Source organism: Krasilnikovia cinnamomea (assembly GCF_004217545.1).
Lineage (GTDB): Bacteria > Actinomycetota > Actinomycetes > Mycobacteriales > Micromonosporaceae > Actinoplanes > Actinoplanes cinnamomeus.
This window is the reverse complement of record NZ_SHKY01000001.1, coordinates 461,374-576,716: the sequence shown is the minus strand read 5'-3', so window position 1 is coordinate 576,716 and position 115,343 is coordinate 461,374. Positions and strand designations below refer to the sequence as shown.

General features: G+C 67.7%; 94 protein-coding genes, 6 pseudogenes and 1 riboswitch (1 of these 101 running past the window's edge). Of the genes and pseudogenes, 63 read left to right on the top strand and 37 right to left on the bottom strand.

All coding sequences use genetic code 11. The annotated features are described in order from the left end of the window. Positions 1-15 precede the first annotated feature (15 nt). Both EV385_RS02430 and EV385_RS02425 read left to right on the top strand, forming a co-directional pair. Entirely contained in the window at positions 16-342 is a 327-nt protein-coding gene (locus EV385_RS02430; RefSeq protein ID WP_341273987.1) for a winged helix-turn-helix transcriptional regulator, read from the top strand. A 3-nt stretch (positions 343-345) separates the two neighbouring features. Then, complete coding sequence (locus tag EV385_RS02425; protein ID WP_130507961.1) at positions 346-1,005, top strand: A24 family peptidase; 660 nt, start codon at positions 346-348, stop codon at positions 1,003-1,005. Between the two features lie 343 nt (positions 1,006-1,348). Here the strand turns inward: EV385_RS02425 and EV385_RS02420 are convergent, their stop codons facing one another. Both EV385_RS02420 and EV385_RS02415 read right to left on the bottom strand, forming a co-directional pair. Continuing rightward, complete coding sequence (locus EV385_RS02420) at positions 1,349-1,831, bottom strand: GNAT family N-acetyltransferase (RefSeq protein WP_130507960.1); 483 nt, start codon at positions 1,829-1,831, stop codon at positions 1,349-1,351. Continuing rightward, positions 1,828-4,950, bottom strand: a complete 3,123-nt coding sequence (locus EV385_RS02415; RefSeq protein ID WP_242624659.1) for an orotidine 5'-phosphate decarboxylase / HUMPS family protein — start codon at positions 4,948-4,950, stop codon at positions 1,828-1,830. The genes EV385_RS02420 and EV385_RS02415 overlap by 4 nt, the downstream gene beginning before the upstream one ends. Before the next feature lie 559 nt (positions 4,951-5,509). On the opposite strand from EV385_RS02415, the gene EV385_RS35905 reads away from it, so the two are divergent. From EV385_RS35905 to EV385_RS02365, 10 genes are all read left to right on the top strand, one after another. Continuing rightward, positions 5,510-5,836 (top strand): GNAT family N-acetyltransferase, encoded by a 327-nt coding sequence (locus tag EV385_RS35905; RefSeq protein ID WP_341273986.1) that lies wholly within the window; start codon positions 5,510-5,512, stop codon positions 5,834-5,836. Positions 5,837-6,216: 380 nt separating this feature from the next. Next, positions 6,217-6,459 (top strand): hypothetical protein, encoded by a 243-nt coding sequence (locus EV385_RS02405; protein ID WP_130507958.1) that lies wholly within the window; start codon positions 6,217-6,219, stop codon positions 6,457-6,459. 97 nt (positions 6,460-6,556) lie between these two features. Then, the gene (locus tag EV385_RS02400; protein WP_130507957.1) at positions 6,557-7,552 is read left to right on the top strand and encodes a radical SAM protein; all 996 of its coding nucleotides are present in this window, start codon (positions 6,557-6,559) and stop codon (positions 7,550-7,552) included. Beyond that, a complete protein-coding gene (locus tag EV385_RS02395; protein WP_130507956.1) occupies positions 7,545-8,264 on the top strand; it encodes a hypothetical protein in 720 nt (239 codons plus the stop codon). The genes EV385_RS02400 and EV385_RS02395 overlap by 8 nt, the downstream gene beginning before the upstream one ends. A gap of 76 nt (positions 8,265-8,340) precedes the next feature. After that, positions 8,341-9,123, top strand: coding sequence for a hypothetical protein (locus tag EV385_RS02390; protein ID WP_165449368.1), 783 nt, complete (start codon positions 8,341-8,343; stop codon positions 9,121-9,123). Further along, positions 9,120-9,743 carry an AAA family ATPase gene (locus EV385_RS02385; RefSeq protein WP_130507954.1) on the top strand — a complete coding sequence of 208 codons (624 nt, stop codon included), beginning with the start codon at positions 9,120-9,122 and terminating at the stop codon, positions 9,741-9,743. Before EV385_RS02390 ends, EV385_RS02385 begins: the two co-directional genes overlap by 4 nt. Continuing rightward, the gene (locus EV385_RS02380) at positions 9,740-10,198 is read left to right on the top strand and encodes an NUDIX domain-containing protein (RefSeq protein WP_130507953.1); all 459 of its coding nucleotides are present in this window, start codon (positions 9,740-9,742) and stop codon (positions 10,196-10,198) included. Before EV385_RS02385 ends, EV385_RS02380 begins: the two co-directional genes overlap by 4 nt. A gap of 250 nt (positions 10,199-10,448) precedes the next feature. Next, positions 10,449-10,658, top strand: a complete 210-nt coding sequence (locus EV385_RS02375; protein WP_130507952.1) for a DNA-binding protein — start codon at positions 10,449-10,451, stop codon at positions 10,656-10,658. A gap of 401 nt (positions 10,659-11,059) precedes the next feature. Then, positions 11,060-11,479, top strand: a complete 420-nt coding sequence (locus EV385_RS02370) for a hypothetical protein (protein ID WP_242624658.1) — start codon at positions 11,060-11,062, stop codon at positions 11,477-11,479. An 84-nt stretch (positions 11,480-11,563) separates the two neighbouring features. After that, entirely contained in the window at positions 11,564-11,950 is a 387-nt protein-coding gene (locus tag EV385_RS02365; protein ID WP_130507951.1) for a TIGR03618 family F420-dependent PPOX class oxidoreductase, read from the top strand. On the opposite strand, the gene EV385_RS02360 is transcribed toward EV385_RS02365, so the two are convergent. The 3 genes from EV385_RS02360 to EV385_RS02350 all read right to left on the bottom strand — a co-directional run bounded on the left by EV385_RS02360 (position 11,922) and on the right by EV385_RS02350 (position 13,913). Then, positions 11,922-12,569, bottom strand: a complete 648-nt coding sequence (locus EV385_RS02360) for a DUF2625 family protein (protein ID WP_242624657.1) — start codon at positions 12,567-12,569, stop codon at positions 11,922-11,924. The two genes, EV385_RS02365 and EV385_RS02360, sit on opposite strands and share 29 nt — an antisense overlap. Before the next feature lie 216 nt (positions 12,570-12,785). Then, positions 12,786-13,004, bottom strand: coding sequence for a hypothetical protein (locus tag EV385_RS02355; protein ID WP_130507950.1), 219 nt, complete (start codon positions 13,002-13,004; stop codon positions 12,786-12,788). A gap of 185 nt (positions 13,005-13,189) precedes the next feature. Then, a protein-coding gene (locus EV385_RS02350; RefSeq protein WP_423203093.1) for an IS5 family transposase occupies positions 13,190-13,913 on the bottom strand; the annotation gives its coding sequence in 2 pieces (ribosomal slippage) (positions 13,190-13,691 and positions 13,690-13,913; 726 coding nt in all). Between the two features lie 249 nt (positions 13,914-14,162). Between EV385_RS02350 and EV385_RS02345 the strand changes: the two genes are divergently transcribed. From EV385_RS02345 to EV385_RS02335, 3 genes and pseudogenes are all read left to right on the top strand, one after another. Continuing rightward, positions 14,163-14,456, top strand: coding sequence for a hypothetical protein (locus tag EV385_RS02345; RefSeq protein WP_130507948.1), 294 nt, complete (start codon positions 14,163-14,165; stop codon positions 14,454-14,456). An 8-nt stretch (positions 14,457-14,464) separates the two neighbouring features. Then, positions 14,465-15,898, top strand: a pseudogene (locus tag EV385_RS02340) (alpha/beta hydrolase); the annotation flags it as partial. A gap of 335 nt (positions 15,899-16,233) precedes the next feature. Continuing rightward, positions 16,234-16,635, top strand: a complete 402-nt coding sequence (locus tag EV385_RS02335; RefSeq protein WP_130507947.1) for a hypothetical protein — start codon at positions 16,234-16,236, stop codon at positions 16,633-16,635. A 216-nt stretch (positions 16,636-16,851) separates the two neighbouring features. Here the strand turns inward: EV385_RS02335 and EV385_RS02330 are convergent, their stop codons facing one another. Then, positions 16,852-18,087 carry a hypothetical protein gene (locus EV385_RS02330; RefSeq protein ID WP_130507946.1) on the bottom strand — a complete coding sequence of 412 codons (1,236 nt, stop codon included), beginning with the start codon at positions 18,085-18,087 and terminating at the stop codon, positions 16,852-16,854. Positions 18,088-18,653: 566 nt separating this feature from the next. Here EV385_RS02330 and EV385_RS02325 point away from each other — a divergent pair. The 4 genes and pseudogenes from EV385_RS02325 to EV385_RS02310 form a co-directional block, all read left to right on the top strand. Further along, entirely contained in the window at positions 18,654-22,694 is a 4,041-nt protein-coding gene (locus tag EV385_RS02325) for a LamG domain-containing protein (RefSeq protein ID WP_165449367.1), read from the top strand. A gap of 14 nt (positions 22,695-22,708) precedes the next feature. After that, a complete protein-coding gene (locus tag EV385_RS02320) occupies positions 22,709-29,443 on the top strand; it encodes an RHS repeat-associated core domain-containing protein (RefSeq protein ID WP_130507944.1) in 6,735 nt (2,244 codons plus the stop codon). A gap of 75 nt (positions 29,444-29,518) precedes the next feature. Next, the gene (locus EV385_RS02315; RefSeq protein ID WP_130507943.1) at positions 29,519-30,673 is read left to right on the top strand and encodes a hypothetical protein; all 1,155 of its coding nucleotides are present in this window, start codon (positions 29,519-29,521) and stop codon (positions 30,671-30,673) included. Positions 30,674-30,883: 210 nt separating this feature from the next. Beyond that, positions 30,884-31,153 (top strand): annotated as a pseudogene (locus EV385_RS02310) (phosphorothioated DNA-binding restriction endonuclease family protein); the annotation flags it as partial. A 328-nt stretch (positions 31,154-31,481) separates the two neighbouring features. Here the strand turns inward: EV385_RS02310 and EV385_RS02300 are convergent. After that, positions 31,482-32,894 carry a hypothetical protein gene (locus tag EV385_RS02300; RefSeq protein WP_130507942.1) on the bottom strand — a complete coding sequence of 471 codons (1,413 nt, stop codon included), beginning with the start codon at positions 32,892-32,894 and terminating at the stop codon, positions 31,482-31,484. 187 nt (positions 32,895-33,081) lie between these two features. Then, the gene (locus tag EV385_RS02295) at positions 33,082-35,139 is read right to left on the bottom strand and encodes an N-6 DNA methylase (protein ID WP_165449366.1); all 2,058 of its coding nucleotides are present in this window, start codon (positions 35,137-35,139) and stop codon (positions 33,082-33,084) included. 391 nt (positions 35,140-35,530) lie between these two features. Here EV385_RS02295 and EV385_RS02290 point away from each other — a divergent pair. Next, positions 35,531-36,696, top strand: a protein-coding gene (locus EV385_RS02290; RefSeq protein ID WP_130507940.1) for an IS3 family transposase whose coding sequence is annotated in 2 segments (ribosomal slippage) — positions 35,531-35,815 and positions 35,818-36,696 — 1,164 coding nt in all. Because the reading frame shifts where the segments join, the coding sequence is not laid out codon by codon here. Positions 36,697-36,709: 13 nt separating this feature from the next. On the opposite strand, the pseudogene EV385_RS02285 reads toward EV385_RS02290, so the two are convergent. Continuing rightward, positions 36,710-37,427, bottom strand: a pseudogene (locus EV385_RS02285) (transposase family protein). Between the two features lie 1,017 nt (positions 37,428-38,444). On the opposite strand from EV385_RS02285, the gene EV385_RS02275 reads away from it, so the two are divergent. The 4 genes from EV385_RS02275 to EV385_RS02260 are packed head-to-tail and all read left to right on the top strand — an operon-like array spanning position 38,445 to position 47,162. After that, positions 38,445-40,994, top strand: coding sequence for a hypothetical protein (locus EV385_RS02275; protein WP_130507939.1), 2,550 nt, complete (start codon positions 38,445-38,447; stop codon positions 40,992-40,994). Between the two features lie 3 nt (positions 40,995-40,997). Continuing rightward, positions 40,998-42,488 carry a hypothetical protein gene (locus EV385_RS02270; protein ID WP_130507938.1) on the top strand — a complete coding sequence of 497 codons (1,491 nt, stop codon included), beginning with the start codon at positions 40,998-41,000 and terminating at the stop codon, positions 42,486-42,488. 25 nt (positions 42,489-42,513) lie between these two features. Next, positions 42,514-44,568, top strand: a complete 2,055-nt coding sequence (locus EV385_RS02265; protein WP_130507937.1) for a site-specific DNA-methyltransferase — start codon at positions 42,514-42,516, stop codon at positions 44,566-44,568. After that, positions 44,565-47,162, top strand: coding sequence for a DEAD/DEAH box helicase (locus tag EV385_RS02260; protein WP_130507936.1), 2,598 nt, complete (start codon positions 44,565-44,567; stop codon positions 47,160-47,162). The genes EV385_RS02265 and EV385_RS02260 overlap by 4 nt, the downstream gene beginning before the upstream one ends. Before the next feature lie 441 nt (positions 47,163-47,603). On the opposite strand, the gene EV385_RS02255 is transcribed toward EV385_RS02260, so the two are convergent. Both EV385_RS02255 and EV385_RS02250 read right to left on the bottom strand, forming a co-directional pair. Then, positions 47,604-48,611, bottom strand: a complete 1,008-nt coding sequence (locus tag EV385_RS02255) for an IS3 family transposase (RefSeq protein ID WP_242625219.1) — start codon at positions 48,609-48,611, stop codon at positions 47,604-47,606. 14 nt (positions 48,612-48,625) lie between these two features. Continuing rightward, positions 48,626-49,057 (bottom strand): transposase, encoded by a 432-nt coding sequence (locus EV385_RS02250; protein ID WP_130507934.1) that lies wholly within the window; start codon positions 49,055-49,057, stop codon positions 48,626-48,628. A 127-nt stretch (positions 49,058-49,184) separates the two neighbouring features. On the opposite strand from EV385_RS02250, the gene EV385_RS02245 reads away from it, so the two are divergent. The 6 genes from EV385_RS02245 to EV385_RS02220 all read left to right on the top strand — a co-directional run bounded on the left by EV385_RS02245 (position 49,185) and on the right by EV385_RS02220 (position 58,209). Further along, complete coding sequence (locus tag EV385_RS02245; RefSeq protein WP_130507933.1) at positions 49,185-50,126, top strand: type II toxin-antitoxin system Phd/YefM family antitoxin; 942 nt, start codon at positions 49,185-49,187, stop codon at positions 50,124-50,126. A 61-nt stretch (positions 50,127-50,187) separates the two neighbouring features. Continuing rightward, entirely contained in the window at positions 50,188-50,445 is a 258-nt protein-coding gene (locus tag EV385_RS02240) for a hypothetical protein (RefSeq protein ID WP_130507932.1), read from the top strand. 1,015 nt (positions 50,446-51,460) lie between these two features. Continuing rightward, the gene (locus EV385_RS02235; protein ID WP_278044962.1) at positions 51,461-52,972 is read left to right on the top strand and encodes a DUF3375 domain-containing protein; all 1,512 of its coding nucleotides are present in this window, start codon (positions 51,461-51,463) and stop codon (positions 52,970-52,972) included. Continuing rightward, positions 52,965-53,636, top strand: a complete 672-nt coding sequence (locus tag EV385_RS02230; protein WP_130507930.1) for a DUF4194 domain-containing protein — start codon at positions 52,965-52,967, stop codon at positions 53,634-53,636. Before EV385_RS02235 ends, EV385_RS02230 begins: the two co-directional genes overlap by 8 nt. Positions 53,637-53,638: 2 nt before the next feature. Continuing rightward, entirely contained in the window at positions 53,639-56,977 is a 3,339-nt protein-coding gene (locus EV385_RS02225) for an ATP-binding protein (protein WP_242625218.1), read from the top strand. Beyond that, positions 56,974-58,209 carry a Wadjet anti-phage system protein JetD domain-containing protein gene (locus EV385_RS02220; RefSeq protein ID WP_130507928.1) on the top strand — a complete coding sequence of 412 codons (1,236 nt, stop codon included), beginning with the start codon at positions 56,974-56,976 and terminating at the stop codon, positions 58,207-58,209. Before EV385_RS02225 ends, EV385_RS02220 begins: the two co-directional genes overlap by 4 nt. Positions 58,210-58,253: 44 nt before the next feature. On the opposite strand, the pseudogene EV385_RS02215 reads toward EV385_RS02220, so the two are convergent. The 4 genes and pseudogenes from EV385_RS02215 to EV385_RS02200 all read right to left on the bottom strand — a co-directional run. Next, a pseudogene (locus EV385_RS02215) lies at positions 58,254-59,736 on the bottom strand (ISL3 family transposase). A 275-nt stretch (positions 59,737-60,011) separates the two neighbouring features. Continuing rightward, positions 60,012-60,449: a pantetheine-phosphate adenylyltransferase gene (gene coaD / locus EV385_RS02210; RefSeq protein ID WP_130507927.1), complete on the bottom strand. Its 438-nt coding sequence runs from the start codon at positions 60,447-60,449 to the stop codon at positions 60,012-60,014. A 624-nt stretch (positions 60,450-61,073) separates the two neighbouring features. Beyond that, positions 61,074-61,897 (bottom strand): IS5 family transposase gene (locus EV385_RS02205; RefSeq protein ID WP_165449686.1). Its coding sequence is split into 2 segments (ribosomal slippage): positions 61,074-61,570 and positions 61,570-61,897, totalling 825 coding nucleotides; the frame shifts between segments, so codons are not numbered across the junction. 92 nt (positions 61,898-61,989) lie between these two features. Continuing rightward, positions 61,990-62,445, bottom strand: a pseudogene (locus EV385_RS02200) (tyrosine-type recombinase/integrase); the annotation flags it as partial. A 288-nt stretch (positions 62,446-62,733) separates the two neighbouring features. Here EV385_RS02200 and EV385_RS02195 point away from each other — a divergent pair. From EV385_RS02195 to EV385_RS34770, 3 genes and pseudogenes are all read left to right on the top strand, one after another. Next, entirely contained in the window at positions 62,734-63,261 is a 528-nt protein-coding gene (locus tag EV385_RS02195) for an O-acetyl-ADP-ribose deacetylase (protein WP_130507925.1), read from the top strand. A gap of 38 nt (positions 63,262-63,299) precedes the next feature. Next, positions 63,300-63,551 (top strand): annotated as a pseudogene (locus EV385_RS02190) (DDE-type integrase/transposase/recombinase); the annotation flags it as partial. 22 nt (positions 63,552-63,573) lie between these two features. Then, positions 63,574-63,801, top strand: coding sequence for a helix-turn-helix transcriptional regulator (locus tag EV385_RS34770; RefSeq protein ID WP_130507924.1), 228 nt, complete (start codon positions 63,574-63,576; stop codon positions 63,799-63,801). Between the two features lie 64 nt (positions 63,802-63,865). Here the strand turns inward: EV385_RS34770 and EV385_RS02180 are convergent, their stop codons facing one another. Next, positions 63,866-64,336 carry a hypothetical protein gene (locus EV385_RS02180; protein WP_130507923.1) on the bottom strand — a complete coding sequence of 157 codons (471 nt, stop codon included), beginning with the start codon at positions 64,334-64,336 and terminating at the stop codon, positions 63,866-63,868. Positions 64,337-65,299: 963 nt separating this feature from the next. Between EV385_RS02180 and EV385_RS02175 the strand changes: the two genes are divergently transcribed. After that, a complete protein-coding gene (locus EV385_RS02175) occupies positions 65,300-66,946 on the top strand; it encodes a hypothetical protein (protein WP_130507922.1) in 1,647 nt (548 codons plus the stop codon). 6 nt (positions 66,947-66,952) lie between these two features. After that, positions 66,953-67,159 (top strand): TrmH family RNA methyltransferase, encoded by a 207-nt coding sequence (locus EV385_RS36005; protein WP_423203006.1) that lies wholly within the window; start codon positions 66,953-66,955, stop codon positions 67,157-67,159. Between the two features lie 110 nt (positions 67,160-67,269). Here the strand turns inward: EV385_RS36005 and EV385_RS02165 are convergent, their stop codons facing one another. Beyond that, on the bottom strand, positions 67,270-67,542 hold the full coding sequence (locus tag EV385_RS02165) for a hypothetical protein (RefSeq protein ID WP_130507921.1): 273 nt from the start codon (positions 67,540-67,542) through the stop codon (positions 67,270-67,272). Positions 67,543-68,364: 822 nt separating this feature from the next. On the opposite strand from EV385_RS02165, the gene EV385_RS02160 reads away from it, so the two are divergent. Both EV385_RS02160 and EV385_RS02155 read left to right on the top strand, forming a co-directional pair. Next, on the top strand, positions 68,365-68,649 hold the full coding sequence (locus EV385_RS02160; RefSeq protein WP_130507920.1) for a hypothetical protein: 285 nt from the start codon (positions 68,365-68,367) through the stop codon (positions 68,647-68,649). A gap of 299 nt (positions 68,650-68,948) precedes the next feature. Then, positions 68,949-69,093, top strand: a riboswitch (cyclic di-AMP (ydaO/yuaA leader). 5 nt (positions 69,094-69,098) lie between these two features. Then, complete coding sequence (locus tag EV385_RS02155; RefSeq protein WP_130507919.1) at positions 69,099-69,674, top strand: LysM peptidoglycan-binding domain-containing protein; 576 nt, start codon at positions 69,099-69,101, stop codon at positions 69,672-69,674. A 223-nt stretch (positions 69,675-69,897) separates the two neighbouring features. On the opposite strand, the gene EV385_RS33710 is transcribed toward EV385_RS02155, so the two are convergent. The 3 genes from EV385_RS33710 to EV385_RS02140 all read right to left on the bottom strand — a co-directional run bounded on the left by EV385_RS33710 (position 69,898) and on the right by EV385_RS02140 (position 71,726). Continuing rightward, positions 69,898-70,293 (bottom strand): hypothetical protein, encoded by a 396-nt coding sequence (locus EV385_RS33710; RefSeq protein ID WP_165449327.1) that lies wholly within the window; start codon positions 70,291-70,293, stop codon positions 69,898-69,900. 311 nt (positions 70,294-70,604) lie between these two features. Next, positions 70,605-71,024 carry a PLD nuclease N-terminal domain-containing protein gene (locus EV385_RS02145; protein ID WP_130507918.1) on the bottom strand — a complete coding sequence of 140 codons (420 nt, stop codon included), beginning with the start codon at positions 71,022-71,024 and terminating at the stop codon, positions 70,605-70,607. A gap of 237 nt (positions 71,025-71,261) precedes the next feature. Continuing rightward, a complete protein-coding gene (locus EV385_RS02140) occupies positions 71,262-71,726 on the bottom strand; it encodes an Lrp/AsnC family transcriptional regulator (RefSeq protein ID WP_130507917.1) in 465 nt (154 codons plus the stop codon). A 131-nt stretch (positions 71,727-71,857) separates the two neighbouring features. Here EV385_RS02140 and pdhA point away from each other — a divergent pair, with 131 nt between their 5' ends. From pdhA to EV385_RS02115, 5 genes are all read left to right on the top strand, one after another. Continuing rightward, positions 71,858-72,946: a pyruvate dehydrogenase (acetyl-transferring) E1 component subunit alpha gene (gene pdhA / locus EV385_RS02135; RefSeq protein ID WP_130507916.1), complete on the top strand. Its 1,089-nt coding sequence runs from the start codon at positions 71,858-71,860 to the stop codon at positions 72,944-72,946. Next, positions 72,946-73,962, top strand: a complete 1,017-nt coding sequence (locus EV385_RS02130; RefSeq protein ID WP_130507915.1) for an alpha-ketoacid dehydrogenase subunit beta — start codon at positions 72,946-72,948, stop codon at positions 73,960-73,962. The genes pdhA and EV385_RS02130 overlap by 1 nt, the downstream gene beginning before the upstream one ends. After that, on the top strand, positions 73,962-75,257 hold the full coding sequence (locus EV385_RS02125) for a dihydrolipoamide acetyltransferase family protein (RefSeq protein ID WP_130507914.1): 1,296 nt from the start codon (positions 73,962-73,964) through the stop codon (positions 75,255-75,257). Before EV385_RS02130 ends, EV385_RS02125 begins: the two co-directional genes overlap by 1 nt. Further along, complete coding sequence (locus tag EV385_RS02120) at positions 75,254-75,961, top strand: lipoyl protein ligase domain-containing protein (protein ID WP_130507913.1); 708 nt, start codon at positions 75,254-75,256, stop codon at positions 75,959-75,961. The genes EV385_RS02125 and EV385_RS02120 overlap by 4 nt, the downstream gene beginning before the upstream one ends. 259 nt (positions 75,962-76,220) lie before the next feature. Further along, entirely contained in the window at positions 76,221-78,167 is a 1,947-nt protein-coding gene (locus EV385_RS02115) for an elongation factor G (protein WP_242625217.1), read from the top strand. A gap of 172 nt (positions 78,168-78,339) precedes the next feature. On the opposite strand, the gene EV385_RS33705 is transcribed toward EV385_RS02115, so the two are convergent. Next, on the bottom strand, positions 78,340-78,495 hold the full coding sequence (locus EV385_RS33705) for a DUF6131 family protein (protein ID WP_165449365.1): 156 nt from the start codon (positions 78,493-78,495) through the stop codon (positions 78,340-78,342). A gap of 313 nt (positions 78,496-78,808) precedes the next feature. Between EV385_RS33705 and EV385_RS02110 the strand changes: the two genes are divergently transcribed. Together EV385_RS02110 and EV385_RS02105 are read left to right on the top strand one after the other, a co-directional pair. Further along, positions 78,809-79,138 (top strand): STAS domain-containing protein, encoded by a 330-nt coding sequence (locus EV385_RS02110; protein ID WP_130507911.1) that lies wholly within the window; start codon positions 78,809-78,811, stop codon positions 79,136-79,138. Then, positions 79,131-79,517, top strand: coding sequence for an ATP-binding protein (locus EV385_RS02105; RefSeq protein ID WP_130507910.1), 387 nt, complete (start codon positions 79,131-79,133; stop codon positions 79,515-79,517). Before EV385_RS02110 ends, EV385_RS02105 begins: the two co-directional genes overlap by 8 nt. Before the next feature lie 6 nt (positions 79,518-79,523). Here EV385_RS02105 and EV385_RS02100 read toward each other — a convergent pair whose 3' ends face one another. Continuing rightward, positions 79,524-81,023 carry a PP2C family protein-serine/threonine phosphatase gene (locus tag EV385_RS02100; protein WP_130507909.1) on the bottom strand — a complete coding sequence of 500 codons (1,500 nt, stop codon included), beginning with the start codon at positions 81,021-81,023 and terminating at the stop codon, positions 79,524-79,526. A 59-nt stretch (positions 81,024-81,082) separates the two neighbouring features. Then, positions 81,083-81,430, bottom strand: coding sequence for an STAS domain-containing protein (locus EV385_RS02095; protein ID WP_130507908.1), 348 nt, complete (start codon positions 81,428-81,430; stop codon positions 81,083-81,085). Positions 81,431-81,674: 244 nt separating this feature from the next. Between EV385_RS02095 and EV385_RS02090 the strand changes: the two genes are divergently transcribed. The 3 genes from EV385_RS02090 to EV385_RS02080 all read left to right on the top strand — a co-directional run bounded on the left by EV385_RS02090 (position 81,675) and on the right by EV385_RS02080 (position 82,928). After that, entirely contained in the window at positions 81,675-82,115 is a 441-nt protein-coding gene (locus EV385_RS02090; RefSeq protein WP_130507907.1) for a hypothetical protein, read from the top strand. Beyond that, the gene (locus EV385_RS02085; RefSeq protein ID WP_242624654.1) at positions 82,112-82,420 is read left to right on the top strand and encodes a winged helix-turn-helix domain-containing protein; all 309 of its coding nucleotides are present in this window, start codon (positions 82,112-82,114) and stop codon (positions 82,418-82,420) included. The genes EV385_RS02090 and EV385_RS02085 overlap by 4 nt, the downstream gene beginning before the upstream one ends. A gap of 91 nt (positions 82,421-82,511) precedes the next feature. Then, positions 82,512-82,928 carry a helix-turn-helix domain-containing protein gene (locus EV385_RS02080; protein WP_130507906.1) on the top strand — a complete coding sequence of 139 codons (417 nt, stop codon included), beginning with the start codon at positions 82,512-82,514 and terminating at the stop codon, positions 82,926-82,928. A 95-nt stretch (positions 82,929-83,023) separates the two neighbouring features. Here the strand turns inward: EV385_RS02080 and EV385_RS02075 are convergent, their stop codons facing one another. After that, positions 83,024-83,386 (bottom strand): hypothetical protein, encoded by a 363-nt coding sequence (locus tag EV385_RS02075; protein ID WP_130507905.1) that lies wholly within the window; start codon positions 83,384-83,386, stop codon positions 83,024-83,026. Positions 83,387-83,683: 297 nt separating this feature from the next. Continuing rightward, a complete protein-coding gene (locus EV385_RS02070; protein WP_130507904.1) occupies positions 83,684-84,406 on the bottom strand; it encodes a Clp protease N-terminal domain-containing protein in 723 nt (240 codons plus the stop codon). 323 nt (positions 84,407-84,729) lie between these two features. Here EV385_RS02070 and EV385_RS02065 point away from each other — a divergent pair, with 323 nt between their 5' ends. Then, complete coding sequence (locus tag EV385_RS02065) at positions 84,730-86,211, top strand: Ig-like domain-containing protein (RefSeq protein ID WP_130507903.1); 1,482 nt, start codon at positions 84,730-84,732, stop codon at positions 86,209-86,211. 87 nt (positions 86,212-86,298) lie between these two features. On the opposite strand, the gene EV385_RS02060 is transcribed toward EV385_RS02065, so the two are convergent. Then, a complete protein-coding gene (locus EV385_RS02060) occupies positions 86,299-87,984 on the bottom strand; it encodes a phytoene desaturase family protein (RefSeq protein WP_130507902.1) in 1,686 nt (561 codons plus the stop codon). Between the two features lie 64 nt (positions 87,985-88,048). On the opposite strand from EV385_RS02060, the gene EV385_RS02055 reads away from it, so the two are divergent. Further along, positions 88,049-88,696, top strand: coding sequence for a TetR/AcrR family transcriptional regulator (locus EV385_RS02055; protein ID WP_130507901.1), 648 nt, complete (start codon positions 88,049-88,051; stop codon positions 88,694-88,696). 85 nt (positions 88,697-88,781) lie between these two features. Here EV385_RS02055 and EV385_RS02050 read toward each other — a convergent pair whose 3' ends face one another. The 4 genes from EV385_RS02050 to EV385_RS02035 all read right to left on the bottom strand — a co-directional run bounded on the left by EV385_RS02050 (position 88,782) and on the right by EV385_RS02035 (position 94,047). Continuing rightward, positions 88,782-89,462, bottom strand: a complete 681-nt coding sequence (locus EV385_RS02050; RefSeq protein ID WP_130507900.1) for a hypothetical protein — start codon at positions 89,460-89,462, stop codon at positions 88,782-88,784. A gap of 41 nt (positions 89,463-89,503) precedes the next feature. Continuing rightward, complete coding sequence (locus EV385_RS02045) at positions 89,504-91,846, bottom strand: glycoside hydrolase domain-containing protein (RefSeq protein ID WP_242624653.1); 2,343 nt, start codon at positions 91,844-91,846, stop codon at positions 89,504-89,506. Positions 91,847-92,041: 195 nt separating this feature from the next. Then, positions 92,042-92,641 (bottom strand): VanZ family protein, encoded by a 600-nt coding sequence (locus tag EV385_RS02040; RefSeq protein WP_130507898.1) that lies wholly within the window; start codon positions 92,639-92,641, stop codon positions 92,042-92,044. Positions 92,642-92,664: 23 nt separating this feature from the next. Beyond that, positions 92,665-94,047, bottom strand: a complete 1,383-nt coding sequence (locus EV385_RS02035; protein ID WP_242624652.1) for a L,D-transpeptidase — start codon at positions 94,045-94,047, stop codon at positions 92,665-92,667. Positions 94,048-94,274: 227 nt separating this feature from the next. On the opposite strand from EV385_RS02035, the gene EV385_RS02030 reads away from it, so the two are divergent. Next, positions 94,275-97,301 (top strand): hybrid sensor histidine kinase/response regulator, encoded by a 3,027-nt coding sequence (locus EV385_RS02030; RefSeq protein WP_242624651.1) that lies wholly within the window; start codon positions 94,275-94,277, stop codon positions 97,299-97,301. Between the two features lie 89 nt (positions 97,302-97,390). On the opposite strand, the gene EV385_RS02025 is transcribed toward EV385_RS02030, so the two are convergent. After that, positions 97,391-97,807 carry a hypothetical protein gene (locus EV385_RS02025; protein ID WP_242624650.1) on the bottom strand — a complete coding sequence of 139 codons (417 nt, stop codon included), beginning with the start codon at positions 97,805-97,807 and terminating at the stop codon, positions 97,391-97,393. Beyond that, positions 97,804-98,220 carry a MarR family winged helix-turn-helix transcriptional regulator gene (locus EV385_RS02020; RefSeq protein WP_130507897.1) on the bottom strand — a complete coding sequence of 139 codons (417 nt, stop codon included), beginning with the start codon at positions 98,218-98,220 and terminating at the stop codon, positions 97,804-97,806. Before EV385_RS02020 ends, EV385_RS02025 begins: the two co-directional genes overlap by 4 nt. Before the next feature lie 156 nt (positions 98,221-98,376). Here EV385_RS02020 and EV385_RS02015 point away from each other — a divergent pair, with 156 nt between their 5' ends. From EV385_RS02015 to EV385_RS01995, 5 genes are all read left to right on the top strand, one after another. Next, a complete protein-coding gene (locus tag EV385_RS02015; RefSeq protein WP_130507896.1) occupies positions 98,377-99,288 on the top strand; it encodes a diiron oxygenase in 912 nt (303 codons plus the stop codon). Next, on the top strand, positions 99,281-100,078 hold the full coding sequence (locus EV385_RS02010; RefSeq protein ID WP_130507895.1) for a tryptophan 2,3-dioxygenase family protein: 798 nt from the start codon (positions 99,281-99,283) through the stop codon (positions 100,076-100,078). The genes EV385_RS02015 and EV385_RS02010 overlap by 8 nt, the downstream gene beginning before the upstream one ends. Further along, the gene (locus EV385_RS02005) at positions 100,075-100,869 is read left to right on the top strand and encodes an SDR family NAD(P)-dependent oxidoreductase (protein ID WP_130507894.1); all 795 of its coding nucleotides are present in this window, start codon (positions 100,075-100,077) and stop codon (positions 100,867-100,869) included. Before EV385_RS02010 ends, EV385_RS02005 begins: the two co-directional genes overlap by 4 nt. Further along, entirely contained in the window at positions 100,869-102,092 is a 1,224-nt protein-coding gene (locus EV385_RS02000; protein WP_130507893.1) for an aminotransferase class I/II-fold pyridoxal phosphate-dependent enzyme, read from the top strand. The genes EV385_RS02005 and EV385_RS02000 overlap by 1 nt, the downstream gene beginning before the upstream one ends. Positions 102,093-102,335: 243 nt before the next feature. Continuing rightward, positions 102,336-102,518 (top strand): hypothetical protein, encoded by a 183-nt coding sequence (locus EV385_RS01995; protein WP_130507892.1) that lies wholly within the window; start codon positions 102,336-102,338, stop codon positions 102,516-102,518. A gap of 51 nt (positions 102,519-102,569) precedes the next feature. On the opposite strand, the gene EV385_RS01990 is transcribed toward EV385_RS01995, so the two are convergent. Continuing rightward, positions 102,570-102,845, bottom strand: coding sequence for a hypothetical protein (locus EV385_RS01990; RefSeq protein ID WP_130507891.1), 276 nt, complete (start codon positions 102,843-102,845; stop codon positions 102,570-102,572). A gap of 233 nt (positions 102,846-103,078) precedes the next feature. On the opposite strand from EV385_RS01990, the gene EV385_RS01985 reads away from it, so the two are divergent. The 4 genes from EV385_RS01985 to EV385_RS01970 all read left to right on the top strand — a co-directional run bounded on the left by EV385_RS01985 (position 103,079) and on the right by EV385_RS01970 (position 108,633). Beyond that, positions 103,079-103,594, top strand: coding sequence for a DUF1697 domain-containing protein (locus EV385_RS01985; RefSeq protein ID WP_165449364.1), 516 nt, complete (start codon positions 103,079-103,081; stop codon positions 103,592-103,594). Between the two features lie 56 nt (positions 103,595-103,650). Further along, complete coding sequence (locus EV385_RS01980; protein WP_130507889.1) at positions 103,651-104,472, top strand: DUF1206 domain-containing protein; 822 nt, start codon at positions 103,651-103,653, stop codon at positions 104,470-104,472. Between the two features lie 147 nt (positions 104,473-104,619). After that, entirely contained in the window at positions 104,620-106,047 is a 1,428-nt protein-coding gene (locus EV385_RS01975) for an amidase (protein WP_130507888.1), read from the top strand. Between the two features lie 162 nt (positions 106,048-106,209). Then, positions 106,210-108,633 carry a right-handed parallel beta-helix repeat-containing protein gene (locus EV385_RS01970; RefSeq protein WP_130507887.1) on the top strand — a complete coding sequence of 808 codons (2,424 nt, stop codon included), beginning with the start codon at positions 106,210-106,212 and terminating at the stop codon, positions 108,631-108,633. Between the two features lie 130 nt (positions 108,634-108,763). Here EV385_RS01970 and EV385_RS01965 read toward each other — a convergent pair whose 3' ends face one another. The 3 genes from EV385_RS01965 to EV385_RS01955 all read right to left on the bottom strand — a co-directional run bounded on the left by EV385_RS01965 (position 108,764) and on the right by EV385_RS01955 (position 111,482). Beyond that, positions 108,764-110,365: a GGDEF domain-containing protein gene (locus tag EV385_RS01965; RefSeq protein WP_242624649.1), complete on the bottom strand. Its 1,602-nt coding sequence runs from the start codon at positions 110,363-110,365 to the stop codon at positions 108,764-108,766. Positions 110,366-110,448: 83 nt separating this feature from the next. Further along, the gene (locus tag EV385_RS01960) at positions 110,449-110,757 is read right to left on the bottom strand and encodes an AzlD domain-containing protein (RefSeq protein ID WP_130507886.1); all 309 of its coding nucleotides are present in this window, start codon (positions 110,755-110,757) and stop codon (positions 110,449-110,451) included. Next, on the bottom strand, positions 110,751-111,482 hold the full coding sequence (locus EV385_RS01955; RefSeq protein ID WP_130507885.1) for an AzlC family ABC transporter permease: 732 nt from the start codon (positions 111,480-111,482) through the stop codon (positions 110,751-110,753). The genes EV385_RS01960 and EV385_RS01955 overlap by 7 nt, the downstream gene beginning before the upstream one ends. A 66-nt stretch (positions 111,483-111,548) precedes the next feature. On the opposite strand from EV385_RS01955, the gene EV385_RS01950 reads away from it, so the two are divergent. Then, positions 111,549-112,106, top strand: coding sequence for a helix-turn-helix domain-containing protein (locus EV385_RS01950; protein ID WP_130507884.1), 558 nt, complete (start codon positions 111,549-111,551; stop codon positions 112,104-112,106). 11 nt (positions 112,107-112,117) lie between these two features. Here the strand turns inward: EV385_RS01950 and EV385_RS01945 are convergent, their stop codons facing one another. After that, a complete protein-coding gene (locus EV385_RS01945; protein WP_130507883.1) occupies positions 112,118-112,711 on the bottom strand; it encodes a hypothetical protein in 594 nt (197 codons plus the stop codon). Positions 112,712-112,747: 36 nt separating this feature from the next. Here EV385_RS01945 and EV385_RS01940 point away from each other — a divergent pair, with 36 nt between their 5' ends. The 3 genes from EV385_RS01940 to EV385_RS01930 all read left to right on the top strand — a co-directional run. Next, the gene (locus tag EV385_RS01940; RefSeq protein WP_130507882.1) at positions 112,748-113,434 is read left to right on the top strand and encodes a response regulator transcription factor; all 687 of its coding nucleotides are present in this window, start codon (positions 112,748-112,750) and stop codon (positions 113,432-113,434) included. A gap of 13 nt (positions 113,435-113,447) precedes the next feature. Continuing rightward, positions 113,448-114,806, top strand: coding sequence for a sensor histidine kinase (locus EV385_RS01935; RefSeq protein WP_130507881.1), 1,359 nt, complete (start codon positions 113,448-113,450; stop codon positions 114,804-114,806). Positions 114,807-114,954: 148 nt separating this feature from the next. Beyond that, positions 114,955-115,343, top strand: the 5' end (the start) of a protein-coding gene (locus EV385_RS01930) for a lytic polysaccharide monooxygenase (RefSeq protein WP_130507880.1). Its footprint extends 418 nt past the window's final position; the window shows 389 of its 807 coding nt (coding positions 1-389); its start codon is at positions 114,955-114,957; its stop codon lies off the right edge, out of view.

The following is a 115,343-nucleotide window of genomic DNA, read 5'->3' as shown; positions in this document are numbered from 1 at the left end:
GGGAGGTGAGTCGCGCTGACGAACGATCTCGAACCCGTCTTCAACATCGCTCGGAGAAAGCTGAACCGTGCCATCCTGACCGCTCTTCGAGACGGTCCCCTCCGGTACTCCAAACTCCACCACACCGTATCGCGGGCCAGCCCAGACGCCGTCCACGCTCGCACCCTGACCCGCACGCTTACCTACCTGCAGTCAGAGGGCCTAGTGGAGCATCGCCAGGACAGCCACACCGCCGATTACCGCCTCACCGCCGCGGGCACCGAGTTGGTCGATCTGTTGGCCGAACTCGAACGCTGGGCACGAGAGCACTGGCCCGACGACGACAACCATAATGGTCAGTAGGCCGTGAACGTCCTCCCCGCGAGCGGATTCGCCGTTGCGGGCGCGATCGGCGGCATCCCGATCGCGGCCATCGCGTACTCGGCGCCAGCGCACGGCAGCCTCCGCCTACCAGGTGGGTGGTGGCGCGGTGCGCCCGCACGCCCGACGGCCGTCGTACTCGTCTCGCTCTTGGCCGGGGTAGCGGCCGGGCTCGTCGCCCGTCGGCTTCCATGGTCCCCAGCGCTGCCCGCGTTCTGGGCCCTTGCCGTTATCGGCGTCGGCCTAGCCATCATCGACGTGCGCCGTCGTCGCCTCCCGTACGCCCTGACGGGGACCGCCGGGGCCGTAAGCCTAATCTGCTTCGCCGTGGATGCCGCAGCGCTTGGAACCGCCGGCGCCCTTCTCCGAGCGCTCGTGGCCGGCACCCTCACAGCGCTTGCCATGCTAACGATGGCCCTGGCCTTCTCCGGCCAGCTCGGGCTCGGGGACGTAGCCCTGCTCGGGGTGGTCAACCTGAACCTTGCATGGCTGAGCTGGCAAGCCGCCCTCGCCGGCGTGCTCATCGCCTTCATGCTGCAGGGGATCCTCGTCCTGACTTGCAAGGGCCGAACAGAGACGCGAGCGACATCGCCTATGGGGCCGGCGATCTGGGCTGGATGGCTACTCGCGGTCTTCGTGAGCTAGAGGGGCATCGATGAGCGCGATGACGTCCGCTATGCCTTAAGACCCCCGCGCCCGGGGCCACACCCGGTGCCGATGGCCTGGGTAGTGGGCAGCCAGCCAGGCATAATGCTCATCCGGCTCCTGGGTGCGGATCGCGGTGACGTGCCCCGGTAGCCTCCCCGCGCCTGCCCCGGTTCACCGAACTGTGAAACGCCCGGCCAACGCTGAGCGGACCGCACGTGAGCTGCTCGGAAGGTGTTGTGCGCCTTGCCACCGCAGCGCGAACCACCAATGAGCGATGCCGATGGACCTGCACTCCTGGCTGGCTCCTCGGCACTGTTCCCAAGCCGGATGAGATCCGTAGCTATCGGGAGCCGACTAGTAGCTCGTAGACTGCCCGATCTTTGCCGGGCCCCTTATAGTTCGAAATTACCGAGACATCGCCCTCCTTGTGATCGCCTGGGACGTTCACGAACCCGAGCGACAGCCATGCGTTGTGAGCCGCAGCGTTGTCCGGCTCGGAGGTCAGATACAGCCGTCTGCATCCCCAGTGGATGGCTTGGTCGCGAACCGCACTGACCAGGCTGCGTGCGATTCCCCGCTGCCGATGACCAGGATGGGTCATGACGTCCTGGACGTACAGCTCGGAGGGATCATCTTGGCTGCGGAAGGCTACGACGACGCCGACCACCGTGTCATCCACCAGGGCGACACGGCACGTGGTGGAGAACAGCGTCGCGTAGAGCCAGTAGTCGGAGTTGGTGCGGAGACGCACGTACGGCAATCCGAGTTCGATAAGGCGCTCGACGGCTGGAATGAGCTGCTGGCTGAGGGGAACGATGTTCATGAAACCGACCTTTGCGGTGTCGTCGTGACGAGTGATGCAAGTTGGCGGGCTGCCGCGGCGGGGTTCGTGGCATCTGTGACGGCGCGGCCGACAACGAGGATGTCCCAGCACCTGCTTTGGCGTACTGCGTCGTCTGTGCTGCCGAAACCACCAGAGACCGCGACGGGGAGTCTCGTCCAGGTTCTGAGCGTTCGGGCCTGGTCGAGGGGATGCAGGTTGGCGATGCCCAAGTCGATGTTTGTGGTTATGGCAAAGCCGTCGATGCCTACGCCCTCCATCGTTTGCACCCACTGCAGATCGAGCCGCCCCTGAGGGACATCAAGGACGAGCGGGACGGCCAGGCGCCTGCTGGCTTCCACGGCTGCAGAAACGCTAGCAATGCTGGCCGGGCCGATGAGAAGTACGACATCGGCGCCTGCCTCCGCAGCGATCTCGACTTGGTCGCGTCCCCAGTCTGCGGACATCAACTCGGCCACGACATTGACCTGGGGAGCTTCATGTTTGATTTGCTTGATGGCACCCGTGCCGACGCTCTTGATGAGGGGGTCACCGACTTCGATAAAATGGACTCCGGCGGACGCAGCAGCCTCGGCGATCATGAGCGCGTGTGCCATGTCGGGTACGTCAAGTGCGATCTGCAGGGATCGGTGATCGCGGAGCCGCCGGAACCGTTCCTTGCTCGCACGCAGATCGGTGGATGGTTCGCCAGTGTCGCGGAGTGCGGATGCCTCGCGACTCACAAGCCAGTCGGAGGATCGGAGCGCCTCGCCGACAAGACGGTCTTGGACGCCCTCCGTCAAGGTCCGGTGACCGGTTCGTGTCTCGCGCAGCAGGCCGAAGAGGGCTCGGCGGCGGGCATCTGTGTCCGCGAGATTCGTCTCGCTGTAGAGAAGCAGGAGACGCTGCGCTGCCACGCAGACGTTCGCCGGTGCGTGTTGCCACGCCTCGCCCCCGAGAATGGCCCGTACTGCGTCATCGATAGGCGTGCCGTTGCTGGCGATGCCGCGCAGGAAGCGCTCACGTACGTGCCAGTTCTCATCAAGTAGGAGCCGTGACATGCGGTGGTGCGGTATTCCTAGTGGCCTGCGGCCGACAGCTTCGGCGGCGGCGGCACGCACCTTGTAGTCCGGATCGGTGACCAACGTGTCGATCACCACGTCGGTGATGTGGTGGCCGGTGGATTGCTCGGCGATCCCGGCGGCGAGGGCAGCCCGAACCCGCCAGTCAGTATGACCAAGGAGGGCCTGCAAGGAGCCGGTGGGATCGCAATCTTCGCCGAAGGAGGCGAAGAAGTATCTTGCGAAGAAGACCGCCTCGTCGGCGTCGTCGAGCTGGGCCGAGCGGAGTAGGTTCTGAACTTCCCTAGCGTTGAGGTGTTCTTGGACGTGGGAAACTATATTGGGCCAAGCCGGTGAGCCGAAGCGACTTAGCACCTGCAGTATCCAGTTGGGATGATCCTCACCGAGAATCGATGCCAGGGCGGGAATACGCAGCAGCGCTTGGGCAAGTGGAAGGCCGCTATCGCTCATGGAACGTGAGGCGCAGGCGCGCAGAACGTCCTCGGTGGCGAAGCCCGCGCCGTCGCCCGTAAGATCAAGCATAAGCGGCAAAGCGCCAGTCAGGCTTATAGTCGGCGCCTGGGAAACCGCTGCGAGCAGGTCGGGTGCCTTCGCGTCGAGATACTGGAGAATGAACTCGAAGATCCCGTGAACGTCCGCTGACGTCATGGTTCGTGCAGCAAGATCGTTAATGATTTCCACCGTCGCAGATGATCGACCCCGTCCCTCGATCATCTGCGCGACAGAGGTGGCAAGAAAGTACTCACGAATGACATCGTGGTCGAACGTCGGCCGACGACCCGTTGCGACGCGCAGCAGAGGCAAGGCTGCTGCATCCAAAGGAGCGTCCACGAGAGCCGTCCGGTCCGCCGGCCGCTGCAATGCGGTCAGTGGACCGACGACAGTCTCAGATATCTCTTGTTGGGCGAGTTGGCCGAGCTGCTCCATTGTGGCTGGGGCATCTCGTCCCGAAGCCATCACGATAGACCGGACGCAAAAATCAACCAAGCGGTAGGCGTTTGTGTGGGCCGGTGATTCGCTCAGTCCAGCCGCCTTGATGAGATGCATATACAACGGCATTCGCGCGAGGTGTCGAACTCGAGTAGGAAGTTCATCGAACGAAGGCTCGTCGGAGGCGCGGCTGCTCTCCCATGCTACGCGCGCGCTGGCAAGATCCCATCGGTCAAGACGAAGTGATGACCCGCGATCGGTCTTGTCTGGCTCCATGATCGATGCCGCAAGTACAGGGTGTCGCGCCAGCTCGAGATCCGGAGGCGTACGCATGACCAAAAGGAACCGTAGGTGAGCAATGAGCACTTGGCGCAAGATCACATCAAGCTGGCGGCACACCTCCTGTAGCGATTTTCCTACTGCAGGTCCGTCGATCACGACGACCAAAGGCCTACTCAACGCCGCGCTTTCATGCTCGAGGGTGAGAAGCGGATCCGCACCACCAGGTATCGAAGCGTACCGCAGGATCTCAGCGGCAAGGTCCATGGAGCCCTCACTCCAGTCCACTGCGGAGATTAGTTGAAAGTCCGCCAGGTCGATCTGCTCTGCCAAGTGATACATCAGGCGGCTCTTGCCGCTTCCCGGAGGCCCCTTGACAACGAACACACGTGATGGCGAGCCCAGAAAGTCGACGGCGGAACTGACTGCTCCATTGGGCGGTACGTAGCGCAGTCTCGAGTCGTGTCCCGGCTTGATCGTCTCAAGGAGGGAGAGCGTGCGACGGCCCGATCCCTCACCCAGCCGGGAGACTGACCGCGACAGTGAGGGTGCGACCGGAATTCCCGCAGGGAATGATCCACCGGTTCCACGTTCGCCCTGCAGGTCGTCAGCGAGGGCCTGCTCAAACCGTTGCCGGATCTCGTTCGATGCGTGCGCCAAGTCCGTATCCAGGATTTCCTGCGTCTCGTAACGCAACCGGGTCTCGGTCCCGCGCCGTTCCCAATTGGACACTGCCGCGGGATTGACCCCGAGGTGCGCGGCGAACCGCCGCACACTCATCCGCCTTGCTTGGCGCAGCACCTTGGCTTCGTGGCCGGTCCATTGTCGCACGGTTCTCACCAGGGAACCCCCAAACCACGTGACACAGCGATGGGTTGCAGCCTACGGCAGGCTAGTGGGTTCACGTCGTCACGGACGCGTCGATACTAGGACAACACTAGGACGTCGCGGCGTTCCCGAACGACCGCCACCGCCGCATTCTGATCAGGGGAAACGGCTCGAAGGTTCGGCCCGCGAGCCGCGTCGCGCTCAGGACTTCTGGCCCCACGGCCGGGTTGGCTGCAACGGAAGGTGGCCTGTGATCACAACGCTGAAACTGGCTCCCGGAATAAGACGAGCTACCCCAGAGGACGTCGGGTCGATTGTTGGTCTGCTCACCGAGGCGTTCCTGTACAGCGGCATCGGCTCATGGCTCGTGCCACGCCTAGAAACCCGACGTCGGGCTTGCGGTCTGTACTCGCACATTCGTACGGAGCACGCTTTGACCGTCGGGTGGGTAGACGTCACCGACGACCTCAACTCGGCTGCATTCTGGTACCCGCTCGCTGAGGTTTCTGAACTCTGGGTTCCCAGCTCCGACACACGGTTGGGGCTCGTTTGTGGGCAATTCATGCATCGGTTCGTCGCCTTGGACGAAGCTATGCGCAGACATCATCCGGCCGGCAATCCACATCATTACCTGGCGTTTTTGGCCGTGCGACCCGGACTCCAGCGTTGCGGGCTGGGTACGAGCCTACTCAGGCACCACCACGCCTATCTCGATGCTGAGAACATTTCCGCATATGTTGAGGCCATTGACCCCGCCGGTCGAGCGCTATTCCATCGCCACGACTACCAGGACCGACACGGCTTTCAGGTGCCCGATGGCCCGCAGCTCTGTCCGATGTGGCGGGCGCCGCAGCCCGATGGCGGGGCAGCGGACTCGGCAAAGAACTAGTCATGACCGTTCCGCCAGTTGGCTTCCATCACTTCCCCCGCCTTGTGGGGCGGGACTATCACACGACAGGAGGCATCGTATGCCCGCCTTGCATCCATGGCCGCGGTCCACGTCGGCCGTCTTGGTGCCGAAGGGTGCCCGGATCTGGTTTCACACCGCGCAAGGTCAGCGGCCAGGCGTTGTGTTGTTGACATCAGCCGCCGCGGTGACGGTGCGGTTCCGTCCAGGAGCAGGGATTGGTACGGCGGTCGACACCACTACGCCGGATCGGGTCAGTCTGCGTGAAGGGTCCGATCGGCTCGATGGCCTGCGGCGGGGTGCGGCGGGGTGGCCGGTTGCCCGGCACGCGTTCTGACCCGGATCGGCCTGGAGCCGCTGCCGTGCTGCTCGGCAGCGTCGTGCTGCGGTCGGGCCTGCGCCTGCATCTGCCGGAGGCGCATTACAAATTCGGGCTTGGCGACATCGACGTCGTGGTCTGCGCGGTCGGGACGGTCACGTTGCTCGACGGCGAACCGTGGGTCTTGCTCACTGTCGACGAGTCGCTGAGCGACCACAGTATCCGCACTCGGGGGCTGCAGGTTCGCGTGGCCGCTTTGGCTGCCGCGCTGCGGCCGTCTCGCTGATCGTGTCGAGCGCTGCTGACCGGCGGCGCCGACCCCCTGCACCCCTCTTCGTTGGTTGCGCCGGGAGTTGCCCGGTGCCTGTCTTCCGGGAGTACGCATGACCCTGCTCGGCATGCCCACCGTCGCCACCCCGGGACCGCGTTCCGGCCCGATTGGGTTCACGATGGGGCACCATTTCACCCTCGCCGAGGGCGCCTCGGTCGACGAGCTGGCCGAAGCCGCGACGGCCCCCTTGTCGGTGATATTGCAGGTGACCAAGCGGTGCAACTTCGACTGCTCGTTCTGTTCGGAGACGCTGCAGTTGCCCGACCCCACCTTGACCGAGCTGGACACCATCCGCGGCCACCTGGCCGGGGTGCAGCGGGTGTTCCTGTCCGGTGGTGAGCCGCTGATGCGCCGGGATTTCGGCGACATCGTCGACATGTACTCCGACGGCTTCATCCTGGGCATTCCCACCAACGCCACCCGGGGCCTGCAGCACGCGGCGGCCATGGTGGGCAAGGTCGCGTTCGTCAACGTCGGCCTGGAAGGGCCCCGGGCCACGACGGACCGGGTTCGCGGCGACTACGACCAGGTCATGGCCGGCATCCGGGCGTTGCAGGCCGTCGGTCTGCCGCTGTCGCTGTCCGCGGTGGTGTACCGGTCGACGCTGGCCGCGCTGCCGTTCACCTACCAGATCGCCGACACCCTCGGGGCAGGCAAGCTCAAGCTGATCTTGCCGCTGCGCAAGGGTAACGCCCTGGATTTGGCCGAACACGAGTTCATCAGCCTGGACGAGGCCGCGCACACCTTCGACCGGCTGATCGAGGCCCGCGCGGTCCACGACTGGCGCCCTGCGCTTCGCATGACGACGTGGACCCCGCAGACCGAGGGTCACATGATCCTGGTCGAGGTCACGGGCAAGGCGTCGGCGTGGCCCGTCTACGACGCCCCCGATCTGCTCGAACCCCTCGGCGATCTGCTGACCGAGCCGGTCACCGAGATCTGGAGGCGGTATCGGTTCAAGCGCAACCACTTCGCCAAGTACCTGGGCACCTCGATCCGGACGGTCGCCCACGCGGACACCCCCGCCGGAGGGTATGGCCGTGCGTGACATCAGCAATCTGCTATGGCCGGAGGCGCCCTTCGGTGCCGAGCAACGCCCCTTCGGCCGGGCTCGGGACATGCTCACCGCGGTTGCCATCGACTGGGCGGTTCAGCGCGGCGGCGAGCCGCTACCGGTCGGGGCGGCTGCCGTCTACCTCGGCGTCCGCCGCCACGGCAACGCGTACGAAGTCAACAGTGACACCTTGTCGATCGGCTTCCGGACCACGGTGATCGACACCCCGGACGAGCTGCCGGAGCTTCTGGCCATCCTGGACCGCACGCTGACCCGGGCTCGCCGCCAGGCGGCGATCCTGGCTGGGCACCGGCTCGGCGGCGACCTGGCTCGCATCCTGGACCGCTCGAGGGTCCCGCTACGCGGCGCCGCCGGCGTGATCGACGTGTGGGCCCACCGCATGACCAAGACCCGAGGACTGGCCCGGATGGTCGACACCGCCGTCGAGGCCGCCACGACCGGCGCGGACCTCGACATGCCCCTGCCCGCGACCCCGGTGGCCCTGCCGACCAGCCCCGATGAGTCGGCGCAAGGGTGCCGCAGGGTGCTGGCCCGCGCGTTGGCGATCGGCCTGACCGCAGCTGTCCACACCGGCCGCTACCACTGGGAGGGCCAGTTTCGCGTCAGAGAGGTGACCGACCGGGAAACCTGGGACCTGCTGCCCGCCGACACCGCCACCCAGCCGGTACCGCCGCTGTGCCGGTAGACGCCGCTAACCTCGGGGCCACCGCCGCGCCTGCGGCGGTGGCCCGGACCCGCCTGCGAGAGGGGAACACCGCACCGTGCACACGATCAGCGACGTGGGCGGTCCGTCCGGCATTCCGGCCCGGCATGACGGTGCCCGGCTGGTGGCCGCGGTCGACGTCGAATGGAGCAAGAACTACCGCATCAAGAACGGCAACCGGCCCTTCTGCTACTCCATCGTCTGGATCACCCTGCCCGCGCCGGGCACCCCGCCGCCACCCGCAGCAGAGTTACCGCTGGCCTGCACCAGCCTCTACCTCGATCACGAACACGAACGCGGCAACCTCATCAGCGCCGCCGCAGCCGACCTCACCGCAGCACTACACACCGCCGACCTCCTGATCGGCCACCAACTCGGCAGCGACCTCGCCGTGCTGCACGCCCACGCCGACACCACCACATCCACCCCGCTGGCAGCGGCCCGGCAGGCATGGCACACCCGGCGCACGCCCGCCGGCCGAGTCCTGGACACCCGGTTCGACGCCGGTCATCTCCTGACCGGACGATCGCGGCGCCTGGTCGACGTCTGCGGCGAACTCGCCCTCGACGTCACCCAGCCCGAACTGGCCCGCCACTCCATGACCGCCCTGCACCGACGATGGATGATCAGCTGTGACACCGAAGCCCGCGAACGGATCACCGCGCTGAACCTGCGGCACAGCCTGTCCACCGCCCTGGTCGGCCTCCACGCCGCCGGGCTCGCGAACTGCCACCACGTCAACGTCAACGCGCTGCTGGCCCGGCACCTGTCCGGCCGCCTCGGGTGGCTCGACCACCCCACCTTCCGTGCCCTCCTTCCCGCCACCACGGCAACGGCGTGAGCGTTGGTGGCTGCGTCGTGGTCGCCGTCGAGGGCACCCACGCCAGCGGCAAAACCACCCTCGTGCACGCGCTCACCGCCCACTACCGCGCCCGCGGCGTCCTCGTTGAGGCACTGCCCGAACCGGCCCGCAGCAGCCCCTTCATCGAGCAGATCGTGATCCACAGCCGCGGCGACTTTGACCTGGACACCGAAGTCGACCTGTTCGGCGCCCACCTCTCGAGCACGCGCGCCACCCGCCACCAGCAACTGCTCATCTGCGACAAGACCCCCGTCAACGTCCTCGCGTACGCGCGGCTCCTGCTAAGCGCACCGGCGGGAAGTCGTACCGGGGCGGTCCTCGACGCCATGGCCAGCTTCTGCCGGGCCTGGGCACCCGGCATCTACGACGCGACCTTCTGGCTCCCCGACACCTACCCCGCACACCGCGACCCGCTGCGGGCCCGCGTCACCCACCTCCAAGACCAGACCGGCCAGGCCGTGCGGGCTGCCTGCGCAGATGCCGGGCTCACCCTGCACGACGTCCCACCCGGGCTGGACCTCGCCAGCCGCGTCACCCACCTGACCCGGCGGGTCGAACCGCTGCTCACCACAGCCGCCGGGTACCGTCCCCAGCCGTGACACCCACCCACCCCGTCGACGTACTACTCCTTCTCCACCACGACGACCGCGTCCTGCTCGCCCAGCGCAGCGGCACCGGCTACGCCGACGGACAGTGGAACCTCCCCAGCGGCAAACTCGAACACGGCGAGGACGCCATCACCGCCGTCCTGCGCGAAACCCACGAAGAAGTCGGCCTCCACCTGGACCCCGCAGAAGTGCAGATGGTCGCCACCGTGCACCACCGCAACACCACCGGCCACGCCCGGATCGGGCTGGTCTTCACCGCCCACCACGATCCCGACCGCCACGGCGAACCCGTCAACGCCGAACCCCACAAATGCGCCCGCATCGAATGGTTCCCAGCCGACTCCCTGCCGACCGCCACCTACCCGTACACCAGTGCCTGCGTCACCGCCTGGCGCACCGACACACCCCTCCAACTCAGCGGCTGGACACACCCGCACCCTGCGTAAATCGGCAGCCGCGAGAGGTGGCGGAGACCCCTGAGCGGGCCACGAGTGGATTCATGCGGTGTGGAATGTCCCTTGACCGCCACTTCCGAACGTCTTCGGCGGTCGGCTCACCCCAGCCGAACCTACCGAATCCCTTCGACAGCCACGCTCAGCCGCCAACCTGGCCCGTCCGGCAGGCCTGCCGCTGTGACGGCGTGAGTTGTCGCCGACTCCTTGCGCATGAAGTAGACCTATGACTATAGTCTTGTGCATGACGGATGTGAGACTGCACTTGATGGGCGCTCATGAGATTCGGATCCGGCTCGGCGGCATCAGCCGGCAGCGGACCTACCAGATCACCAGCCGGGTCGACTTCCCGAAGGCCGTCGCCGACCTGGGCCAGGGCAAGGTCTGGCTTGCCCAGGACGTCGAAGGATGGATCGCCGCGAACCGCGCGCCCCTTCCCGCGAACGACGGGTAACAAGGTCGGCTCGCTCGAGCGGGCCGGATGTCGGCTCGCCAGGTCTCCGGCACGCGCACCCTTCAGAACTACGTCAGCCGATCGGGCGCGCCGTGTCGCTCAGGTGACAACGTGTGTCGCCGAGCGCCGGGACGATGCTGGAGATTGCAGCCGCCGGGGCGGCGTGACCTGCCCATGCAGCCGAGGTTCTGGGCAGCTCCGGGGGTGCTCATGTTCACGGTGAAGCCATTGAATGTGGAGAACCAGTTCCGGTCCGGCCAACCGGGCGGGCCGAACACCGCGGCGGCGTACGACGCGAAGCTCCGAGGACTGGCGGGATTGATCAACGATCACGCACCCGACGTGGTAGCGGTGCAAGACCTCCGATCTCCGTAGAGGTCAAGCTCGGGCATGATCTCCTTGTGGATGTGGAACGGTTGCTGTCGCTGGCCCGGTCCGGTTTGTGGTCGGATCGGGCGTTCGCTGGCCGCGAGTTGAGTGGCTTCGTCGGAGATGAACAGGTGGACGTGGTAGTGCACTCGCTGCTGCTCGATCCCCGCGACACCGCTGTCACCGATGCGACGGCGGAGGGACTGTTGCTGCGGGCTGACGGGCCGGCGTTGCGGCTGTTCACCTCTGCCTGGACGACGGGGGACGATGAGCACTCCCAACATCTCTACGACGCTTTGAGTGGCAGGTTGTTCACGTTGTCTTGTGGCTCGCAGGCGGATCGCTCGCGGTTCCGGCGGGCTCTGCGGGAGCTGCTTGTCGACGCGGACGTGGCCGTCCGCGACGGCGCCCAAGAGATTCTGGCGTATCTCGTTCGGGCCCTGCCGGATTGATCATTTTGTGGCTTCCTGGGCTTACCGGCGGTCCAACACCACGCCTTGGACATGGCACGGCGCTGGGCGATCCACGCTCGGCCCATGTCAACTCACCAGCCTCTGCCGCAGCCCGTGGTTGATCTTCTCCGGCAGCCGAATCCCGCGGTGATGGCCACGGTCGCCGCTGACGGCCGTCCGGTCACCGTGGCCACCTGGCATCTGCTCGAAGACGACGGCCGTGTGCTGCTGGGCCTCGACGCGAAGCGGCCGCGGCTCGAGCACCTGCGCGCGGACCCGCGGGTCTCGCTGACCGTGCTGGCGCAGGACAACTGGGGTACCCACGTCAGCATGCATGGCCGGGTCGTCTCCATCGCTGATGACGTGGGCTTGCGGGATATTGACCGGTTGTCGCGGCGTTACGACGGTGAGCCGTATGTCAATCGTGAACGTCCTCGGGGACTCAGGCGGGGCTTCGACCATTTCGGGTGACGCCGATCAAGGACATCGCTTCGGACATCGGTACCGGGCGGCGGGAGGCTGCGCTGAGATCCTTGCCTTCTCTCGTCCACGGCGGAGGCCACAGACTGATGGCGTGGTCGAGGCGGCACGCCTGCACGTCGTCAACCCATCCTGGCCACCGCAGATCCTTGTAGAAGGCGGTCGTCGCGCCACCGAGCATGGCAGCGAGCCAGTCGCCATAGCCGCGCTCGCAGTCCTCCCAGTCCATGGTGTCCGGGGCGAGGTAGCAGATCGTGGGCTTGCCGGTGGTGTTTGGTCTCCAGGCGAACTGACCGCCCAAGACGTCTTGGGCCACGATGACGCCGCTGGTGACGCTGTCGTTGATCTCGCTGAGGCTGGCCAGGTGGCGCTCGTTGTTGCCCGATCCCAAGACACGCAGCCACCCGTGATCGATCACGAGACCGCCGCTGCGGTGCACCACCGCACCCAACCAGGACCGCGTCGTCACCTGCGCCCACAGCAACTCCTCGTCGGCGCGTTGCGGGTCAGCGGCAAGCGTGACAACTGGGTATGGCGATGCGGCGACTGCGGCCTCGATCTCGGGCCAGGCTGGATCATTCGATTCGACCAGGTCGGTCAGCAGGCGCACGGTGGCACCCTACCTGCGTAGGCCCAGCACCCCCGGACGCTTTCTCCCCGTGTGCCAGCGGCGCGGCCGAAGGCCCAGCGTGAAATCCCGTACCCCCCGTGACGGTGCGCACCCAGTCAACGCCCGTCGCGTCACCGAAATGCTGATCCGATCAAGCGCTGGCGGACGTCGGCGGGGCGAGCTTTCCCGGCGGTGGACCGCCGGATGAGAAGCCGTTCATCCGGCCTGGTCCTGGACGCTGACGCCCGACAGCTCCTGAGCGATGGCCTCGGCCCGTTCGACATTGAGATCCGCTGGCTGGCGCACCTCGACGCCGCTGACGTGCAGCGGCTGTGGCGATCCTGGATCGGCCACCAGATCTACCAAGCCGTCCTCGAGAGCCAGGCGGACAACCATTGGCTGATCCGCGGGCTCGAAGTCGAACACGAACCACATCGATATCGAGGATCCTTTCGGCCGAGCCTGAGCAGTTCGAGAACGTTGCGGTCTCCGTCGTCAACACCCTCCGTCGCTTTCGAGCCGGCCATACCCCTACGGCCCGACCCCGACGCGGAACCTCTGCCGTTGCCCTGGCCGTAAGGAGCCCCCCGACGCCGCTTCCCACCGTCTTAGACCGCATCTCATTTGGGGTTGTTGCTGGTCAGCAGGTTGAGGCGTACGGCGCGGCGGTAGCAGATGACAGCGCAGGCCAGGCGCAGGAATCCGAGGAAGTGGAAAGCCTTGCGTTCGTAACGGCGGACCAGGCGCCGGAACCGGCTAACCCACTCCAGGCAGCGTTCGATGACGTAGCGGTACCGGCCGAGCCGGGACGATGATTCGATGCCTCGGCGGGCGATCCGGGCGATGATGTTGCGCTCATGCAGCACCTCGCGGCAGGCCGGGTAGTCGTAGCCCTTGTCGCCGTGCATCTTGACCGGCCGGTGACGGGGCCGACCGACCGGCTGGCGAACGGGGCTGACGCCATCGACCACGTCCGCGAGCAGCAGATGATCGTTGACGTTGGCGGCAGAGACATCCGCATACAGGGCAAGCCCGTTCCGGTCCGCGACCGCGTGGACCTTGGAGCCGGGCTTACCGCGATCGACCGGGCTGGGCCCGGTCAGGTCCCCCTTTGACCGCGCGCACGTGCATGGCGTCCACGCTGGCCCGCGACCAGTCGATCTGTCCGGCTGCGCCGAGCACGTCGAGCATGGCCCGATGCAAGGCGTTCATGACCCCGTGAGCGGTCCACTCGGTGAACCGGTCATCGATACGGCGTCGTCCACCGCCCTGGTGACGTTTCGGGTGCGCGGGCAGCAGCGGCTGCGCGAGCACCCACAACGACTCCGGACAGTACTTCTCCACGTCGTCCATGCCCGATCAACGAATGACCTTGCCCGACAACAACCCCAAACGAGATGCGGTCTTAGTTCCATGGGCGCGCCCTTCGACGCAGCGATCCGTACGGAAAGCCCGTTTGGTGGTGAATGCGGGGCCACATGGATGTAGGTGTTGTAGTACCGTCCCGCGTGCGCCGTCGAGGCGGGCGGCGCATGACGGGGGAGGCGCACGGCTATGGGGTATCCAACGGGGCAGGTCGATACGGTGGCGTTGGTGAAGGTCGGCACAGCGGTCGATCAGTCGTCGGACAAGTTCCAGCAGGCGTACCGGGCCCATGCAGGGCAGTTGGGTTCCGCTGGCGCGTGGCGTGGCTGGGGGACTGGCGAGGTGCTGGCAAGCGCTGAGAAGGCATGGTCGGCCTTCGTCCGCAATCTCGTCGCCCAGGTCGACGCCCACGGCATGTCACTGAGCAATGCCGCGAAGGACTACGCGACTACTGACCGCGGTGCCGCGGCCCGGCTCGCCGGGAGTCCCAATGGGCATCCCACGCCCGGCGCGGCGCGGTAGGCGTCGGGATGGCATTCACACTGCAGACACTGCTCGACGCCGACCCGGAGCGTGTCCACGCCGCGGCCGAGGCGTGGCTGGCGGTGGCGGGCGACCTCGACGACGCCTGTGAAGACCTGATCCGGGGCAGCCGCGATCTGCCCTATGCGTGGCCGCTCGGCCCCGCGGCGCAGGCCGCGCAGCAGGCGAACCGTGACCTGCGAGCCGAGGCGAGCAACACGGAGCCGCCGTGCCGCCGGATCGGTCAGGCGCTGCGAACCCATGCCGACACGATACGTAGCCTGCAGGAGATGGCTCGGCAGATCGCCGCCGAGGCGACCAGCAAGGGTTTCGTGGTCGACCTCGCCGCCGGTACGGTGGCCGCGGGCACTGCGCTGGCGTCGGATTCCAGCGCCGGGCAGCAGCTCGCGCAGGCGATCTCGTCGTACGTGCAGCAGCTGCAGGGGATCATCGAGCGGGCCGTGGACCTGGACTCCTCGACCATGAACGCGATCCAGGTGAACCTGCCCGACCCGCGGACCGGGTTCGGCACCGGCAGCATCGCGCCGGTGACCGCCGCGGCGTTGCAGGGTCAGAAGGGCCGGCCACCCGCGGACGTGAAGGCGTGGTGGGACAGCCTCACCCCGCAGCAGCAGGAAGACGCCATCACCACCTTCCCGGACCTGGTGGGCTGGCTGGACGGGGTACCGGCGTCGGACCGCGACATCGCGAACCGGTTGTTCCTGCACAACCGGCAGGATCAGCTGCAGAGCCTGGAGGACGGCTACCGGCGGCGGATCGCCGAACTGCAGTCCCAGGGCGTGGGTGATGACTGGGCGAAGCAGAACGAGCTGGGCATCCTGCTGCAGGAAGTGGGTGCGATCGACGCCATGCAGGCGAAACTGGCGCCGGTCGACGCAGCCCTGACGAAACTCGGGGGCAATGGATTGCTGCTGGGTATCGACCCGCAACCCGGCGGTGACGGCAAGGTCATCATCGCGGTGGGCAACCCCGACACGGCGCAGCACACGGCGGTGTGGGCGCCCGGCCTGGGCACTACCCTTGAGGGCAACACCAAGGACAACGTCGACCGGATGATCGCCCTCAACGAAGCCGCCAACGCACACGCCGACCCCGGCGAAACCGTGTCCACTGTCTACTGGCTCGGCTACGATGCCCCCGAATTGGACTCCGTCGGGTTCGAGGACCGTTCCAAGGCCGGCGGACCGCCGTATCTGAACTTCATGGAGAGCATGCGCGCCACCCACGAGGGCCCCGCGAACCATCTCACCGCGATGGGCCACTCGTACGGGTCGACCGTCGTCGGCGAAGCCGCCAAGACCGGCAACCTGCGCGTCGACGACATCCTCGTGCAAGGATCACCCGGCATGCACGTCGACCACGCCCGGGACCTGCACGTCGACCCCCGCCACGTCTGGGCCGGTGCCTCCAGCACCGACCCGGTCTCCGGCACCACAGGCGTACAGGACATCCTCACCGTCCTTGGTGGGGGTGTCGGCCAGATGCTCGGCGAGTTGTACGCCGACGGGCACGATGGCAGCCCTCACTACCAGGAGTTCGGGGCGAACAAGTACCACGTGGACACGCCGCTGCACACCAGCTACTGGGACCGTGGCAGCGACAGCCTCAACAACCAGGGCGCCATCATCGCCGGGAACTACGAAGCTGTCACACTCGACCACGGGACGAAGCCGGAGAACAGGTAATGCGAATCTCAACCAGGCTTGCCGTCGTCGCCGTACTCACCGCCTTGGCGGGCTGCACCAATGGAGGGGCCGTGGACACCAAGACCGAAGCCGACGTGAACGCCATCGTCCGCCAGTACGCCGAGGACATCCGCAGCACGATCGGTGGCCAGTTCACCAAACAGGGCGAGTCCTCGATGGCGTGCACCGGGAAACTGGGTGAGACCAGCGACGACGTCTACAGCGTGCAGGGCGCTTACCAGATCACGCTCGCTCCGGAGAAGCAACTGCCGACCCTTGCGCAGTTCCGCGAGCAGTGGAAGGCGAAGGGCTGGAAGATCACCGAAGACGAGACCTTCGGCGAGAACCGGGGAAAGCTGTCGGCCAGCACCGGTGACGACGGCTACGAATTGAACCTGACGACCGCTAAGACCCCAGAATGGCTGGCCGTCCTCATCTACTCCCCGTGCTACAAGTCGCCAACGCCGCGCTAGTCGAAAGTGGCTGACAGGCAGGATCGCTGGGCCCGGCGCTTCCTCGGCATGGGCGTGGCGGCGGTCCTCACGGTCACGGCCAAGTTGGCCACTAATACCAGCAGGGTGCTCACCAGCAACTGGTAGAAGGTCCGGCGGTCGCCCTGGATGACACTCATGTGCCGACGGTATGGCCTGCTGCCGTGGATGTCCGGTGACGCTCCCGGACGAAGCGCTTCAGAAGGAGTGGTCCCAGGTGAGGTTGAGGTGGACGCTCCAGAAGGCGCAGAACACGGCCATCCCGCCGATCACCGCGTAGGGCACGGTGCGGTTGCGGCTGCGGACCATCGCGTACGCGACGGGCAGCAGGAGCGGGAACGCCGGCATCAGGTGGCGGGCCTTCGCCCAGTAGAAGCCGTCACCGGTCAGGACGATGGCCAGGCAGGCGCCGGCGTACACCAGCAGTGGCCAGGGGAGCCGTTCGCCGAGGGCCACGACGAACAGCAGCACCGCGATCAGCAGGACCAGGGTGACCTCGGCGAACTCCAGCGGTTGCTTGCCGAGTAGGGCCGCGTTGGCGCTCTGGCGGGTGTAGCCGCCACCGTCGAAGCTCATGTTCCAGACGACGCTCTGCACGTAGAAGTAGCCGTCGGCGCGGCCCAGGCGCACACCGACCCAGGCGAGGTAGCCGAGCAGGCCGACCGGGGCGAGCAGCATCGCGCACCACGCGCGCCACCGGGCCGGTTCCCGGCACACCTGCACCAGCGCGGCGAGTCCGACGGCGAGTACCAGCGCCGCCGCGGTGGGCCGGGTCAACCCGGCCAGTAGGCACAGCGCCCCCGCGGTCAGCCAGTTGCGGCGCAGTACGGCCAGCAGCGCGCCGGCCGCGAGCGTGGTGAACAGCGGTTCGCTGTAGCCCATGGACTCGATCACGCCGTGCGGCAGGACGGCCCACAGCGCGGCGAGCAGGACCCCGGTGCGGGGGTCGCGCAGGTGCGCACCGACGGCGTACAGGGCGGCGGCCGCGGTGAGCCCGCACGCCCAGGCCACCAGCAGCAGGGCGGTGGTGAGGTGGATCGGCAGCAGGAACTTCGCGGCGGCCACCAGCGCGGGGTACAGCGGGAAGAACGCGAGGTTGGTGAGCTCGGGCTCGCCGTCCTTGCCGAGGGGGATCGCCTCGTCGTAGCCGTGCTCGGCGATCCCGCCGTACCAGACGGCGTCCCAGCCGGTGAGCAGGCTGCGCAGCGTGGGATGGTCCGGGTCGGCCTCCGCGTACGTGTCGAGCACCAGCAGCGTGCCGACGCGCAGTGCCAGGTACAGCGCCACCGCCACCAGCAGGCCGCGCAACCACGGCCGCTGCCAGCTCATGCCGCGCCGGCGGAGAGCCGCCAGCCACGAGCTGCCGGACTGCTCGAGCGTGCGTGGCAACGGAATCGTGGCCGTCGCGGCTGACTTCGCCTGATCTGTGGTCACCCGGGCCACTCCTCGCCACGCACGTCAGAGACATCGATCAACGGTGCACCGTACCCGCTGGCAACCTTGTGAGGGAACGGGGGAGGAATGCACCGGTGCTCAGAGGAGGGCGAGCCTCTGAGTACCGGACCGCTCAGCGTGCGGCGGGCGTCTTCCAGTCCTGGTGACCCGGCATGGCCCAGGATCTTCTTGTTGTACAGCCAGCTGTTCAGGAACGGCTTGAGGTTGCGGCGCGAGGTGTCCGACATGAGCGACAAGGCCGAGCAACCTACATCTGCGGGAGGGTCGCGAGGTCGGGTCACGGGGAGCCGCAACGCTTAGGTGATCATCACTATTGACGGGCCTCGACTGAGCCCTCTACGGTCGGTCTGCACGCTTGCTGTGCGGGGATCTCCGCGGCGGGGACGGACCTGCCCCCGGCAAGCTTTCGATGGCTTTGCGGGGGAGATTTCCTGATGTCGATGGCGCGTGGCCGCATTGTGCTCGGTTCAGCCTTGGCGGTCTTCGCGACGTCGCTCTGTGTGGTAGCGCATCCGGCGGCTGCGCGGGCGGCCTGTCCTGCGGGAGTGGCCGCTGACCAGGAGCCCACCGCGCAGACGGAGGCCTCCGCGCAACGGCTCGCCGTTGCTTGCGCGAAGCCGGTCGAGGTGCTTGCCGGGGCGGACGAGACCACCAGGGTGATGGCGCTGCCGTCGGGAGACTTCTCGTTGGACAGCTACCTGGAACCGCAGCGGGTGAAGCGCGGAGATCGTTGGCTGGACCTGGACACGCGTCTGGAGAAGACGGCCGACGGCCGGTTCCGGCCCCGGGTTGCGGCAGACGTGTCCTTCTCCGCTGGTGGTACCGCTCCGTTCGCGACCTTCCGGGAGGGTGGTGCGGACTTCACCCTCAGTTGGCCTTCCGCGCTGCCGTCCGGTGTGGTGTCGGGTGACTCGGTCACCTATCCGAATGTCTATCCGGATGTCGATTTGGTGGTCCGGGCCGTCGCGGGGGGTTTCTCGCACGTGCTCGTGGTCAAGACGCCCCAAGCTGCGGCGAACCCTGCGGTGCGTGAGTCGTCGTACGTGATCGGGGGCTCCGCCACCGTGTCCGAGACGAACGACGAGATTGTCATCAAGGGTCCGAAGGGTGTGGTGGCCGGGGCGCCGCGCCCGGTGGCATGGGACTCCACCCGAGCCGCTCCGGCGTCGATGAAGGCGCTGCGCAGTTCACCGGCCGGCGCGGCAGCGCCCGCGGCGAGCCCCTCGACCGTGCGTGCGCCCGGGGATCTGGCCCGGCGGTCGGACCTCGACGTCCAGATCTCCAACCGGACGCTGAAGGTGCGCGTCGACGAGGGTCTGCTGGCAGGTCAGTCGGCGTTCCCGATCTTCATCGACCCGGTGTACTCAAAGTATTACCAGAAATGGATCCCCGTCTCGAAGCTCCATCCGGACTCGCGGTGGACATCCGGTGACAGTTACCCCCGGGACGTCATGAGGGTCGGCTCGAACTGGGACAACCACTCGGACGTGTGGCGTGCCCATACGCAGTTCGACATCAGCATCCTGAAGGGCAAACGTCTAATCAAGGCGCCGAGCGTCGAAGCCTATGTGGTGCACACGGGCGCGTGTGCCGGGGAAGCGTTGGAGATCTGGCAGACGAACGGGATCGACGGCGACAACCTCACCTGGAACGGCATGCGGGACAAGTGGCTGCACGGTGATCCGCTGCAGACCAGGACCGCCAAAGCGAACTCCGGCTGCAGCGGTCAGAAGCCGAACTACGTCAAGTTCGATGCCTCCGGGATCAAGTCCCACGTGCAGCGGCACGCCGACGCCGGCTTCACGACGATCACCTTCGGACTACGGGTGCCGACCGAGAACGGCGGCCACTGGGTCAAGGTCGACCGTGACAAGGTCAAGCTGACCGCTGAATACCAGTCGAAGCCCACCTCGCCGGTGGCGGCCCGCTCGGCGCCCGGCGGTTCCTGCAACCGCACCTCGCCCGGCCCGTGGATCAACGACAGCACGCCGACGCTGTACGGCACGGCGACCGACACGGACAATTCCGTGAAGGTCGTGTTCGATCTGACCGGGCCGACCAGCCCCGCCGACTACACGTCACGTGCAGTTGCCTCCAAAGCAGAGGCAGACTGGACGACACCGACCCTGGCCGATGGCAACTACAAGTGGCGGGTCTACGGTACGGACGGCACCGACTCGACCGGCTGGACGGACTACTACTGCTACTTCCGGCAGGACCACACCCCGCCGACCATGCCGGAGATCACCCGCACGTCGGGGCAGCCGGTCCTCGGCCAGCCCGTGACGCTGAGCTTCTCGTCGACGGATGCCCTCTCCGGTGTGCAGCGCTTCGAGTACGGCGTGGGCGTGGACAGTGGGGACACCACGGTCAACGCCTCGTCCGGAAAGGCGAGCGTGACGTTCACCCCGGATTCCGGACGCACGCAGATCTATGTCTGGGCCAAGGACAACGCCGGCAACCGCTCCGCCCGTGCCATCTACAACGTGTTCACCGGCCGGATCACGCCGATCGTGCCGATGGGCGTCTGGCGGTTCACGTACGACCTGCGCGATGACTCGGGCACCACGGATGATTCCGGCAACAAGGACGTGCACGCCGACGAGAAGGATCTGCGCTGGAATGGATCGGCTGGCCCGTCGTACACGGCCGACCATCTGGGTAAAGGTGGGGCGGCGCTCGAATTCACCGGCGGAACCTGCGCGTCCACGATGCCGGTACTGCGCAGTGACGTGGAGTTCACCGCGGCGGCCTGGGTGAAGCTCGGCGACAAGTCCACCAACCGTACGGTGCTGGCCATCAGCGGTGCCGACGCGCCCGCCTGGATGCTCGGCTACCACGCGGGTACGGACCGGTGGGAGACGGTGCTCACCGACCGCGACAGCTCGTCGGTCAGCTGGACGGTCGCCCGCAGCACCACGGCGCCACCGCTCAACACCTGGCAGTACGTGGCGGCCAGCGTGGACCCGGTGGGCAAGGTGCTCCGCTTGTACCTGGACGGCAAACTCGTCGCCGAGACGGCGATCTCCTCAGTCCCGTGGCGTGGTGAGGCGCGCACGCTGATCGGTTGCGGCGGGTACGGGAGTACCACCTACCAGGAGATGGTCGGCGCCATCGACCAGGTCGGTATGTGGAGCGGTCTGCTCACCGAGGCGCAGCTCTCGGCGGCCGCCAACGAACTGCCGGCCGGTGTGTCCGGTGCATGGATGTTGCGCAAGACCGGCGCCGATGACTCCGGCCACGGATACGATCTGAGCATCCCGGAACCCGTTGTGCCTGAGCCGACCAACCCCGAGGTTCCCGACGAGTCCACCGACCCTGAGACGCCGCCCGCGCCGGCGGCCCCCACGGCGTGGACCGGTGACCAGTATGCCCGGCCCGAGTCCGCCTGGTACGTGACCGGTGACCGATGCGCGACCAGCCCGCGCTCCGTAGTCCGCAGCGACGAGTCGTTCTCCCTCGCGGTCTGGGCCCGGCTCGACGACACCAGCAGGATGAACCAGACGATCATCGGCGCGGACGGCAACCGGGTCAGCGGCTGGTTCCTCGGAGCCCGGACGAACGGGCAGGGCGTGCCGTTCTGGTCGCTGATGATGAAAGCCTCCGACGACGAGAAATCCTCCTCGGAATGGGCCTACTCCACGACCAACGCCTTCGCGGCCACCGTCGGCAAGTGGACCCACCTGGTCGGCACCTACAACGCCACCACCAAGACCATCACCCTCTACGTCAACGGCGAGAAGGTCTCGTCCGTGGGCCGCGGCGGCACCAACTGGGCCGCGTCCGGGCCGCTCACCATCGGCTGCGGGAAGTACGCCGGGGTACCCGCGGACTACTTCCGCGGCGCGATCACCGACGTCCGGGTATGGCGCGGCGTGCTCACCGACGCCGAGGCGACCGCGGTCAAGGGCGCCAACCCGCCGGTGAAACTGGAGGGAATGTGGCCGCTGGAGGGGCCACGTGCCGAGGAGCCGACCAACCTCGAAGACCGCTCCGACAACACCCGGCACCTGAGCGTGGCCGGCGCGTACAGCTGGGAACAGGACCGCTTCGCGAGCCGCAACGGCGCGCTCGGGCTGGCCCTGGCCGAGGGATCCTGCGCCGAGACGGCCGGGCCCGTGGTCCGCACCGACGGGTCGTTCTCGGTCGCCGCGTGGGTCTCCCTGGACGAGCTGACCGGCACCCGCACCGTGGTATCCCAGTCCGGCACGGTCCGGCAGGGCTTCCGCATCGAGTACTTCGGCGAGGCCAACCGGCTGCGAGTGGTGATGCCGCACAGCGACACCGCCAACGCGCCGCTCGTGGAGGTTCGCTCCCTGGCCGCCCCGGCGGCAGGCACCTGGACCCACGTCGCCGCGGTGTACGACCTGCCCGCGAGGAAGCTGCGCTTCTACGTCGACGGCGAGCCACAGGGGGAGGCACCCGTCCCGTCGGCTCCGTGGCACGCGGCGGGCCCGCTGACCGTCGGCTGCCTCGGGTCGACGGACGGCCGCCGCTCCGACTACCTGGGCGGCGTCGTCGACGACGTCCGGGCCTGGAGTTCCACGGTCGACCCCGACCTGTTCGGCACCTTCGCGCACGCCTGATCCGGGAGAGATCGATGTCGCAGCAGAAGTCCCTGTTCTCGCCCGCCCGGCGCAGGGTGGCACTCGGCGCCGCGGCGCTGATGGTGACGTCCTTCCTCACCTACCACTGGGTGGCGCAGGAACTGAACGGCGAGCGACACGTGGAGTCTGTGGCCGCGAAGGACTTCGGCGTCGTGCACGTGACGACACCGCCGCTACCGGCCGACGGCGGCACGTGGACGGGACCCGCCAAGGGCCGGTGGCCATCGGCCGGGTCGGCCGAGATGGTGCTCACGGGCGCCGCGGGGGAGGAGGTGCGGGGCCAGGCCGGCTCCATCCCAGTGCGGGTGAAGGCCGTGCCGGGCAAGCCCACCCCGAACCGGGTTCGGGTCTCCGCGCTGCCCCGGGAGCACTCCGCGAAGCTGGGCGTCAGTGGTCCGGTGATCGCCGTGGAGGGCGACAAGCCCGGCGAGGTCGACGCCGCCATCGACTACGACAGCTTCTCCCAGCTGTACGGCGGTGACTGGGCCGCCCGGCTCACCCTCGCCCAACTCCCCGCCTGCGCCGCCACGACACCGCAGCGGGCGGAGTGCCAGGCGACGACGCCGACCCGCGCCGCCAAAACCAAGGACACCCTTGCGACCCGGCTGTCGGTGTCCACCGCGGGCGCCACGATGCTCGCGGCGACCGGCGACACCGAATCCGGCGAGGGCGACTACAAGGCCAGTGACCTGCAAGCCTCCGGATCGTGGACTGCCGGCGACGGCTCCGGCGGTTTCACCTACACCAACGCGATCAAGGTGCCACCCGCGCAAGGCCCTACCCCGGAGATCGCGCTGAACTACTCGTCGCAGATGGTCGACGGGCGCATGGCCGGCAACAACAACCAGGCGTCCTGGGCGGGCGACGGCTGGGACTACTCGCCCGGTTTCCTCGAACGCACGTACGTCACCTGCCTCGACGACCTGGCCAAGGTCGACGGCAAGGACGCCAACAACAAGGACAAGAAGACCGCCGACCAGTGCTGGAAGGGCAAGTCCCCGAACATCACGGTCGCCCTCGGCGACACAAATGCCACTCTCGTCAAGGACGACGCCACGGGGCAGTGGCGTCCGGCCCAGGACGCCGACTGGAAGGTCGAGTACCAGGGCGCGGCCGCGACCAAGGACGCGGCCACCACCGAGCGGTGGGTCATCACCACCCCGGACGGCACCCGCAACTACTTCGCCAGCGAAGTCGCCGCGGCCAACTCCCGGTGGACCGTCCCGGTATTCGGCAACCACGACGGCGAGAACTGCCACGCCGACGCGTTCAAGGACTCCTCCTGCCAGCAGGCATGGCGGTGGCTGCTGGACAAGAAGATCGACGTCAACGGCAACATGACCCGCTACTTCTACAAGAAGGAGACGGGACACTACGGCGCCGCCGGTGACAAGAACAACCGGGTGGCGTTCGACCGCGGAGGCAACCTCGAGCGCATCGAGTACGGCCTCCACACCGCGTACCCGGACGTGGCGGCCACCGCCCGGGTCGTGTTCGCCACCGCCAACCGCTGCTTCGCCAGCGAGTGCTACAAGGACGACAAGCCGGTCGCCGCGAACTGGCCGGACGTGCCGTGGGACAAGGAATGCACCGCCGAGCCGTGCACCGACAAGCTCGCCCCGGTCTTCTTCTCCATCAAAAGACTCACCAAGATCACGACCGAGGTCCGCAGCGGCAGCGCCTTCACCCCGGTCGACTCCTGGACGCTGGACCAGGAGTTCAAGGCACCGAAGGTGGCCCGCTCGGCGTCGCTGTGGCTCAAGCAGATCACCCACGCGGGCCACGTCGGCGCGACGATCACCGACCCTCCGGTCGTCTTCCACGGTGTCGAGCTGGCCAACCAGGTCAACGCGATCGCCGGTGCGGAGATGTTCTCCCGCTGGCGCATCGACAACGTCCGCACCGAATCCGGCGCCGACATCCACGTCACCTACTCCGACCCGGACTGCGACGGCAACGACCTGCCGAACGTCTCGACGAACAGCCGACTCTGCTACCCGGTCTACTGGACCCCGGACGGCTACTTCGAACCGACCCGCGACTGGTTCCGCAAGTACCTGGTCAGGGAGATCAGCCACAGCGACCGGACCGCGGACCAGCCCGCGATCACCACCCGGTACGAGTACTCCACCGACGGCGGCGGCACCAACGTCCTGTGGGGCTGGGACGACGCCGAGTTCACGAAGAAGAAGCACCGCACCTACGGCCAGTGGCGCGGGTACGCCCAAGTCGTCTCGAAGGTCGGGCAGAGCGACACGGGCAAGGTGCTGACCACCCGCAAACGCTTCTACCGCGGTCTGGACGACCAGCCACTGCCGGACGACAAGACCCGCAACGTCCAGGTGACCGACTCGGCCGGCAACACCTACACCGACCATCCGGCCCTGGCGGGTGCCACCCTCGAGGAGGCCAAGCTCGACGGCGGCACCGTGGTCGAGGCGAGCACCACCGCGTACTGGGTCAAGAAGACCGCGGAGCGGGACCGCACCGGCGGAAGCGACCGGGCGTACCTGGTCGCCCCGTCGGTGCAGAAGACCCGCAAGCTCATGGCGGCCGGGACCTGGCGACAGACCGAGACCCGCACCGACTACTACGGTGACGGCTACGCCAAGACCAAGGACGAACTGGGCGACACCGGCAAGGCCGGGGACGAGAAGTGCACCCGGTACACGTATGTGAGCAGTGACGGGCCGTGGCTGCGTGGTCTCATCTCCCGCTCCGAGACCGTCGCCGAGCGGTGCGACGCGGCGACATCCCGCCCGGACGACATCGTCTCCGATGTCAAGACCTTCTACGACGGGTCCGAGACGCACGGGACGGCGCCGACCAAGGGTCAGGTCTCCCGGGTCGACACGCTGAACACCTGGACCGGCGGAGCGCCGGTCTACACGACGACCTCCCGCGCCTCCCGCGACGGGCTGGGCCGGGTCGTCAGCTCCACCGACTCGCTGGGGAAAGCCACCACGACCGCCTACACGCCGGCAGGGCCCGGACCCGTGACCCAGACGAAGACGGTCAACCCGCTCGGCCACGAGGTGATCACCGACCAGAACCCGGCCTGGGCGGCGCCGACGTCGATCCTGGACGCCAACAAGAAGCGCACCGACCTGCAGCACGACGCCATGGGCCGCCTGACGAAGGTGTGGCTGCCCGGCCGGGCCAAGGCCACAGCCACACCGAACCTGGAGTTCGGCTACCAGGTCCGCAACGACGGCCCCGTCGCGGTGACCACCAAGCGGCTCGGGCCTAACGGCAACTACATCACCGAGGTCGGCCTTTTCGACTCGCTCTACCGCTCGGTGCAGAAGCAGGAGGACGCCCCCAAGACCAAGGACGGCAAGGACGCCCGCCTGATCACCAGCACCGGCTACAACGACCGCGGCCAGGTCGAGTACGAATCCGACGAGAACTACGCACTCGGCAAGCCCAACACAGCGCGGCTTCAGATCCAGCCCGGTGAGGACCGCAGCCGGACCGTGTCCACCTACGACCGGCTGGGTAGGGTCGTCGAGAGCGCCCTCTGGTCGAACAACGTCAAGAAATGGGCCACCACCACCGCCTACGGCGGCAACCCGGACGGATGGCAGGTCGCGGTCACGCCCCCGCAGGGTGCCACGGCCACCGCCACCATCGAAAACGTCGACGGCGATGTCGTCGAGAAGCGCGAGTTCCACGGACGTCAGCCGACCGGTGACTTCGACGCGACCAAGTACACCTACACCCCACGGGGCGACCTCGCCACGGTCAACAAGGGCAAGTACGTCTGGAAATACGAGTACGACCTGCGCGGCCGCGAGACCAAGACGACCGACCCGGACAAGGGCACCACCAGCGTCGAGTACAACAACGCCGACGACGTCACCAAGTCCATCGACGCCAAGGGCGACATCGTCACCACGACCTACGACGACCTGGGCCGGCAGAAGGAACGCTTCTTCAACGGCGTCAAGGCCGCCACCTGGACCTACGACACCGTGGCCAAGGGACACCCGACCAAGTCGACCTCGATCGTCAACGGATACTCCTTCAGCCGCGAGATCTTCGAATACAGCGACACGTACCAGGTCGTCGACGAGGAGTCGGTCATCCCGGCCATGCCCGGACTGACGGCTCTCGCGGGGACCTACGTGGCGACCCACACGTACACGGCCAACGGTCTGCCGTACCGCGACAGCCTGCCCAAGGTCGGACCGACGGAGAAGGAGGGCATCACCCGCACCTACGACGACCTGGGCAACGTCACCAAGCTGGCCGGCACCTCATCGCCCTCCGGCACCGTACGCACCTACGTCGACCGGACCGCCTACTCGCCGTACGGTGAAGTGCTCAACCGCTGGCTCGGCACGCCGGTCGGGGACAAGCCGCAGGCGTACCAAAACTACGTGTACGACGACGTCACCCGCCGGCTGCAGGAATTCTACTTCGACCGCGACGGCACCGTCCCGAACGTCGCCGCGCTCAAGTACGAGTACGACGACGCCGGGAACGTCCTGTCGATGGCCAACCGCCCCCTCGACGCGGACAACAAACCGCGCCCGGGCGAGCAGGACGTGCAGTGCTTCTCCTACGACTACCTCCGCCGACTGACCCAAGCCTGGTCCCAGGACTCCACCACATGCGGCACGCCGGCCACCGCATCGATCGGCGGCAAGGCGCCGTACTGGAAGTCGTGGGCCTTCGACGAGCACGGCTCCCGAACCACGGCCACCGACCAGCGGGCCAGCAAGACATCGAAATACGACTACCGGGACGAGACCGGCGCCACGCAGCCCCACGCGGTCCGCACCATTACCACCGGCGACCAGGTCGACCACTACGACTGGGACGAACGCGGCAACCTCACCTACCGCAAGATCGGCGACCGCAGCGAGACGTTCACGTGGAGCCCGCACGGCAAACTGACGAAGATCAGCGGGCCCGAGGGCGACACCACCATGGTGTACGACGTCGACGGCAACCGGATCGCACGCGTCGACCCGGGCGGCACGGCCACGGTATTCGTCTACGGCCACGAGTACACGACCACCCCCAACCAGGGCACCAGCGCCACCCGCTACTACGAGCACGCCGGTGACACGGTCGCGTCCCGCACCGACACGACAAGCCGCAAGGGCGACATCATCTGGCTCGGGGCCGACCAGCAGGACTCGGCCACCTGGGCGGTCAACTCGGTGACCCGGGTCGCGACGATCAAGTACAACGATCCGTACGGCAATCCCCGCGACGGCTCCGCGACACCCCAGTGGCCCGCCGGGCAGCGGGGCTTCGTCGGCGGCGTCGGTGACCCGACCGGTCTGACCTTGTTGGGTGCGCGCTACTACGACCCGAAGACCGGTGCATTCATCTCCGTCGACCCGGAAGTGGACGAACACGATCCACAGCGGCTGCACCCGTACGCCTACGCCAACAACAACCCGACCACCTTCTCCGACCCCGACGGCCTGTTCTGGGGCGCCATCAAGAACGGGTTCCAGAAGGCCGCTGGCGCGGTCGCCAGCGGGGTCACCACGGCGACGAAAGCGGTCGTGGACAACGCGGGCACCATCGCCACGGTCGCCGGCACGGTGGCCATGGTGGCCACCTTCCTCCCGCCACCCGCGCAGGTAGTGGCGGCAGCGGCCGGCGCGGTGGCGGCGGTCGCCGGTGCCATCGACACCGCCAAGTCGTGCTCGGCGGGCGCGGTGGGGGATTGCGCGGTCGGGATCGCCAGCATGATCCCCGGCGTCCGGCAGGCGAAGAACGCGGCCCGCGGAGTCGGCGCGCTCAAGGACGCGGCCAAACAGACGCTGAAGAGCTGCAACAGCTTCACGCCCGATACGCCGGTCCTGATGGGCGACAACAAGACATGGAAGCCCATCAGCGAGATCCAGCCCGACGACGAGGTCCGCGCGTTCGACCCGGAAACCGGCGCGAAGGGCTCCCGGCCCGTCAATGCGGTGATCACCGGGTACGGCGACAAGCACCTGGTCAAGATCACCGTTGATGCAGACGGTGACCAGGTCGATGACGGCGCGGTCACCGCGACCGACGGTCACCCGTTCTGGGTGGCGAGTGAACGGGACTGGCTCAACGCCTCGAAGCTCAAGCCGGGCATGCGGCTTCTCACGCCGGACGGCGCGCGGGTCACCGTCCTCGCGGTCGTCGCATACGACGCGGTCGCGACCGTTAACAACCTGTCCATCGACAACATCAACACCTTCTATGTCATTGTCGGCGACACGCCGGTCCTGGTGCACAACACCGGCGCCTGCTCACTTCTCAACAACCGGGCTGCCGAAATCCACAACGTTCTTCGGGACGGAACTGTGTCTGGCTATTGGCGCTGGAAGTTGGGTACAACGGCCGTTGTGCGGGCCAAGATCGGAGACGAGTACGTTGATGTCGTCGCAGCCAACGGCAAGGGTTTGACCGAAGCGCAGGAGGCTGCGCTTCGAGGAAACGAGATCGCGGCGGACAACTATCTGGGATATCACGCCGAAACCAATGCATTGAAATTCATCGACGATGTCGGTGGAACTGCGATCGAGGGCGGCGCTAGTCGCAATGTCTGTCCATGGTGTGAGAACACCATTCGGGACAGGGGTGGGCAATTGGCTGGCCCGTCGAATTGGCGGCAAGTGGTCCCCGGGGTCGGACGGAACTATCGGCCCAAGGGGCAGCGCAATTTCGTCGCGACGACGGGAACGCAGCACAGCATCAACACACGGCTGCGAAAAGGCATACTGTGAACTAGACAAGGCCGGGTCGCCGTTGTGGGTGGCCCGGCCGAGTTCTGGCTGAGAGTGGACTGGAAGGATGCTGTCGTGCGTGTCTACGCACAGAGTTACACCGTCACGGTGCAGGAAGAGACCGACGCCCAGGCGGTGGCCGACCTTCTCGCCGCGCGGGGGCATCGGCTCGTCGCGGTGCGCCCCGTAGTGAATTCGGCGTTCGAGCCGGAGGTGAACGGCTGGTGGAGAGTCTTCTCGCTGGTGGTAGATCCGCCAACGGGTGGTGACCTGCCGGTAGAGCCGACGGCGGAGATCAGGGCCGTGGGAGCAATCGCGCGACGCTTCCGTGGTGTCGTGACGAATTCGTACGGCAACCGGGCAGACCTCCTGGTGAGGATCTTTAACAGAGATGGCCTGGTGCACGAAGTGAGCCAGGAGGAGTCCGAGGCGGTGCGGGCCCCGATCCGTGCTGTCGAGCCAGCCGTGGCCGCGGTGGTTTTGCCGGAGGGGTTGCGGTGCGGTCCCTTCGGTGCCCGTGGCAAGGTGTTGCGGGCAGCGCTTGAGGCTGTTGCACAGGCAACCACCGACGCGACCCCGGCCCAGGTCCGGTTGGCGCCGACCGGGTACGAGGATGCCGGCGACCTCTTGGCGACTCTCCATGATCAGGCAATGCATCAGGGAACCTGCCGCGCATGGACCGCTGGTGCGGTGCCATTGTTCGCCGCCATCGTCGCCGACGAGAGGGTTTCCGACCCGTACGTGGCGGAAGCGCTGGCGCTGCTGTATGAGATGGCCATTGTCGGTCGCCGGCAGATGGCCTGGCGAGCCGACAAGTCGGTGGCCCTCGGGCAGCCAGAGGCTGAGGGGGGGGACGAGTCTGCAGCGCGGGCCGCGGTGGTGGCGGTGATGCCCGCACTGCCGGTGGGGCGTTCGGAACTGACTGACTTCGTCCTGGGGGCCCTTGCAGCGGCGGCGGGTTCGACAGCGCCGCCAGGATTGGACCAGATCGCCAGGGACTACCCGGCGCGGGAGCCAGCCGTTGCGCTGATCCATAGCCTGTCCACGGGTGACCCGAACGCAATCGGGTCTGCTTTGGCCGATCTGAAGCGAGTTCGACCTGATCTTGTGGATGCCTCGGAGAGCCCGCACGCGCCGGTTGAGTACCTTGCGCTGGAGTTGCTGTCGGGGCTGGTGGAATGGGAGATCGGCCACGCGCGGATGGTGTCCCGGCGGCTCTGGTCTCGATAGCGTGCTTGTCTACGCCCGGACGTACACCGTCCCCGTGCGAGACGAGCTGTCTGCCCGCGCGGTCGCCGACCAGGCAACCTAGCGCGTAGTCGGCGTCCATTCGGTGATGTCGCACCGTCGACCACCCGGTCGGTGTCCTCGGCCACGCCCCACCCCACTGCCATGCGCCGGCTGCTCGAGCGACCGCCTTGAGCATGGCAATCTTCGACCATGGTCGACGATCAGGACGCGGCGCTGCTGACCCGGCTGGCGTCGCTGCGTCAGCATCAGCAGGGCGGGCGACGCTCACCGCACAAGCCGCTGTTGGTACTGTTGGCGCTCGGGCAGCTGGCCACCGCGGGCTCGAGTGAGCTGCCGTGGTCACAGGCCCAGGCGCGGTTGAGCGACTTGATCGCCGAATTCGGCCCGTCGTCGCGTACGAGTCGCGCCCAGAGCGCCGCCTACCCGTTCACCCGGCTGCGCTCTGACGGCTACGTCACCGCAAGTGACGGCAAGCAGTCCGCCGCCGCGCAACTCGGCGTCACCAGCCACCCCGCCGAGGCCGCCGGCCCCGCCGAGATCGCCGGATTCAACCGTGGCCAGTAGGCCATTGAATCCCCGCACTTCATCAGGGACACCTGCTACCGCGGACCACTCCCGCGTGCGCACCGGCTCCGGACCCCGCGCACTGGCCTCGCTCCGCAACCTTGCGATCAACGCCCTACGTCTGGCAGGCCGCACGGACATCACCGAAGCCACCCGTTGGGCCAACCGCGACATGACCAGGCCAGCACCAAAGCCAACAGACTTCAACGGCATTTCCTGGCTGCTACGAAAGGGAAGAAACGTCCAATACCCCCTTGGCCATTTGCGCCTGTTGTTCAACCTCTCGTGCGACCTGAAGCCTGCGCTCGGACTGCTGGGGCCGAGGGAGGACATTGCGCAGAAATTTCGCTACTTGCAATCGCCATTGTTTCCAATCATCGAGCCACCGCCGGTAACTTTCATCTGCTGCCTTCGGTGCGGCCGGAAGCCAAAGTTCTCCAGTGAATCTGATATCCACCATCAGGTGCGCAACGACGAGCTGAGCATGGCTCTCGGATGGAGCACTGAGTAGCGTGACCCCGTCGATGAGAACATCTCCTAGGTCAAACAGAGTGCTGCCGACCTCCGGCACGCCCTCTATATGCTGCGGAACAATTACCTCGATTGAACCAAGGCCACCCCTGACAAGTTCACCAAAATGTTCTGCTGGCCGGGGAGGGACTCCCACCTCGACAAGAGCGCGAGCGGCGATTGGAGTAGGGTCAAAACTAGTTCTGCGTACCGCCTTGCGGACCTGTTCTCTACCACTGACGGCGCGCTGGGTTCTTTCTGCTGTCAGATCGCGAAGAGCACGTTCCACCGATCGCGCCGCGGCATCGGCGCTTTCGGGAAATAAGTACCGCATTGCCCAGAGATCGAAAGCTTGCCGGTCGGGCTGCCTAAGCTCTTCAGCAACAGGAAGAGCCGCTCTATTGGCAAGAATGTCGAACAGACCGACCAAGTCGTCCGATTGAGTCGGCGTCAGTTTCCTAGGGTCAATGAAGGGCAGCATCGCGAGCTCTCGGATGTAAGTGTGGAGTACGCCATCACCGCCGCTTCGTCTACCAAATATTTCCGCCATTAGGTGCGTCCAGGAAAGATTTGCTATCGCCGCGAAGCTTCGCGCATCATGAAGCTCTTGAGGTGGATCAGAATACAAGAAGTTGTCTGGGACCAGAAGTCTTGGAGCGATCGTTGGCGCATAATGCCGATCTCCGCGTCCCTTTATCCAGCATACGCGACCAGGACCAATATCAATTTTGGCTACCTGGAACCATATTGGACGAACCTTAACCTGCGGACGCTCTGCCGGCACACCGCCAGCCCGTCTACTTCCTTCTTTTGCCGGAAAATCTTGAGTCTCGCCGTACCGGATGTATTCGAGTGTGTGCCGCCAACGCTTACGCTCGAGTTCTTCACGATCGTCCTCGAGGTAGAGCATGTGCCATGGCGCGGTCATAGCTGCATCCACATACAGTCGGCCTTCCAAATCCCCAGGTCGCCGAACCATAGGTCGAAGTGCAGCCCTTTCAATCTTATGCAAAGCACCACGTCCGTCTTTCACTACAGTCAAGCGCTGGCGATCCTGGTTCGATCTAATACCGAACTTGCCAAGCGTGGCTGGGTCATCCAGCTCTTCTAAGCAGAAATATCCCACTACTCGAGTCGGAATACCTGAACGGGGGCGCGCAATCTGCTCTAGAGGTACTAGCTTCTCTCGCGCTATCCGGCGTAGCCCGCCGATATCAGGAGGTTCGACTAGACAAGCTCCCCAAGACAGCTTAAGGTCGCCAGGAAATGCGGTCGCGCTTCCAAAGATCTTGAAGTCCGCCTTAGGCACGGTGCTAGGCACCCGACTCGCTCCCTACTGTGCGTCGCACGATGTCGATTTGATTGAAGACTCGAATGTCCCAGCGCAGATCCTCGCCGACGTCACCTTCGACGCTCAACAGCTCATCGATCAAGTCCTCGGCGCGCTTACCTCGTGGCTGACCGGCATCGAGCAATGCGTCCAATGGCTGCTTCAAACGGACGAACTTTACTTTATGGCTTGGAGGAATGTTCGGGTTGGGCGACGAAGTATTGGGCTGGACAGGTACTTCTGCTTTGCGCGCCAGCAAGAGCAGCGTATTTTGCTTAGCCGCGAACCATCGTTCAACGCGACTATCAATTATGGCGTCTACCAAGAAGTATCGCCCCAGGAAGGATAGAACAGCATCTCCGTAGTCTGACGCGAGTAGATTCCAAGACAATACAAACCCTAATCGCCCGCCTGGGCGGAGGTACATGTGGGCGCCCGCCACGAAAAAGGCCCATAGATCGGCCTTGCCAGTGAAGTCCGGGTAAGGAAGCTGCATTTTCGAGAAATGCTTTTGAAGAAAGCGTATTACCTCATTGCGCTCATGCGGACTTCGATTTTCGAATCTGATGTATGGAGGATTTCCCACCATAGCGTCAAGAAGGGAAGGGTACGGCACCTTCCCTTCACCCGGGAGTTCCAAATCGCTCTCTTCCCCCGGGTAAGTTTTGAAGAAGTCTTGACGGAAGACTCTGGGATAAGCAGATGACGCATTCGGATCTGCTAGGGCCAGGCTAAGCCCGGCCAGTGATGCAGCAAATTCAGCGAGCTCGCTCGCATAGACCTCACCGAGTGACTCCTCATGAGTGGACCCGAGGCTTCGTTTTCGCTCATAACACATACTCGCGAACGTTCCGGCACCACAAGCTGGGTCCATTACGGTATCTGCGGCGTCTCGAACCGCATATGCGGCAACAACCTCGGCAACGCGGTCGGGTGTGTAGTGAACACCCATGACATGGCGGTGTTCGTCGTCAAGTAGGGACTCATACAATCCTGGAACGTATGCTGCGGGCCCAGTCCAGTCTGCGCGCTTAATAACATCGATAAGTCCACCCCAGCGAGAACCCACATCCGTTTCCGTTTGTGCATCAACGAAGAGAATCTCGTCTATTTGTGTAGTTGCGAACTGGACCTCATAGTCACCGGTTCTGCGGTGTGCGTGTTCATAGAGGGCACCCAGCTCCTGATGGATCCTTTGCGGGTCTGCGGTAGCGCGATTGACGTCTAGTTCGTCGAGCTTTAGTGGGTTCGCCCTCGCACCAGAGTCTGCCAATGCTTGGTAGAGCATCAGGCGTGTAGCAACCACGAAGGAGCAGATCGTGGCTACTTGGACCGACTCGTCTCGGAGTACATGCTGGTTGCCCATCGGATCGAGTGAAATTTCAACGCCGAACTGTGCCCTGAACGTCTCGAGTACGATTTCGCGATATACGTCGTCAGATGCTGCAGCAGAGATCCGGACCGCAGCTTCCTCCGCGACGTTGACGATCGCCTCCTTCAACTCAATGGCCTGAGGAGGCAGTGAAGAACGACTCGCTCTCTTTGGGGCAAGTCTTGCTGCCAGCAAGGGTTCGAAATCGTCTAAGAATTTCTGCCAGTTATCCAGCATCTCGGAACGATAGGAAGCCGCCGAAGATGAGTGCTTGAATCCCTGTGCGAGCGTGTACGACATGACGGGCTTCGCGCTAATCGGCCCTCTCGCAGTTTCCCATGCGAGGACCTGCGCGAAATTGCAGGTCAGAAAGTACGGGAGACCGCGTGCGATTGCCTTTTTCCACGAATCGTGCAGCAACGCTGGGTTGTTCGCTTGCGTGACCTCTGGTCGCTTCATCTCGGCGCTAGCTAGTGGTCCGCGGTCACCTCGAAGCGTCAGGTCGCACCGCTTGGTTGTGCCTGTTTCTACGTCCAGGACGTGTTCCTCGACGTCGGCGAACAGGATGAGTGGCGTCTTGCCCGTTGAGCTAGCCAAGCTGGCGCGGCTGTGAGTAGGGGCACTTAGCCATCCTGCCAGCGTGCGTTCGTCCGTGATCTTGCCCGGCATGGTGTCCCTCCTAGTGTCGTCCCACATTAGATGGCTGCCCCCCGTGCGGGCCGTTGACATGCCACCCCCATGCAGCCCGGGGCCACTCCCGCGGCGGTCCGGGGTCCTGGCGTGTCGAGCGGCCGCACAACCCCGCGCCGTAGGAACGCGCCCTGCCAGCTCTGCCGGCGCAATGCGCCTTCGGCCGATCAGGATCCTGTCGCGGCGTAGCTCCTGCTGGGCCCGGTCGAAGCGGTAGGTGAAGCTCGAGCCTCCCAGATGTCATAGTGAGCCATTTTCATCGTGCGTAGCGGTTGGCTTCGATGTGGTGCAGGACGAGGATGGGGTCTGCTGCACCGGTAGGTGACATCTGAGATGGCTTGCCCTGTGGGTGAGCTGGAAGGATGTCCCTGTGCCGAAGCCCTACCCCCAAGAGTTCCGTGACGACGTCGTCCGGGTTGCCCGTGAGCGTGACCCGGGTGTGACGGTCGAGCAGATCGCGAAGGACTTTGGGGTCCATCCGATGACGTTGTTCAAGTGGCTGCGTCAGGCCGACGTCGATGCCGGCGCGAAGCCGGGTGTGACCCGCAGCGAGTCGGCCGAGCTGCGGGAACTGCGGCGCCGGAACAAGTTGCTGGAGCAGGAGAACGAGGTCCTACGCCGCGCCGCCGCGTACTTGTCGCAGGCGAACCTGCCGGGAAAAGGCTCTACCCGCTCGTGAGTGAGCTGGCCGCCGGCGGGATCCCCGTCGCGGTGACGTGCCGGGTACTGAACATCGCTCGCCAGCCCTATTACCGGTGGCTGGCCCAACCAGTCACGACCGCGGAGGTCACCCAGGCGTACCGAGCCAACGCGCTCGTGGACGCACACCGTGATGATCCAGAGTTTGGATACCGGTTCCTGGCCGACGAGGCCCGCCAAGCGGGGCAGCCGATGGCTGATCGGACCGCGTGGCGGATCTGCTCGGGTAACGGCTGGTGGAGCGCGTTCGGTAAGAAGAAGCGCGGTAAGGGCGCCAAGGTCGGTCCGCCGGTGCACGACGACCTCGTGCGCCGTGATTTCACCGCGCAGGGCCCGAACCGGCTGTGGCTGGCCGACATCACCGAGCATCACACCGGTGAGGGCAAGCTGTACCTGTGCGCGATCAAGGACGTCTGGTCGAACCGGATCGTCGGCTACTCCATCGACTCGCGGATGAAGTCCCGCCTGGCTGTGGCCGCGCTGCACAACGCCGCCGCCCGCCGTGATGACCTGGCCGGCTGCGTACTTCACACCGACCGCGGGTCGCAATTTCGATCCAGGAAATTCGTCCGGGCCCTCGACCGGCACCAGATAGTCGGCTCGATGGGCCGGGTCGGTGCCGCTGGCGACAACGCCGCCATGGAATCGTTCTTCGGCCTGCTACAAAACAACGTCCTGGACCGGCGCGTATGGCGTTCCCGCGAGCAGTTGCGGATCGCGATCGTGACCTGGATCGAACGGACCTACCACCGCCGCCGACGCCAACGCTCGCTGTCCCGGTTGACCCCCATCGAGTTCGAGACGATCATGACTCCACCGGCCAGTCAGGCCGCGTGACTACACCTGTCACCTATCGGTGCAGCAGACCCATGGCCTGCACGATCGCGGTGGCTCGGCGCGGGCAGCAGCGCAGCTTGATCAGGATCCAGGCTTTGAGCGTGGCGATGGCGCGTTCGCCGCGAGCGCGGATCTTGGCGTGCGCTTGGTTGACGGCTTTTTGCCGGCGGGACAGCTTCGGCCGGAAGCGGCACCCTGGTAGCCCTTGTCCGCGAACGTCATCACGTCCGCGCTGGTCAGCGCATCGACGACGCCGTGGATGCGGGCGGCGGTCAGGTCGTGCGTCGAGCCGGGCAGGGCGGCTGACGCCCAGACGAGTCGGCCGGCCGGGTCCGCGATGACCTGCACGTTGACGCCGTGCCGTTTGTGCCCGAGTAGTAGGGCTTCTGATCAGCGACTCGGTCGATCGGGATCAGCGTGCCGTCCAGGATCGCGTAGGCCAGCAGCCGGATCCGTTGCATGGCGGTGTCCAGGTCGTCGGCGGCCGCGCTGAGCAGGGCAATCGCTTCCTGGACGTAGCGCCAGGCGGTCGCGACGCCGATCTGGAAGCCGGCCGCGAGGCGGGTGTAGGTGTCACCGTTGCGCAGATGAGCCAGGGCGAGCAGGGCTTGGCGCCCTGGCTCGAGGCGCCGCCATCGGGATCGGCGCTGCTTACGGTGGCCGCGGATGCGTTCGGCGAGGTGGTTGAGGGTCCGGCTGGACAACGGGATCGTGGCGGGGTAGGACAGCATGGCGAGGCTCCCGGTCGGGGCTTCGGGTCTTGGTCGACAGCTGTCCTATCTGGAGCCTCGCACCCATCGATCATCGGGTCCACCAAACCCGCCCTGACCTGCAAGATCAGCCTGAAAAAGGCTCAATGTTAGGCAGCAGCTCGAGATTCGACCACGTCGCGGTCACGGGGCTGCAAGATCTGCTGCGCCAAGCCTGGTAGGTCGACTCGCCGATCTCCAAGACCCGTAGTAGGAGTGCTACCGCGACCTGGTCTGACTGTTCGTCGACAAACGTCAGGACCCGTCGCGGGTCGGGTCGAGCTCAGCGAAATGCGCGCTACCTTCCGAATCTCGTTCACCCGCCGCAGCTCCACGTTCTCCTTCAGCAGCCGCCGAATCTCCTCGATCATGTCCGTGCTCGGCCGATCCGAGCGCTCCGCGGGATCGGCCTTGGCCTGCCGGATACAGTCCGCGAGGCTTCCGGGGTGCACGTTCAGCTGTTCCGCCAGCCGCTTTGGTCACCGGCTTCGGATCCGAGGCTGATTGAGTCGAGCGGCGCGTTGCCGCAGCCCCTCCTGGTACTTCTTGGGCGCTGCCACCGATCCTTCCTCCCCGTTACCGTCACGCCTGATCAAGAGGCTCCATCCCCAAATCGAGGAAGCTCACTTGCCGGTGGTCCCGCCGAAGGCCGCACCGGCAGGCGCCGACAGCAACAGGGTCCGGCAAGGCCCATTCATGACTTAAGTCCCACATGCCACAATCAACCCAACGGTAGACGTCAATGACCGCTCAAACCACAAACGCGACCCTTGCGTTACGCCAAATTGATAGTTAGCTTGCGGCAGAATCTCGGGTATGCCAGGCAAGGTGTCCGGGGGTGCCAGCAGCGCAGTGGCAGCGTCTGCACACGCCTCGTGTGCCCGATTCCGAGGGACGGATCCGCTGATCACAGGCGTCACCCGCCGGAAGCTCGCGCAGGACGCCGGCCACTCGAAAGGCCAGGAGAGCGCCATCCCGCTGCTGCGATGGATGCGTGCGATGACGTTCGAGGGCCTTGTTCAGGACAAACGGTTCGCCTCCGAAGTTGTCACGACCGCCGTCGGGGGCCTCGGCCTGGACCGCCCGACCGGCGTCGTCATCAGGGACGCCGGTGTCGACGTCATGAAGACCGCCGCCGCACTCGCTGCCGCTCACAAGGACGCGATCGTCCACGGCCGCGCTACTCTCATCTACCACCTCGCTGTCCCGTTCGTCGGGCTCGATGGTTCGAACGCCACCACCACACGACCGGACTTCGCGGTCGTGGCCCCACGCCACCCAGACGCCGGTGGTGAGGTCAGCGCGTCGTGGCTGATCGTTGGAGACGCGAAGGACTACCAGCGCGTGCGTGCAAAGATCGACGATTCGAAGCTCATGAAGGGGTTCTTACAGGTCGCCCTCGGCGCCGAATCGGCCGCCCAGTGGTCGCAACTGCCGGACGGTATGGAAGTCCACACGTCCGGCGTGCTCGCAGTGCCGCGCAATACGTCCCTGAATCCGACCGCCGTCATCGAGGACCTTACCGACCACCGGGATGAAGTTCGCATGCGCGTCGTCGAGCGACAGACCGAGGTAGCACGGTTCCCCGACCCGACGGCGATCGACCCACTCGAGCACCTCGCCCACCTCGCGGCTCACTTCGACCCTGCCTCGTGCGCCGCTTGCGACCTCTTCATCTTCTGTCGAAACGAACTCCAATTGTCGAAGGACCCCGCCGACCTGCTCATCGAACTTGGCGTGAAGCCGGAGATACGTCAGCAGGCGATAGGTCTAGTCGACAAGACCACACCGCTCGGCCCCGTGTCGTCCTCCGTCCGGTCGATGATCGAGGCCTCGCTTTCCGGCGTCGGCGTGAAGTCGCGGCAGCGGCGCCTCGACCCGATTGGGTCGCCCGGCACCGTCAACGTGGTCCTGGCCAAGTCCGACGGCGCGACACTCGGTGTGTACGGCCTTGCCATACAGCGCGTCACCGCGCAGGGTGCCGAGGCGTGGGACGTCACAGTGTTCGACAACCCCGACTCCGATGCCACTCGCCGTCAGATCATGAAGCTGCTCGGCAAGCAGCTGTTCGACGCCCTCTCCAACGCCGTGAAAGCAAATAGCGCCAACCCCGAACCGGTCCACGTAGTCGTCCCCGACACCGGCACCGCCGACCTGCTCGTCGGCATCGCGGACTCGATCGCCGGCTCCGAACTGTCCCGGCTGCGCTGGCAGCGTGACAGGAACCAAGACCGTCCAGCGCTGACCTTCGACGGCAAGCCCGCCGTCATCCCGCCGCGGCTGCCGGAGAAAGATCGGACGGCCGTGTCGTTCCTGCTCGAACAGGACCGCGCCCGCACGATGAGGTCACGAATCCCGATCGTCGACCTACGCGCGGCCTTCGCCGCTCTCGTCACCGCTGGCGGACCCGCCGCGAACTCGCTGCGTGTCGACTACCTGTATCCGTGGGCGGTCTCCGGCAGAGTGACGATCGACTTCCGCGCTCACGGCTCCGTCATCGAGAAGTCGCCGCACACCGTCGGCGCCCAACTGACCACCCCCCAGTCGAACGCGATCCATAAGGCGTTCACCGGCGACAAGCCCGGTCTACCCCGTCCGGCCAAACCGGCCGCGTACGACTCGCTCGTGCGCGACGAACTGACGTACAAGACGGACGTGTTCGACAAGTGCCTCGCCGCGCTCGACACTGAGTTCGCCGCGTCCAAGCTGCGGGCCGCCCTCCGCCAGGTCGAGGGCGACTCGCAGATCGTTTGGCGTCGGCGCCTCGACCTGCACGCGTTCGACCTCGTGCGGTTCTCCCGCACGTCGCGCTTCTGGCGCAACGACAACGTCCCGGTCCTCGAGGCGGACAAGCTCTTCGTCGACCAGCTCGCCATCCTTACCAGCCCGCTCGCCGCCCACGACGCCGCTGTCGACGCCGGCAACCGACGCGTCGCCATCGCCCGTGTGGTCGGCACCTCCCCATACGTACTCGAAGTCGATTCGCGGCGCATCGGTGACGAGTCGCGAGTCGTCGCCCTGCACGTCAACGGCGAACCATGCGTGGAAGAGCCCACCGTCACCGTGAAGATCCAGAAGGGCTCGTTCAAGATCTCGAACATGGCGATCGGTCCGCTCGCCGAAATCTCGGCCGACCCACGTCAGTTCGAGTGGGACCCTCACCACGACCCGGGCGTAGCCGTCGGCGACGAACTCGTCGTCGCCGACTTCGCGTGGTTCTCCAAGAACACCGGCGACGCGTTCCTGAACGTCCCGCGGCCGAGCGTCGACCAGCGCTCCGCCCCGAAGCCCGACTGCACCCACGACTCGTACGGCGACGACCCGGCGAACCACCAATACTGCTGCAAGCCACACGAAGTCTCGGAGGCCACGTGGTCGGACGAACTCGCCAACCGACGAGCGTCCGGTCGGCTTAACCCACAAACCTGGCCGCCGATCGTCGACTCGGACGCGTTCGACGTCGCCGCCGTCGGCGACGACCTACCCGACCCAGCGGCCGAACCGGCAGCAGCCCCGCCCGACGACCTCTCGATGGACGACGTGGAGTAGCCCATGACCGTCGCCTTCACCCCGCCCACAGCTGTCGCCACCAGCGCGTACTACCACTCACGAGCGGCCGCCGAGAACGAAGCCGCCGCCAAGTTCGCCAAAGGCCAGCTGCTAGACGCGCTCAACGGCTCGTCCGACATCACGACGATCCTGCTCAAAGCTGCCGCCGGAGCCGGCAAGTCGTACGTCCTCAAGCAACTCGTTCAGGACGCGATCGTCCAGCCACAATGCTTGCGGGTCGCCGTCACCGCGTTCCAGAACCGGCAGCTCTGGCCGCTCGCCGAGTCTCTCGGCGCCGCCATCGGCAAAGACAAGGTTTACCTCTGGTCGTCGAAAGACCGGTTCAACGACGTCCCCGACTCGGTGAAAACAGCCGCCACCGTCGTCGACTCCGGCAACGCCGTCCCCACCGACGCCCCAGTTGTGATCGCCACCTCGCACATGTTCGGTGAAATCGGCCCGCGGAAGATCGTGAAGGACCACTTCACCCCGTCGTTCCACGGCGACTACCGATTCGACGCTCTATTCGTCGACGAAGCGTGGCAACTGGCGAGCCACCGGTTCGACAAGCTGAACTACGTCGCCCCGATTCGCGTCGGCGTCGGCGACGTTGGGCAGCTGCCACCGATCGAGATCGGCGAGAACCCATGGCGAGGCGACTCCGGGTACAACCCGTACCGTGCGTGGCCGCACAACCACGTTTCTGACGAGAGCGCGTGGGCCACCGAACTGCCCGCCGTGTGGCGACCTACGGGGGAGCAGCTCGGGCTGTGGCGCGCGTTCTACCCCGAGTGGCGCTCCCTCAACTGCGTCGCCGCCCCGGGGGACCGGTCGATCAAGATCGGCAAACTGACGGGCGTCGCTAAGGACGTATGGGAGTCCGTCGCCTCGGGCGTTCCGACGCTACTGGAAGTCGACGGCCTGCCGCCCGCCGAAGCGGCCGATGTCGATTTTCCCCTCGTCCAATTTGTCGAGCAACTGCTCGACGAACTGTTTACCGCTGGCTTCTCGCTCGCCGCCGCTGAGTACAACGGCGACGGCACACCGAGCGGCAGGACGATCACAACCAAACCCGGGGACGAACCGACCGATCCGCTCGTCGCCGTCCTCGCCACCCGCAACGCTATGGTTGACGACGCCGCCGATGCCGTCGAACGGCTGCGCAAACGACACGGTCTGACCGAAGCGGAAATGCTCACATCCACCGTCGACTCGTGGCAAGGGCAGACCAACGGCATCACGGTCGCAGTCCACCCGCTCACCGGCGCCTCGGAACTCGACGAGTTCAACTCGTCGTTCGGTCGCCTGGCCGTTACGTGTACTCGGGCTACCCACGGGCTCATTATCGTAGCTCGCCCCGGGCTGGACCGTATGCTGCAGGAGGCGCCGGCCAGGCCCGGCACGCCGTTCGGGGAGCCTGGCAGCCGCACTCTGCCGCGGCAGACCCACCAACGTATCCTCGCCGCGTTTGCCCGGGGCACTTACACCGTTTGAACGCCGACTCGAAAGACTCAACGGCATGTCTCGCCTCTCTGAACTTCTCCGCCAGGTCGCGCTGAAGGACGAGCGCCTTGCCGCGGACCTAAAGCGCGAGACGGACGCTCACGCTGAGCGGCGCGCGTTCGGCCTGAACTTCGAGCGCCACGTCCCCGAGGCGGTTGAACTACCCGGTCGGCGAGTCCGCAAGAATGACAAGGTGCGGTGCCTTCCCGCCAGGGGGGAGGCATTAACGGCGGAGAACGAACGGCTCTGGCGCGTCGACTCCGTCTACACGGAAGACGGCCAACGCTGGGCAAACATCGTCTCGATGGACGAGACAGCCGATGAGTGGTCGGTCGTGGTCGACGATCTCGTCGTCGTCGCTGAGTTCCGCGATCCTATTTACCCGGGTCTAGTATCAACGGGCAGGCGGGAGCACGGTGACCCGGCAAAGCCATATCATGCCGTGGTCAATGCCGAGAACTACCACGCCCTGCAAGCGCTGATGTTCACGCATCGTGCGGGAGTCGATGTCATCTACATCGACCCGCCGTACAATACCGGTAACAACGGCTGGATCTACAACGATAAGTATATAGCTTCAGACGATCTCTACAAGCATTCAAAGTGGCTCGCGTTTATGGAGCGGCGATTACTGCTGGCGAAAGAATTGCTCAAACCTTCGGGCGTGATCATGGTGTCGATAGGGGACGAGGAGCAGCCAAGGCTGAGGTTGCTTATGGATCAGGTGTTCGACAGCCAGAATCAAGTTGCTCAGCTAGCTGTCGAAATGTCGACTACCTCAGGACCAAAGACGACCAACGCGCAGCAAGGGACGATCGTCAAGAACGTTGAATATGTCCTCATTTACCGACGCTCTGCCGCGTTCGATACCGAGGTGCGCCACACCCCGCTGTATGATGGCATCGATAGGTGGGATGCTAACTATCCACTTTGGCTCAACGATGATGGCACCACAGAATCGCTATACGATCGACTGGACGCTGAGCCCTCAGTTCGTGTAGACATCGAGCGTTTTGGGCTGACGGTTGCGTTTGGTACCAAAGCAGGCAGGTTTGTAGGCGCACCCACCATGGACGTCCTGCTCGCGACGTCCGAGGCCGCCCGAACCTTCATCGGAGAAAACCTGCACCGAATTGGAAGAACCGACACGCCGCCCGTTTCGGGGAGATCCGTAGATGTGCCAGCTGGGCGGTGGGTTCATCACCAAACGGAGGGTCGGGACTACCGGCTCATGAAGTCGAGCTCGGGCAAGGTCTGGCAGATCTACACACTCGACCGCAACTACCGCTTGTCTGACGACTACGTTCCCCGATTCGGGCGGACCGTCATTCGAGGTGATCTATGGCGTGGATTTCACTCGGACATGGGCCACGTCTCCAGCGAAGGAGGCGTCGGCTTCGCCAATGGGAAGAAGCCAATTCGATTGATTCGTCAGCTGGTGAGGTGGGCAAACAACTCACCAACTGCGGTAATCCTTGACTTCTTCGGAGGATCAGGCAGCACGGCTCATGCTGTTGCCGAAATGAATGCGGCGGACGGAGGGGAAAGGCGCTCTATACTCGTCACCAACAACGAGCTGGGCAAGACCGATCGCGATGCCGCGAGAGTTGGCGGAAATCGACCAGGCGACCCAGAATGGGAAGCCCTGGGAGTGTACGAGGCAAGAGCTGTCCCGCGACTCAATAATGCGTTCTCCGAAACGGAGGCAAACGCAGAGTTCTTCACCTTGACGTACGAGGCGCCGCTTCGCGTCTCTACAAACCGCGAGTTCGCGAAGGTCGCTCCATTCTTGTGGCTGCGTGCGGGATCCCGCGGTCGACGGATCGACGACATTTCGTCCGGGTGGGACGTTGCGGAGGCGTACGGAGTGATCGCCGACCTCGACCAGTCGCAGCAGTTCCTCAAGGCGATGGAAGACACGCCGAGCGTCACCCTCGCGTTCATCGTGACGGACGAGGACCGGCTGTTCGAGGCAATGGTGCGCCAGTTGCCCCCGCTCGTCGAGCCAGTTCGCCTGTATGAGGCGTACCTACGCAACTTTGAGATCGAGGCGGGGCGGGCAACGCGATGAAGTTCACCCTCAAGCCATACCAGGCCGATGCCGTCGCCTCGATGCTCAGCTCGCTGGAGCGAGCGAGGAACGTGTACGAGCGGGAGAACGTCCCGACGTCCGTGTCTCTGTCCGCGACGACCGGTGCCGGCAAGACGGTGATGGCCGCCGCGGTCATTGAGGCCCTGTTCTACGGAAATGAGAGGTTCGAGTTCGAGCTTGACCCCGGTGCCGTCGTCATCTGGTTCTCGTACAGCCCGGACCTCAACGAGCAGTCGCGGTTCCGGCTGATGGAGGCGTCCGACAAGATCGAGTCGTCTGACCTCGTCGTCATCGAACCGCCGTTCGCCAAGCCGCGGCTCGACCCGGGCAAGGTGTACTTCCTCAACACCGGCAAGCTGACGAAGAACTCGCTGCTCACCCGCGGTCACGTCGAGGTGGAGGAGGGCCAAGTTCTTTTCGGTCTGCATGACGCGGCCCAGCCAGACATGCAGGGGTGGACGATCTGGGAGACGATCGCCAACACGATCAACGACCCGGACACGACTGTGTACCTCATCCTCGACGAGGCGCACCGCGGGTTCCGCGCCGACCGAAGCGTGTTCGACAAGCCGACGACCGTTCGCAAGCTCGTCAACGGCCACTCCGGGTATCCGCCGATTCCGATCGTGTGGGGCATCTCGGCCACGATCGAACAGTTCCGCGACGCAATGGCTGAGGCGGACTCGTCCGAAGCCCGCCGGGCGCTTCCCCCGATCGAGGTGGATGGGTTTCAAGTTCAAGAGTCCGGCCTCGTCAAAGACACTGTCGTCCTGGAGATCCCCGCCGAGGCCCAGGCCATCGACTTGGTCCTACTGCGCCGGGCGGCGAGGAAGTTCCGTGAGTCGAGTGAGCGGTGGGAGAAGTACTGCACCGACCAGGGCCTGCCGGACATGGTCCGGCCGCTGTTGATCCTGCAGGCACCGGCCACGCCGGACCACGACAAGATTGGAGAGGCGATCAACGTCATCTTCGAGGAGTTCACGGCGCTGCCCGCCGGGTGTGTCCGGCACGTGTTCGGCGCACACACTCCCCAGCAGTTCGGCGCACACGACGTCAACTGGGTCGAGCCGCAGACGGTCGAGGACAAGACGCACATCCGGATCCTGATCGCCAAGGACGCAATCTCGACCGGGTGGGACTGCCCGCGTGCGGAGGTGCTGGTGTCGTTCCGCCGGGCCCGTGAGCACACGCACATTACCCAGCTGCTCGGCCGGATGGTGCGCAATCCGCTCGCCCGCCGCGTGCCCGGCGACGAGGTGCTGAACGCGGTCGATTGCATCCTTCCGTTCTTCGACCGAACGATGGCGGGCAACGTCGTGAAGTACCTGACCGGCAAGATCGACGGGGTACCGGACGGCTCAGGCCGAAAGGCGATCATCGAAGAGTGCAAGCTGCTGCCGAATATAGCGGTTGGCTTCGTCTGGCCCGTGTGGGATTTAATCCCTACGATGACCGTCCCGCAGCGGGGCGCTTCGCCGGTGAAGCGGCTCGCCTCGCTCGCCCACGCGCTGGCCACTGACGGTGTGCGTTGCGGTGCGGTGAAGGAAGTCGCCGGGCGAATCCACGCGGCGCTGGACGAGGCGAACGTGGAGTTTGCGTCCAAAGTGAAGGCGTCGATGGCGGAGGTGCTCGCTGTCCGGCTGCAGCAGATTTCCGGACGAATCGGGAAAAGCGCTATCGCGTACGCGGACGTCATCGAACAGGCCGACGATCGGGCGATCCGTGCGGCGTTTGAGGACGCGCGCAAGGCGTTCGGCTCAGACATCGCGTCGATGTACGTGGACCACCTGGTAGGCGAAGACGGCGAGGACGACAACCTGCGCGACGCTTTCATCCAGGCCGCGGCGTTGGCGAACGTCCCGGAGATCCGCGAGCGGATCGACGCGCGGGCGAATGAGATCGCGAACACGTTGTTCGCCGAACATAGCGTCGATATCAAAAGCCTGCGTGACGACCGGCGGTCCGAGTACGAGGACATCCGGGCGCTGTCGGTCGAGCCGCAAGTGACGTCGCTCGGGCGGCCGAGGACGCGGATCGAGGACTACGTCGAGGTGGACGAAAAGACCGGGCAGGAGTCGCGGGCGCCGTTGGCGTCGAAGCACTTGATGTCCGACGGGCACGGGCAGGTGCCGATCACGAAGCTGAACGATTGGGAGCGCGAAGTGGTCTTCGCCGAGCTGAAGCGATCTGTCGCCTGGTACCGCAACCCGCCGCGTCAGGCGACGGACTCGCTTGGGATCGCGTACCGGGACGGCAACGGCAACTGGCGTTCGATGCACCCGGACTTCATCTTCTTCAGCGAAGTGAACGGCAAGATCGTCCCGTCGATCGTCGACCCGCACGGCCACCACCTGGGCGACTCGACCGAGAAGCTGCAAGGCTTCGCGCAGTTCGCCGAGGACCACGGCGCGTCGTTCCACCGGATCGCAGCGCTAAGCAGAGTCAACGGCAACATGCGCGTGCTCGATCTGACGAAGCCGACCGTCCGCGAGGCAATCTACGCCGGCGGCCGGACCCCGATCGAGTTCTACGAGTCCCCCATCGCCGAGGACTACGACGGACCGAGCTTGTGACGGCCGGTTGACCTGAAAGGAAGCCGCCCCGCCCAAGCTCTCCATCAAACCCGGGGCTTGACACCTGGCCACCGGCACGGACTTCTGCTGTCCGCCCACAAGGACGATCAAAGGCCATCGGACAGGACTTCGTCCTGACCCTTGACAACAGACCTAAAGCGCACCTATAGCCCTCTGACCGTGACTGCACCGCCGACGTGTCATCACGCCTACCCGGGTCGCCGGCGCGGGCGCGGTAACCGGGTTCCGCGGACCGTCACGCTCGACGTCCGCCATCACCGGACGCAGCGACACTTCCGCCGAGGCCGGTTACCAGGTAACCGTTGGTCCGAGCCGTACCTACCGATGGGGGTTAACCTGCGTCGACCATGCGGACGAGTCATTGCGATACGACCAGCTCCGGAACCTGTCAAGTCAACTGAGACAGTTTCTTGATCTTCTTTAGCTTTGTGCTGTTGGAAGGGTGGTCACAGCCGCGACGGCGACTTGTCCGAGGTCGCTGTTGTCGGGTTTGTTGATCCATGCCCGGTGAGCGAGGCGGGGTGGCTGCGGACGGCGGCGCCCGAACCGTTCGGGGTGCGCGGCCCAGGCGGCGTCGAGGGTCCGTTGCCGCTGTTCACGGATCTGTCCGGCGGTGCCGTGATGGACCGAGGCCGGAGTATGCAGGCCGATCCCGGAGTGCCGGTGCTCGTGGTTGTAGTACGTGTAGAACGCCTCGCAGTGCTGCCGGGCGTGCTGGATCGACCCGAACCGGTCCGGGAAGCTCGGGTCGTACTTCAACGTCTTGAAGCTCGCCTCGATGTAGGGATTGTCGTTCGAGGTTTTCGGCCGGCTGTGACTACGGCCGATCTTCAGATCGGTCAGCAGCTGGGTGACGGTCTTGCTGGTCATCGCCGCGCCGCGGTCGGCATGCACGGTCAACTGATCGGGATCGACGCGTTCACGGGCGGCGGCGTCGGCGATCAGCGCTTCGGCGAGCTGCCCGTCCTCGTGCGCGGCGACCAGGTGCCCGACGACGTACCTCGACCAGATGTCGATCACCGTGTAGAGGTGGAACCAGACGCCCTTGACCGGCCCGCGCAGCTTCGTGATGTCCCAGGACCAGACCTGGTTCGCCGCGTCGGCCACGAGTTCGGGCTTGGTCCGGGCCGGATGCGTGGCCTGGCTGCGGCGTTCACCGTTTTGACCGGCGGCCCGCAGAATCCGGTACATCGTGGACTCCGAGCACCACCAGCGGCCCTCGTCGAGCTCGCGGGCCCATACCTGCGCCGGCGCCAGGTCGGCGTACTCGGGCCGGTTCAGCAACTGCAGGACCTGCTCACGTTCGGCCTGCGACAGCGCCGAGGGCGGCGGCTCACGCGGAGTCCGCGGCTTCGGCGGCGCGGGCGGGTTGCGGTGCCGGTAGAGCGTCGCGCGGGATACGCCGGTCAGTCGGCACGCCCCGGCGATGCCCCACGCCGGGGTCAGCGCCTGGAGCGCCTCGGTGAGGACGGGTTCGACATCGGCGCGGCATCCGCGCTCTCGGAGAGCAGTTCCAAGAGCGCGTGCGCTTTTCCCATGATCGCCAGCGCGGTCTCGGTCTTGGCCAGCTTGGCCTGCAAGCGGGCGTTCTCCCGCTGCAGGCGGGCAAGTTCAGCGTTTTCGGCCTTCTTCGCTGCCCGCGCGGCCGCTTGACGGCGGTCGGTCAGGCCGGCCGCGGCTCCGGCGTCTCGGGCCTTGCGCCAGTCGAGAATGTGTGACCCATACAGTCGTTCCCGGCGCAGGATCGCCCCGCGAGCCGCCGCATCCGGCGCCGACTCGTACTCGTCCAGGATCCGCGCCTTGAACTCCGCGGTGAATGTCCGCCGCTGGGGCCGGGCGTCCAGATCCGGGCTCTCATGGGGCTTCGAAGTCATGCTGGTGTGTTCTCCTCAGGGCCGTCCAGGAAGAGTATTCCCTGGTAGACGGGCTGTCTCACATCAGCGTGACAGGGAGGGCTCTCTGCGGCGGTTCATGTCGTACCCCACCCGTACGGTCCGCGCCATGTCACGAAAGATCATTAAGCAACTGGCCGCCGCTGCGGACGCCGCCGCACACATGCTGGCGGAATCCGAAGCCAGCGCCTACCGTGCCCAGAGCCTTCTGGACGCCCTAGCCGCTGCCAACTCGACTGCGGTTCGTGCGCTGCCGCCCGACGACTCCGTCAGGGAGGTACGACGCTACCGCGACGCTGACGGCCGTGAGATGGTCGAGCTGGAGGTGGAAATTGACGACGACCTGGTCCCGTTCCTGGCAATACAGCCCGACCCGAACGCGTTCATCGTCGAGGCGGTGCAGCGGGCGGCGAACAAGTCGGTCCTCGGTCGCCGCGCCTACCATCAGCGCCTGAGCGCCGCGATGAAGGGGTTCGGGCTTTCGGTCGGCTGGGGTGCCGACTTGCAGATGTGGATGGAGCACCACCCCGACCCTCCGCGCCGAAGCACCCCGGAACTCTTGACCACCCACGCCCAATGGCTGAGCCAACAGGCGTCATGCCAACATCACCGTGGGGGCAGCGAGATGGACGAGACCGACTACCTGCTCAACAACCCGGCAAACGCCGAACGGCTCCGCCCAGGTGTCGAGGAATTGAACGCCGACCGAGAAACCACGGCCGACAGCGTCGAAGACATGACCCACGCCGGAGAACAGCAGCAGGGAGAATATGACAGGGCTCCGGCAATGCAATGCCTCGTGTGTGGCGCGACCCTGCAGGACAACGGCACGTCAACCGAGCCGCCACGGCCCAGCGATGGCGTGGTCGTCACGATCCCAGGCAACTACGGGTCGACGGCCTACGACCCATCCGGAGACCGGCACCTCGTGGCGTACCTGTGCGACCCCTGCCTCACTGCCAAGGCGCAGGACCAGATCATTCTCGAGGTTGAAGTAACTCGCATTATTCCCCAGCTCACCGCCACGACGTGGCGGCCCGAGCGAGACTAGCGATCGGCGGCAGTACCTTTCCCCAGATCACCGCCTGCGCGACCATCCGGAAGGCCGAGGCATGAGCGAGCACCACTACCGGGCCACCGCCACCCGCGACGGCCATTGGTGGGCCGTGGAGATTCACGGCCTACCGCCCAACATGATTGCCCACACCCAGGGCCGGGACCTGGCGGACGCAGCGGCTATGGCCCGTGATGCCGTCGCCACTCTCTTCGATGTCGACATCGACGATGTCACCATCGATCTCGCCGTTGCCTCCAGCGCCGGCGGTGAAAGCCGCCGAAGCACCGAAGATAGGTTGGTCTCCGAGGGATGATGCTGTCGGTTGGGCTCTTCAGCCTTTCCAACTCGGCTCGGCCGGGGAAGCTTGGGCGGTACCAGCAGCGGCACTCGGGCGGTGGCGTACCGGCCGAGGCGCCCATACGTTGTCATGGCGGCTGCGCTCGATCGCAGCCAGGATTTCCGGCCGGCGCATCAGCCACGCTCTACCTCTTCGGCAGATCCGAAATCTTCCTCGGATTCCCGGTCTTCCGCGGGTTCCAGCTCTGTCATGCACGCCACGCTACAACAGGTAGGACCAAACTTTGGATCTTCGAGAGAAGTGGACAGAGTCCTCCGCGCGAGGCGTTGCCGGGCCGGAAGTTACCGGTGCATGCCGGGCGGCTGGGCAAACTTGATGTGTCGGGCCGATGAACCGCGAGCGGCGTACATCGTGACCACTTGTAGACCTTCCGCGACACCCTCGGAGCCAAAGACGGCCCGTACTAACCAGGTGCAGCGTCCGGTGTCGCCACGGGCCCGGTGGTGAAAGCGCCGATTGATGTTGGGACGGACCTGGAAAGGCGCATCAGGGTTACCCCCGTTTACCCCCCGAAACCCGTGCTCGCAGGCGACAACCAGTGACAATGGATGATCGTCGATCGGACGTGTTTGTGCAGCTCACTGCCAGGGTGTGACAACTGGCGATAAGCCCGGAATGGTCGCGGTTGGTAACAAGGGGTTGTCGACTCTTGTCATCGTTACGCAGTACTCCTCGCCGGAAGGAATCGCGGGACCACCATCGAAGGTCATCGGCGAGCCGCTTCATCGACCCAATTGGGATAGAATCGTCTGTCAGGTTGCGCCCGTGCCGAGGACGAAGTCGTCGCGGTCCTTCTGGGGTAACGCCGTTGGCGTACCGTCCCGCGCTGGAGCGGTAGCGGCCGAGTGTCGAAACCACCGACTGTCTTCGGCGGCAACCGAGCTTTGGGGATGGGCCGTACCACGAAGGTCGCGGGTTATCCATCGCGAGGGGCTGACTGTGTCGTACCCGCCCCGTACGCTTCCTGTCGATGGTTACGCGAGGTGTAGAAGGTGCTTACCAGGGTGCGCTCCGGGCGTTCCAGAATCCGATGCTTGCCTTGCTCCATCAGACGCACGCGCCGTTCGTGGTGACGGTGTTGGCGATGGTCTTCACGGCGGAGCGGCCGACGGTCGCGGTGGCGGATGCGCATGCGGAGATCAACGACGCCCTTGACCAGCTACGGGCTGCCGGCTATGGCGACGAGGATAACCAGCCGCTGCCTAGTGGAAATTCGCGGGACTTGTGCAGGCAGTGGGTGCAGGCGGGGTGGTTGGTGCGGCAGGTGTCCGACGGCGATGTCGAGGTGTACCGACTGTCGGCGTACGGTGTCGGTGCACTGGAGATCGCTGGGCGTGTCGGCGGGGCGCGGACCAGGGTGTCAGAGTCGCGGGTCAGGACGCTGTTGGAGGCGATCGAGCGGCTTGCGCAGGAAGCCGATCCGGACCTGATGACCCGGCTCGCGCGCCTGCAGGAGGAGATCCAGCAGCGGCAGAAGGAGCTGGCTCGACTCGAACAGGGTGGCGCCGTCGAGACAGCCGAGGACGAGCAGCTGCTTGAGGCCGCCGAGAATGTGCTGCACTTGGCGCGGGAGCTGCCTGCGGATTTCGCCCGCGTGGCAGAGTCGATCAAGGCTATCCAGCGTGACGTGGTCGCCGAATTGCGGCACGATGTGCGGCCGACCGGGGAGGTGCTACGTGAATACCTGGCCCGCGGCCAGCGGATCTTGGATGCGACACCGGAAGGCCGCGCGTTCGCGGGGGCGTTGCGCCTGATCGGCGACCCGGCGCAGATCGATGACCTGTGGGGCCAGCTGCGGAGGGTGCTGAGGCACCGATTCACTGAGCTGTTGCCGGAGCAGCAGCGGCGGGAGCTTGCCGAGATTTCGCGGCGCATCGAGCAGGGCGTCAAGGAGGTGCTGGCCGCCCAGCGGCAGGCCTCTCATGTGATCACCACGCAGGTCCGCAACCACGACCCGATGCGCGACCGCCAGGTGGATGAACTGTTGAGGGATGTGATGTCGGGCCTGCACAAGTGGGTTCCCGGTTCACGCCGTGGGGAGGTCGTTGAGCCGTTGCGTCGCCTGCCGGTGGCCGATGTCGGGCACTTGCGTCAGCGGATGAGTGATCCGCGACCACCGGAGCCACCTGCGCCGTTGCGGGACTGGGCCGAGGAGGAGGAGGCCGAGGACATACCGGCGGCGGACACCCGGGCATGGGGCGGCCCTCGGTACACCGAGTTGCGGGCCCACCTGGCAGCGTTCGCGGCCGGCGCGGCGAGCGTGGATGTGCTGGCGGCGTTTCGGGCAGCGGCCGAGGATCTCCAGCGGCCGGTCGATTTGCTAGGCCTGCTGGAAATTGCACATGACGCCGGGATGACCGAGACATCCGAGGTGGCGGTGGTTGACACGGTCCGGCCCGACCAGACCCGGCGACGGTTCGCCGTCGGCAGTGTGGTGGCGGCGAACCCGGCGGGCGTCGAGGGGAGCGGTGGTGATGAGTGAGCCGGACGGCGTCGACGACGGCTGGCCGGTGGGCACGGCGGCCGGGTTCATCGACCCCGTTTCGATGGAGGAAGATCCGGCCGAGCTGTTCGCTGGCGATGCGGGAACGTTGGACGCAGAGGTACGCCGCGTGCTGGTTCAATTGTTGCGGCGCAAGTTCCTGCTGGCCGAAAAGAATCCCGCGCAATGGCGCACGTTGCTGGAGAACCAACAGATCATCGAATCGCGCATGCATGACCTGTTCGTTCGCCTCGTGGTCGACCACGACCGAGGCGTGGCGTACAAGCAGCAGGTGCGCTCAGTCGAGCTGGACGTGCCGATCCTGCTCAAGGACGACCCCTACACCCGGGCCGAGACCCTGGTCCTGATCCACCTGCGGACCGTCTTCCAGCGGGAACGCGGTACGGGCGAGACGTCCGCGAGGGTGGATATCGAGGAGCTCGAGCAGACCGTGCTGACCTACTTCGATCCGCACGACCATAACTTGGCCCGGCGCCAACAGGAGGTGCGCAACGCCGTGCAGCGGCTAGTCCCCGAAGGGTTGCTCGCGGAGGAGTCCGCAGGCCGGTATCGGATCACCCCGCTGGTGGAGGTTGTGCTGAGCACGGAAAAGCTCGCCGAACTGGACCAGTGGCTACGCGGACGGAACGAGGCCACAGCGTGAGCATGATCGACACGCTGTTCGGCTTGATCCCGGCAGCCTCGCGGGGTCAGCAGTGGGTGGCGCGGGACCTGCAATTGGTCAACTGGGGCGGTTACGACGGATATCACCACCTGCGAATCGCGCCTGGCGCGACCTTGCTCAGCGGAGGTTCCGGGTCGGGTAAGTCGACACTGATGGACTCGTACATCGCGTTGCTCATGCCGCATACGACTCCGTTCAACGGGGCGTCCAACGGTGGAGTGGTCGGCAGGCCCCGGGGCAAGGACCAGCGCAATATCCTCTCCTACGCGCGCGGCAAGCTCGACGAGTCTCGGACCGACGGCGGGACGAAGGTACGGGTGCTGCGCGGCGACGGCCGGGATACGTGGTCCGCCATCGCGATGACGTGGGTCGACCACACCGGTGCCGAGTTCACCGCGCTGCGGGCCTGGTATGTGCCGTCTTCCGCTCGGAGCTTGGACGACGTCGTGGCGGTACGCGCCACGTGTGACCACGGTTATCAACTACGCATGCTGGAAGGCCCGGCGAGCAAACAGCTCGTCCGCGCCGAGGTCGTGGCCACTGGCTTGAGCTGGTGTGACACTGACCGGGATTTCACCGCGCGTCTGCACACCACCCTCGGTATCGGCGCCGCCGGCGACGGGCACAAGGCGGTCGCGCTGCTGGGGCGGATTCAGGCCGGCCAACAGATCACCACGGTCGATGCCCTATACAAGACGATGGTGCTTGAGGAGCCGTCCACGCTGGCCACTGCGGACGCGGTGGTACAGCAGTTCGACGAACTTTCCGGCACCCGGGCGCGGATGATCACAGCCCGACAGCAGGTGAAGGCATTGACTCCGATCCGCGACCACCGGGCCACCATCGAGAACGCGGTGCACCAGCTGCGCCTGATCGACGAGGTCGGATCGTTCACTGAGGCGTCGACCCCTGCCGCATTGTGGCGTCATCAACGCCGGCTGGACCTGTTGCGCTCGGCTGAGCAGGATCTGGCTCAGCGGCACCGCCGAGCCCAGGAGGAAGTGTCCGAGACCAGCGCCCTGGTCGCCGCGGCCGAAGTGCAGCGAGATGGGCTGGTGGAAACCCTTCGTGCCTCCGGTGGTGACCGCCTCGAGACGGCGCTGCGGGAGATCCGTGCCGTGGAGCAGCGGCTGGGCGATGTCGAACGGTCACGGGAGCGCCTGGACCGGGCGCTTGCCGTCATCGGCGTCACCGTGTCGACCGGTGAGGACTTCGCGGCACTGGTCGAGACGGCGTATCGGTTTCTCGCCGACAATGATGCCCGGAAGACGGCGCAGAACCAGTTCGCCGAGGCGATGGCGGAGAAGAAGGGCGCCGAACGAGAGCTGGCCACGCTGCGCTCCGAGCACAAGGCGGTCAAGACCCGTCGGGGCAACATCCCGACTGAGCTGCACGCGGCTCGCGCGCTGTTGGCCGAGGCCGCCGGACTCAAACCAGACGACCTGCCGTTCGTCGGCGAGCTGATCGAGGTGCGGACGGAGTTCGAGCCGTGGCGGGAGGCGTTCAACCTGGCGCTGGGCGGATTCGCTACGCGGATGCTGATCGACATCGGCAGATTGAACTCGTTCCGCGAGGCGATCAACGCGGTGCCGACCGCTCGACGGGTTCAGTTCGAGGGCGTGCGTACCGGCCTGCGTGATGAGGTCGGGCTGGACGCAAAGACACTGCCCGGCAGACTCGACTACCGACCCTCGCCGTTCACCGCCTGGCTCAAGAGCGAGCTCGCCCGCCGGTTCGACTTCGTCTGCGTCGAGACGCCCAGGCTGCTCCCGCAGTACCCCAAGGCCCTTACGATCACCGGCCAAACCTCGGAAGGCGGGCGGGGAGCGCACGGCGGTCACGGCCGGGCCAACGTGCTCGGTTTTACGAACAGCAGGCTGCTGGCCGACCTCGAGCACCGCATCGGCCTCGCCCAGAAACGCCTCGACGCTGCTGTTGACCGGGCATTCAGGCAGGAGGAAAACCTCAACTCATTCGAAGCTAGACGCGCGACCCATCAGACTCTGACCGAGTTGTCCTGGGACCAGGTTGACCTCGATGCGGTCCGAGCGGAACAGGATCGCTGGAACCGCGTCGCCGACGAAATCCGGGCGGGCAACCCACGGATCGATCAGCTCCAGCGCCAGGTGGACGGCCTCAAGGAGCGAGTCAGGGAACTGACCGAACGCGTCGGCCGGCAAAAGGACAACCTGAAGAAGCTCGGGGAGTCGTGGAGGTCGACCGTCGACGAGGTGGACCGCGCCCAGCTCGCGCTCGACACGGCCACGGAATCAGGCGTCGATGTCCCTGAGGAACACCGGGAGTACCTGGAGACGCTGTTCGGCAGCGAAGCAACCGCCACCACCCCGGACGGGGCGCTTGCCGAGTTCGACGCCGCAATGAAACGGGTCACCGAACGGATCCGCGCCGACCGACACTCGGCAACCGAGACGATCGGGCGATCACGGAAGGCGCTGCTCGACACGTTCTCAACGTTCCTCGAACGCTGGCCGAACCCAAACCTCGGCATCGACCCGGACGGCTCCTATCGCGACTTCGACCGTCTGCTCACCGACCTGGAGACCAGTGGCCTGCACGAACTGGAGACCGAGTGGCGCGACAGTCTGCTCAAGCTGTCCGGTAACGACCTGACCGGCCTGGACAGCGAACTGGCCGCCGCGGTCCGCGAGATCCGCGACCGGATCGACCCAGTCAACCGCATCCTCGCCGAACTGCCGTTCTCCGACGACGAACACCGGCTGCGTATCGACCCGCAGGAGAGCCACTCCGCGGTGCGCGCCCGGTTCCGCAAAGAGCTGCGCGACGTACGCGCCTTCATCGACCAGGCGGCAACCGACGACGACCGGGAACGCGCCTATCACCGGATGGCCAAGGTGATCGACCGCATCCGGCGCACCGCGCCCGATTTCGCCGACCTCGTCGACGCACGCAATCACGTTCGGATCAGCGCCGAGAAGTGCGACCTCGAGGGCAGGCATGTCGCCGTGTACGACCACATCGGCGAGAAGTCCGGCGGCGAGTCGCAAGAGCTGGTCGCGTTTATCGTCGGGGCCGCCTTGCGGTACCAGCTCGGCGACGCGGGCGCCGCCCGCCCCCGCTACGCCCCCGTCTTCCTCGACGAGGCACTGATCAAGGCGGACGCGCACTTCACCGGCCGGGCCATCGGCGCCTGGCGCGGCCTGGGCTTCCAACTCATCATCGGCGCCCCCAATGACAAGCACAGCGCGATCGAACCACACGTCGACGCGGAGTACCTGATCCTCAAGAACCCCCAGGGCCGATCTTGGGCGAAGCCACTGGTCGGTGTTCCGGACGCATGAGCGCACTCGTCACCCCACAGGACGCCGTCGCGGCCATGCGCCGCAAGATTGATCAGAAGTGGCCCGAAGCCGTCAGCGCGGAGCTCGGCGTCGGCGACCACGTCGTCTTCTCCGTTCCGCTGCGCCCCGGCGTGACGACCGGCAAGGCCGTCGAGCAGCTCGGGCACGCAGCCTGGCACCAGTGGCACATGCAGTGGCGTGCCTTCTCCGACCAACTGCCCACCGGCGTGGGGCTCGTTCGCAAACCGGTGACGATCCGAGGAGTCGCCGGCGACTTCCCCGCCACGCTCGTCGCCGACCTGGACGGCGCCGACAGGCTCACCACCGACACCCACACCGATGCTGAATCGCCGAGCGTCGGCCTCGGCCGCGCCCGCTCGCTCGCTCGGGCGCTGCGATCAGCCGGCGCGACCCTCACCCCGGCCACCCTCCGAGCCGTCTACCGTCTCCAAGACGCCGACGTCGAGGTGCTGATCAACGCGGTGACCTGGCTACACCAACACCCCGACGCCAGCACCTGGACCCTGCGGCAACTACCGGTGCCCGGTATGCACACCAAATGGCTCGACACCCACGGCGCCCTGCTGCGCGACGTCGCCGGACGCGATGTCCGCGACGAAGTCCGGCCCCGGCTCACCGTCATGCACCTCACCTACGTCGACCCTCACCACGCCGCATCGGGCCGACGCCGGCACGACGCCTGGACTACCGGCGACGTGCACGAGATCGCCTACCAGCCGCGTGTCGTCCTCGTCGTAGAAAACCGCGACTCCCGCCTCTGGTTCCCGCCCGTCAGCGACACGATCGTCGTCGAGGGCGGCGGCAAGGCCGCAGCAGCCTTACTAGCGAACGTGCCCTGGATCCGCGCCGCAGATTACGTCATCTACTGGGGCGACATCGACGCGGACGGGTACGCGATCCTCGACCAGTTCCGCGCCACCCTCGCACAGCCGGCACCAGACGGTGCACCAGCAAAACGCGTCATTTCCATCCTCATGGAAGCGACCGACCTCCACCGCTACTCCCAACATGGCGTCAACCACGACAAGGCAGGCCGCCCCATCAAGCCCTCACCCGAGCCATTGCCGCACCTGACCGACGCCGAAACCACCGCCTACAACACCATCGCAACCGCGGGCCCCACCCCGTTCCGCCGGATTGAGCAAGAAGCCATTCCTCTCGCCCACGCCGCAGCCCGACTGCTGCAGATCTTGGAAAGAACGGGAGTGTAAGAAATTCGGCCCTGTCTCACATTCGGTGGTGACGGAGCGTGCTGCTATCCGAGGAGGATGCGGTGGCGGAGCAGGCTGAAGCTTGCTCGTCCGTGCATCACCCTCGGTGGGGCTGTTGCTGTACGGCAGTGTCAGCGCGGCGTTCACGGCGTCGCGGTCACGCTCCAGGCCCCGGGTGAAGGCGTGCAGATGGGGCAGGTCGACCGCGCGGACCTGGGTGATCCAGAGCGAAAGCTGGCCGGGATTTGCTTCCTGCGGCCTCAGGAGTTCGGCGAAGTGTCTGACAGCGGCGGCCAGTGCGGTCATCTCGGGGCAGGCCGCGGTCAGCCGCGCCAGAAGATCCCGATGCTCGGGGTTGAGGTTGTCGGGCCTGGTAAGGAGCATCCGGGCGAGCCGGCGCGGGGAAATATGGCTGCGCTCGGCGTCCGCGCGGCCTTGGTTGATGTATTTGTGCAGCAGGTTCAGACAGCCGGTGAAGCCGAGGGCTTTGATCTCTTCGAACAGGTGCGCGACGGGCACGCCCGGGTCGGCGGCCCGGCGGGTGCGCAGGTGCTCGCGGTAGGGGTCGACGAGACTGGCCCGGTACTTGGGCACGCGCAGCATCCGCTCGGGCCGGTCGGCTCGCGCGTACCGTTTGACGGTGTTCAGGGCCAGCTGCAGGCGGCGGGCGCACTCCAGCAGGCCCACGGCCTGGTCGAGCAGGCTGTGGACCTGCTGCCAGCGCTCGAGGGTGCTCTGGGCGCGGGGCCCGTCGTACAGGGGTGCGTCCAGCACGCTCGCCCAGCAGGTGCTGTGCGCCTTGACCTCGCTGAGGGCGGCGTCGCACAGGTTGTGCCACAGGTGCCACCTGTCGGCGACCTGCGTCGCGTCGGGCAGGGCGCGGCGGATGGCCTCAGCGTAGGTAGCCGAGCCGTCACGGCACACCACCTGGATGCCCGGACGTTGCCGCAGCCACGTTTCCAGCGTCTCGGCGGTGCGGTCGGGTAGTACGTCGATCCGATCGTGGGTCTCGGCGTCGATGATCACGGTGGCCCAGCGGTGCCGCCGGCGTAGCGCGAAATCGTCCACGCCGATCACACGCGGCGTGCGCGGTGTGGGCAGCGGGATGCGCAGCAAGGCGCGCAGGGCCGTATGCCGGGACAGGCCAACCGCGAGCGTCGCCAGCAGGCGGGCCCCCGCCCGGCCCGCCAACTCCTTGACCACAGCCTGAACCTGCCGGGACAGGCGGACGGTGCGTCGCTGGTAACGCTCCAGTTCTCCGGGCATCTGCTCCCGGAACGTCTGCCGGCAGCCCCGGGTCGGGCAGACCAGACGCCTAACCCGGACCGTGATCACCACGGGACGTCCATCGAGGGGAACGTCACGCACCGTGCGTTCGGCGAACGCGTGCACGCGTACCCCCGCGACGCCGCAATCCGGGCAAGACACCGGCTGATTCCGCGTCCGTGCCCGCACCCGGATACAGCCGCCCTCGTCGGTCACCTCCTCGATGACCAGCGACGACAGCCCAGCGAACACCACACCCACAAATCGACCATGACCGCACCAGTATCAGTGTCCATGATGGATGAACGTAAGAGACACACCGTCACCACCGAATGTGAGACAGGGCCGTTCTTTGTACAGTCCCACTCGCCCCGGCCGCTGACGGCAACGTCCGCGGCGGCGGAGACCTCCTGCCCGCGCTGGCCCGCACGTCCGGGCCACTCGGTCCGGCGTTCGCGCTGTGCCTCGCCTACGGCCTCACCGCCGGCAATGGATCATCGCTGTGCGGTGAAGATCTTCGGGTGACGAGACGTCGCTCAGGCCCCCGCTGCGCGGACCGCGGTCGAGGAGATCGTCGCCAGTTCCGGCCGAGCCGGCATGAAGAGGGTCATGATGCCCAGGGACTCGTTCGCGGCCGCTAGTTGATACTCCCGCTCCGCATCGACGGCATGCCGCAGGCCGCGGACGATCACTCCGCTTCCATATAGGTGGCAGTAGGCCACTGTCAGCCCGTTCCAGGCAGTGACTGCCACGTTCTCCCAGTCCGCGGGCAGAGTGGCACGGATGTCCAGCGCGCGTTGCGCGCCCGTCTTGGTGGGCTGCTTCTCGTCGTTGACGGCCACCAGCACCGTTACGTGTTCGAACAGGCGTCGCGCTCGATCGACGAGATCTCGGTGTCCGTCAGTAAAGGGGTCGAACGTTCCCGGGTAGACCGCTCGGGCGCTTCGGGGATCGCCCACAGGCTTGTGGAACATCGACGCATGTTACCCGCCGCCTGGGCCGCCCCAAGCGGTGGCAGCCTGCTGGGGGCCCCACGAACCGGGCGCAGCAGCCAGGTTCAGCGCAAGACGCATGACAAGACACCACCGGCCGAGTTACGAGACATCGTTTAGCTAGACCACGACGGCAATGTCGATGACGATTTCGCTGTCGGTCGGCTGCTCCCGTGGGGTTGTGGTATCGATCGCCCCGCCGACACGAACTCCCACGCTTGCAGCAGATTGAGCGTCACGGTCGGTCGTACGCGCCGGTTGTGGGTCATCAGCGCCCGCCTGGCGGGTTGGTAGGGGAGCGGGTTCGTCGACTGGTTGATGTGGGGACTGACCGGGATGGGCATCCGGGTGCCCCCCGTTTACCCCCCGCAAACCCCTGCTTGCGGCTGACAATCAGTGACAAGCGGTGATCACCGATCGACGCCGTTCATGCAGCTCATTGCCCATGTGTGACAACCGATGACAAGCCTGGAGCGGTCGCGGTTGGTAACAAGGGGTCGCAGGTTCAAATCCTGTCAGCCCGACACAGGCCAGAGGGCATATCCTCTCGATGGATATGCCCTCTTCTCGTTCCTGGGTGACTAACTGGGTGACTAAGACCGCATCTCATTTGGGGTTGTTGCTGGTCAGCAGGTTGAGGCGTACGGCGCGGCGGTAGCAGATGACAGCGCAGGCCAGGCGCAGGAATCCGAGGAAGTGGAAAGCCTTGCGTTCGTAACGGCGGACCAGGCGCCGGAACCGGCTAACCCACTCCAGGCAGCGTTCGATGACGTAGCGGTACCGGCCGAGCCGGGACGATGATTCGATGCCTCGGCGGGCGATCCGGGCGATGATGTTGCGCTCACGCAGCACCTCGCGGCAGGCCGGGTAGTCGTAGCCCTTGTCGCCGTGCATCTTGACCGGCCGGTGACGGGGCCGACCGACCGGCTGGCGAACGGGGCTGACGCCATCGACCACGTCCGCGAGCAGCAGATGATCGTTGACGTTGGCGGCAGAGACATCCGCATACAGGGCAAGCCCGTTCCGGTCCGCGACCGCGTGGACCTTGGAGCCGGGCTTACCGCGATCGACCGGGCTGGGCCCGGTCAGGTCCCCCCTTTGACCGCGCGCACGTGCATGGCGTCCACGCTGGCCCGCGACCAGTCGATCTGTCCGGCTGCGCCGAGCACGTCGAGCATGGCCCGATGCAAGGCGTTCATGACCCCGTGAGCGGTCCACTCGGTGAACCGGCGGTGGGCCGTCGGCGTCGAGACGCCGAACGAGGCCGGTAGCGCCTCCCATGCGCAGCCGCTCTGCAGCACGTACAAGATCGCTGCCAGGCAGGTCCGGTCATCGATACGGCGTCGTCCACCGCCCTGGTGACGTTTCGGGTGCGCGGGCAGCAGCGGCTGCGCGAGCACCCACAACGACTCCGGACAGTACTTCTCCACGTCGTCCATGCCCGATCAACGAATGACCTTGCCCGACAACAACCCCAAACGAGATGCGGTCTAAGCTTCTCCCCGGGTGACTAACGCGGTGACTACGCGCCGTTGGTGTCGTGCGGGCCGAAGATGCGGTCCATGGCGACGGCTCCGTTCAGTAGCACCGGCCGCAGCTGGTGACGATAGACGCTCTCGGTGATCGATGTGCCGGAGTGCCCGCACAGGTCGGCGATCTCTTCGAGGCTCATGCCGTTGTCGGACAGCAGCGACACGAAGCTGTGCCTCAGCTCTCGGGGTGTCCATTCGGCGGGGTTGAGCCCGGCGGCCTTGATGACCGGTCGGAAGGCGCGCAGGACATTGTGCCGGTCGAGTTGGGTCCCGGCCTTGCTGGCGAACACGAGCGGGTCGCCGGTGGGTAGGCCTTGGCGTTCTTATTGGTCGGTGAGGACCTGGACGCAGCGGGCGGGCAGCCCGAGGGAGCGGCGCGATTTGCGGGTCTTGGTGTCGCCGTCGACGCGTACGGAGCGCCAGACGTGGACCGAGGGCGGGATCGGCGCCCGGCTGCCCTTCCAGGTCGACGTGCACCCGTGCAGGTAAGGCGGATTGGACGCGCTTCCACCGCCGGGGAAGGGTCTCTGCGAGATGCGTCTCAGCGAGCACGGCCGCTCGGTCAGTCAGGCTCTCCAGAGGATGAACCCCCTCATGATCTTCGACAGCCAACCATCCGCCATGGGACGACTTGGGACGCCACCGTATGCAGGTCGCCGCGTAGCATCCTCAATGCTGCCTACTCGCACGGCAGGGCGTTCCTGCCCAAGTTCGAGCCGGAGAGGTGTGATGCAATGCGGATCGAGCTGGTCACTGGCGACATCACGGCCGAACATGTCGATGCCGTGGTGAACGCGGCGAACTCGTCGCTACTCGGCGGGGGCGGAGTCGATGGGGCAATTCACCGCAAGGGCGGCCCAGCGATTCTGGAGGAGTGCCGTGCTTTGCGGGCCAGCCGGTACGGACAGGGACTCCCGGTCGGACAGGCGGTGGCCACCACCGCTGGGCAGCTACCCGCCCGGTGGGTAATCCATACCGTCGGGCCGGTATTCAGTACGGACGAGGACCGGTCCCCGTTACTGCGCAGCTGTTACTCGACATCATTGGCGGTCGCCGCCGGGCTGGAGGCACGGTCTGTCGCCTTTCCGTTGATCTCTTCCGGTGTGTATCGCTGGCCGAAGGAGGATGCCGTCGCGCAGGCCTTGGCGGCGCTGCAAGCGGAGCAGTCCACTGTGCAGGTGGTCCGTCTCGTGCTCTTCGACGAGCCGACCCGTCAAATCGCAGAGCGCGTGTCGCAGACCGCCCACGACGGTGGGTCCTGATGCGGACGCTTTGGCACGCGCGTCCCAAGGCGCGTCCACGCCCGCAGATCGGTACCGCTTTCGTGCACACCGTGGTCGACGATCACTCCCGGGTCGCCTATGCCGAGATCCGTCAGGACGAGAAGGCCGTCACCGCCATCGACGTGCTGCGCAACGCGGTGGCCTGGTTCACGGCCCGCGGCGTCACCGTCGAACGGGTGTTGTCGGACAACGGCTCGGTCTACAAGTCGCTCGCCTGGCGCGACGCCTGCCGCGGCCTCGGGATCGGGCAGAGTCGATCCCGGATTACGCACCTTGGCATAAGGTGGTCGAATGCCTATTGTCATGTGCATGGTAGGCATGCGACTTCATCTCATGGGGGCCGAAGAAATCCGGGTCCGGCTCGGCGGGGTCAGCCGACAACGGACCTATCAGATCACCATCCGAGGCGACTTCCCGGAGCCCATCGCAGATTTGGCCCAGGGAAAGGTCTGGCTTGCCCAGGACGTGGAAGCGTGGATGAGTGCCCACCGCCGCCCGCTGTCGGAGCCGGATGAGTAAGCCGGGGACATCAGGCTCCCGGACGGCGCCAAGAGCGGACGGATCCAGCTGGCCGGGGGCGTGTCTAGAGCGGATCCAGGAGCAGCACGCCGTCTGGTGAGTAGAAGTAATCGCGCGTGTACCGAGCCCAGTCTTCGATCTCCGGGTCTTCCGACTGTGACAACCACTCAGACAGATGCGCGTGCTCGTTGGTGTATCCGTTCTCCAGGAGCCACTGAAGCGTGTCGTCCCGGCCCGCTCCGAAGATGGCCTGGGCGTCGAACCCGATGCCCAAGTCCATGTCGCCCGTGCGGAACTTTGCCCCATACAGGCGAGGCGAGTCCGCGGGATCACCGATGAGGAACAGTAGAAAGGCCGTCACGTAGATCTGCTCGTACTCGTCGCTCTCGCCCATGTCCGCGCCTTCGCGCCACGCCCTTTCGAGGTCGAAGATCTCGCGGAGCATCGCGTGGTAAGGGCCAGGATCATCTACGTCAACCATCCGGAGCGCTTCCCGACGCGAAGCCGGACTCGAGAGGTCCAAAGACTCGGCCATGTGTGCACGCTAGTCGAACGCGCTCACTAGTCGAACGCGCTCACATCGGCACGATCGGACGTCCGTAGCTCCACAGCCGTCGATCACTCGCCGTCGCGCTCGGTCGGCGGCCGGTGAGCGCACGCGGTGTGTATCGCTATGCCGAAGAGGTCGTCGCTAACCTGACGCCATGAGCGACTACGAGCATCGCGCGATCAAGCGGTGTGTGCGGCGACAGGCCGGCACGACGCAATGATGCGACGTCGAGATCCCCAGGCAGTGGAGGATGGGTTGCTCTGCTGCTGGGATATGGCCCAGGAGCACGTTGCCGAGCTGCTGGCTGAGTTCGACCGAAAGGCGGACTACCGTACGCGGTTCCTGCTGCCGGAGCTGATTGGCGAAGCGCGGTTGGACATGGCGTTCGGGCTGCTTGCCACAGAGCTGTTGAACGAGGATGGTGTTCAGCTCACCTGCCGAGCGCGGGCTGCCCTCTGGAGAGCAAGAACGCCCGGCGGCTGCCGATCCGTATGGCCGTGGACTCGATTCAGAGTGGCGGCGCGATGATCGTAGGGACCGAAAATGTCGGGTTGATTCGATCAGAGAAATGTGGAGGGTGCCGCCCCGGCCGGCGCGTCAGGCGCAAGACCAAATGAGGGGTACAGGCCATCCGCAGAGGATCTCCGAACAGATGACAACACTGCCGTGTGAACTGGCCGTGCGATATGGAGATGCTGTGTCCAAGGGCGGTATGCTCGACTCGCTACCCGCTCGCAGTGTGGTGCGGTGCCCTGCGAGTGGGTGGCCGTCCGGACCCCCCGATCCAAATGCCCGATCTTGATTCCCTGCCTTTGTGGATAATCAATAATCTTGGCCGGATAGGATGCAGCGTGAAAGTCATCGATTCTGTTGACGCGCCCGTTGAGTGGGCAGCTTAGAGTTCCCGTGGCCCCACGCCCGCATCGCCGGCTGCCCAGCCGGACGCGAGTGACTCTTGCCTGGTTCCTCTCTGCGACCTGCCTTGCCGTAACGGTCGCCTCGACAGCGCTTGTGCTGGCCGATGCCGTGCCCCTGATCGATCCGGCCTGGACATTGCCAACGCACGGTCTCGCGTTGATTGCCGGTCTGTCCGGGTTGCTGGTTTCGTTGAGATGGTTGGTCTCATTTCAGCGGATGCCATCCCATGTGGTGCATGTGCGGCTGTTGGACGAGTCGATTGATCTGGACCGATCGATGCGTGAACGCCACCTCAGGCTGCTGGCGCTGGCCCGGCGGCGTCACATGACACCAAGGTCCATCACTCGATGGGTCAGCTACGCATCTGACACTCCAGCTCATCCGGTCGACATTGCGCCGGCCTGTACCGCTGTCGCTGCAGCGATTGAGGCGATGCTCAACCTCGACTTCGAGTCCGGAACTCTGGCCTTGGCCTGCGACATGCCATGGCCAGCCGCGATCGCCGTTGGTGCGCAGCTGCCAGTCACCGCCGATCCGCGGTTGGTGGAGCTGACCGGCTGGCCTTCAGGCACCGGTACGGGCGCAGCCGAGGCCTTCTTTACGCTGCCATGGACACCATCGCGGTCGATGGACGCCCTGACGGTAGAGCGTCGGACCTCGCACGACTCCGACGAAGCCGGACGAGTCGGGCTGATTATCGCCCTGACAATGACGCTGCGTCACCTTGACCCGAAGCGGATCTTCGAGGGTAGAGGCGTTACGGAATACCACGTGATCCAGCCACCATGGAGCGTGGATGACAGTGATGACTGGCATACGCATCGTTTCACCACCAAGGACCTTGCTGGTCTGGCGCGCAGGCTGCCTGCAGTGCTTGCGTCGGTAAAACAACGGTGTCGCGACCGGGAATTGGTGGTTGCTGCGGCGATGCCCAGCACCCTCGCCATGGCGGTGGGCTGGGGGCTGGCACACAACGCGACACCATTCTTCGAAAGAACTCTCCTGCTGCAACTTGATTGCGCGAGCAACCTGTTTCGGCCGGTTCGGACACACCCATCGCAATCGGTCGCCCTATCCCACATTCCCGGGCCGCCGAGAAAACTGGTTCATCACTCTGAGGGTGACATCCATGGAAGCGGATCATTTCGGAGTGCGACAGTGGACAGTGAGAGCCGCACCTCTCCCACGGGCCCGACCGGATTAGTGACTAAGGCCTCGGACCATCTCCGACGCAGCGCGGCGTCAAGAACCGGCCTTGAGGAAAGGGAGAGCGGGATGCCAAGCAATCAGTACGATGCCGCCTTGAAGCTCGTCTACTTTGCCGATGTCGGCACGTTCTTCGCATCCGACACAGTCGCGAATGGGGAGCCGTTCGACGTGATCGGAAACGTCGAGATCGGCAAGGAGCTGATGGAGAACGTCAGGGACTTCAAGCTGTACGTCAAGGTTGTGAACCTCAGCAGATCCACCCTTCTGCTGGCCGGTGAGGTGGCTGACACCCTCACTGCTCAGGACGCACCGTACAACGCCGAGCTTCGGCTGAGTTTCCGAGGTGGATGGCACGCCGATGACGGCGATGTCCTGCAAGCAATCGCCTCGTATCGCGTCAATACGTCCCTGTACAACGACTACTCGACCATGAACAGTCACCCGGTGGTCGTCGCGGCCGGCCGCTGACTCCACATGGCCCGGGCGGAGGGGATTCTGGTCCGCCCGGGCGATGGTCAGTGGCTCGGCAGGAGGACCGGGCACGAGGCCGATGGCATTCCGGTGGAGGCCGTTGACCTGCTCGACGCTGTGGTGGAGATCCCCATGATTGGTACGGGGTTGAGCCTCCACGTGGCCGTCGCCGGTTCCCTGGTGCTCTACCGTCTGGCGGGACTGAGGTAGCCGGCCGTTCTCAAAGCCTGGAGCGGTCATTCGCCGACAGGTGCAGCGCCCCCGGGGGAATGCCGCATCCGTGCGGTAGTCCCCAGCGGATCAGATGTGTCGGCTACCGGTCAGGCGCGTAGCTTCGCGAGGGTGCCGGTTGCGACTTGGGTGAGCAGCGTCGTGGCGTCAGGCACGGTGCCGCCACGCGGGATCAGACTGATCTCGAGGTTGAGGTTGCCGTCGTAGGTGGCCAGGTGCGGACCGAGTTGTGGGTCGTCATAGAGGTACGCGCCCTGGCCGATTCCCGACACCTCGGTGATCGAGAACTGCTTCGCCGCGGCGCCGCGCATGCGCTGGTAGATCGGCTCGGTGGACGCGTCGTCGACGAGGTTGATGTCCACGCTGAGCCGGTGTGCACGGTAGTTGATCGAGCAGCGGCTGATCGCCGGGGTGAGACCGCTCGCCGGCTTGGCGCGGGCTGGTCGGTGCGGCCGACCACGGAGGCGATCGCGGCGGCGTCAATGGCCTGGCAAGGATTGCCGGTGAGCTTGTAGACGCCGGGCGCTGTCGACGGCAACGGAGCCGTAGAGGTGGACGTTGCCGCAGCGGCGCTGGACACTGCGGGGCTCGCCGCGTCCCTCGCGGACGTGGGCTCAACGGCACTGCATGCGGTAGTGCCGAGCAGCGCCGCCGTGGCCACCGCGAGGAGCGCCGCGTGCTTGCGTCGGGCCCCTGCGTGCACCGCTGTCGTCGACGTCGGCGACCCTGCGTGTCCGATACCTTCCGTCGTTGGTCGATTCATCTTGGTCCGCCCCGTAAGCACTGAACTCGATCAGCTATCGGGCGACGGTATGGAGGCGACGCGGTTCCCGCTGTCCCGACCGGCCTGGTGTGATCGAAGCAACCTGGCCGCCGCCAGGGCCGAGGGATACCCCGGCATGATGTGATTCGGGTTGATAAGCAGTTGCAAGGCCGATCAGGACGCCAGGCGGCGCATGCTCGGGTCGAGGGGCGGCCGTCCACCACCATTGATCCCGAGCTCAATGAGCAGCGCCACGCCGTGGCGTGCGGCATCAACCAGCTGAAAAGGCAACCGCGCCGTCGCTGCTCACTCGACCGGTTCGCCATGCGACGCTAAGCGACCGCCCTCCTCGCCGCGATCAATGAGCTGGACGCAAGCGCCCGCCGGGGTAGCTGTTGATGCGATGGACCATGATGAGCGCGTGAACAAGCTTCGGGTCGGAGCGCTGCTAGCGCTCACCAGCCTGCCGTGGGCCCTCGCCGCAACTGTGGCGGCCGCCGCCGGCGCCCCCGCATGGACCGTGGTCACCATCCTCGTGCTCGCCGAAGTGAGCTTCTGGATCGGCGTACTCCTCATGGGACGGGCCACCTACCAGGCGGCGCGCGCCCGCGGTTGGCGTGCCGTCCCGGGGGAGTTGTGGTGGATGCTGCGTACCGGCCGCAGCCGGACCGAGGCCGTGCGTAGCGGCGACCCCCAAGCGCTCTGAGGCATCCGGCCGCGTACGGGCGTGTTCGCTCGGTACGCGGACAGGGCGGACCTCCTGGTCCGCACAGGATTGTTGCATCAGTCACGCATCCGTCCACCCGGTACCGGGCGCCTGCCAGACCGAGCGGTGACGGGGACCGGTAGCGGTATCAGATCCGGGTAGCCGTGAGGCCGGCGAACAAGAGATCGATCTCACGATCCGGCTGGATTTCTTTGCGGCTCCACAATTCTCGTGGATACCGTCGCCCGCGTCCGCCAACGCGGGCCCCGCGGGCGGTAACGCCGAATCCAAGCCGCCGCTCGTCGGGCATTCCTCAACCAGGCTTGGAGCGGGGGACCCACTAGTTCTTCGGTGCGCTGCCGCGCGCCTCGGGGTGAAGCCGCAGACCGCGGCCGGGCGCCTCAGCCCGAACCCGACAGCTGACCTCGCAGGCGTGGAGGTTCTCTGTCATGGCACAGTTCCGAAAGCCCACCCGCCTCGTGCTGGGCGTCATCGCGGCCGGTGTCACCGGCGCCGTGACCCTGCTCGGCCCGGCCGCTCCGGCGTCCGCGTCCAGCGTCAACTGGGACGCCATCGCCCGCTGCGAGTCCGGCGGCAGGTGGCACATCAACACCGGCAACGGCTATTACGGTGGGCTGCAGTTCAGCCGCCGTACCTGGGCCGGTCACGGGGGTACGAAGTACGCCCGTACGGCCGACAAGGCCACCCGGGCGCAGCAGATCGCGGTCGCCGAGCGGGTCCTGCGTACCCAGGGCATCCGCGCGTGGCCGGTATGCGGCGCCAAGGCGGGCTCGCCGAAGCATCATCGGGCCGCCGCGCACAAGGCTCGCAAGACGCACCGCACACACGACACCCATCGGGCTCACCGGGCCCGGGTGCATGTCGTACGCGCCGGCGAGACGCTGGCGTCGATCGCCGAGCGGCACCACATCAAGGGCGGCTGGCGCACTCTGTTCCGGCTGAACCGGGGTGTGTTGGGCGGCGACCCGCACCTGATCCGGCCGGGTCAGCGTCTGGCCCTGTGACCGGGGGACGGCCGCCCCGGCGCATCCGACTGGGGCGGCCGTCAACGTCATCGGTGGATGCCCGACCGAGCCGGTGTCATCGCGGGCCGAACTCATGGCGGCCTCTGTCGCCGCGGCACACAGCCACGTCACGCGCCGGTGGCTGCGCGACAAGTCCGCGGATCCGGTGACGACGACTCCGCACACTGAGTCGACGACGGGCGGCCCCGGAGCCGAACGGCGGTTATCCGAAGAAGAACCGGCGGACCTCGGGACGGAAGAGGTTGACCAGGATGCAGGACGCCACCACGAGCAGGATGACCGCCGCAATGCCCGTGAAAGGGCCGAGGATGGAGCCGACGGCGATTGAGAAGCTGACCACTTCCGCGACGAAGGCAAGGATCCAGCCGAGCACCTGCCCTCGGCGGAACATCCAGGCCGACAGCCCCAGGACGAACGGGACGCACACCAGGATCACGTAGACGGTGAGGAACCTGTCGCCACGAGACGGGCCCATAGCGCTGGTCAAGAACTGCATCAGCAGCGTCATGAAAACCAGGACGAGCAGCGTCAGGTACATCTGCAGCAACAGTAGTGCTCGGGTCTGCTCGACGAGGCGCGGCAAGTCCGGTCGGGTCATGGCGAGTGAATGTAATGCAGGGGGGACAGCAAAAAGAAGGGCCGTCCGGCCGGAAAGAATGGTCGAGGCGAGGGCGGTTCAAGGCAATATAAGTTGCCGCACGATACAAATTGAGCCGCTCCGCACTGGGGCCTCTGCAACGTCGATTCGCGAGCCCTGGGCAGGGCTAAGCGCTCAGTTCGGGATCCGAGCAGCCGGTCACGGTGTCACCATCCGGCCCGTCATGGGTGGGCAGCAGCATGGCCGAACTGGGTCCAGGCGCGCGTGGACGCGCCCACCCGGCCGCGCCCTACGCACGCGCCGCGACCGTTCTAGGCGACCAGCGAGGCGGTGTTCTTCCCGAGCGCATTGGCCTTCAGCTGCTCGTATTCGCTCGCGTTGATCGCGCCGGAGTCGAGCAGTGCCTTCGCCGACGCGATCTCCTCGGTGACGCTGCCTCTACCGCCGTTCGACGTGGCGACCGACCTGATGTAGGCCTCCTGCCGCTTCTGCAGGTCGGCCTGGGCGGCGAGTGCGCGGTCGGTCATGCCGCCGCCACGGGCCATCAGATAGATCAACATGCCGAGTATCGGAAGGAAGATGAGGAACAGCGACCACAGGGTCTTGGCCCCACCGCCGAGGTCCTTGCTCCGGAAGAGGTCACCGAAGATCCAGAACAGGCCCATGAACCACGCGAGGAAGATGAAGAACTCGAAGGCGGCCAGCAGGAACGAGCCGTTGTTGTCGAACACGTAAGTGCCCTTCCGGGTCGACGCCGACTGCGTCGGCGGTATGGGGATCGAGGTCTCTCCAGTTCACCGCGCGCTGGTCATCCCGGCCTCATCCGCCATGGGTTACTTACATGTGTGTGGCGACCCGGAAGTCGCCTCAGGCAGCCGTAGCTTCCAGCGCTGGACCCGGAACACCGGCGATGCCCGTCGCCGGGGCCGTGCGAGGGAGGGCAGCGTCGAGCACGACTGACCGCGTTGCTACTCCTCCCACATCGCCGCGGCCGTCGGCGGCTCGAACTCCTCGAAGACCAGCAGGGTCCGCGTGTTGACCACACCGGGCATGCCCTGGATCTCGTCGAGGACCAGCCGGCGCAGGTCGGTGTTGTCCTTGGCCCGGACCAGCAGGATCACATCGAAGTCGCCGCCGACGAGCGCGATGTGTACGACCCCCGGCAGGGTTCGGAGCCGTTCGCCGACGGCGCGCCACTCGGCCTGGCGCAGGTTGACCGTGACGTACGCCGAGGTGCCCATCCCGGCGGCGACGTGGTCGACGTCGGCGCGGAACCCTCGGATCACGTTCGTCTCGCGCAGGCGCTGCACCCGGGCGTAGGCGTTGGCCCGGGAGATGTGCAGCCTTTCGGCGAGCGTACGGATCGACATGCGGCCGTCGCGGTTCAGCTCGACCAGGATCTGGCGGTCGACGTCGTCGAGCGTGCTGGCCACCTGTCTTCCCCTCCCGGCCTGAAGGCCCGTTCACCTGGACGTTTGGCTCTCGAGACGGCGGTCTGGAACGCCATTTTCTCGTTCTTCCCCGTGTTGTGGAACACAAATGGCGATGGTCACACAATTTGCCCATGACATCTGACCCCCGTCGGCTGTTGCCGTCCGCGGACCCGGTCACCCTGATCGATGCACAGGGGCGGCCGGTCGAGAGCTCGTACCCCGTCCCGGACGACGCGGACCTGATCCGGTCGCTCGGGGCTCTGATCACCGCCCGCCGGCTCAACGACCAGGCGTACGCGCTGGTCCGGCAGGGCCGCCTGGCCGTCTACCCGTCCTCGCACGGCCAGGAGGCCTGTCAGGTCGCGGCCGCGCAGGTCCTCACCGCCGACGACTGGTTGTTCCCGACCTACCGGGACACCGTCGCGGCCGTGGTCAAAGGCGTCGACCCGGTCGAGGCGCTGAGCCTGCTCAAGGGCGACTGGCACTGCGGCTACGACCCCTACCAGCACCACGTCGCTCCGCATGCGACACCGCTGGCCACCCAGCTGCCACACGCCGTCGGCGTCGCCCACGCGGCCCGCCTGCGCGGCGAACCGACCGTCGTCATGGCGATGTGCGGCGACGGCGGCACCAGCGAGGGCGACTTCCACGAGGCACTGAACTTCGCCGCGGTCTTCAAGGCCCCGGTCGTCTTCTTCGTGCAGAACAACGAGTACGCCATCAGCGTCCCGCTGTCGCGGCAGTCGGCGGCGCCGTCACTGGCGCACAAGGGCATCGGCTACGGCATCGCCGGTGAGCGCGTCGACGGCAACGACATGGCCGCGCTGCTCTCGGTGCTCGGCGCGGCCGTCGACCGGGCCCGCGCGGGCGAGGGCCCGCAGCTGATCGAGGCGCACACGTACCGGATGCAGGCGCACACCAACGCCGATGACGCGACCCGCTACCGCGACGACGCCGACGTCGAAGCGTGGGTGCACCGCGATCCGATCACCCGGCTGCGGACCCACCTGCGGGAGCGGGGGCTGCTCACCGACGACGTCGACGCCCGCTTCACGGCCGACGCCGAGCGGGTGGCCGCGCACCTGCGCGACGGCCTCAACGCCGACATCACCCCCAACCCCGACGACCTTTTCGAGTACGTGTACGCGAGCCCGACCCCGCAGCTCAAGGAGCAGGCGGCGCTGGTGGCCGACGAGCTGAGCCGAGAGGGAGCGCACTGATGACGGTTCTCGACGCCAGGCCCGTACCGAAGACCGAGGTCCGCACCCTGTCGATGGCGCAGGCACTCAACCAGGCGCTGCGCGACGCGATGGCCGCCGACCCGACCGTGGTGATGTTCGGCGAGGACGTCGGCGCGCTCGGCGGCGTCTTCCGGATCACCGACGGGCTGACCGCCGAGTTCGGCGAGACGCGCTGCTTCGACACGCCGCTGGCCGAGTCGGGGATCGTCGGCATGGCCGTCGGCATGGCGATGAACGGCATGCGCCCGGTCGTGGAGATGCAGTTCGACGCGTTCGCCTACCCGGCGTTCGAGCAGATCGTCAGCCACGTCGCCAAGATGCGTAACCGCACCCGCGGCCGGGTCGCGCTGCCGATGGTGATCCGGGTGCCCTACGCCGGCGGCATCGGCGGCGTCGAGCACCACTGCGACTCCTCCGAGTCGTACTGGGCGCACACGCCCGGGTTGCACGTCGTCGCACCGGCCACCCCGGCCGACGCGTACGCGCTGCTGCGCGAGGCGATCGCATCCCCGGACCCGGTCGTGTTCCTGGAGCCCAAGAAGCTGTACTGGAGCAAGCAGGAGGTCGAACTCCCGGTCCGGGCGCCTGGCATCGGCACGGCGGTGGTGCGCCGCCAGGGCACCGACGCCACGCTGATCGCGTACGGTCCGGCTGTGCCGGTCGCGCTGGAGGCCGCCGAGATCGCCGCCCGGGAGGGCCGCAGCCTGCAGGTCGTCGACCTGCGTTCGATCGTGCCTTTCGACGACGAGACCGTCTGCGCCGCCGTGCGTTCCACGGGCCGTGCGGTGGTGGTCGCCGAGGCGGCCGGGTTCGCCAGCGTCTCCTCGGAGATCGTCGCCCGGGTCACCGAGCGGTGCTTCCACTCCCTGGCCGCGCCGATCCGCCGGGTCGCCGGCTTCGACATCCCGTACCCGCCGCCGAAACTGGAGCACTTCCAGCTGCCCGGCGTGGACCGGGTGCTCGACGCCGTCGACGACCTGCAGTGGGAGCAGTGATGGCCGCCCAGACATTCCGCCTGCCCGACCTCGGCGAAGGGCTCACCGAGGCGGAGATCGTGCAGTGGCTCGTGGCCGAGGGCGACGAGGTGGTCGTGGACCAGAGCATCGCCGAGGTGGAGACCGCCAAGTCGGTGGTCGAGGTGCCGTCGCCGTACGCGGGCCGGGTCGCGACCCTGCACGCGGCGGCGGGCACCACCCTCGCGGTCGGCGAGCCGCTGATCACCGTCGAGGCGCTGGAACCGGCCGCCGCGGCCTACCGCGAGGAGGAGAAGGCCGGCTCCGGCAACGTCCTCATCGGGTACGGCACCTCCGGTGGCGCGACCACGACCCGGCGCCGCCGCCCGCGCGCCCGCACCGCGGCTGTCGCCCATCCGGGCCCCGGACCGCAGCGGGTGCCGAAGGTCATCTCGCCGCTGGTCCGCAACCTGGCCCGCAGCAACGGCATCGATCTGCGTACGGTCGAACCGACCGGCCCTGGCGGTGTGATCCTGCGGGCGGACGTCGAGCGCGCCGTCGCTGGATCCGCTCCCGCCGCATCGCCGTCGGTTGCGCCGCCCCTGTCGGCCGCATCGGCTGCGTCGGGCGGGTCGGCGGTGTCGCCTGCGCCGGGCGCGGGGGAGCGGCGTACTCCGCTCAACGGGTTCCGCAAAGCCGCGACGGCCGCGCTGACCCGCAGCCGCGCCGAGATCCCCGAGGCCACCGTGTGGGTCGACGTGGACGCGACCGAGCTGTGGGAGCTGCGCGAGAGCAACCCGGCAGGCCCGGGGCTGCTCGCCTACATCGCGCGGTTCGTGGTCGCGGGGCTGCGCGAGTTCCCGGTGCTCAACGCCCGGTTCGACGCCGAGCGGCAGGAGATCGTCGAGTACGACCGGATCAACCTCGGCATCGCGGTGCAAGGCGACCGGGGACTGGTCGTGCCGGCCGTGATCGGTGCGGACGCGATGACCACCACGCGGCTCGGCGAGGAGATCCGGCGGCTCACCGCCACCGCCCGTGAGGGACGCGCCACCGCGCAGGAACTGTCCGCGGGCACGTTCACGCTCAACAACTACGGCGGCTTCGGGGTCGACGGCAGTGCCGCGATCATCAACTATCCGCAGGTGGCGATCCTGGGCTTCGGCCGCATCCTGGATCGGCCGTGGGTGGTCGACGGGCAGGTCCGCGTCCGTAAGATCACGCAGATGAGCTTCGTGTTCGATCACCGTGTGTGTGACGGCGGGGTGGCGGCCGGTTTCATGCGCAGCGTCGCCGACGCGATCGAGAACCCGGCCTCGGCGATCGCCCGGCTGTGACGGCGGTACTCCTCGACGAGGAGTTGGCGGGCGGCCCGGCGCACGATGTGGCGCTCGGGCCGCTGCTGCTGCGGCGCGGCCTGGGGGAGGCCCGCGACATCCTGCGGGTGTATTCGCCGGAGCCGACCGCGGCGTTCAGCCGCCGCGACACGCTGCGGCCGGGTTATCCGGGGGCGGCCGAAGCGGTACACCGCCTCGGTTTCGCGCCGGTCGTCCGCCCGCAGGGTGGCAGCCTCGCCGCCTACCACCGGGGCAGCGTGGTCGTCGATCACGTGTGCCGGGCCGAGCAGGCGTCCCCCGAGCCGGTCGAGCGGTTCCAGCGATTCGCGGCGCTGCATGCCGCGCTGCTGGTGCGGCTCGGCGTCGACGCGCGGATCGGCCCGGTCGCCGGCGAGTACTGCCCCGGCGAGTACAGCATCAACGCCGGCGGGATGAAGATCGTCGGCTCGGCGCAGCGGGTGACCCGTGACGGCTGGCTGTTCAGCACGGTCATCCAGGTCGCCGGCTCGGACCGTCTCCGCGAGGTGCTGACCGCCGCCTACCGCGAACTCGGCTACGACTTCGAGCCGGCCACCGTCGGCGCTGTCGAGGACGTCGTGCCCGGCGTGACGGTTCCGGTGGTCACCGCGGCGGTCCGGGCGGCCTACGACCTGACCGGACCGGCGGTGAACGTCCCGGCGGTTCTGACAGCGGAACTCAGCTGACCGACGCGGCCCCGGGGCACCGGGACAGCCGCGTCAGAACGGGATCGGTCCCGGGACAAGGCCTGGCCGGGCGACGCCGCCTGGGCGAGAAATTCGGTCGCGGCTGTCGCAACGACCGTGTGAACCTGGGGATCGCCTGCGCCGATGGATCGCCGGCGGGCCGCATGGCCACACCGACCACGACGAGGAGTGACAATGCGAGCGACTTCCACGCTCCGGACCTTTGACCGTCCTACCGTGGAGTTGCGCCTTGTCCTTGGTGAACCTCGGAATCGTCGCCCATGTTGACGCCGGAAAGACCAGCCTGACCGAGCGCCTGCTGTACGAGGCCGGGGCCGTGTCCCGGCCCGGAAGCGTGGACGCCGGAACGACGCGGACCGACTCGATGGAGCTGGAGCGTCGGCGCGGCATCACCATCCGGGCGGCCGTCACGTCGATCAGGCTCGGCGATCTGAGCATCAACCTGCTGGACACGCCGGGTCACCCCGACTTCATCGCGGAGGTCGAGCGGTCCCTGGCCGTGCTGGACGCCGCCGTACTCGTGGTGTCGAGCGTGGAGGGCGTCCAGCCGCAGACCGTCGCGATCTGGCGGGCGCTGCGCCGCGTCGGCGTGCCGACGGTGTTCTTCCTCAACAAGGTGGACCGCCGCGGCGCCGACGTCGACCGGGTCCTTTCCCAGGTACGCCAGCGGCTCGCGGCGCAAGTGGTCATGCTCACCACAGTCACCTCTCCGGGCGAGCGAGACGCCCGGGTGCGGGCCATCGGCCTCGACTCCGAATCGGTCGTGGAGGCGGTGGCGGAGGTCGACGACGCGGTGGCGGCCCGGTGGCTGGCGGGCGAACGGGCACGCATCCGTGACGTACGGATCGCGATGCGGCACGCGGTACGCGGCGCCGCGCTCAGCCCGGTGGCGTGCGGCTCGGCGATCACCGGAGCCGGAGTGCCGCACCTGCGCCACATCCTGACCCACCTGCTGCCGCGCTGCGACGAGCGGGACGGCCCGCTGGCGGGTACGGTCTTCGCCGTCGATCGGGACGACAAGGGCCGGCGGGCCTGGCTGCGGTTGTGGTCGGGGAGTTTGCGCGTACGGGACCGGGTGCAGGTCGCCGGGGCCCGGCCGCAGGCGGTGACCCAGATCGCCGTCAGCGAGCCCGCCGGTGTTGTGGTGCGCCCGTCGGCGTCCGCCGGCCAGATCGCGGCGGTCCGCGGCCTGTCGGCCCGGATCGGCCAGCACGTCGGGAGCCCGCCCCGGCGGAACGCGTACCGGTTCCCGCCGCCGACCCGGCAGGCGCTTGTCGAGCCCGTCGACCCGGCGCAGCGGCTGACGATGTTCGCCGGTCTCGCCGAGTTGGCCGACGAGGATCCCCTGGTGGATCTGCGGCTCGACGAGCAGCAGGCGCAGGCGGTGATCCGCCTGCACGGCGAGGTCCAGAAGGAGGTGGTGGCCGCACTTCTGGAGGACCGGTACGGCGTCCGGGTCAGATTCTCGAGCACCCTGACGGCCTGTATCGAACGGGTCGTCGGCACCGGAGCAGCCGAGGACCGGGTCAAGGAGCGCGGGAACCCGTACCTGGCCGGGCTCGGGTTGCGCATCGACGCCGCCGAGGTGGGACACGGGATCGAGTTCCGTCCGGGGATCGAACCGGGCCGGCTGCCACCGGCGTTCATCGCGGCCACGGAGCAGGGTGTGCGGGCCGCTCTCCGCCACGGCCGCCACGGCTGGCCGGTCACCGACTGCACGGTCACCATGACGTCCTCGCAGTACTGGCCGCGACAGAGCAAGCCGCACCAGAAGTTCGACAAGTCGATTTCGAGTGTGGCGGCGGACTTCCGCAACCTCGCCCCGGTCGTGGTGACCGCGGCGCTCCGCGAGGCCGGCACCCGGGTGTGCGAGCCGATCGAACGGTTCGACGTCAACCTCGCGCACCACACGGTGGACGCGGTGATGGGGCTACTCGGCCGGCTCGGAGCGGTCGTCCACGACACTTCGGCCGCTGGCGGGTATCTCGAAGTGAGCGGCGCGCTGCCGTCGTCGCGGGTACCGCAGGTCGTCGCGGCGCTTCCAGACCTCACCGGTGGCGAGGCCGTTCTGACCACGCACTTCGACCACTACGCGCCGGTCACCGGCGAGGACCCGCCGGTGCTGCCCCGGCGCGGACCCGACCCCGGCGACCGGGAAGGGTGGTTTCGTGCCGTACCGCGATAGGTGTCGAACGGTGGCGCGAGGCTGGGTAGGTCGGAGGCTGGGAGGCAGGCGGGCCCGCCTCGAGGGGTGACGCTCGGCCAGCACGGCGCAGGGGCGCCCACCGGTTCGGCGGGCGCCCCTGCGCCGAGGGGACACGGGATCACGTACGACGAGACGGGCCCGTGGCGGGCGATCAATACCAGTATCTGCGACCGCCGATCGGGCGACCGACCGCGCCCAGGATCCAGAACACGGCACCGACGATCAGCAGGATGATGCCGATCGTGTACAGGATCGATACATGCAGGAATATGCCGAGCAACAGGAGAATGAGGCCGAGGATCAGCATGGTTAGCTCCGTTCTCGCTGCGGTGTCTCCGAGCGCGGTCGGCAGATACCCAGCGCCGTCCTCCACCAATCACGTTCTCGCGGGGCCGTGAGAATCATCCACGATGGTGGCGAGGCCATGGCTGCGCGTGATCGACGCCGTACCAAGCCTCATGAACGGCCCAGAACCCACCGAACAGCGACGCGCCGGGTCGGCGGCCACGCCGCCAGGGTCGCGGCGGAGCCGCTGAGGCGTTGGTCTCGGCGACTCCTCGCAACGCCGGATGACATGATGGGCTGGCAGGCTGTTCCTGGGTAGGAAGGTGCGGCGGTCCATGGCGAGTTTCGAAGCGAGGACGGCCGCCGGGGAGGGTCGGGTCACGGTGGTCCTGAGCGGCGACTGCGACCTTACGGCCCGCGACCAGTTGACCCACGTGCTGCTGGACGCGGTAAGCCGCGAGAAGGCGGTGTTCGTCGATGTGGCGGAGGTCAGCTTCTTCGACTCCACGGGCGTGCACGCCCTGGTGACCGCCCATCATGCGGCGCGCGGCCGGAACGGTCGGCTTTTTGTCGTCAACGCAGGGGGAGCGGTCGCCGCGGTACTTGAGCTGACCGGGCTGGACGCGCTGCTGCGGGCCCCGGCCGAAGGGCATCGCCATGCCTGAGCAGCCGGTTGACGCCGCGGGCATGACGTACTCGGAGCCCGACGACCTGCGTTCGGTCCGCGTTTTCGTCTCCGAGCGGGCCCGGGCGCTGGGTATGGCGGCCGAGCGGATCGACCTGCTCACTATCGCGGTCAGCGAACTGACCACCAATACCCTGCAGCACTCGGGCGGCGGCGGGCACATCCAAATCTGGGCCGACAACGGCCACCTGTTCTGTGATGTGGTCGACGGCGGCGGTCCGCGGGCGTTCGGCCGGGCGATGCCGTCCGCCGAGGCGTTCCGTGGGCGGGGCCTGGCCATCGTGGAGCGAATCTGCGACTCGGTCCAGACGCTCGCGGTGCCGGGCGGCACGCTGGTCCGGCTCTGCCTCAGACTCTGACCGGCTTCACTTGTCGACGAGTACGGCCAGGGTGCAGGTGTCGTCGTCGGGGCTCGGCGCATGCAGCAGCCGGTGGATGCGGGGCAGCGGATCCATCCCCGGCTCGGCGGAGACCGAGCTCAGGTGGGCGCGTACCTCGGCGGCGCGCTGAGCGACGTCGCCGCGGCGCTCCATCAGCCCGTCGGTGTAGAAGAGGATCAGGTCGCCGGGGTGCAACTGGGTGGTGGCGACCGGGAAGTCGATCTCGGTCTCGGCGCCCAGCAGCAGGCCGGGCGGCCGCTGGAGTTCGATGTTGTGCCCGTCGCGGCCGAGCAGCGGAGCCATGTGGCCGGCCCGGGCCCAGGGCAGCAGCCGGGTACTGGGGTCGTAGACGCCGATCACCGCGGTGCCGGTGATGCCCAGCTGGACGCAGAGGAGGTTCAGGTGGTGCAACAGCAGGCCCGGGTCGCGGATGCCCACTGACAGCCACGCGACCAGGGCGAATCGCAGATGGGCCATGCCGCTGGCGGCCTCCAGGCCATGCCCGGCGACGTCGCCGACGGCGAGGGCGACCCGTCCGTCCGGCAGCGTCTGCGCGTAGTACCAGTCGCCGCCCACCTGCACGGCGCTCTCCGCCGGCAGGTAACTGACCATCGCCGCCATGCCGTCCAGTTCGAACGGGCCGGCGGGCACCGGTTGGATCATCTGCTGCAGTTGCCGGGCCAGCCGGTGTTCGGCGATCGCGGTCAGCTCCCGGACCCGGACCTGGTCGCTGAGCCGCTCGATCTCGGTGCGGGAGGCGACCCGGGCAGTCACGTCCTGTACCACTGCGTAGATCTTCACCTGCTGGCCGGCGGCGTCCCGCGCCAGGTTGGACAGGATCCGCAGGTGCTTGACCGCGTCGCCGATCCGGAACCGGACGGTGACGTCCGAGGCGGCCCCGACGTCCAGGGTCTGCCAGGCTGCCTCGGCGATCCCGCGGTCCTCGGGCAGGACCGCGGCAGCCTGCTCGGTGCGGGGCAGGGGGCCGTCGGCGGGGTCGCGCTGAAAGATCCGGTACATCCCCGGGGACCACTCGGAGCGGCCGGTGGTCAGGTCGTACTCCGCCCAGCCGAGACTGCCGAGCAGCTCCGTGCTCTCCAGCCGGCGACGGTGCTCGTCGATCCGCTGCCACCAGACCAGCAGGCCGCCCAGCACCCGCTGCACACTGACCTGGAAGCGGGATTCGGCGACCACGCCGGGACGGGATTCCTCGAACCGGAAGTCGTCCATCGTCGCGGGCGCGCCGGTCCGCATCACCTCCAGATAGAGCGTCCAGAGCGGGCCACCCACCATGGACGGGTACAGCTCGCGTAGCCGGCCGCCGAGCCGTTGCGTGCCGCGGCCGTAGATGTCACGGATCTGGTTGCTGGTCGCGGCGATCCGGAAGTCGGCGACCGTGCCGTCGTCGTCCGCTACCGGCAGGAGCCAGGTGCAGCCCGCGGGAATCGCCGCGAGCAGCTCCCGAACCACGTCCTCATCGGCCACCTTCGCAGCCTAGCGGTCCGCGGACCGCTCGCACGGGGCCGACGAGCCGGGGGCGACGTTCACTGCTCCTGCAGTAGGAAGAGGTCGGCGATGCCGCAAATGCTCAGGACCTGGCGGACGATCTCATGGGCCGGGTGGATTTCCAGCCGGGCGCCGAGTTGTTCCGCGCGGTCGCGGCACTGGATCAGGGCACGAACACCGGACGAATCCAGGAACGTCACGTCGCTCATGTCCAGCACGAGGCGGTGTGGGCGGCTCCGGCGCAACACGTCCGTCACGACGGTACAAACCTGCGACTCGCTGACCATGTCGATCTCGCCGGTGATTGTCACGACCGTGGCGGCGCTGGTGGGTGCCTCGACCTCCACCAGCAGGGGCGGGGCGGGCGCAGCGGGTGGGAATGTCATGTCACGCCTTCCGGCGTCGGGAAGTCAGGACCTTGTGCTGACCGCCTCTGCGAACCGAGGCAGTGCCGAGAAGACGAGCCTGACGAAAGACCGGCGAACCCGACGTCGTGCGTACGGCTCCCACGCTACGCGGTCCGCCCCCGATCCGGAACGTCGCTTGTCCCGAGTCTGCGAGCTGCGTGGCCGGGCCGATCCGACTCGGCAACTAGTTGTCAAAGTGGAAACTAGTTGCTAGCTTGGTGGAATGAGTGGTCCGGCTGTCCCGGAGAGCGACATGAGCGGCAACGTCTTCGACAAGGCGCAGGCCCGCGCCGCGCTCGACGCCGCTGAACAGGCACGTACCGCGGGCCGTCGGACCGCCGGCCGTTGGGCCCGGCGCTACCTGCTCGGCTTCGGCGCGGTGTCTGCTGGCTCCGTGCTGGCCGTGTGGACTGTCTCGGCGTGGGTGTCGTCCGCGTGGTGGGGAGTCTGGTACGCGCTGCTGGTCGGACTGTTCGCGTTCTGGCTCCGGCGGCAGCCGGTCCGGGCGATACCCCGGCGCGTGCAACTGGTGACCATCCTGGCGTGGTCCGTGGTGTTCGGCCTGACGATGGCGGTCGGGATCGACTACCCGCTGGCGTATCCGATCGGCGCCGCCGCCGGCTTCTCGGTGTGGGCGGCCGCCGCCTGGTGGGTGGGCCGGTGACCGGAGCGCATCCGCGCCATCGCCTCGATCCGCTGATCCACGCTCCGATCCGGCTGTCCATCATGGCCTATCTATCGGAAGTGGACCGGGTCGAATTCGCCCTGGTCCGCGACGCGGTGGAGCTCACCGCGGCGGCGCTTTCCAAACAGGTCTCCATGCTCGAGGAGGCCGGCTATGTCACCGTCGAGAAGGGCTACGTGGGCAAACGGCCGCGCACCTGGCTCGCCCTCGCGCCCGCCGGCCGGGACGCGATGGCTCGCCACCTCGCGGCGTTGCGCGCCATCGCCGACGGCCAGTCGCGCTGACCGCCGCTCACGGGAGCACGACACTCCACCGTTCCCGCAAGTGCCTTAAAGTTACGCATCTTCCACCTCAAAGCTCTGTTACGGTACGACGATGGTGCAGGAGCTGTACTCGGTGGAGCAGGTCGCTGAGCGGCTCGGCCTGCACGTGCGGACGGTTCGCAACTACGTCCGCGACGGGCGCCTCAAGGCCGTACGGATCGGCAAGCAGTACCGGATCGCCCGCGCCGACCTGGAGGCGCTCACCGGCGGGCCGGTGCTCGCAGCGCCGGAGAACGGCCCGGGCCGTGCGCGAAGTGTGGAAGTCTCCAGCGTGGTGGACATCGACGCCGTGGGGCGCGCTACGGCGGACCGGGTAAGCAACACCGTCATGGCCGCGGCCGAGGGGGCCAGGGTCCAGACCCTCTACGACGAGGAGCGCGCCCACCTGAAAATCGTCATCTTCGGGGAGCCCGCCGCGACCGCCGCGATGCTGCACATCCTCGACACCCTCATGAAGGCGGACGCCTGATTCGCCGATGGCCTTGTCGCTCTACCGCCACCGAGCTTTCCTGCCGTCAACGATGTGCGGCTTGGCGGCAGGCGTTGCGGCGCGGTTGCCCGGCCCTACGCCGCTGCCGCATGCCGGATGACGGTTGCGAACTTTCGCCCGAGGACGATGACACCGACCGCGATTCCCACGGCCAGGACGGCGGCGGCCGGTGCCCCGTTGACGGCGACCAGTAGGCCGGCCAGAGCTGTCGCGAGTGCGGTGCCTTTGGACAGCGTCTGGCCGGTCATGGTGACCGCAACCAGGACTCGCATGCGCGCCGGCAGCGTCGGACCGCTCCCGACCGATCGGTACGCCAGCGCGGCGCCGACGACGTACAGCGACAGCGAACCGCTCAGGCCCAGGACGGCTACGAAGATGGGTACGGCGAACAGGGTGCCGCCGATCGCCAGCTTCGCGGTCATGGCACTGGCGGCCACGGCGCACAGCAGGAGCGCTGCGGACAGTGCCGTGACAAGGAGGCACGTCCGCCTGGCTGCCACACGGGACGCCGTACCCCGGGCTTGAATCAGGGCCGACCACCGCCGGGACTCGTCCCGGATAGCGGCGATGGCGTCGGCTATCTGCTCGTCTGTCGACCTCGACACTGTCGCGCCTCCCCGCTGCTCGACCCGCGCACGGTTCGCCACACTACCGTGAGCGTGCCCATGCGGATCCCGCCGTGACGGCATACCGTCTCGCAGGTGCGGCGAACGGCACGGGGAGGGCCGTGACGCCTACGGTGCCGGTGACTCGGCCAGGGCGGCGATGATGGAAGTCTCGGCGGTGGCCTTGTCGATGCCGAGTCCGGCGAGGACGCCCGCGCCGTCTTCGAGTTCGAGCAGCGCGAGCAGGATGTGTTCGGTGCCCACGTGGTTGTGGTTCATCCGCAGCGCCTCCCGGAAGGTCAACTCCAGGCCCTTCTTGGCGTGTGCGTCGAACGGGATGAGCGCGGGCACCGGCTCGGCTGCCGCCGGCAGCGTCGCGATGGCGGTCCGCCGGACGTCGTCGAGTGACACTCCTTGCGCGACGATCGCGCGGGCGCCGAGCGATGTCGGGTCCGCCGCCAGACCCAACACCAGATGAGCCACGTTGATCTGGCCGTTGCCCCGGGCGCGGGCCTCTTCCTGCGCCGTCACGACGACCTTCCTGGCCCGGTCGGTGAAGCGGCTGAACCCCTGACTGGCGTCGAGGTCCGGTGCGTCACCCTTGGCGACGAACCGCTTCTGCGCCGCTTGTTTGGTGACGCCCATGCTGCGGCCGATCTCCGTCCAGGAAGCGCCGGAGCGGCGCGCCTGGTCCACGAAGTGCCCGATCAGATGATCCGCGACGTCACCGAGGTGGTCGGCGGCCAGTACCGCGTCGGTGAGCTGATCGAGGGCGGCGGAGTGGGTCTTCTTGATGGCTTCGATCAGGTCGTCGAGCCGGATCGAATTGGCGATGGGTTGAGGCGTCGTCATGCGTCAACCATAAGTTGACGCATGATGGAAGTCAACTCTAGGTTGACGCCGTCAGCGAGAGCTCCAGGGTCGGCTACCTCATCTCAGGCTTCTTCGAGCGACGCAGGTACGCCGCCAGCGGCACGGCGCTCAGCACGACGAAGGCGACATTGAAGAGCCGTTCCCGGCCCTCGGAGCCGAGCCCGGGGTTAGGCGAGGGTGGCGATGGCCTCGGGCACGACCAGCGTGACGCCTGACCAGAACCCGTCACCGAAGGGATGAAGCCGATCCGAGTCCAGCTCACATATGCTGCCGCGGCACAACGGGGCTAGGGAGTTGGAAAAGTGACGCGTAGCAACAGCGTGGTCGCCGTACGCATCGGGGCGATCGTGGCCGCACTGGCCACGAGCATCGTGGCCCCGGCGTCGGCCGAGGCGGCAGAGCCGGACCCGGCAGCGCCGGTGATCTCGGACGTGGGCGTCGCCGCCGGTGAGCGGGTCAACAAGACCGTCACCATCCGACCGGTGGTCTCAGATGACGTGGCGGTCACCAAGGTCGAGTTGCGCGTCAATCACCGTCTGGTGACCTCTTCCGTGTCGGCGCCGTGGACCCTCAGCTGGGACACGCGCAGCAACTCGAACCAGGATGTCCTGGTCGAGGTCACCGCGCACGACGGCGACGGCCACACGACGACTGCCGCCACCACCGTCTTCGCGGACAATTCCGCCCCGGTTGTCGATATTCCGTGGGGGGACCTGAGCACGCAGAGCCGGTTCAACAGCTTCACCGGCGTCGTACCGGTCACCTTCACCCCGCGCTCGGCGAACGACCAGGACGTCGTGCGCGTGGTGCTGTCCATCGGCGCCACCGTCATCGGCACCACCAGCGCCGCGCCGTGGACCGTCGACTGGGACACCACCGGCTACCAGGGCCCGGTCACCCTGTCCTGGTCCGCACACGACGCCTCCGGCAACGTGCGTACCCTGACCACGCACGCCTGGGCCGACCACGCCGGTCCCCAACTGAGCGCGGACTTCACTCTGGTCGACGGCTACATCAACGCCCGCGACTCGGTTTTCGTCGACGCGCGGGACCCCGCCTGGATCGGCAAGGTCGAGCTGCTCGTCAACGGCACCGTGGCCAACACCGACACCAGCGGGCAGTTCCCGCGATACCTGCCGTGGGACCGCGGTGCGGCCAACGGCCCGGCCACCATGACGATCCGAGCGAGCGATGGCGTCGGTAACGTCACCGTGTTGACCCGCACCGTAACCGTCGACAACGACGCGCCCGTGGTCACCGCGACCCCGCCCGCTGGAGCCAAGGTCCGCGGCGTGTTCACCGCCCGCCTCACCAGCGTCAAGGACGCCACGGGCCCGGCCTACATGCTGGTGCGACTGGACGACGGCACCCGCTACTTCACTGGCCGGGCGCCGTGGTCGCTGAGGGTTGACACCAGGAGCTACTCCGACGGCCCGCACACGCTTTCCTTCGACGTTCGCGACAAGGCCAACAACCAGACCCTGGTGCGCCGGTCCGTGACCGTCGACAACACCGCACCCTCGATGCGCATCACCAAAGCTCCGAAGAACCGGAGCAAGCTCCGCCGTGCCGTCGCGATCACGGCGAGCGCGCAGGACCGGTACGGCGTGAACCGGGTGCAGATGCTGGTCAACGGCAAGGTCGTGGCCACCGACCGGACGTCCGGCTACGCATTCTCGCTGACGCCGCATGCCAGATACGGCAAGACGTTCACCATGCAGCTGCGCGCCTACGACCAGGCCGGCAACGTGCACTACAGCAGCAAGCGCACGTACCGCCGCTGACCGCCGGAACACCGGACGTGACCCGAGCGCTGACCCTGCTTGGGTGGCCGCGCGTCCCGGCGAGGTTGGGCGCGAGCGGGGGACGGATCATCCGCGGCCCGCTGATGCGTTCCTGGTCGTGACGCCGGCCCGGTCGCGCAGCGGGGAACTCGGTTTGGACGCGGCCAGCGGGTCCCAGTCGGGGCCGACCGGAGTGAGCTTGGACGGGTCGGCGATCACGGCACCGGCTTTGACTTCGGCGCTGAGCGGGCGGCGAAGGATCGCGCCGGCCGTGCCCAGGCCGCTGCAGACGGCGCCGACGATGCCGTTGCCCCAGGTGGTGCTGGCACCGGTCAGCCATAGACCGCGGATTTCGGTGCGCGGGCCTGGTCGGCGTGGTCCGATCTGGTCGGCGGCCATTTCGATGCCGTAGCTCGAGCCGAGGCTGGACAGCGTGAACCGCTCGTGGGTGACGGGGCTGGACGCCTCCCGCCAGACGATGTGCTGCCGCAGGTGGGGGATCACGGTGCTGGCGCGGTCGATCAGGTGCTCGGTGAGGCGTTCCTTGAGCTCGAGGTAGTCCGGGTTCTTGCGGTACCCGTCGACGCTGGGCCAGAACGTGCCGTGCGGGGCGAGACACATCACTTCGAGAGTGCTGTGGCCGGGTGGGGCGGCATGCGGGTTCCCCGGGTCCTTGGTGGTCGCGGAGGTGAGGAAGATCGGCAGTTCGTCCGGGATGCGGCCCGCGTAGGCGGCGCGGTACACGCCCTCCACGTCGGTGTGCGGGTAACACCAGTACGTGCTGTTGGGCAGTTGGTCGGCGAGGTCGATGTCGAGCCCCAGGTAGACACTGAACAGCGGGAGCGCCATCCGGTACTTCTCCACTCGGGTGACGGTGCCCGGGGCCAGGTGTTCGCGGCCGACGAGGTCGAGGTAGGTGCGCTTGAGGTCAGCGCCCGAGACGACGATCGGGGCGTGAATCGTCTCGCCCCCGGCGAGTTGGACGCCGACCACGGCTCCGTCCTCGACCAGGATGTCGGTGACGCGGGCCTTGGTGCGTACCTGACCGGCGTGGGTCTCGATGACGTCGATGAGATGGGCGGGGAGGACCTGGCCACCGCCGCGTGGGTACCACGCGCCACCGGTGAGGTAGTGGTCGAGGAAGCCACCGTGCAGCGCGACCGATGTTCGGGACGGAGGCGCCCCGTAGTCGCCGGATTCGGCGACGATCACCGCCCTGGCCAGGGGGCTGAGCCGGCATGCGGCGAACAGCCAGGTCAGCGGCAGTTGTCCGACGGTGGTGACGGTTGGTGCCGTGCGGGCGAAGCGCAGCAGACTGCGTACGCTGCGCCCGGGCAGGACGGTGCTACGCAGTTCGGTACCGATCCGCCGCAGGATGCCGACGCAGAGCCGCAAACCGCGCTTCTGGTCGGGGAACGCCTCGATCAGCCGGGCCAGGTAGGTGTCCCAGTCGCTGGGCACCCGGAACGTGAGGTCGGGGAACACCAGCGTGGAGTGCCCGTCGGGGTCGAGTTGGCGGAACTCGACCCGGCCGTCCAGGCCGAGGCCGCGCAGTGCCGTCGTCATGCGTCCGCCCGGGTGGCATTCGCCGATGTAGTGCATGCCCACGTCGAACTCGTACCGGTTTCCCTTGCGGCGGAAGACCTGGCTGCAGCCGCCCGCGACCTGGTTCTGCTCGAGTACCAGGGTGCGCTTTCCGGCGGCGGTGAGGTAGGCGGCACAGGTGAGCCCGCCGAGGCCGGAGCCGATGACGATCGCGTCCCAGTCGTTCATGACGACACCTCCGCCAGCACTATAGCGCCTGCTATAGCAGTTGCTATAGCGATAGTGTTGCGCGGTGACCGAGCGTCGTGGCAACCCCGCCGTGCGGGTACGCCTGCTGGAGGGCGCCGCCCGCCTGCTCGCCGAGGAGGGCCCCTCGGCGCTCACTCTGCGCCGGGTAGCCACGGAGGCCGACACGTCGACCATGGCCGTGTACACGCATTTCGGCTCGATGGCCGACCTCGCCGATGCGGTGGTTGCCGAGGGCTTCGCCCGGCTGGGCGCGCTGCTCGCCAAGGTGCCGCGCACGGACGACGCGATCACCGATCTGGGCGGGCTGGGCCGCGCCTATCTGGCCAACGCCCGGCAGAACCCGCATCTGTACGCCGTCATGTTCGGCACCGCCTCGCTGGGCCGTTACCGCCCGCAGACCACCGACGAGCGAGAGCGCGGCCGGTACACGTTCGACGAGATCGTGGAGGCGTCCCGCCGCGCCGTGGAACAGGGACGGTTGAAGCCGGCGGAGCCGCGGGCGATCGCCAGCCAGTTGTGGACCGCGGTACATGGCTACGTGACGCTCGACGTCGGTGGCTACTTCGGCGACGACGGCGTCGAACACGTCCTGGTGCCGATGTTCGTGAGCCTGCTCAGCGGCCTCGGCGCCGACCCGGCCGCCGCACTCGCGTCGATCAAGACACTGGCGACGACCCGGGCACAACGTTGACCGTCGGCTCACGCGTCAGTGGGTTGGCAGGTCGCGGCGTTGTCCGGCCCGCTGCGGACACCGGGCCGGACAACGGTCTTTGACGTCAGCGGCGGGCGGTCTGCGTCCGTCGCAGCGCGACCGCGGCCCGGAGCCGGTCCGGCGCGGCCGGGTCCACGACGACACCGGCGCCCTGGCCGGGCTCCTTCGCCCACCCCGCGAGGCGTGCGGCGAGCCGCTTCAGCCGGGCGTCGCCGGGCGGCACGTCGATGTAGAACGCCCCCTCCATCGGCCGCGACACGTCATCGCCGCCCCAGCGCACCACGCCGTCACACTCGGCGAGGATGTCGCGCACCATGGCGATCTGCTGCGGGTAGAGATTGCCCCCGGCACCGGCCGGATAGCTGTCCGGGCGCAGCGCCAGCGCGGTGCCGGACCGGAAGTTCACCCCTGCCGCGGTGCCGTCGGCGGCGGAACTGTGGTGGCCGGCGGCCTCACCGGCGGCCAGCTCGTCCACGTCGTAGTGGAAGCGCCGGGCGACGTGCAGCAGCACCGTCGCCGTGGCACCCGGCAGCAGGGCCACGGCGGTGTCGCTGCCTTCGATGCGGTGGTTCCGGACCTGGCCGCTCTTGACCGCGGGCCAGCCATTGCCGGTGGCCTGCCCGGCTCCGGGCGGGGCGGCAGCCGCCGACCGGGCCAGGGCGGGGGCGCCGATCGCCAGCCCCGCGGCGGCGCCGCCGAGCCCGGCCAGCAACCGCCGTCGGGACAACACAGTACGGTCGATCATCGTGGACTCCTCAGAATGGTGACCGGGGACGCGGGAGCCGCTCATGACGGAAAGGCCTTGGTCTCTTCGGCGACCAGCTCCTGGAGCCGGTCGCTGAAGCCCTGAATGAACTCGTCCAACCGGCCACCGGGCAGCATGTGCGGCAGGATCGTGGGAATTCCCCCGGTGAGCTCGATGAGGCTGACCCGGCCGAGATCGATGATGGGGTTCTGCCCCCCAGGCACCAGCGCGAGCCGCGCAAGCTTCTGGGCGTTCGCCGTGTTCTGGAACCTGCCGTTGAAGAACGACCGGAAGCGGCGCTTGTACCCGCCGCGCCGGAACAGGTTGTCGAGCTCGTCGGTGATCTTCGCGCCGGCACGCAGATTCATGGCGACGTTGTAGGCGTCCGCGTCCTCGAGCATGTCGCGCAGCTTGAAGGAGTTGTCGTCCGTCTGCCTCGCGAGCTTCTCCCGGCAGAACGCAAGACCCGACGGGACTCTGTTGCTCTCGCGGCGCCAATCACCGTAGAACGTCATCAGGTCGCCACCCCACCCGGCGACGTCACTGGCGTTGAATCCGTTGGGGTCCTCCACCGTGCCACCGGCCAGCACGCCCTCGCAGGAGTACGCCCAGTGCGCGATGGAGTAGTCGATTCCCGTGTTGGGTTCGCGAAGCGTACGCATAGGGGTGAGGTTTCGGCTGGTGAACAGGTTCTCCCAGGGCCAGACGATCGGGCCGACGAGGTTGTTGAACTGGAACGTGTCGTACCGTCCCCACCGAAGGAACTGCAGGACGAGCAGATTCGGGTTGTAGCCGCCGATCTGTTTCGCCAGCTGGTAGATGTCCTCGACGTGCTGGATCAGCCCGTCGACCGTCGTGTAGTCGCTGTTCAGCTTGTTGACGCCGGGGTCGCTACCGAGCCGGTAGGCGTCCTTGTCGATCTCGACGGCTCCGGTGCCGGAACCCACGGTGAGCGTCTGGATCTGATTGAACGACCAGTTCTCCGGCAGCGGGTAGCCCATGTTTCCGGAGAATCCGGAGGACATGCCGGAAACGAATGACCAGCGGACGTCGGTTCGCCGGCTGACGTCGATGCACACGTTCCGGGATCCGTACACCCCGGCGTTGTATCGCTTGCCCGAGACCGTGAGGCCCCCGACGACGCCCTTGAAGTAGGGGACGATCGCGTCGTCGATGTCGGCCTGCGTGGCGTCGTAGTCGACCGCGAAGTAGATCGTGGTGCCCGCATCGAACCCGTGCCCGACGGCGGCTTGATGCGCCGCGAGGGCGTCCCGATAGCCCCGGTTGTAGTTGAAGTAGGAGACCTCACCGCCGTAGTACTGCTGGATCGGGAAGACCTTCAGCCCGTTCTCGAAGATCAGCTTCAGCTCACCGGGCTGGATCTTCTTGTTCAGCGAGCTGCCCGGCACGTTGTCGAGGTAGCGGCCGACGTACCGGTAGCCGGCGGACCACAACGCCGACGCACGCGCGGCCGTGAGCGGGTTCGCGGTGTCGGACGCGATCGCGGGGCGGTCCGGGTCGCCGGTGGAAACCAGCAGCTGGCACCACGTCGCGAAATCCCCTTGGCCGGTCTCGGGCAGCGCGGAGAACTTCTGGAACGCCCGCAGCGCGATCGCGGCCTCCTCGCCGAACCGGTCCGTGAAGCCTTCGAAGTAGGGGAAGCCGGGCTGCTTGATCCGGTTGAACACCATGGCCGCGGTGAAGATGCTGACGAACGCACCGGTGGAACCACTGCCGACCGGCCGCTTTCGCAACTCGTTCTTCGTGGTGGGGCCGAACGTGCCGGTGGCCTGCGCGTCGGTCAGCCCGACCTCGTACTGGATGGCCAGGTACAGCGCCTTCTGTACATCGCGGGAGAAGACGCCCTCGCAGGGCACCAGGAAGAAGTTCTGCCGGTAGCTGTAGCGGCCGTTGAGCCATTGCTGGACCTTGCGGATCGCTTCGGTGCCGAGCGCCACCTTCACGAACGCGTCCATGGTGAGCAGCGCCTTGAGGACCTTCGGCGGGAAGGTGTTGTCCGGCGCGGCGGGCAGGCCGGCGTCGTACATCATGCGATCCAGCGCCCGCTTGGTCTCGCTGCCCCACTTGCCGTCGAAGGCACCCGGGTCATATCCCTTGCAGTAGAACCCACCCTGGACGATCTTGATCCGGTTGGTCGTCCACAAGCCCTCGATGTCACCCGACATTCCCGTGACCCTGGCCAGGGTCGTCGGTCCGAATGTGTCCGACAGCGGGGAGATGCCCAGCTCGTACTGCAGCGCCCGGGTGAGTGCGCGCATCGTGGCCCAGCCGGTGATGCCGTCCTCCGCCACCCGGTTGAAACCGGTCACCGAGCCGTACTCCCGGTTCAGCCAAACCTGGACATCTAGCACCCTGGAATCCATGAACCTGTCTACTTTCCGCCGACGGTCGGCCGGTCTTGTGTGCCGGGCGGAAGCATGGCTGCCGCCAGCATGCATCCGACGATCTTGCCGGAACATGATCGCGGCAGACCTTTCAGTTCGCTGTGGGTGAACCGGCTGCCCGCCGTGCCGACCTCGACGTGTCCTGCCCCACGGGCTCGACGACCCGGGGCGCGATCAGGTCGAAGCGTGTCTTTCCGTCGGGTGCCTCAGCGGCCCGGCACCCCGGCCGATCGGGCCCGATCCGGTCGTCGTACGCCACCAGCGGCGTGACGCCAGTGCGGCCAGCCCCGCGCCGGCGGCGTTGAGTAGGACGTCGTCCACGGACGACACGCGGTCGAGGCGCAGGACGTACTGCGCGGTCTCGACGAACAGCGAGCAGCCCGCCGCGAGCGCCAGGATGCGCGGTAAGGACGCCAGGGCCGCGAACCGCAGGGGGGCGAGGAACCCCAGCGCCGCGAACACCAGCAGGTTGCCGACGATCTGGACCGTCGCCGTCAGCGGTTCGCCGGCGAGGACCGTGAGCAAGTCCCGCAGCGGTACCAGACTTACCCGGCCCGGGACGGCACCGGCCCGGTCGCCGGGCAACATGATCATCCAGATCCAGGGCACCGTCCCGTAGACGATGCCGACCTCGGCCAGCGACATCCGCCAGGCGGCCGCGATCCGGCGGCGCGCCAGGGCCCACACGGTCAGCGCGGCCAGCGGCAGCACGATCACCGTGCAGAGCACCACACCATTGATCGTGCCGAACCAGCCGTGCCACCCCTGAACCACGTCGCCTGCGCCGTGGCCTGCGGTCAGCGGCCGTACTTGTGGAAGGGGACCGCCCAGTCGCCGAGCCCGTTCCAGATCTGCACCGGTCTCGGGCTGTTCTTGACGTCGACGATGTCGCCGATCATGAAGTTCTCGTAGACCCATTTGGCGTCGGCCACGCTGAGGTTGATGCAGCCGTGCGACAGGTTCGCGCGCCCCAGCGAACGATTCCACGGGGCGGCGTGCATGAACTCGCCCGAGTAACTGATCCGGGTGCAGTACTCGATGTCCTTGGGAGCGTAGTAGTTCGGGTCTTTCGGGTCGGTGACGCCGTAACTCGCCGAGCTCATGCTGTACACCCGCTGCTTGGACAGCACGACGTGGGGACCGCCGGTCGTCCAGTAGCTGATGAATTCGCCGTTCGCGCCGGTGGTGGAGCCGCCCTTCCCGAGGCTGCACTTCATGGTGCGGACGAGCTTGCCGTTGATGTAGACCTTCGTCACGTGCTTGCGGTAGTCGCTGATCGCGACCAGCTGACGTCCGATCTGGAAGTGGGTCGACGCGTTCGTCGCTCCGTACACCTCTTTGCCGAGTTTGACGCCGAACGCCTTGACGTTCACCTTGATCTTCGTGCCGCTGGTCCAGTATTTCGCCGGCCGCCAATGCACGGTTGAGTCGTTCGCCCAGTGGAACTTGCCCTCGACGGAGGGTGAGGTCGTGATCTCGATGGCCTTCTCCGCCGCGGCCTTGTTGACGGAACGGCTGAACGCGATGATCACCGGCTGTCCAGCGCCGTACGTGTGGCCGGACTTGAGCAAGTTCATCCCGTTGGCCTGGAATGTGATCTTGGCGAGGCTGTGTGGCTTCACCGTGGTGAAGCTGGAGGTGTGCGCGGTCGCGGCGCCCTGGCCGTCGGTGACCGCCGCGACCACCTTGTAGGTCTTGTCGTAGGCGAGGTCGTCGGTCGAGCGCCAGGTCCCGTCGTCCTGCATGGCGCCACTGACCTTCGCCTTGCCGGCGGTGACGGTGACCGACTGCAACGTGCCGCCCTCGGCGGTGACGACGATCGGCTTTGCCGGTGATACCCCGGTGGCCCCGCTCGCCGGCGTAACGCTCAACCGGACCGGCACGGCGGGCTGTTCGGTGTTGGCCACCGGTTCGACCCAGTTGCCGGCGCCGGGCCGGGCGGTTCGGTGTGAGGTGCACCCGGCGGCCGCGGCGGCTGCGGCCACGCCCAGTGCGCCGATGATGACGTTACGTCGCTGAATCATGGCTCTCACAATCGAGGGGTCCCGGCCGGTGCGGTCCGTGGCTGTACAAGACAAGACGTAACCGAGGCTCGAAACGTTGCCTGTCGAATCGAATGAACTATCCGGATGGGCGTCGGCTTCGGTCGCGGAACGCCGAGTGTTAGGGGTACCGGGCATCCCGGAGGACGAATGACCGTATTCATATTGTCTGGTTTGAGTCTGTTGGGCCTATTTCTCGGTGTCGATCAAGCGACCGTGGAGGCTACCACCGCTTCGCCATTCACTGCCCCTACCGGTTGAGGTGCTCCAGATCCCCTGGTTCGACCCGTCCGCGCGGACTATGCTCACAAAAACGCGCCTTGCCTGTTTTGGCCGGTGGGACTCGGGGGGTTCCCATGGTGGCGATGCTGGCGATCACCGCTCTCTACTTCTTGATCTTCATGTGGGTCGTGTGGGAGTACCTGCGGCGTCGAGATCCGTTGCTGCGCGCGGTGATGCTGGTGATCGGCGCGGTTGCGATGTTGTTCGTCATCGGCGTGTTGAGGGTGGCGTTCGGAGTGCTCCCTCAGTCGGTCACGGTGCTGTTCTCCCTGTTGTTGCTCGGGCAGCCGTTCTTCGTGGTGCAGCTGATGTCCCGGGTCCGGCCGGTGCCTCGGTGGCTGCTGGCGGCGGCACTGGCGGGATGGGCGGCTACCGCGGTGCCGGTGGCGGTGCTGGAGCATCCGATGCCACGACCGGCGGCCATGGCTGTGGTGACGGTGTTCTTCGCGGTGCAGACGATGGCTTCGGTGCTGCTCGCGGCCGAGGCACGCCGGCGGGGCGGTGCGGCCCGGATTCGGCTGTGGTGCGCCGCCGCCGGCACCCTGCTGTTCGGTGTCGCGCTGCTGATCGCCGGTGGTGGTCGTCCCGTGTTCGCGGTGTCGGCGCGGGCGGTGGCGGTGGTGTCGGCCGTGATGTACCTGTTGGCGTTCGTGCCCCCGCAATGGTTGCGCCGCCGGTGGTCGTTGCTCGCGGCCAACGAGGTGATGCGCCGGATGCTGAGCGCTCCGGCCAACGAACCGCCCGAGGGAACCTGGTTGCGGTACTGCCGGGAGGCGCGGACGGTGTTGGGCTCGGACGAGGTGGCGGTGGTCCTGCCCGCCCCGGCCGGTACGGTGCGGTGGGTGGCTAGCACTCCCGTGGACACCGAAAGCAAGCAGTACCCGGCCAGTGATCTCGACCGGCTTCTCCACCTCCCGGCGGCCACCATCGACGCGCTGGCCGGTTGGACCCACCCGCCCGCACTCGCGGTCGACCTCGCCGAGTCGAGCGGCACCCGGTTCGTCACCGCCGCCCCCACCACCCTGGACGGGCGTGACGGTGCGCTGGTCCTGCTGAACCGGTACCGCACGTTGTTCGCCGAAGACGACGTCGCGTTGGTCGCCCGGCTGGCCACCCAGGCCGCCGCGGTCGCCGAGCGGGGGACGCTCCTGACCGCGAAACAGCAACTCGCCGTCATCGTGGAGTCGTCCCACGACGCGATCGTCGCCAGAGACCTCGACGGGGTGATCACCAGTTGGAACGCCGCCGCCGAGCGGCTCTACGGCTTCCCGGCGGCAGAGGCGATCGGCCAACCGGGGACCATCACGATCCCGGCCGAGCAGTTGGCGGCCGAGGCCGCGCTGATGGACCGCGTCGCCCGAGGTGAACGTATCGAGCAGCACCAACTGCCCCGGCGTCGCAAGGACGGCACCACCGTCACCGTGTCACGGACCATGTCCCCGATCGCCGACGCGCAAGGCGCCGTCGTCGGGGTGGCCACGATCGCTCGGGACGTCACCGAACGGCAACGCGCCGAGACGATGTTCCGGGGCCTGCTGGAGTCCGCCCCCGACGCGATCATCGGGATCACCCACGACGACGCCATCACCCTGCTCAACGTCCAAGCGGAGCGTCTGTTCGGATACTCCCGGGCCGAGCTGCTCGGGCGATCTGTCGAGGTCCTGATGCCCGAGCGGATGCGCCCGGAATACGCGCGCATCCGCCGTGCGTACTTCGCCGATCCCGAACCCCGCACCATCGGTGGCGACGGTGACCTGACCGTTGTCCGCAAGGACGGCACCGAATTTCCCGTCGAGATCAGCCTCAGCGCCCTGCACACCGATCAGGGGATCATCGTCTCCGCCGGCGTCCGTGACATCACCGAACGCCTGCGGGCCCAGGCCGATCGGGAACGCCTGGCTGCCGAGCACCGCCTCCAGCACACGCGCCGGCTGGAAAGCCTCGGCCAACTCGCCGGTGGTGTCGCCCACGACTTCAACAACATCCTCGGCGTGATCGCCAGCTACACGGAACTGCTCTTCGACACCGTCGACAGTCTCGACACCGCGGCGGCCAACCCGCGAGACATCGCCGCCGCCCGCACGGACCTGGGTCAGATCGCCAAGGCCGCAGAACGCGCCACCCGGCTCACGAAACAGCTCCTCGCGTTCGGGCGCCGAGACATCACCCAGGCCCAGGTACTCGACATCAACCACGTGATCGGCAACGTCGAACAGATGCTGCGCCGCACCCTCGGCGAACACATCCACCTCGTCACCAACCTCGACCAGCATGCCCAGCCGATCACCGCCGACCCGTCGCACCTGGAACAGATCCTGCTCAACCTCGCCGTCAACGCCCGCGACGCCATGCCCACCGGCGGCACTCTGTCGATCGACACCACCACCGTCGACCTCCCCGCCGCCGATGACGACACCGCGCACGCCACCGTGCCCCCGGGCCGGTACGTGCGCCTGCGCGTCAGCGACACCGGCACCGGCATGCCGCCCGAGGTCGCGGAACGCGCGTTCGAGCCGTTCTTCACGACCAAGCCCACCGGCAGCGGCACCGGCCTCGGCCTGGCCACCATCTATGGCCTCGCTACCGCCGCCGGTGGCGACGTCCGGCTCTCCTCGGAACCCGGCATCGGCACCACCGTCACCGTGCTGCTGCCCGCCCTCGACGCCACCGCCGCCACCCGGCGGCCCGTGCCCGCCGACCCGTCGCCCGCCCCGACACCCCACGAGACGATCCTGCTCGTCGAGGACGAGGCTCCCCTACGCGACGTCACCACTCGCATCCTCACGCGGGCCGGCTACGACGTGCTGCAGGCCTCGGACGGCCCCACCGCCATCGACACCGCGAACAGCCACCCCGCCCCGATCCACCTGTTGCTCACCGATGTGATCATGCCCGACATGATGGGCAACGAGGTCGCCGCGCGCATCCGAACCGCCCGCCCGGAAACCCCCGTCCTCTACATGTCCGGCTACGCCCAACCCGTCCTCACCGAACACGGCACCCTGCCGCCGGGCGTCACGATCGTCGAGAAACCCTTCACCAGTCAGCAACTTCTCGCCCGCATCCGTGAAACGCTCCACCGCGAACGACCCGCCACCACGCACCCCTGAGCACCGCCGGGACCTCAGGAGACGGGCTGATCGAGGGCGAAACTTCTGTGCGGCGCTGCCGTTGCAGTCGCACGGCTCGACCTCCCTGCTCAGGGGAATGGAGCGAGGTCCGGCTCGACCCAGCCGGATCTCGCCTCGGCCGTCGCCAAGGTCGATGAGCGGTAGTGGCGGGCCAGCAGGCGCTTGTCGAACAGCGCGGGGTGGCGATCCGCGAAGGCGTCGAAGGTGTCGTCGTCGCTGCCCGCCACGTGGTGGCCGACGAGTTCGACCCAGGCGCGGCTGACCGTCGCGTGGTACTTCTGCGGTGCGCCGGCGTACCGGGCGGTGCGTCGGATGCCGTCGCTGATCAGTGCGATCGCGGCGCCGGTGCCGTATCCGCGCACGGCCAGCCAGGTCAGGTGGATGTGCTGGCGGTGGCGGAAGCGGTGCTCGTGCGCCATGACCTCGGCCATCAGCGTGTCGAAGGCGTCGGTCGGGGCGGGGGCCGCCGGTCGAGGGTGGCTCATCGCCCGACCTCCGTCAGGGCACGCAGTACGGCGCGGGCTCCCCGCACGGCATCGGCGGGTAGGCCGGCGAGCGCCCGCTGCTCCACGTCGCGCAGCGTCCTGCGGATCAGCGTGGCCGTCCGCCTGCCGTCGGCGGTGAGCGCGATCAGCACCGCGCGGCGGTCGCCCGGCCGGGGGGCGCGGGTGATCAGGCCACGGCGCTCCAAACGGTCGAGGATCCCGGTCAGTGTCGCGGGTCGCGTACCGATGGCCGCCCCCAGCTCGGAGACCGTGCGGCCGGTGCCGTCCGCGAGATTGCCCAGAGCGTTGATCTCGGAAGCCGTCAGGTCGAGATCCACCAGCTCCGTGGTGAGCAGATGCAGCGTCGCATGGGTCGCTCGCTGCAACTCGAGTATCACGGAATCGTTCTTCATGGTTCCGTACTATACGGTTCCGAAGTAATGGTCGCAAGGCGAACGTGGCGAAGCCCGGGGGCTGACCTGACGAACCACGCATCGGCGTTGGTGACCCCGCTCGAACCGCACCTAGCATCGATCCATGTCGGTGCCGATGACGAGGAGGTCGACGCCATGGACCCGTTCGCCGACTGGTACGACGCCGCCGGCGTGCGGGCCGGGATACGCCGGACCTTCGCCGACGAGCGCGACCAGGCCAAGGTGTTCTTCCCGACGGCCCTCGTGCCGTACCTGGAGCACGACCTCGTGCGCGAGCGCGCCCCGCAGCAGCGCGAGACGCTGACCGTCCGGCACCTCTACCAGTTCCTGCTGGCCACCACGCACCTGGAGACCCGGGTGGTCAACCGGGGCGCCGAACGCATCGCGAACAACCGGATCGGCGTGCCGGTCGACGCGCAGTTGCGGATGGACGCGTTCAAGGTCTACTGCGACGAGGGCTACCACTCGCTGTACAGCCTGGACCTGGCTCGGCAGGTCGAGGCGGCAACCGGAATCGCCGTGCCCGACTGGGACTTCGGCGGATTCGCCGACCGGCTCGACGCGACCGCGGCCGCGCTGCTGCCCGGTGCCGAGGTGCTCGCCCAACTGCTGCAGGTCGTCGTCTTCGAAACCCTGATCACCGCGGTGCTCAACGAGCTGCCCGCCGATCCGACGGTGGTGACGACCGTCCGCGACCTGGCCCGCGACCACGCCCGCGACGAAGGACGCCACCATCGCTACTTCGCCGGGTTCTTCCGGCACCTGTGGACCCAACTCGACGCGCCGACCCGGGCCCGGGCGGCCGTCGCGCTGCCCGAGCTGATCGAGGACTGCCTGCGCTGGGACGGCGAACCGGTCCGCCGGTCGCTGACCCTGGCCGGGCTCACCGCCGCCGAGGCCGACACCGTGGTGCGCGACTGCTACGGCGGCACCCCGCAGATGCGACAGACCGCGTCGGCCACGGTCCGGTTGTGTCGCTCCACGGGCGTTCTGGACCAACCGGGAGCCTGGGAGGCGTTCGCCGCCAAGGGCCTGGTCGATGACTAGCCCGCCGGAGGTACGGCGCCGCCCCGCGCCGCAGGCGCCCGGCGGGTTCACCTATGGCGACTACCTCTTGCTTCCGCAGCTGCTCGACGCCCAGCGGCCGCTGGCCGTGCCGCCGGTGCACGAGGAGTTGCTGTTCATCGTCACGCATCAGGCGTACGAGTTGTGGTTCCGGCTGTTGTTGCACGAGCTGACCGCGGCGCGCGACGCCATGCTGGCCGGCGAGGCGGAACGGCCGTGGGCGTTGCTGACCCGCTGTCACGCCGTGGAACGGTTGATGCTGGCCCAGATGGACGTGTTGGACACCCTGTCACCAGCCGCCTTCGCGCAGCTGCGGCCGGCGTTGGGGGAGACCTCCGGCTTCCAGTCCGTCCAGTACCGCGAGATCGAGTTCCTGTCCGGCTGGCCCGACCGGCGCTACCTGTCGGCCGGCCTGCCGGTGCAGGAGCGGGCCCGCCTTCAGCGGCGGCTCGACGAGCCGACGTTGTGGGATGGCTTCCTGGCCGCGCTGACCGCCGCGGGCCATGACGTGTCCGATCCGGAACGGCGTGCCGGTGTGCTGGTGGGCCTGGCGCGCGCCGCGTCGGACCGGGCGGGCCTGTGGCGGCTGGCCGAGGCCCTGCTCGACCATGACCAGTCCTGGTCGCTGTGGCGTGGCCGGCATGCGCTGCTCGTGGAGCGGCAGATCGGCGTCAAGGTGGGCACGGCCGGCAGCACGGGGGCGAGCTACCTGCGCTCGCGCGGTGACCGGCACTTCTACCCCGACCTGTGGGAGGTTCGCAGCCGGCTATGAGTGGCAGGAACGTACTGATAACCGGTGGTTCCAGCGGTATCGGCCGGCACGCCGTCGGGCGCTTCGCGCGAGGTGGGGACACCGTCTGGTTCACCTACCTGCACGGCGCGGGCCGGGCCAAGGATCTCGTGGCCGAGCTCGCCGCGGACGGCATCGAGGTGATCGCCTTCGCGTTCGGCCAGGGTGACTGGGACAGCCATCAGCGGCTGCTGCGGGAGCTGCCGGGCCCGGTGGACGTCCTGGTGAACAACGCCGCGGTGGGCTCGGCCACGGTGGTCGACTACGAGCCCGGGGCGGCACACCGGCGGTCGGCGGCGATGCTGCAGATCAACAGCGTCGGTCCGCTGTGGCTCGTCCAGCAGCTGGTGCCCGGCATGGTGGCCCGCGGCTACGGCAAGATCATCAACGTGGCCAGTGTGGGCGGCGGCATCGCCTCGTTCCCCACCTTCGACCCGGCCGACGGGATGAGCAAGGCGGCACTGGTGCACCTGAGCCGCCAGCTGGCGGTGGAGCTGGCGCACACGCCGGTCGACGTGTTCGCCGTCTGCCCGGGCGCCGTGGAGACACCCATGCTCACCGCGAGCGTCCTGGGCCGGATGGACGGCGCCGCGCGGGCGGCGTTCCTGGCCGCGCTGCCCAAGCAGCGGCTCATCGAGCCCGACGAGGTCGCCGACGTCATCGCCTGGCTGTGTACCGACTCGGCTGCCATCCTGCACGGCGCGGTCCTGGACGCCTCGCTGGGACTCGGCCTGGCTCCGGGAATGTTCCAGCCCGAGCCGGCCGCGCACTGATGGTGTCGCGGCAGGCCGCCCGGCTGGTGGCCGGGACGCCGGTGATCGCCTCCGCCCACTTCGCCGCCGAGGCCGATCCGTACGATCCGGTATCCAACCCGGACGGTTACGTCAACGTCGGTACGGCCGAGAACCGCCTGGTGTGGGACCTGTTGGCGCCGCGGCTGCGTGCCGCGCGCGGCGTGGCGGCCGCCGACATCCGGTACGCGCCGCTGCACGGCACCGCCGCGCTGCGCTCCCAGGTGGCCCGGTTCCTGGCTCGCGGCGGTTCCCCGGTCGACCCCGAGGATCTGATCGTGGTCAGTGGGGCGACGGCGGCCCTGGACATCATCGCGTCGGTGCTGTGCGATCCGGGCGAGGCGCTGGCCGTGCCGGTGCCGTACTACGGCGCGCTCGACACCGACCTGACCGGTCGTTCCGGGGCGCGGTTGCTGCCCGTGCCGCCGCTCGCCGGGGTGTCGCTACCGGACGCGGCGGCGCTCATCGGCACGGTCCGACGAGCCCGGGCCGCCGGCACCACCGTTCGCGCGCTGGTGCTGACGTCCCCGCACAACCCGCTCGGACTGGTGTACCGCGAGAGCGAGCTGCAGGCTTTCGCCTCCGCCTGCGCGGCACTCGACCTGGACCTGGTGGCCGACGAGGTGTACGCACACAGCGCGTTCACCGGTCCGGCCTTCGTCAGTGCCCGCGACGCGGCGCCGGGCGTGCTGGATCCGCACCGCGTGCATGTGGTGTGGGGGTTCGCCAAGGACCTCGGCCTGCCCGGGCTCAAGGTCGGCGTGTTGCACACCCGGCAACCGCAGGTGCGGGCGGCGGCGCGGGAGCTGGCCTACTTCGCGCCGGTCTCCACCGATACACAGTGGCTGCTGACGGATCTGCTGGCCGCCGACGACTGGGTGGCGCGGTTCCTGACCACCGGCCGGGACCGGCTCGCCGCCTCGTACGCCGCGGCGGCCGGCCACCTCACCGGCGTGGGTGTGCCGTTCCTGCCGGCCGGGGCGGGCTTCTCCATCTGGACCGACCTGCGTGGCTGGTTGGACACGGCCACGCCGGCGGCGGAAGAGCTGCTGTGGCGGCGTCTGTTCACGGCGGGCCGGATCAACCTGCTGCCGGGTGCGGTCTTCCACCATCCGGAACCCGGCTGGTTCCGGCTGTGCCACACCACCGATCCGGCGACGGTCGCCGAGGCCGTGGCTCGTCTGCGGCGCGTGTTGGGCGGCTAACGGGTGCCCGGGGCGCATCGACCACCGGACACCGAGCTATCGCATACCACCAGAAGGCTCACCAGTCCGGCATCACAGACAGATTCCCAGGTGGAGCCGGCCCGCGATCACTCAGGTCTCCCGAATGGTCACCCATCGTGCATCGGCTGGCGGATCGGTGGGGGCGAGGTCGGATGGACAGCCACTGCCATGTGTACGCGCGCGATGCGACATTGTCGCGCGGACCGGTGATGGGGAGTGGTTATGGAAGAGGCGCTGCTGGCGTACGGCGCCGGCCGCCTCGACGCCCTCGATGGGCGTCGGGACGCGGCCAGGGCGGCGGATCCGGCGACCGGCGTGGACTATCGCCGGGGGTTTCTCGACGGCCGCCTGGAGGTGTTCCGGATGCTCGCCGGCATCCGGAAACTGCTGCGCGGCGACGGCTGATCCGGCGCCGCGCGCACGTCCCGGCATCCCGTCGAGGTCGACGCGGTGCCGCTAGTCGGTCAGGCCGAGGGCTTCGGCGGCGCCACCGAGGGTCGCACTGATGGCCCGGGTGACGGGCACCAGGTCGTCGAGGACGATGGTGCCGGTCAGCGACCCGGTCACGATCGCCTCGGCGTCCGTGTGGGCCGCGTCGAACGTGATGCCCACCATGCCGTCGGCGACGGTGACCCGGAGCGTGCAGAGCCGGTCGTTGATCACCATGTCACGGAAGATGACGAGGCGGTCGCCGCCTTCCGGCTCATCGCCGTGGGTGGTTCCATCGATCACAGTAGAGCGCCCTCCTGGTCGATACGAAGGCCAGACCCTTCCTACCCCAAGCCGTTGACGATGACTGTCGGGTCGTAGGCAGTGTGCTGGCGATGGTCGGCTGCAAGGAACTGTGTCTCCGTCATGTCGGCGATGATGCCGGACCACCGCGGATTTCTGGCCGAATGGCATCGAACAAGTGTACGACTGCCGCACCCGGGCTGCACTATGGTGGTGCCGTGGCCCAGACAGCGGTGGCGTTCCTGCGCGGTGTCAACCTCGGCGTGCGCAACCGGGTGCCGCAGCGCCCGCTGGCAGAACGGCTCGCGGAGGCGACCGGTGGGCCGGTCCGGCACCACCTTCAGTCCGGCAATCTCGTGGTGGCTTCGCCTGCGCCGGGGCTGGCGGGACTGATCCGCGAGCTGATCGACGATCTCACCGGGCTGGACATCCCGGTCGTCGTGCGTCCGGCCGCCCAACTCGCCGACCTGCTGGAGGCCTGTCCGTGGCCGGACGAGGACGCGCGCCGCGTGCACCTCTCCATGTGGGACGACAGGCACGACCAAGGCGCAGCCGACGCCATGACGGCCGCCGACTGGTCGGGAGACGAGATCGTCTTCGTGCAACGGAACGCCTGGATGCGGTACGCCAGCGACTTTCACGCGGCGAAGCTTGGCAACCACGTGATCGAGCGCCGTCTCGGCGTCGTCGCGACGGCACGCAACGCGAACACGATCGGCACCGTCCTCGACCTGACCGCCCGGATCTGACACCCGCGCCGACTCCTAGGGTTTCGGGAGCGGCGCGACCGGTGACATCAGAGGCCATGACCACCACCGCACAAGCGCCGCGCGCCGCGCGCCGCGCCGCCGACAGCTCCGCCGTGCGACACCTGGCTCGCGGCGGCTTCATCTGTTACGGAATCGTCCATCTGCTGCTCGCCTGGGTGGCGCTGCGGGTGGCGTTCGGCCACCCGGCTCGAGAGGGTGACCAGCGGGGTGCGCTGCAGACCCTCGCGGCGCAGCCGCTCGGCAAGGCGCTGGTCATCGTGGTCGTCGTCGGGATGGTCGCGCTGGCGCTCTGGCAGGGCCTGGTGGCGGCCATCGGGGAGAGCGGAGAGCGGGGCCGGACCGCGGTCGCGGAACGGGTGGTCAACGGGTGCCGTGCCGTCATCTATCTCTGGCTGGCCTGGACCGGTGTGCTGGTCGTGCGGGGCGCGGGCCGTTCACCGGCCGACAGCCAGGAGCAGGCCACGTCCCAGTTGCTGAGCGCGACCGGCGGGCGCTGGCTGGTCGGGCTCGTCGGCGTGGTCGTCGTGGGCGTGGGTCTGGGCCTGCTCGGATACGGTGCGACCAAGAGGTTCGAGCGGCGCCTCGACACCGGGCGGATGAGCGCGACGATGCACCGGACGATCCGGCGACTCGGTGTGGGAGGGTATGCCGCCAAGGGCGTCGCGTACGCCGCGGTCGGGGTCCTCGTGATCGCCGCGGCCGTGACCTACGACGCGGACAAGGCGCGCGGGCTGGACGGCGCCCTGCGGACGCTGGCCGGGCAGAGCTGGGGGCCCTGGCTGCTGGGTCTGATCGCGCTCGGGTTCGCGGCGTACGGAATCTACTGTTTCGCGCAGGCCCGCTATCGCAAGGTCTGACCACCTGAGACGTTCCGGGAGCGGGAGCGCAGGCCGACCCGGCGCGGTCCGGCTCCGCCTGATTCATTGAGGCGGGGCTATGCATGATGGCCTGTGAGCCCTATCGTTCTGTCGTTTGGCTGACCGCGCCGATGACAGGGGTTCCCGATGCCCGACGCCACTCCCACCGGTCTCCTCGCCCAGGCCCGCGCCCTGGCCGACGGCAGCGTCACCTCCCGGCTGCTGGTGCAGCGGACCCTCGCCCGTATCGCGGAGACGCAGCCGACGCTCAACGCGTTCCGCCGGGTACGGGTCGACGCGGCGCTGGCCGAGGCGGACGCCGCCGATCAGCGGCTCGCCGCCGGTGAACGACTGCCGCTGCTGGGCGTACCGGTGGCGGTCAAGGACGACATCGACGTGGCGGGGGAGGCGACGGCGTTCGGCTGCGGTGGCGAGTTCTCGCTGAAGACGGCCGACGCCGAGGCGGTACGCCGGTTGCGCGCGGCCGGTGCCGTCGTGGTCGGCAAGACCAACACCTGCGAACTCGGGCAGTGGCCGTTCACCGAGGGGGCGGCCTTCGGCGCCACCCGCAACCCGTGGTCGCCCGCGCACACCCCCGGGGGGTCGTCCGGCGGCGCGGCGGCCGCGGTCGCCGCCGGACTCGTGCCCGCGGCACTCGGCTCCGACGGCGCCGGCTCGGTACGGATCCCGGCCGCCTGGACCCACCTGGTCGGGATCAAGCCGCAACGCGGCCGGGTCTCGACCTGGCCCGATCCGGAGGCGTTCCAGGGCCTCACCGGCTACGGGCCGCTGGCCCGTACGGTCGCCGACGCGGCCCTGCTGCTCGACGTCGTGGCCGGTAGCCATCCCGGGGACCGCCACCGCCCACCGCCGGTGACGGTGCTGCCGGCCGTGGAACGCGACCCGGGCCGGTTGCGCATCGCGCTGTCGCTGCGCAGCGCCTTCCACGGCGGTGTGCCCAGGCCGCTGGACCCGGCGGTGCGGCGTGCCGTCCTGGACGTCGCCGAGGTGCTCGCCCGGCTGGGTCACGAGGTGGTCGAGGAGGATCCCCGCTACGGCCTGATCGGTTTGACCTTCGTGCCCCGGGCGACGGCCGGGGTCCGGGACTGGGCCCGCCGGATGCCGGACCAGGCGCTGCTGGACCGGCGCACGCGGCATAACGTGCGGCAGGGACGGATCCTCGGCGGACCGGTCCTGCGCCTGTCCCGGGCGGCGGAATCACGCTCGCGCCGGCGGATCGGCGCCATCTTCACCCGGTTCGACGTGGTGCTGACGCCGACCACCGCGACCCCGCCGCCCACGATCGGCGCCTGCGCGGCGCTGTCGAGCTGGAACACGGATCGGGCGATCATCGCCGCCTGCCCGTACGCGTGGCCGTGGAACGTCCTGGGGTGGCCGGGGATCAACGTCCCGGCCGGTTTCACCCCGGACGGGTTGCCGGTCGGTGCGCAGCTGCTGGGCCCGGCCAACAGCGAGCCGCTGCTCGTCTCGCTCGCCGCGCAGCTGGAGGACGATCAGCGGTGGGCGCGGCACTGGCCGGGCGGCGAGGTCGACGAGCCGGTCGGGCGGAGCTGAGCGCCATCCGGGTGGAGCCGGCACCTCATCGCGCGATTCGTCCTCCCTCGCGATGATCTTCCGAGTCCGGGCAATCCAGAACCGCGCTTGCGCCCAGCTTGAGGTTGGGCCAGCACGCTCGGTGCAGACAGAATCACGCCCGATCACGGAGTTGCCCGCTTGATGAGCAAGAACCCCAAGAGCGCCCAGCGCGCTCGGCGTACCGCCCGCGCGCTCACGGCAGCCGTGCTGCCGCTGGTGGCCGCCCCGTTCGCTGTCGCCTCGACCGCGTTCGCCGCCGAGAGCCTGCCCGACACGCCGTACTCCCTGGCGGCCACCGTGGCGCCCGCGCCGATGACCGTGGCGGAGTGCCAGGCGGACGCCTCTTGTGAGGTGAACCAGGCCGTCAACGTGAGCAGCGTGGAGAACCACGCCGGTCTCTACAAGGCGATCGCCCGGGCCACCGCGAAGACCTCGCCGGCCGTGCTGGACGCCGACGGCAACGTCATCACGCCGGCGAAGACCGCGACCGTGCTGATCCCCGAGGGCACCTACCTGCTCAGCCGTCCGCTGTTGCTGCCGCCGAACGTCAACCTGCGCGGCAGCGGCATCACCAGGACCACGCTGACGCTGGACACCGCGTACTGGCGCAACTTCGGGTTCATCATCCGCTACCAGGACAACCAGAACTGGGCGGGTGCCAGCAACCTGGTCTCCGACCTCACGGTCAACGGCAACTGCCGGATCGGCAAGGGTCAGCCGGACGCGAGCCAGCCGGTCACCCGGCCCGGCGAGATCTGCGACTTCCGCAACCCCGCGATGACCAGCGACCCGGCGAAGGACAACACCGGTGGCGGCATCAGCGTCGCGGACAACTGGACGGTCCGCCAGGTGCGCTTCACCAACCTGGAGTACTTCAAGCTCTGGATCAACAACGCCAGCAACGTGCACGTCATCGACAACCGCTGGGACAACTGGGGCGGCGCCGAGTCGCACGAGGAAGACAACATCGGCGGTGGTGGCGGCGCCGAGAACGACAACGTCGTGATCGAGTACAACCAGTGGGACCGCACCATCCGCGGCAACTCGTTCGACTTCACCAACGCCTTCAACACCGTGATCCGCAACAACGTGGTGCGCACCGACAACGCGTCGCTCATGAGCGCCCGCAAGGTCGGCGACTACGGCTCCATGTTCCTGGAGGACGTGCCGGGCGCCCAGGTCACCGGCAACCTGCTCGTCGGCGGCCACATCATCCTGCAGTCGAACGTGCGCTACGACCACACGTACGACAACAAGGACGTCGGCAACGCGCGGGACACGCTCGTGGCGAACAACGAGATCCGCAACTCCCACTGGGCCGGCATCACCGCCGCGTACGAGGACTACACCGACGCGGACGGCACCATCGGCACCATCGGCGCCGGCAACAGCACGGGCAACGCGAACGACCACTTCATGCGTCCCGGCGGCAACAACGTCTTCCGCGACAACCTGATCGTCAACCCGAAGCTGTCCGGCATCCTCATCATGGGCAGCCGTGACGAGGCCAAGGACGCGCCGGACACGGTGACCGGCAACCGGATCGTCAACGCCGGCTTCGGCGGCTCGCTGTCGTACAGCACCGGCGCGGGCACGTTCGACACCACCGGCATCGGCACCGCGCTCGGCGTCGGCGACAAGATCTACAACAACGTGATCGAGGACAACCAGGTCCGCCCGACCACCCTGTACGGCGTGCACCTCGGCGCCCGCAAGGCGACCACCACGACGAGCGGCACGGTCCTGAGCGACCCGGCTGACCCGACCGGCCAGTCGGGCCGGAACACGCTCGTCGGCAACATCCCGACCCTGCTGCGTACGGTCACCTCCCAGGCCGTCGAGACGCCGACCAACCTGGTCGCCACCAGCAACGAGTTGACCTGGAAGGAGTCGACCGCGATGGCGGTGGCCCCGGTCGCCGGGTACAAGGTCTTCCGCAACGGCGTCCAGGTGGCCGACATGCCGCTCGGCAGCGTCTCCGTTCCGGGCAACCTGCTCACCGTCAACGAGGCGAGCCTGGAGGGCGGCGTCGCGGCCGACTACACGGCGGGGTCGAAGACGTCGGTCGGCGTGTACAACGGGGCCGGTGTCCGCGGCGGCTACTCGCTCGCTCTGACGTCCGCCACCACCGGCCAGATCAGCGCCGCCACCACCCGGATGATCCCGGTGACGCCCGGTCAGATGTACACCTCGGTCTCGTCGTACCGGGCGGTCAACAACAACGGGCACCGCGCCCGGGCCGGCATCGTCTGGTTCACCGCCGACGGCACGATGATCGCCCGGATGGCCACCTCGAACTACGGCTCGGTCGACAACGGCAACGGCTGGACGACCAGCTCGTACAGCCAGGCGGCGCCGGCCAACGCGGCCTTCGCGCAGGTCTTCGTGGCGGTCGACGAGACCGTCCCGGGCGAGGTGCACCTGGTGGACCGCATCGGCCTGGTGGCCGGCACCAACACCGAGTCGTTCTGGGACCCGAACGGCACCGCCGGCGCCCGATACCACGTGGTGGCCTACAACCAGCTCAACGGTGAGTACTCGGCGACCGCCGTCCTCAACAACTGAGCTACGGCACGACCCTCACCGGCCCGGTGGGCGGGGCGCGAGCTCCGGCCACCGGGCCGGTCCGCGTTCTCGACCGCACAGGCCGGGTGGCCCGCGTGTCCTCAATGGTGGGCCGCGGCCTCCCGAGCGTTCAGGCGACGTCGCGGTCGCGGTAGGCGCGGGGGAGGCGCTCGCGTGGGGTGCCCGCGATGACGCGGTTGCGTCCGTCGCGTTTGGCGGCGTAGAGGTTGCGGTCGGCGGCGGCGAGGGTGGCGGTTTGGTTGGGTGGTGAGGTTTCGTCGGCGGTGGCTGCGCCGATGCTGACGGTGACGGGTAGGCCGCCGGTGATGTCGTGCCAGTCGTGTCCGCCGATGGCTTGGCGGATGTCGTCGAGGATGGTGGTGGCGGTGGTGAGGGGGGTGGCGGGGAGGGCGAGGAGGAATTCCTCGCCGCCGAGGCGGGCGACGAATCCGTGGGGGACGGCGGCGGTGAGGCCGATGTTCAGGAGGTGGGCGACCTGGATGAGGACCTGGTCGCCGGTGTCGTGGGAGAGTTGGTCGTTGATGCGTTTGAAGTGGTCGATGTCGGCGATGGCGAGGGTGAGTTCGGGGTCCTGGGTGATCAGGGTGGGGAGTTCCTCGTCGGCGTAGCGGCGGTTGTGGAGGCCGGTGAGGGGGTCGCGGCGGGCCTGTTCGCGGAATCGTTCGGCTTGTTCGCGGGCTTCGGTGGTTTCGAACATGGCCTGCCGGGCCTGTGCCTGGGCCTCCCGCTCCCGTGAGCGCACACTCTCCCGGGCGGCGATGAACGCCTTGAGTTCCGCGAACGCGGCGGTGTGATCACCGCGGGCGGCGTGCAGGTCGGCCTGCTCCTCGTGCACCTCGACCAGGATCGCCTGCATGCCGAGCTCGGCGCCCAGCTCACGGCAGGCGTCCAGGATCTCCTGCGCGCGGACCAGGTCACCGAGGCCGCGCCGGGCGCGGGCCAGGGTGAGCCGGTAGTAGACCAGGTCGGCGACGGCCTCCATCTGCCCGGCCTCGTACCGGGTGATGCAGGTGAGCATCGTCTGTTCGGCCGCGGCGTACTCGCCGTTGGCGGTCTGCACCTCGCCGACCGTGTGCAGGGTCGGGGGATCGAGCTCAAGACCGTGCGCGTCGGCGTCCGCGATCATCCGGCCGATGACCTCGCGGGCCCGGGCGGCGTCGCCGCCCTGGTACTCGTAGTGCGCCCAGTTGTTGTGTACGACGTTCAGCAGCTCCCAGTGCCGCGCTCTGCGGGCCAGCTCCTCGGCCTGCCGGTAGCGCTGCCGTGCCGCGTCCATCGCGCCGGTGTCGGCCAGCGCGTCGGCGAGCCGGGTGCGATGCCAGATCTGCGTGAACACGGTGGCGGTCTCGTCGAGCAGTTCGACCGCGCTCAACGAGTGTTCGAGGCGCTTGGCCGCGTCGCCGGACAGCCGCTGGATCAGTGCGCACATGCCGTGGGCGCGGGCCTCCAGGATGCGGTCGCCGTGCTCGGCGGCCCACTGCTGGATGTCGAAGACCTCCCGGGCGATTCCGGTGATCTCGCCGCTGCGTACGGCCATGTTGGCCCGGCAGAGCCGGGCGCGCCTGATCAGGCCGTCGTCACCCAACGCGGTGGCCCGCCGTTCCAGCTCGGCGGCGGCGGCCAGACCGGCTGCGGCGTCCGGGGCGAGCTGTTCCTCCATCGCCAGCAGGGCAGCCGACACCGCCTCGGTATCCAGCGCGCTACCGCCCATCGATCCACCCCCGGCCAGTCCTCTGCCGTCTCCCATCGGCCCCGGCAGGCGTCCCCTTAGCCCGCCGCGCTCGGCACGGCGGGTCAGTCGATGCCGGCCAGGCGCAGGAGGGCGGCGGTGGCGGCCGCCGCGACCACGACCACGACGAATGGCGCGCGGCGCCACGCCACCACCGCGCCCACCGCCACCCCGGCCGGGCGGGCGACACCGGCGAACCCGCCGCCGTCGGTCAGCGCGGCCGTCGCGGCCAGTGCGGTGAGCAGGGTCGCGGCGGCCATCGGCAACAGGCGCTGCAACCCGGCCGGGAGATCGAGGCGCTCGCGCAGCAGAACTCCGGCCAGCCGCATGGTGTAGGTGCCGATGGCCAGCGCGAGGATGGCGGCGATCAGCATGTGGCCGCCTCCTGACGTACGGCCGGATCGGTCGCGGGATGGTCACCCGCCGGCCTGCGGCGGCGCGGGCGGATCAGGGCGGCCAGGCCCAGCAGCGCGCACAGCACCGGCAGCCCGGCGGGCAGAACGGGCGTGAGCAGCACCGCCACGCCCGCGCCGGCCAGCGCCGCCAGGCGGGTGTCGCGATCGCGCAGGGACGGCAGGATGAGCGCGATCAGTCCGGCCGGGAACGCCGCGTCGAGCCCCAGTACGGTCGGGTCGCCGGTGGCGCCGCCGAGCCACACGCCCAGGGCGGTGCCCGCGTTCCACGAGGTGAACAGCGTGACGCCGATCAGCCAGTAGGTGCGGCGGCGCCGTGCGGGATCCTGCTCGGCCAGCGTGAACGCCACCACCTCGTCGGTCATGAGGTGGCTGCCGATCAACCGGTGGCGCAGCCGGGGACCGGCGGCTTGCGCGACCGCCAGCCCGAACGGCAGGTGGCGGGCGTTGAGCAGCAGCCCGGCCAGCACGGCCGCGACCGGGTTGCCCGCCGCGATCAGGCCGACGGCGAGGAACTGGGAGCCACCCGCGAACACGATCAACGACATGAGCACCGGCACCCAGACGGGCAGCCCGTACGCGATGGTGATGGCACCGAACGACGCCCCGACGGCGACCATGGCGGCGGCGAGGGCAGCGGCGTCGCGACGGAGGGCCCGATCGGGCGTTCGGCTTGACGTACGCATGGTTCAGAATAATGAACGACCGACCCGTCGTTCGTCAAACCGAACGAACTGACCGATGGAGCGAACATGCACCAGCCCGCCCCTCCGCTGGCGACCATCGCCGCCGCGCTGCGCCGGGAGCGCGAGCGGGCCGGCATCTCCCTGGCCGAGCTGGCCCGCCGCGCCGGCCTGGCCAAGTCCACCCTCTCCCAGCTCGAGGCCGGGACCGGCAACCCGAGCATCGAGACGCTGTGGTCGCTCGGCGTCGCGCTCGGCGTGCCGTTCAGCCGGCTGGTCGAGCCCCCCGCGCCCCGGGTCCGCGTCCTGCGCGCCGGAGAGGGGCCGCGCCTGCGGGCCGAGAGCGCGGACTTCATGGCGACCCTGCTGGCGGCCGGTTCCACCCATGCCCGCCGCGACCTGTACGTCATGGAACTGGAACCGGGGCAGGCGCGGCAGGCCGAGGCGCACATCCCGCACAGCGTCGAACACGTCGTCGTCGCCGCGGGCCGGCTGCGCGCCGGGCCCGTGAACGAGACCGTCGAGCTGGGGCCGGGCGACTATGTGTCGTTCCCCGGCGACGTGCCGCACCACTACGAGGCGCTGGCGCCGGGCACCTGGGCGGTCCTGGTGATGGAACACCGCTAGCGCACCCGGGTTCAGCCGCCGATCTCGCTCACCTCGGCGAACGGCTGGCCGTCACGCACGACGGCGTGGATGACGAAATGGTGGCCCTGCTCGATGAAGAAGACGGCCAGGTTGTCGGGGGTCTGCTGCACCTTCTCCACCGAATAGCCCGCGGCCGGGGTGGCCGTGACCAGCTGCATTCGCCCGTCGCTCATCCGGATCACCGCCTGGCCGCCCTCGACCAGGAAGGACCGGGTGTAAGAGGTGACCCCGGCCTCGTCTGTCGTGACCGTCCACCCGTCCCGGACCTCCGCTTCCGTCTCCGGTGCCGGGGTCGCGCTGCGGGACCGGGTGGCGCCCGGCCGCGATGCGCTCGCCGACGGCGTGGGCGAGGCCGATGAGGGAGCGGGCGGGGCGGGCGTGGTGGGCGGGACGTCGTCGGGCACGGTCACGGACGGCTGCGGTCGCGCCGCCTGACCGGCCAGCTCGTGTACGGACGTCAGCGCCTGCTCGGCCGGAGCGGCGGCACGCAGCACCGGCAACAACGCCACCGAGGACAGCGCGACGCCGGCGACGGTTGCCGCCAGCCAGCCGAGCAGGGGCGCCCAGCCTCGCAGTAGTCGCACGGTTACCGCCTTTCAGCTGCCTCTATGTTTGATCCTATGGCGTTGATCCTGCTTGTCGAGGACGACCGCATCATCACCGCGGCGCTGCGTCGGACGCTGACCGACGCCGGGCACGTGGTGCAGGCGGTGAGCCGGGCGCGCGAGGCGCTCGACATCCTCGCCGACCACCCGCCCACGCTCATCCTGCTGGATCTGGGCCTGCCCGATATGGACGGTACCGACGCACTGCGCATGATCCGGGCCGTGTCCGACGTGCCGGTCGTGGTGGCCACCGCGCGCAAATCGGAGAACGCCATCATCCACCTGCTCCACGCGGGCGCCGACGACTACGTCACGAAGCCGTTCTCGGGCGAGCACATCCTCGCCCGCATCGACGCCGTGCTCCGCCGGTACGGTAGCAGCGCCGCCGACGAGGGCAGCACGATCACGGTCGGTCCACTCGTGATCGCCCGCAGTGAGCGGAGCGTGTCGATGAACGGCGAACCGATCAAGCTCACCCGCCGCGAGTACGACGTCCTGACGTACCTGGCCGAGCGGGTCGGTCATGTGGTGAGCCGGCAGGAGCTGATGACCGAGGTGTGGCGGCAGCCGCGCATCGGCGAGGAGCAGACCATCGACGTACACCTGTCGTGGCTGCGCCGCAAGCTCGGGGAGACGGCCGCCGAACCGCGGATGCTGCGTACCGTACGCGGCGTCGGCGTGATGATGGTCGACCCGGGCTGAGGGAAGGACCGCGATGAGGTGGGCGCTCAACCGGCTGGCGCTGGCCATCACGTCGATGGTGGCGTTGGCCTTCCTGGTGCCGTTGGCGGTCGTCACCCGGCAGCTCGCGCAGGACCGCGCGTTCGGCGACGCCCGGCAGCAGGCCAGCGCGATGGTGGCGGCCCTCGCGGTCGATGCCGACCCCAGGCTGCTGACCCTGGCGGTGGCCAGCACCGCCGCCGGAAGCCAGCGGCGGCTGGCGGTACACCTGCCCGGGCTGGCGCCGATCGGCGCGGCGCACGCCGATCCCGATGACGTGGCGCTCGCGGCCCGGTACCGGCGAGCGGTCACCACCGATGCCGGAACGGGCGTGTCGTACCTGTCGCCCACGGTGATCCGCGACGGCCGCACGGCGGTGATCGAGGTGTACGTGACCCGCGCCGACATGGAACGTGGCGTGTGGCGGGCATGGCTGGCGCTCGGCGCGGTGGCGGTGGTTCTGGTCCTCGGATCGACGTTGGTCGCGGACCGGCTCGGCGGCCGCATCGTCCGGGCGACCCGGCGGCTGGCGGGTACGGCGCGCGAACTGGGCCAGGGCGACCTGAGCGCCCGGGTCGTGCCCGAGGGCCCACCCGAGCTGCGTGACGCCGCGCAGGCGTTCAACACGATGGCCCGCGACATGCGCCGGTTGCTCGCCGCCGAGCGGGAACTCGCCGCGGACCTGTCGCACCGGCTGCGTACCCCGTTGACCGCGCTGCGTCTCGACGCCGACGCGATGCCGCCGGGGCCGCTCGGTGAACGGATGCGCCAGGCCTGCGACCTGCTGGACGAGGAGCTGGAGGCGATCATCACCGGGGCGCGCCGGGGCGCGGGCGACCGCGCCGCCGAGTCCACCGACCTGGTCGAGGTGCTGGCCGACCGGCTGGCGTTCTGGTCGGTGCTGGCCGAGGACCAGCAGCGCCCGTGGACGGTCGTGGGCGGCGACCGGCCGGTCACCGTGCCGGTGTCGCGTGGCGACCTGATCCTCGCCGTGGACGCCCTGCTCGGCAACGTCTTCTCGCACACGCCCGAGGGTTGCGGCTTCGAGGTCAGCATCTCCGACCGCGCGCTGATCGTCGACGACGCGGGCCCGGGAATCGCCGACCCGGCCGCCGCCGTGCGGCGCGGGTCGAGTGGGGCCGGCTCCACGGGGCTGGGCCTCGACATCGTGCAGCGGGTGGCGGTGGCCGCCGGGGGACGGCTCGAGATCAGCCGCGGGCCACTCGGCGGGGCCCGGCTGGCGGTCGTGCTGTCGGTACCGGAACCGTCTGGACCCCGGGCGCAGGCCACCGTTCCACGGCCGTCGCGGCCGCGTGGACTCTTCAAAAAGGTACGCACGCCGCGACGCGGATAGTCGCCGAGCCTTGCCGCTGCGTGGTTTCACGGCCCTTTCCGAATCGTTTAAGGTTCGTTTGAGAAATCCCTGGTTAGCGTCGCGACCGTTACTCGAGATCCGTCGGAAAGACCGGCGATCTGATCGACAGAAACGGGTTGAGTAGACGATGGCCATGCGCAGACTGATCACCTATCCGCTCGCCGCGATCGCGGCCGCCGGCGCGACGCTCGCCGTCACCGGCTCGCCCGCCTCGGCGCACGGATACGTGTCGTCGCCGCCGAGCCGGCAGGCCCTGTGCGCGGCGAAGGCCGTACCCGACTGCGGCCCGATCCAGTTCGAGCCGCAGAGTGTCGAGGGCCCGAAGGGCCAGCGCAACTGCAACGGCGGGCTCGCCCAGTTCGCGGTGCTCAACGACGACAGCCGTAACTGGCCCGCCAAGGCGGTCGGGAAGACCGTCTCGTTCAGCTGGGCCCTCACCGCGCGCCACCGCACCAGCACCTGGGAGTACTTCATCGGGGACAAGCGGGTCGCGGTCTTCGACGACGGCAACCGGCA

Coding starts and splice junctions, on each gene's coding strand:
- EV385_RS02110 (WP_130507911.1), top strand. CDS start 78,809: ATGGCGAGTTTCGAAGCGAGGACGGCCGCCGGGGAGGGTCGGGTCACG.
- EV385_RS33705 (WP_165449365.1), bottom strand. CDS start 78,495: ATGCTGATCCTCGGCCTCATTCTCCTGTTGCTCGGCATATTCCTGCAT.
- EV385_RS02105 (WP_130507910.1), top strand. CDS start 79,131: ATGCCTGAGCAGCCGGTTGACGCCGCGGGCATGACGTACTCGGAGCCC.
- EV385_RS01965 (WP_242624649.1), bottom strand. CDS start 110,365: ATGGGCGGTAGCGCGCTGGATACCGAGGCGGTGTCGGCTGCCCTGCTG.
- EV385_RS02080 (WP_130507906.1), top strand. CDS start 82,512: ATGGTGCAGGAGCTGTACTCGGTGGAGCAGGTCGCTGAGCGGCTCGGC.
- EV385_RS02220 (WP_130507928.1), top strand. CDS start 56,974: ATGAGCGCACTCGTCACCCCACAGGACGCCGTCGCGGCCATGCGCCGC.
- EV385_RS02070 (WP_130507904.1), bottom strand. CDS start 84,406: ATGACGACGCCTCAACCCATCGCCAATTCGATCCGGCTCGACGACCTG.
- EV385_RS02400 (WP_130507957.1), top strand. CDS start 6,557: ATGACCCTGCTCGGCATGCCCACCGTCGCCACCCCGGGACCGCGTTCC.
- pdhA (WP_130507916.1), top strand. CDS start 71,858: ATGACATCTGACCCCCGTCGGCTGTTGCCGTCCGCGGACCCGGTCACC.
- EV385_RS01955 (WP_130507885.1), bottom strand. CDS start 111,482: ATGCGTACGTCAAGCCGAACGCCCGATCGGGCCCTCCGTCGCGACGCC.
- EV385_RS02195 (WP_130507925.1), top strand. CDS start 62,734: ATGCGGATCGAGCTGGTCACTGGCGACATCACGGCCGAACATGTCGAT.
- EV385_RS02050 (WP_130507900.1), bottom strand. CDS start 89,462: ATGATCGACCGTACTGTGTTGTCCCGACGGCGGTTGCTGGCCGGGCTC.
- EV385_RS01975 (WP_130507888.1), top strand. CDS start 104,620: ATGCCCGACGCCACTCCCACCGGTCTCCTCGCCCAGGCCCGCGCCCTG.
- EV385_RS02015 (WP_130507896.1), top strand. CDS start 98,377: ATGGACCCGTTCGCCGACTGGTACGACGCCGCCGGCGTGCGGGCCGGG.
- EV385_RS02365 (WP_130507951.1), top strand. CDS start 11,564: ATGTCAACTCACCAGCCTCTGCCGCAGCCCGTGGTTGATCTTCTCCGG.
- EV385_RS02025 (WP_242624650.1), bottom strand. CDS start 97,807: ATGAGCCACCCTCGACCGGCGGCCCCCGCCCCGACCGACGCCTTCGAC.
- EV385_RS02265 (WP_130507937.1), top strand. CDS start 42,514: ATGTCTCGCCTCTCTGAACTTCTCCGCCAGGTCGCGCTGAAGGACGAG.
- EV385_RS02225 (WP_242625218.1), top strand. CDS start 53,639: ATGATCGACACGCTGTTCGGCTTGATCCCGGCAGCCTCGCGGGGTCAG.
- EV385_RS02240 (WP_130507932.1), top strand. CDS start 50,188: ATGAGCGAGCACCACTACCGGGCCACCGCCACCCGCGACGGCCATTGG.
- EV385_RS01940 (WP_130507882.1), top strand. CDS start 112,748: ATGGCGTTGATCCTGCTTGTCGAGGACGACCGCATCATCACCGCGGCG.
- EV385_RS02060 (WP_130507902.1), bottom strand. CDS start 87,984: ATGAACGACTGGGACGCGATCGTCATCGGCTCCGGCCTCGGCGGGCTC.
- EV385_RS02090 (WP_130507907.1), top strand. CDS start 81,675: ATGAGTGGTCCGGCTGTCCCGGAGAGCGACATGAGCGGCAACGTCTTC.
- EV385_RS02235 (WP_278044962.1), top strand. CDS start 51,461: ATGGTTACGCGAGGTGTAGAAGGTGCTTACCAGGGTGCGCTCCGGGCG.
- EV385_RS02320 (WP_130507944.1), top strand. CDS start 22,709: ATGTCGCAGCAGAAGTCCCTGTTCTCGCCCGCCCGGCGCAGGGTGGCA.
- EV385_RS02180 (WP_130507923.1), bottom strand. CDS start 64,336: ATGGCCGAGTCTTTGGACCTCTCGAGTCCGGCTTCGCGTCGGGAAGCG.
- EV385_RS02295 (WP_165449366.1), bottom strand. CDS start 35,139: ATGCCGGGCAAGATCACGGACGAACGCACGCTGGCAGGATGGCTAAGT.
- EV385_RS02045 (WP_242624653.1), bottom strand. CDS start 91,846: ATGGATTCCAGGGTGCTAGATGTCCAGGTTTGGCTGAACCGGGAGTAC.
- EV385_RS33710 (WP_165449327.1), bottom strand. CDS start 70,293: ATGACCCGACCGGACTTGCCGCGCCTCGTCGAGCAGACCCGAGCACTA.
- EV385_RS02035 (WP_242624652.1), bottom strand. CDS start 94,047: ATGCCCGGTACCCCTAACACTCGGCGTTCCGCGACCGAAGCCGACGCC.
- EV385_RS02230 (WP_130507930.1), top strand. CDS start 52,965: ATGAGTGAGCCGGACGGCGTCGACGACGGCTGGCCGGTGGGCACGGCG.
- EV385_RS02270 (WP_130507938.1), top strand. CDS start 40,998: ATGACCGTCGCCTTCACCCCGCCCACAGCTGTCGCCACCAGCGCGTAC.
- EV385_RS01995 (WP_130507892.1), top strand. CDS start 102,336: ATGGAAGAGGCGCTGCTGGCGTACGGCGCCGGCCGCCTCGACGCCCTC.
- EV385_RS01935 (WP_130507881.1), top strand. CDS start 113,448: ATGAGGTGGGCGCTCAACCGGCTGGCGCTGGCCATCACGTCGATGGTG.
- EV385_RS02020 (WP_130507897.1), bottom strand. CDS start 98,220: ATGAAGAACGATTCCGTGATACTCGAGTTGCAGCGAGCGACCCATGCG.
- EV385_RS02010 (WP_130507895.1), top strand. CDS start 99,281: ATGACTAGCCCGCCGGAGGTACGGCGCCGCCCCGCGCCGCAGGCGCCC.
- EV385_RS36005 (WP_423203006.1), top strand. CDS start 66,953: ATGGCCCGGGCGGAGGGGATTCTGGTCCGCCCGGGCGATGGTCAGTGG.
- EV385_RS34770 (WP_130507924.1), top strand. CDS start 63,574: ATGCCTATTGTCATGTGCATGGTAGGCATGCGACTTCATCTCATGGGG.
- EV385_RS02095 (WP_130507908.1), bottom strand. CDS start 81,430: ATGACATTCCCACCCGCTGCGCCCGCCCCGCCCCTGCTGGTGGAGGTC.
- EV385_RS02005 (WP_130507894.1), top strand. CDS start 100,075: ATGAGTGGCAGGAACGTACTGATAACCGGTGGTTCCAGCGGTATCGGC.
- EV385_RS02130 (WP_130507915.1), top strand. CDS start 72,946: ATGACGGTTCTCGACGCCAGGCCCGTACCGAAGACCGAGGTCCGCACC.
- EV385_RS02375 (WP_130507952.1), top strand. CDS start 10,449: ATGACGGATGTGAGACTGCACTTGATGGGCGCTCATGAGATTCGGATC.
- EV385_RS02250 (WP_130507934.1), bottom strand. CDS start 49,057: ATGACTTCGAAGCCCCATGAGAGCCCGGATCTGGACGCCCGGCCCCAG.
- EV385_RS02355 (WP_130507950.1), bottom strand. CDS start 13,004: ATGTGGTTCGTGTTCGACTTCGAGCCCGCGGATCAGCCAATGGTTGTC.
- EV385_RS02000 (WP_130507893.1), top strand. CDS start 100,869: ATGGTGTCGCGGCAGGCCGCCCGGCTGGTGGCCGGGACGCCGGTGATC.
- EV385_RS02155 (WP_130507919.1), top strand. CDS start 69,099: ATGGCACAGTTCCGAAAGCCCACCCGCCTCGTGCTGGGCGTCATCGCG.
- EV385_RS35905 (WP_341273986.1), top strand. CDS start 5,510: ATGCATCGGTTCGTCGCCTTGGACGAAGCTATGCGCAGACATCATCCG.
- EV385_RS02245 (WP_130507933.1), top strand. CDS start 49,185: ATGTCACGAAAGATCATTAAGCAACTGGCCGCCGCTGCGGACGCCGCC.
- EV385_RS02030 (WP_242624651.1), top strand. CDS start 94,275: ATGCTGGCGATCACCGCTCTCTACTTCTTGATCTTCATGTGGGTCGTG.
- EV385_RS01970 (WP_130507887.1), top strand. CDS start 106,210: ATGAGCAAGAACCCCAAGAGCGCCCAGCGCGCTCGGCGTACCGCCCGC.
- EV385_RS02125 (WP_130507914.1), top strand. CDS start 73,962: ATGGCCGCCCAGACATTCCGCCTGCCCGACCTCGGCGAAGGGCTCACC.
- EV385_RS01950 (WP_130507884.1), top strand. CDS start 111,549: ATGCACCAGCCCGCCCCTCCGCTGGCGACCATCGCCGCCGCGCTGCGC.
- EV385_RS02275 (WP_130507939.1), top strand. CDS start 38,445: ATGACGTTCGAGGGCCTTGTTCAGGACAAACGGTTCGCCTCCGAAGTT.
- coaD (WP_130507927.1), bottom strand. CDS start 60,449: ATGTTCCACAAGCCTGTGGGCGATCCCCGAAGCGCCCGAGCGGTCTAC.
- EV385_RS02260 (WP_130507936.1), top strand. CDS start 44,565: ATGAAGTTCACCCTCAAGCCATACCAGGCCGATGCCGTCGCCTCGATG.
- EV385_RS01980 (WP_130507889.1), top strand. CDS start 103,651: ATGACCACCACCGCACAAGCGCCGCGCGCCGCGCGCCGCGCCGCCGAC.
- EV385_RS01960 (WP_130507886.1), bottom strand. CDS start 110,757: ATGCTGATCGCCGCCATCCTCGCGCTGGCCATCGGCACCTACACCATG.
- EV385_RS02420 (WP_130507960.1), bottom strand. CDS start 1,831: ATGAACATCGTTCCCCTCAGCCAGCAGCTCATTCCAGCCGTCGAGCGC.